Origin of the sequence: Yersinia alsatica (assembly GCF_025133195.1) — a bacterium.
Taxonomy (GTDB): Bacteria; Pseudomonadota; Gammaproteobacteria; order Enterobacterales; family Enterobacteriaceae; genus Yersinia; species Yersinia alsatica.
In genome coordinates this window covers 2,882,593-2,997,935 of sequence record NZ_CP104006.1, presented here as the reverse complement: position 1 = coordinate 2,997,935, position 115,343 = coordinate 2,882,593, and the positions used below count along the sequence as shown (strand labels likewise).

Sequence of the window (115,343 nt, the reverse complement as noted above, 5' to 3'; positions counted from 1 at the left end):
TCGCGGTTTAAAACTGGAAAATCGCAGCCGGTTATTGGCCTCAAGTCCGGCGGGGCACTTATTCACATACGGCGCTGAAACCTATCACCAACAGCAGATTCCCGCTGGGGTTACCCGCAGTTTTCCTCCGGCTGAAATTAAGTTTGCTTCGGGTTGGTTACAAGATGAAATCACTTTGCGTGACCTGCCAGTCACCTTGCTGGCGGGTACCCGCTTTGATCACTATGAAAATAGCCGCGCAGGCTTTGCTGATAAAGAAGCCAAAAGTTGGTCAACACGTGGGGCAATGACCGTCAATCCCACCGACTGGCTGATGATGTTTGGTGCATACAGTCAGGCTTTCCGCACCCCGACACTGGCAGAGCTTTATAATGACTCAGTGCATTTTATTATGGGCAAAGGTACCTGGCTGGGGATGGTTAATCGCTGGCAACCCAACCCCAACTTAAAACCGGAAAGCAATGTCACCCGAGAAGCCGGTTTGGGTGTGCATTTTGATGATTTGCTGACTGATAACGACTCAATTAAGTTTAAAGCCAGCTATTTCCATATTGATGCCAAAGAGCGTATTACCAGTAAAGTCAGCTGGTTTTCTTCGACTTATATCAATATTCCCCGCAGCAAAACCTGGGGTTGGGATGCCACACTAGATTACCAAAACAACTGGTTCGACTGGCATCTGGCTTATAACCGCACCCGCGGCATTAATCTCGATACTCGCCAATTTATTAACAGCATCAACCCAGATACCGTCACCAGCAGTTTGAATATCCCTATTGCTAACAGTGGGTTTAGTGCCGGTTGGGTCATGACCATGGTCGAAAATACCAAGTTCATGAAAAATAATGATGCCCCAAAAGCACCCCATAAGCCGCAAGCCGGTTATGCCTTACATGATTTTTATCTAAGTTATCGTGGGCAAGGCGCATTCAAAGGCGTTACCACCACTGCGGTACTGAGTAATGCTTTTGATAAAGAATATTACTCCCCACAGGCGATACCCCAAGACGGACGTAATGCCAAATTCCTGGTCAGCTATCAGTGGTGATATATCACTCTTTTTGTCTATAGCCCCACAGTTATAAGCTAGCCATACTGAAATGAATTAATGGAACTCTGCCGCTAACGGCCGCACCGGTTAAGGCACAATACTAAAGGAACAAATATATGGAAATACCATTGTATCAACGCTATCTATCAATGAAGCAAGAAAACCCAGCGCTTCTCGCGGCTGATCTCGCACAGAAGATGAATATCAGTGAGGCCGAACTGGCCTATGCCCGTGTCGGCAAAAATACAGAACGCCTAGATATCAATGCCAGCACATTGCTTACCGGGTTAGCGAGTGTCGGTGTGACCCGCTCTGTCACTGCCAACCACTCTGCAGTACACGAGCACATGGGCCAATATCAGAACTTACGTTTACATGGGCATTTGGGCTTAATCCTCAACCCGCGCGCGCTGGACTTAAGGCTGTTTTTTCGTCAATGGGGTGCGATTTTCAGTTTGCGCGAAACCACCGCGCAAGGTGAACAACTGAGTATTCAATGCTTTGATCTTCAGGGGCATTTAATCCATCAGATTTATTATACCCATGAGACCGACCACCATGCCTGGCACGCATTAGTGGCAAAATATCGCACGCTGAATAATGAGCCTCTGGTGCTACCACCGACAGATGAGGAATCCAGTCCCGAATTGCCCATCGACAATGCCACCATTGATAGCGAATGGCGTAAAATGAGTGATATTCACCAATTCTTTATGCTACTGAAACGCAATAAAATCACGCGAAAACAAGCCTTCCAGGCAGTTGGGGATGATTTGGCCTATCAGGTTGATAACCAGTCAATACAGCAAATACTCGGCGCTGCACAAACTTGTCAGAATGAAATTATGCTCTTCGTCGGCAACAGTGGCTGCATGCAAATATTCACCGGGGTTATTGAGCAACTTACCTTGATTCAAGATAAACAGCCCTCTGATAATCATTGGATAAATGTTCTGAATCAGCGTTTTAGTTTGCGTTTAGACCTGAAAGGCATCGCTGAAAGTTGGGTGACGCGTAAGCCAACTAAAGACGGTTTTGTCTCCAGCCTAGAATTGCTCGATAACCGAGGAAAACATATTTTGCAGGTGTTTGGTCAACGCGCTGAAGGTCAACCAGAGCAAAACCAATGGCATCAGCAATTGGCTCAGTTGACCGCGATAGGCACTCACTAGATGAATAAATGGGTCGCAGCATTCATCTTCCTAATTTCAATGAGTAGTCTTGCCAGCCAACGTATCGTGACCATTGGTGGCGATGTCTCTGAAATTACCTATGCACTCGGCGCAGGTAACCACATTGTGGCGCGAGACAGCACCAGTTTGAATCCCGCAGCGCTGAGAGCCCTACCCGATATCGGCTATATGCGCCTACTTAATGCGGAAGGGATTCTGGCCATCAAGCCCACCTTGATTTTGAGTACCGAGCGCGCGGTGCCGTCAAGGGCGTTGCAGCAGGCGGCCAACCTTGGGATTAAGCTTATTTATGTTCCCGCCGATAAATCCGCGGAAAAGGTGGCGGACAAAATACGCGTGATTGCCGCGGCCCTGAATCAACCAGAAAAAGGCCAACAGCTGATACAGCATTACCAACAGCAGTTAGCTACAGTAGTCTCGACCCCCTTGCCGGTGAAAGCCCTGTTCATCATGAATCACGCAGGAATTCCCCCGCTAGCGGCCGGCTTGAATACCGCCGCCGACAGGATGTTCAGGGCCTCTGGACTGCAAAATGCACTACAGGAATTTAGTGGTTACCGCCCACTATCACAAGAAGGAATTATTGCCAGCGCCCCGGATTTACTGATTGTCACCACCCACGGGGTGAAATCACTTAATGGCGTGGAGAATGTTTGGCGTTTACCCGGTATAGCACTGACACCAGCAGGTAAGCAAAAACGGCTGCTGGTGCTTGATGATATTGCCTTGCTGGGTTTTGGCCTGCAAACACCCGATATTCTAAAGCAACTGCGCGCGGCGGCAGAATCAAGTTGAGAGGAAAGAGATTTCACAGAAAAACGGTGGCCAGGAGTTCCCTTGCCACCGCTATTGGGTTTGATTGAGGCTATTTTGTTAGAGCAGATTAACTGGAGCAGGATATTTCCAGATGTTTTCCCCAATCGGGCGGCAATTCAGCCAAATCATTAAATTCGGGTTGCTCAGCAAAAGGTTGCTGTAAAGCCTGATGCAGGCGTGTTAATGGCTCAATATCATCTTTTTCAGCATGATCAATGGCAAGCTGAGCCAAATAGTTCCGCAAGATATACTTAGGATTTGCTGCTTTCATTGCTTGCTGACGCTGAGCATCATCAACCGGCTCTTGTTGCAAACGCGCACGATAACGGCTGAACCAACTGTCAAAAGCGGCTCTATCAATAAAATCATCCCGTAATGGCGAGTGCGTTGAGTGCATTTCCACTTCACTCAATAAGCGGAATGTTCGGGTATAATCCCGCCCTTCTTTAATCATCAAACTCAATAACCCAGTCAATAGGTCATTATCCTGACTGTCACTCTGCGAGAACCCTAATTTGGCGCGCATCTGCTGACCATAGGCCGCCATCAATTCCGGCTCATAAGCTTCCAGCGCCTGTTGTAATTGCGCCGTAGACATTAAACCAGACAGCGCTTGCCCCAACCGATGCAGATTCCATAGCGCCACGGCAGGTTGATTATCAAAAGCATATCGCCCCTGATGGTCGGAATGGTTACAAATATAACCTGGCACATAATCATCCAGAAAACCGAATGGGCCATAATCCATTGTGATACCCAATATCGACATATTGTCGGTATTCATCACACCATGAGCAAAACCCTTAGTCTGCCAATGAGCCATTAAACGGGCTGTCCGCTTAACCACATCAGTAAACCATAATAAATAGCACTCATCTTGCCCGACAAACTGCGGCCAGTGCCGGGCGATGACGTAGTCGGCTAACTGCTTAACTTGCGCAGGCTGCTGGCGATAGTAAAAATGCTCGAAGTGACCAAAGCGCACATGGCTTTCTGCCACTCGCAATAGCATGGCCCCACGCTCCGGTTGCTCACGATAAACCGGATGGTCACTGGTCACGATAGTCAGCGCTCGGCTGGTTGGAACCCCTAAATGGTGCAAGGCTTCAGAGGCCAAAAACTCTCGCACCACTGAGCGCAATACCGCCCGCCCATCGCCCATACGGGAATAAGGGGTTAACCCGGCACCTTTCAAATGCCAATCCATGCTGCGACCATCACTGAGTTGCTGCTCCCCCAGTAAAATACCGCGGCCATCACCAAGCTGCCCCGCCCAAACACCAAACTGGTGACCACTGTAAACTTGCGCCAGCGGCTCCATACCGGGCAATAACTGCTCTCCGGCCCATACTGCTGACTTAGGTGCACTAAACCAGCGGGTATCCAGTTCAAGCTCCTGCGCCAGCGACTCACTGTGGTAGAGCAGTCGAGCTCCTTTGAGCGGGGTTGGCTGTAAATGGGTATAAAAACCGCTCAATTGCTGCCCGTAGCTGTTATCAAATTGAGGAGCATTATCAAACTCAGGCGTATTATCAGCACCAGAACCTTGACCGGATTCAGCGGTATTTAAAGGGGACATTAACGTAATACCTCCGACAACCAGTGGCGAACTTGCAATAACTCCGCTTGTGACTCGGGAAAATCATCACTGAGCTGCTGGCAAACCGCATTAATGGCGGCGGTGCGATAAACTACACCTTGCAGTCGCTCAGCCAGCGCCTCCAGCGGAGCTGGATTTAAGCTATCGGTGAATATCTGGCAGCGATCAATTGCACCCTGTAATACATCAAAATGTAGTTCAATTCCGCCCCAAACAAAACGGGTATCCACTAAATGGCTAAATGCCGGAGCCTGGCCAAAATTCCACTCCCAACTACTCTGCTTGGCAAATTGCTCCGTAAAACCCGGCAGATCAGGCAAAGCTTGTGGTGAGATAACTTCGGCGGACACTTTTTCATCATAATAGTCAAAAAAGGCCTGCTCAATGGCGGCGCAAACTTGCTGGTGGTCAATTCCAGGCAATAACTCCACCAGATTTGTCACCCGTGAACGTACCGATGTGATGCCTTTGGCCTGCAACTTTTTGGGATCAGGATTAAGGTAGTCCGCCAGACGGTTTAGGTCAGCATTCAATAATAACGTGCCATGATGAAAACCGCGGTCTTTCGTTTCTTTATAAGCAGAGCCCGAAACCTTGCGCTCGCCATCCTCTTTAACCACCACTAAATCATTGCGGCCTGAGGCCGTGGCTTGCACGCCAAGCGAGGCCAGAGCATTCAGAATAATTTGAGTAGATAGGGTTTTGTCGTATTCAGGTTTACCCGCCATAAAAGTGAAACAGGTATTGCCCAAGTCGTGAAATACTGCCCCGCCGCCACTGCTGCGCCGAGCCAACTTCACGCCGTCCTGTTCCATACGCCGGGTATTACACTCTTTCCACGGATTCTGAGCGCGGCCAATGACCACGGTATTGGCATTACGCCATAAAAATAGTACCCGCTGGTCTGGGGACATTTGGCGGAAAATACACTCTTCCACGGCCAGATTAAACCAGGGGTCATAAGAATCAGAAATGAGTAAGCGAAGGGATGACATAAACGCGGCTCCGAACCAAAATAAGCAACCACTAAGATAACATAACCTGCAGAGATAACTTTAGCTTCGGCCTATAGATTCAATGTCATATTTAAATTCTGCGTGCTTGCCAATAAACGCGCTTCCAATAAACATTTTCCAGCGACGAGCGAATAACCCCTTTACTGGTGGAGGCATGGATGAACTCATCATTGGTATCATAAATACCGACATGTAATCCATTCTGACCACTGCCGGTTTTAAAGAAGAGCAAATCCCCGGGCATCAATTCATCACGCGAGACTTTAGTGCCTAGCGTGGTTTGCGCTACTGTCGTTCGGGGTAATTGCATATCAAAACGGTCGCGGAAGGTACGATATACAAAACCAGAGCAATCCACCCCACTTTGGTCTAGCCCACCATTACGATATGGCGTGCCTTCCCACTGGCGTAGCTGTTCATTCAGTTTCGCGACCACCACAATAGAATCAGACAAGTGACCACTTGGTGTCGGGGCATGGCTGCTACAACCCGCCAGGATCATACTGACCAGAAAGATCCAGAAACGTATCCGCATCGATAATTCACCAAAGGTAAGGCTTAGCCAATTCACCAGAAAATAAGCTAATGAAAGACATCAGTATGGCTAATTTAACTATCGAGTTTGGAAAAAACAAGTTATATGAATAAGATAATAGATTTAATCGCTTTTTTTCGGCTTTGAATGTATCAGCCATACACCTAATAGAATAAAACCTGACCCGATGGTTTTTAATAAAGTGACAGGTTCATGGTACCAAGGTAGTAATACTGCCGCTAAATAGACCAGCGCATAACTGAGGCTTAATAATGGATAAGCACGATTAAGCGGCAAATATCTTAGCGCAAAAAACCAACACAGCATGGATAAGGCATAACCAAATAACCCGCATATTACGGCAATTAATTGTGTTAGGTGGTTCATTAAAAATTGGCCATTAATATCAGCTAAAGACATTAATGGCGTATTCATCATGCCCCATTTCAGCATTAACTGGGCAATCGTCACCAACACCACACTGCCTACACCCCAGCCATAACCTTTCATAGATGCCAACTAATCAATAAGATACCAAACATAATAGCGGCGATACCCAGCCAATGGCGCGGCGTCGTCTCCTCGCCATAAAACAGTTGAGCCGCCAAAGTTACCAAAACGAAATTAAAACTGAGCATCGGATAAGCCACACTCAGCGGAAGATGTTGCAATAAGCGTAGCCATAGCAACATCCCCAACCCGAGGAGCAGCACCGCGAAAGCGAACCAGCGCAAGGTCGGAGCCAGCCGTGTTTCTGCTGGCCCCTCCCAACATTGCGCGGCTTGCTTCTGACATAATTGCCCCGCACAGGTCAATAAACTGACCATTATCAAGAGCACATAACTTATCATGGCGTTTTTTGATACCACAAAAGTGCCAAGCGATTCATCAAGTTAACCTTATCTGCTGCCGGTAAATCAGCTGGAAGCTCTTCGTTGCGAGATAATTGAACCACCAGCGATACATCGCCTTGTTTCCTCGCCTGGGCGAGCCATTGGCTGAAATCTTTCTCACTGATATATTGATGTTCACTGTCGGCATAGTTCAACCCGTATGTTAGCTCACCTTTTTCACTGAACATCAGAATATCGCTACGTTTCAATTCCCACGCCAGCCCTGCCGCAACGCCAACACTATCAGCTAAAACATAATGGCTGTTATTAAGCTCATCAAAATTCTGCTGAATAAAGTTCTGCGGCTGTTTAGAGTCAATGACCTGCTGGGGAATTAAATAACCGACGAGTAATATAAACAGTAATGGGCACGCCGCCGCCCAGCGCCAATGACGGGCATTATTGCGTAAGGTTACAAAGCCCACCAGCCCCCATCCAGCAAAAGCAAGTGTCGCCAGAATGACTTTCAGATGCTCATGCGGTTCGTAGGCGACCAGATGTGCTACCAACCCCATACCAATAACCAGCACCGCCAATGCGCAGACCAGACCAAAAATAAGATTTATTGCACCATTAATCTTCAGTGCGCGCATGCGCATATTATTGGCGCAATCTGTTGCATAGGCAGCCATCAGTAGGGATAACGGAGCCATACAAGGCAAGATATAAGTCGGTAGCTTCCCTTTCGCCACACTGAAAAATATCAATGGCATTAATACCCAACTGAGTAAAAAGAATAACTCAGGCCTTGCCACCCGTTCGCGCCACCCTTTCAGTAAGGCTCCGGGTAATAATCCCAGCCACGGTAAAACACCTAAACACAGCACCGGCAAGTAATACCACATAGGGGCTTTGTGCTGAGCATCTTTTTCTGCAAACCGCTGAATATGTTCAACCCAGAAGAAGTAATGCCAGAAATCCGGCTCCCGCTGAGCAATGGCTAATGCCCACGGTAAACTTATTATCACCGCACTCACTATCGCGAGCGGGCCAAAAATAATAAGTTCTTTTACTCTTTTCTGCTGTATGACAATCGGCAATACCGCAATAACCGGCACGGCCAAAGCCAGAAAACCTTTGGTCATAAAGCCCATGCCGCACGCCAAACCAAGCAACAGGTAAGCCACTATTTTCTGTTTCGCAGTTTCAGCTCGCAGAGTGAGATAGAAACAGAACATCGACGCGGTGAGCCACAATGAAATCATCGGGTCTAGCACAGCATAAGAGCCAATACTAAATACCAACAACATCGAAAGATAAATTAAGGTCGCCAACACCGATGTTGAGCGGTTACGCCACAATAAAGTCGCTAGCCAATAAACTAATACAGCACTCAACGCCGTGCTAAAAATTGAGCCAAATCGTACGGCGAAATTAGTATCACCGAATATCCACTGACTAATATTATTAAACCAATATCCCGCAATAGGTTTTTCAAAATAGCGGATACCCAATAGATGGGGCACAATCCAGTCGCCACGTTGCAGCATTTCCCGGCTAATTTCCGCATAGCGCGTTTCATCCGGCTGCCACAATAGGCGGCTATTAACAGGTAATAAATAGACCAATGCAAAGAACAACGCCAGTAGGGCTGCCCCACTTCCTTTTAACAGCCTCATTGCGCATCCTTTATATCTGACTGACACCCTAACCAGCCTTCTCGCCCCGGGAAAGCAGCGCGAATAACTTTACCCACCGGCAGTGAATCTGGATTTTCAGGTAATAGAGCCCCAAGGGGACAAAACTGAATGTCGTATTTTTTTGCCATGACCAATAATTGTTCAAACATTACGGCTTGCGACATCCCTTCAACCTCGGCATGGATGGTATAAACCGGAGTTCCGCTGTCATGCAATATGGCATTCATAATAAAATCATTAAAATCCTCAGCACGGACTTCGCTGCCGACCACTTCATCATAAGTGGGTAAAGTCACTGGAATTTGTACCGTACCTAGGTTGCCATCAGGTAATAATGGGCGGAAAGGATGAGTACCACGGCAGTCACTGTTATAGCGGAAAGAAAACGGCTGCTTTATGGCTAAAACACGCTCATCAGCCCGCCAGCCCGCTGCTGCCGAGCAGGTAACAGGTTGCTGAATGCTATGCTGCAATGCATCAACTCCCAATTGCACCTGTTCAGCCAGTTGCTGTTTTGACCATGATGCGACTTTCGCTTGCCAGCCCTGATGATCCCAAGCATGCAAGCCAACTTCATGCCCCGCCTGCAAAGTCTCTTTCATCAATGGGCCAAAATCTTTCGCAATCTTTTTCCCTGGCCAGGCCGTACCCGCCAGCAAAATATCCCAGCCATACAGTGAGGCGGCATTCGAGCGCAGCATTTTCCATAAGAAGCGGGGACGGAAAAGGCGCCACAAATGGCGCCCCATGTTATCCGGTCCGACACTGAAGAAAAAGCTGGCACTCACATCATACTTTTCAAGCACTGCAAGTAACGATGGCACACCTTCCTTGGTTCCACGGTAGGTGTCCACATCGATTCTTAAACCAACCTGCTTCATACGTGAGCGTCATCCTTTGAGCTTTCATTCTGTTCCTGGACAACCCCACGTAGGAAGAAATCCAATGTTTCAGTAACCGTCTGTTGCAACGCAATTTCCGGCTGCCAATGCAAAATACGGCGCGCATTCTTGATACTTGGCGTGCGATATTCCACATCCTGATACCCTTTGCCGTAATATGCACTGCTTTCAATATCTTTAAAGCCAGCAAACGGTGGGAAATGGTCACGTAATTCATGCTGTTCAAAACTGCTCAGCAGTATTTCTGCCAGTTCACGAATACTGGCTTCATTGGTCGGGTTACCAATATTGATGATTTGACCGTCACAAGCACCATCACGGTTTTCAATAATACGGAACAACGCTTCAATACCATCATGAATATCAGTGAAGCAGCGTTTTTGCGCACCGCCATCAACTAATTTAATTGGCGAACCTTCAACCAAGTTTAAAATAAGCTGCGTGATGGCACGAGAACTACCAATACGCGCGGCATCAAGGTTATCCAATCGTGGCCCCATCCAGTTAAATGGACGGAACAAAGTAAACTTGAGGTTTTCTTTTGCGCCGTAGGCCCAAATAACTCGGTCCAGTAATTGCTTAGATACCGAGTAAATCCAGCGCTGTTTATTAATTGGCCCAACAATTAGGCGCGAGCTGTCTTCATCAAACTCTTTATCATCACACATGCCATAAACTTCGGACGTGGATGGGAAGACAATGCGCTTATTGTATTTTACGCAATCTCGGACAATCTTGAGGTTCTCTTCAAAATCCAATTCAAAGACACGCAGCGGGTTGCGGGTATATTCAATTGGAGTCGCAATAGCAACCAATGGCAGGATAACGTCACATTTCTTAATATGATATTCAATCCATTCGGAATGAATACTGATATCACCCTCGACGAAATGGAAATAAGGATTATCCAAGAAACGACTGATGGCATCAGAACCAATATCTAAACCATAAACTTCGTAGCGGTCATCACGTAGCAAGCGCTCAGTTAAATGATTACCAATGAAACCATTAACACCAAGGATCAATACGCGCGTACGTCTTTTCTGGGCTTTGCTAGGTTTATTACCTAAACGGACATCGGTGACAATGCCCATATCTTGTGCCAAACGGCTGCCCTGAACATATAAGCCGGCCTCACCCTGCCCGGCAACAACCTCCAGCGCCCCTTCGCCACAAGCAATAACCAGTGGAGAGGTCGATAACACAGTACCAGGAGCCTTACCGTGTGTGATATCCAATGGACGTGAACGCCAGATAATGAGTTGGCGCTGCCCAAGGTAACTGAAAGCACCTGGGTAAGGCTCAGTTACCGCCCGCACCAGGTTATTAATTGCTGATGCGGATTTTTGCCAATGTATTTCACCATCAGCGGCAGTACGACGGCCAAAATAACTCGCATCGGCTTCTTTTTGTGGCACTAAATGCAATGATGCATTATTCATTTTAGGCAATAAGTCACGCAGCAACTCTTGGGCCGCATCGCGCATTTTTGCATGTAATGTTAAGGCGGTGTCGGCATCACTGATAATAACTTTATGTTGCCCAGCAATCGGGCCTGCATCGGCTTTTTTGACCATTTTATGGAGAGTAACACCGGTTTCTTTCTCGCCATTGACTAGCGCCCAATTAATAGGTGCGCGCCCACGGTACTTCGGTAATAAAGAGCCGTGCAGATTGAAGCCACCGCGTGGGGCTGATGACAAAATCTCATCGCAAATCATATTGCGATAATAGAAAGAGAAAATGATATCAGGCTGCATTTGCTGAATCCGTTCAATCCACAGCGGATGATTAACATCTTCTGGCGCAAATACCGGGAGTTCTAGATCAGCAGCGACTCTGGCAACTGAAGAGAAAAAGCGATTCTCATTAGGGGAATCAGTATGGGTAAATACTGCCTGAATATCATACCCAGCTTCGACCAGTGCTTTCAGTCCAACACAGCCAATATCGTGATAGGCAAATACAATCGCTTTCATTTCTCTACTTCCTGATTATTTTCGGTCTGCTCAGCGCCGACCACTTTCTGTATGAAATAACGTGGACGCGCGCGTACATCGTTATAAATACGACCGATATATTCACCGAGTAGCCCCATACCAACAAATTGGGCACCAATGAACATGAACAACACGGCGAATAATGTAAAGACGCCGCCGCCAGCCCATTCAGGGCCAAATACCAAACGTAAAACCACCAGCAGCACTGCCAGAGTGAAACCCGAAAGTGCAATGACACTGCCAACCAGACTTAATAAACGTAACGGAGTTGTCGTCAGGCAAGTAATCAGGTCATACATCAGATTGATGAGCTTCATCAGGCTGTATTTCGAATCACCAAACTCACGCTCTGCATGATGAACGGTAATTTCTGTGGTGCGGCGGGCAAAGGTATTTGCCAAGATAGGAATAAAGGTGCTGCGTTCGTGACAGTGTAACATCGCTTCAACAATGTGACGACGATAGGCACGAAGCATGCAGCCATAGTCACCCATTGATTTCCCAGTAGCGCGCTGAATCATCATGTTGATCATGCGAGAGGCTGTTTTGCGAAACAGCGAGTCTTGCCGGTTGGCACGAACAGTCCCAACAACGTCATAACCCTCTTCTGCAACACTGACCAGCCGTGGGATTTCTTCTGGCGGATTCTGCAAGTCAGCATCCAGAGTAATAACCAAATCACCACTAACCTGATTGAATCCCGCCATAATGGCTGAATGTTGACCATAATTTCGATTAAGCAAAACAGCAATAATGCAACTGTCTGGTTCGTTAGCGGCTGCCGTCAAAAGTTCGGCTGAACTATCGCTACTGCCATCATCTACAAGAATAATCTCGTATGGTTGGCTGAGTAATTTACAAGCAGCCGATGTTCGTTGTATTAATGCAGGCAGGCTTTCTTGCTCGTTATAAACAGGAATAACGACTGAGACTTTCTTTATTTGTTCATTCTGTAACACGGCGCGGCCCTATAATAGTTGCTAATGCATCAACCACCCGATCAACATCACTATTCAGCATGTCGGGGAAAAGGGGCAATGTGCATAATCTGGCGGAATTCCATTCGGTATTAGGTAAATGCAAAGAAGGATAGCGTTCGCGGTAGTACTTTTGGGTATGCGCCGCACGAAAATGCAGACCAGTACCGATTCCGAACTCTTTCAGGCGAGCCATCAATGTGTCCCGGTCAATACCACAGCGCGCTTCATCAACACGCACCATAAAAAGATGCCATGCATGCTGATGGGAATAATCAGGAACAGCTAATGGTTGTAAGGGAGAGTCGGCTAATGCCAGATGATAGCGGGCCACCAATTCTTGCCGACGGGCATTGATTTCAGACAGGCGACCGAGTTGAACCACTGCGATAGCGGCATGAATATCAGATAAATTATATTTATAACCGGGTTCAACAACCTCAGCTTGCGGACTACGCCCTTGAATTTGGCGGTCAAAGGCATCGACACCTAAACCATGGAACTTGAGACGACGAACTCTGGCGGCTAATTCATCATCGTCCGTTGCAATTAAACCGCCCTCAGCGCAAGTTATATTCTTAATTGCGTGGAAAGAGAAAATAGCGGTACCTTCCTCACCAATCCATTTATCACCATAACGGGTGCCGACAGCATGGGCTGCATCTTCAATCAATGGAATGCCGTGTCGTTGGGCAATTGCACGTAAGGCATCAAGCTCGCAAGGTGCGCCAGCATAATGAACCGGAATGATAGCTTTGGTTTTCGGCGTAATTGCGGCTTCAACATCAGCTGCGCGGACCATCAAGGTATCGCGATCAACATCAATCATGACGGGTTCTGCGCCCAGCAACACAATCATATTTAGTGTTGAAACCCAGGTTTGGGACGGTGTAATCACTTCATCGCCGGGGCCGATTCCTAGCGCCATCAGCGTAATATGCATCCCTGCGGTGGCAGAACAGACAGCGATGGCATGTTTGCATCCAAATGCCGCGCAAAAGTCAGTTTCTAACTGCTGATTCTGCGGGCCTGTAGTAATCCAACCGGAACCTAGCACATTTACTACCGCATTAATTTCGTCCGAACCAATTGCTGGACGAGAAAAAGGCAAAAAATTCTGCATTGATAAAAATCCCTAGGACACTTTGAGCTTTGGGCAACTATATGCCCACGTAAGTTAACGGAAACTAAACGCTAATCAGATAGACTCTTCATTTACTAGGAATAACTTTAGCCTATTAACCTTAAATAAACCTTAAGATAGGCGTTTTTTGTGAATATATTTTCAGTAATTAATTCATATTGAAATTATTTTTTTTGCATGAAAAATCAATTAAATAGCACAAACTGATATCAGTGACTATAATGGTGGGTTGCGCTATTTTAGCGTTTAAGACATGCAGCGACAGGAACTATAATAATTAGTGAGGAAATCATAATTAAAGGATATTAATTCGACCAACCGAACTCAGATAAATAGGTAAATGTAAGCTTTAACCGCTTTTTGTAATGATCCAATTCTGTTGATTAAAACTATGAATTTGGAAATCGACTTCGAATACTTCAGACAACATATTGGCTTCCATCACTTGCTGAGTCTCTCCTTGCGCCAACACCTTCCCACTGGCCATTAACCAAACTTGGTCAGCCTGTTGCAAAGTATGATTAAGGTCGTGTGCACTGATTATTGCACTGCGCCCAGCAGAGCAAAACTCACGCAACAAGCCGTCCAATGCAACCTTCTGTGCTACATCTAAGCCAGTGTAAGGCTCATCAAGTAATAACAATTTGCTGTCTGGATTAATATCCGGCCAAACCTGCAAAAATACGGCAGCAAGACGAACACGTTGCCACTCACCACCGGAAAGTTGTGACAGCATTCGTGATAATTTATCCGTTAATCGTAGCTTTTGACACAGGTAGCCAATCGTCTCTGCTACGGCTTCCACAGCGACGCCCGCGGGCTGATAGAGAGAAAGATATTGGAAAACTGGCATCATTGTCAGCGCCGATTGCTGCTGAGATAAATATGCGCGCAGCCGGGCCAATTCATTCCCTGAATAGAGTGGTAACGATTTTCCTACCAGAACAATATCGCCACCCGCAGGTAACAGGCCAGCCAGTGAAGCCAGCAAAGTGCTTTTCCCTGCCCCATTTGGCCCGATCAAATGAATTTGCAACCCAGCTTTTACCTCAGATGAAAAAGGTGCCAGGCGAGTTTCTACATTGACATCGCTGAGTTGCAATAGCATTAGAATAATTTTTCCATCGGTATTAGTGAGCGGCCAATGCCCGAGTCACCGCACTGATCAAAATAGGATCTTCTGGCGTCATATCCGGAGCAAAGCGTTCAAGTACTACACCATCCCGGCCAATTAAGAATTTTTCAAAATTCCACAGAATATCACCGGCCTGTTTCGGCTCACGGCCCTTACTTGCCAACCGCTGATAAAACTCACTGCCTTCCGGTTTTACTGCCGCCGGTTTCGCCGCAATCAATTGCTGATATAAAGGATGACGTTGCGGGCCATTAACTTCAATTTTGCTAAACATTGGGAAATCAACGCCGAACGTACCACGGCAGAATGCCTGAATTTCTTCATCGCTACCCGGCTCTTGTCCGGCGAATTCGTTACTTGGGAAACCCAACACTTCAAACCCTTGCTGCTTGTATGTCTTATACAGATTTTCCAAGCCTTCATATTGTTTGGTTAGACCGCATTGAGAGGCCACATTAACCACCAACAAAACCGAACCTTTATACTGTTCCAGTTTAACTGATTGGCCTTCAATGGTTTTTACCGGAATGGAATAAATTGTATGACTCATCGGGAAGAATCCTTATTCAGCAATAATAAACAGATGAACCCACAGGCGTATAAATCTGCGCTAGGCAGATCACTTTACACGGTTCACTCTGGTCAGCAACCAGATAAATAGTGGCGAACCTAATGTAGCAGTCACAACACCAATAGGTAATTCAGCGGAGAATAACGCGATACGCGCGACGACATCAGCCAGCAACAATATCCCTCCTCCCGCCAATGCGCATCCGACCAATAATCGGCGTTGATCAGTTAAACCTGTTAACCGCAAGATATGCGGGATAACCAGACCGATAAAACTGATAACGCCAGCCAAAGCAACACTGATACCAACGAGTAGGCCAATTGCCAATACCAATAAATTGCGCCACAGATGAAGAGGAATACCTAATTGCCTTGCTTGCTGCTCACCAAGAGACATGAAATTAAGTACTCGGCCCTGACAGCAGAGCCATACCACAATAGGTAATAGTGCTAACACCAATCCTTGCTGTCGCCAGTCAATACCACTAAATCCGCCCATCATCCAATACATTAACTGGCGTAAATCCAGACTGGTACTGAAATAGACGGCCCAAGTCATAATGGCACTACACACAATTCCCAAGGCAACGCCAACCAATAGCAGGCGAGCATTGGTTAATAAACGCCGCCGGGCAAAACCCAGTAGCAGCGCTGTCATTAATAAAGCCCCGGCAATAGCGCAAGCGCTCAGAAACCAGATAGGCAGCAATCCATGGCCCAATAATACGGCCATAACCAGCGCGACACCGGCGCCATTTGCCACCCCTAACAAGCCCGGTTCTGCCAACGGATTTTCAAATAAAGCCTGCATAACCGCACCAGAGACAGCAAGGCTGGCCCCCACCATCATGACAGCCAAAGCTCTGGGCATGCGCAACTGCCAGACAAATAATTGCCCGTATTCACTAAACCACTGTGTTGGCCAAAGCCAAATGTCACCGGCACACAAGCTGATGGCCAGCGCTAAGACCAATGTAACCACTAATCCTTTGATATAACGGTGATCACGCTGTTGTTGCCGCTGTTGAAGTGCGGTAAATAACTGACTGGTCTGCATTACATCCTCGGCCATTACCTCAGAATTTACCTGAAGATATCAGATTTCTATTAGGCACTGAGATACCCAATAGACCTCAATATGTAGGAAGGCGGCAAACAAGAAAATTTCAATGAATTTACTCAAGTCAGTGACTTGGGTGTTTGTCTACGGCCAACACACCTGCAACTTGAAAGATGAAGGGTATATTAGGGGGTTAATGTAAGAAGGGGAAGATTTGCATGAAAAATATGACTTTTTTTGATAGAAAGCGCTAATCTTGCCCCTGATTTTTAGAGGCAAAATTAGCGCTCATCTATTATTGGCAATGCCCACTATATTTCGCGCTGCCGCTCTGTCGCAAACCTCCGCCAGCATCTCGCAAAAAGTCAGGGATATCAGCGATTACCATTATTCTGTGGCGGGTAAACCTGCTGACCTCCACGGCCACCACCATTATTTGGGCTGCCATGACTATTTGAACCACCTTGCAGGCCATTGTTGCCCTGCCCGCCATGATTACCCGGTTGCCCGTGCCCGTTATTTTCATTATGTCTTGGCTGATTACCATGGTCATCGTGGTCATTATGCCGTTGCTCCCCATGTTCTTGCCCACGGAACGGGTTGCGGCCATCATGCTCAGGTGGACGCTGCCAGCGACCTCCATCCCAATAATAGCCTCGCTCATTACGATCACCAATATGAGCACCTCGGTGTTCATGCCACCATTGTGGCGGACGCCAATCATAGCCATCCCAGTAATAACCACGGTTATCTTGATCGCCTAAGTGCAAACTGACACCGGGCATATTGATATCAAGTGACACATCTGCCTGCACGGCCAGCGGCATTAACGACAGAACACCCAGTAGCAAGAGATATTTTTTCATATAAGTCCGAATGTATTATTAACAGTTGATAAATATATATCAGCGTAAATATCTTCCTTCTATGAGATAACTTTCCATTTTCTATTTCATTGCATAATTCTTACGATATCCATACAATCATTTCATAGCTGATATTATTGCTCACGACTGTTTCTAACACATCTTAACACTGAACTGACAGTGGCTACTTTTATATTGAATTACAATTGTCGCTCGTATTTACCCCCATAATTTAACGATGAGATAAATAGAATGCGACGTGTAACACTAATGCTAAGTGTGCTCTTACTGAGTTCAGTATTATCCGCTTGCTGTATCTTCCCACCTCCAGGTGGCGGGCATGGCGGCGGTGGTCATGGTAGAGGTCCAGGCATGCATTATAATAACTAGTCACTTTAGGCTAAATGTGCCCGAGGTGTATTAAGTTATTTTCAATAAGAAAAATCTAATTTATATTTTATTGATATTAAATAATTTATCATCTCGGATACTTTAATCAAACTTTCTTATTATTGTGATAATGCATCAGTCCTAATTAATTACGTGTTTACTCTATTAGAAATTAAGATTAATCCTTAATATTTTTATCGATAAGTGATGTGTTCCATCACACTAATGACATTATCTGCCCTCTTTTCCACTGCGAAAACAGTTAAAGCGCATCAGGTAGTGTTCAAATAGCACTTCCTCGTATTGGACCTCGAATGTTTGCTGATAAATAGCATCCGCGCCAGTAACAATAAATACCACTCCTTCCTAGGGAGTAAAGCTGAAAAAGAAAAAGGCCGCTTGCGCGGCCAAGACACTCTTTTAAAATCAATAGTTTACGCATAAAGCAATCACTGGCATGCGTGCCGTTGCGTGGTAAAACCTACTATTGCGTAAGTGATTTGGGCAATTTGTGGATCGTGTTTTGATAATAAAATTGTAAGCAGCATTAAAATTTAGCAACCCCATGACTTCGGTATTAGCTCTACCGTACTGACCTGCCAGCAAGGAATACCCGATCTGCTGCGCGCCGCACTGAGTCAGGCGGTGCCTTATCTGCGGGAGAACCCCGACAGGCTGGCTATCTGGCTGGATAAAAGGACAATCCGCCATGGGTGGGCTGATATCGAGCACAGACAAAAATGATTGTGTTGGCCACAAACAAAAAGAGGCACATGGATAACGAATTTCAGGAACTGGAACAGTATTTACAACACCTGATTAATCGTGGGAAATCTGGCGCTCGGCATAAATTAAGCCGCGATATTTCCATCACCTTGCGCCGTGGTCAACAACAGCGTATTCGTCAGCAATTAAACGCCGACGACTCACCATACACCAAACGCAAAGACAGCATTAAAACCGTGCAAAAACGCCTGCGGTTTATTTACCAGGGCACGGTGCACGACCTGAAAAACTGGTCGGGCAATAAGCGCCAGATAACCGGCTGGGATAATGACCGTAACGCTATCCGCACCTTTAACCGTGTCGATATTGACCGGTTTTTGTCGGTCGAGGCACAAGCCTCCACCAAACGCACCAGTAAAAAACAACCGATGTTTCGCCGCTTACGCAATGCCACATTCTTACGCCTTCAGGCACTGCCCGATTCTGCCGGTGTCGCGGCTAAAATTGCCCAGATACACCAATACGGTGGCACCGACCAGGTGAACCCGTATGTGAAAGCGGACTATCCGGCCCGCCAATTGCTCGGCATCACCGCCAAAGACAGCGATAACGTGATCAGTCAGGTATTTGATTTTATCGCCCAGCCATAAACTGCGGTCAGGGTGAAAAACTCCGCAAGATCGCGTATATTTGTTTCATTCGCATTCTATACGCACTCCCGGAGATGGTAATGGCTATTGTAATGACGAGCCAGGCTGAAAAAAAACAGTACTTTGATCGTGTGAAGTTAGACAACTATCGACAAAGTATGCGTTTGGAAGGCCTAAACAGCTCTAATCAAACCCTGCCAGCGTCAAAGAATGAAAGGGCTAAACTGAAACAAAACTTGATTAATAAATATGCCGCTAAAAGCCAGCAGAGTTCGCGGTGAATAGCGATAAATACGGCGATGGCCCAGATCCTTACACTTATCCGCACAGCCAGGTATTAATCAATAAATTGGGTATTACTGATGACGACCAATTTATTGAGATGGAAAAAGATTTTTCCGAGCTGGCGATTATGGATATCGAATTTAGCCCCCCACCCTATGATTTACTTTACTGGCGCTCATTGCATCAAGCCCTATTTGGCGATATTTATCATTGGGCCGGAAAGCTGCGTACCATTGATATTTCCGAAGGCAACACCCGATTCTGCAATACCAATCGCATTGAACCTGAAGCGAACCGGCTATTTAGCCAATTGGCGCAAGAGAATTATCTGATTGGCCTGCCCTATGATTCGCTGATTGTAAAGCTGGCAGAATACTATTCTGACCTGAATGTTATCCACCCTTTCCGTGAAGGTAATGGCCGGGCGCAGCGGTTACTGTTCGAACATATGGTTATCAACTGCGGCTTTCAAATCTCCTTTGCTGGCATAAGCCCCGATGAATGGATTCAAGCCAATATTGAGGGCTACCATTGCCGTTATCAACGTATGACTGAGATTTTCGCCCGCTGTATTCGTTAAACCACACCGACATTTCCCGCTATACCCAATAGATTTCGAGTTGCAGGTAGGCGGCAACGGAATGAATCCAAGGAGTTGAGATAACTCAATGACTTGGGTGAGTGATGGCAGCCAACAACCCTGCATCTTGAAAGATGACGGGTATAAATTAAGTTGTCACAGCCCCCCTACAACTGCCGCGCGTTGTGCCTCTGCCCGCGCGCGTAAACAATACCGTTACGCTGAATAACGAGTATTGACCACCATGACCAACGCCGAAATCTATCGCCTGATAATGAATCTGATCCGTTTCGGTATCGTGGAACAGGTGAATTTAACCCTTGATCCGCCCATGGCCCGCGTGCGCTGTGGTGAGTTACTGACCGACTGGTTGCCATGGTCTGCCCGTCGTGCCGGAAACGCCCGCATATGGTGGCCGCCGACCGAAGGGGAACAGGTAATTATTTTGGCCGCTGGCGGTGAACTGTCCGCCGGTGTGGCTATTGCGTCCCTGAATCAGAAAAGCATTTCTGCCCCAACGACGGCCGCCAATACCCAACACACCGCCTACCCCGACGGCGCAGTAATTGAGTACAACGCCGACACCGGCGCACTGAAAGTAACCGGCGGCGGCCAGATGAGCGGCGACATTCAACACACTGGTGGCACGTTCTCATCCAATGGTGTGGTGATTGATAGTCATAACCACGGCGGCGTGCAGCGTGGTGGAGAAAACACTTACGGGCCAAACACATGATGTATTTAGGCATGAACGCCCAAACGGGGCGGCGCATTACCGATATGGATCATATTACCCAGTCAATTACCGACATTGTGACCACGCCAGTCACCACCCGGTGTATGCGGCGCGGCTATGGCTCTTTGTTGTCTGACCTGTTAGACGACCCGCAGAACCCGCTGTTGCGATTGAAAGCCATGTCAGCGGCCTACAGAGCCATCATGCGTTGGGAGCCGCGTATCGTACTCACCCGCGTGATATTGACGGAACCGAACGCGGGGAAAATGACACTGGAACTTCACGGCCAGCGCACCGATCTGGCTGACACGTTTAATCTGGCGATCCCGATTGGGGGTGATGCATGAATGTGATTGACCTGTCCCAGTTGCCCGCTCCTTTGGTGGTTGAATCACGGGATTATGAAACCCTGCTGGCCGAACGAAAGGCGGCCTTTATCGCCTTGTATCCCCTTGAGGAACAGAACGCCGTCATGCAAACGCTGACGCTGGAATCAGAACCCATCACCAAGTTATTGCAGGAAAGCACCTACCGTGAGCTGGTACTGCGTCAACGAGTTAATGAGGCCGCACAGGCGGTGATGGTGGCCTATGCCAACAGTGGTGATCTGGATCAGTTGGAGGCCAATAATAACGTCAGTCGCCTGGTCATTACTCCGGCCAACAATGAGGCCATTCCGCCGGTAGCGGCGGTGATGGAGTCCGATACTGATTTTCGTCTGCGCATTCCGCAAGCCTTTGAAGCCCTGAGTGTCGCCGGGCCGACCGGAGCCTATGAAGCCCACGCCCGCAGCGCTGACGGTCGAGTACCGGCCATCACCCACGCCAGTGGTGACAAACACAGCTTTCGGGTGGCTGACCGCGACGCCTACACCGGCGTTACTGCCTACTGCCTGGATCTCAATTACGGCAAGCCGCAAAAAACCAGTGTTCGCCGCAAGCGGAAAACCGCAACACCACCGAAAGTCAAAACCCCGGCCTCCAGTAGCAAAGAGGGAAATTATCTGGAAGGTGTCGAGGGCAATGTTTTTGTGATGCGGGAAACGTTCAAGACAGAACGAGCCGCCCGTCGCGCCGCTGCCGCTCGTTGGTCGAAGCTACAACGGGGTGCGGCTGAATTTTCCATGACACTGGCACGCGGTAGGGCTGATTTATTCCCAGAACTGCCCGCCGTGATGCAGGGATTTAAACCAGAGATTGATCAGGCAGATTGGATAATTACCCAGGTCACGCACACTATTGGGGATAATGGTTTTACTACTGCGCTAAATTTTGAAGTGAAAATCACTAATTTGGACATGGCCGGGGAAGAAACAGAGTAAAAGAATTCAGGGAATGAATAGGTTATACTTTAGCCAAGCACGAAAAAGGTTGGAGTTATTATCATGATGTCATGCCCACAATGTGGTGCCGTCACCCGCACCCGTACCAGCAGAATGATAACCGCCAATACCAAAGAGAATTACCACCAATGCCAGAACCTGTTATGCAGCTGTACGTTTACCACGCTGCAATCCGTCGATAAAATCCTGTCTCAACCCAGCCGCAATAATACCGCCACCCTACCCCGCGATCTGTTTTTTCCGGGGCATTTGGATGATGACCAGTTTGATTTAGCGTTTTAATACTTAGCTGTTTTCAATTAGCCTGCCGCGTGCGGGCTTTTTTGTCTGCTCTTTCTTTTGTTTTTCGCTCACATTCATCCAGTAAGCCGTTTGAAATGTATTCTAATAATGCATATAGATACAGTATGACTATAGACATGAGCCCGTAGTAATGCCGATCAGAGACATCATGTGTTAAGAATTTAAAGCAGCAATAACCACTTATTATTAATAAAATATTTCCAAGCAAGCTACATAATTCATCCAAGATTTCATATAAAGAGAAACTTCTATTTAAATTCCATTTAATACACTGCCGCTTGAATAGAAAAGAGAAAATAAATACTAGACCTACCAGGATTACAAAAATAGTGTAACTGCCCACCATTGATTCGAACATTTCGCTAGATCCACTTCCCCCGTCCCAAAAGAATGCAATACAAGGGAAAAAAAATCCAACGATGACAAGATAGACAACTATTTTTACTCTCTTTTTGTACAGAGTTTTTGCTAAACAAACTAAATGCTGAAGCCCTTTGCCTAATCCTGAAAATTCCATTTCAAATCAGCTCTATTGGTTTTTAAGATCCCACCTCAAGACTAAAGGTAGAAACACAAATCAAGAAGAATACCCCGAACCTGCGGTCAGGATGTGGACATCATTAAAATAAAATCAACGTATTTCAATAAGTTACAGACAAGAAAAAGGCCGCTTGCGCGGCCTTTTGTTCTGAAAATACTCACTCTTTTGGAGTGGCACTCTCTACCCGGCTTTTTAGCTTTTGTCCTGGACGGAAAGTCACCACACGGCGCGCCGTAATAGGAATGTCCTCACCCGTCTTCGGATTACGGCCCGGACGTTGGTTCTTGTCTCGCAGATCAAAATTGCCAAAGCCAGACAGTTTGACCTGTTCGCCATTCTCAAGAGCACGACGTACCTCTTCAAAGAATAACTCAACCAGATCTTTGGCATCTCGTTTGCTAAGCCCTAGCTTTTCAAATAGATGTTCTGACATTTCAGCTTTAGTAAGCGCCATAGGTTCAATCCCTCAAGGATGCTTGGAATCGCTGTTTTAACGCCTCTACACATCTTGCGACAGTAGCGGCGATCTCCTCTTCTTCCAGTGTACGGGCGGTATCCTGCAACACCAGACTAATAGCCAGACTCTTATAACCTTCTGCTACGCCCTTGCCACGGTACACATCAAACAAGTTTACGCCAACTGCCTGATTTGCGCCAACTTTCTTACACTCCGCCAAAATATCTTCTGCGGGAACGTTTTCAGCCACTACAACGGCAATATCACGACGGTTTGCCGGGAAGCGCGAAATCTCGCTGGCCTGAGGCACGGCGCGGTCTGCGAGCTTGTTCCACTGCACTTCAAACACCACAGTGCGACCATTTAGATCGAGCTTACGTTCCAGTTCAGGATGAACTACACCAATGAAACCAATGTGTTCCCCTGATAAATAAATTGCAGCACTCTGCCCAGGATGCAGTGCAGGATGAGCTTCTGCACGGAATTGAACATCAGATAATTTGCCGGTAAGTTCCAGAATTGCTTCCAAATCGCCCTTCAAATCATAGAAGTCGATCGGCTGACGCGCCAGATCCCAATGTTCATCATAACGGTGGCCAGCAATTACACCGGCTAGCATGAGATCCTGTCTAACCCCGAGATCTGCTGTACTATCAGGTACAAAGCGTAAGCCACTTTCAAATAAACGCAAGCGAGATTGCTGACGATTCTGGTTATACACTACCGCCGACAGTAAACCTGTCAACAATGACAACCGCATTGCAGACATATCAACAGAGATCGGACTTGGCAAGATTAAGGCTTCTTGCTGCGGGTGCAGTAACGCTTGCACTTTAGGGTCAACAAAACTGTAAGTAATTGCTTCCTGGTAGCCGCGATCGACCAAAGCGGTCTTCACTCGCTTGAGTGATAACTTGGCTTCACGATGTTTCGTCATGATCAGATCAGCTTTAATTGGCACATCTGGAATATTGTTATAGCCATAGATGCGGGCAACTTCTTCCACCAAGTCTTCTTCGATTTCCATATCGAAACGCCAGCTTGGGGCTACTGCCTGCCAGTCAGAACCCAGTTCTGTTACCTGACAACCAAGACGGCGCAGAATGTCACTAACTTGCTCTGACGGGACGTGGTGACCAATCAGGCGGTCCAGTTTTTCACGACGCAACGTAATAGTGGCGCGTTTTGGCAATTCAGCCGTTGCGGTCACATCAATAACCGGGCCGGCTTCTCCGCCGCAGATATCAAGCAACAAACGTGTAGCGCGTTCAATGGCTTTATGTTGCAACGCAGGATCCACACCACGCTCATAACGATGAGAAGCATCAGTATGCAGACCATGTCGGCGCGCACGCCCGGTAATTGACAGTGGGCTAAAGAATGCCGATTCCAGCAATACATTGCGGGTCTCTTCATTAACACCAGAATGTTCACCACCAAAAATACCAGCCATCGCCAGCGGTTTTTGCTGATCAGCAATAACCAGAGTGTCGGCATTCAGTTTGGCTTTCGTACCATCCAGTAGTGTCAGCTCTTCACCTTCCGCCGCCAGACGGACAATAATCCCACCGTCGATACGGTCAAGGTCAAACGCATGCATCGGCTGACCTAATTCCAACAAGACGAAGTTGGTGACGTCAACAACCGGATCAATTGAACGAATTCCGCAGCGACGCAGCTTCTCGCGCATCCACAGTGGCGTCGCAGCTTTGACATTAATCCCTTTAACTACGCGTCCCAGATAGCGTGGACAAGCTTGTGGAGCATCTACGCGGATAGGGAAAGTGTCAGTAATGGCGGCTGCAACCGGGCTCATGTCTGGCTCGGTTAATGGCAATTGGTTTACTACCGCCACATCGCGCGCTACGCCGATAATACCTAAGCAATCGGCCCGGTTTGGCGTAACACTGATTTCGATGGTTTTATCGTTCAGATGCAGATATTCGCGCAGGTCAACACCAATTGGCGCATCAGCAGGCAACTCAATAATACCATCGTGATCTTCTGAAATAGCCAGTTCAGAGAAAGAGCACAGCATGCCCTCGGATGGCTCGCCGCGCAGTTTTGCGGCTTTAATTTTGAAATCGCCCGGCAAAACGGCACCCACAGTGGCAACAGCAACTTTCAAGCCCTGACGGCAGTTAGGTGCACCACAAACGATGTCCAATAAACGGTCACCGCCTACATCAATTTTGGTGACTCGCAATTTATCTGCATTTGGATGCTGGCCACATTCAACGACGTGGCCAACAACCACACCATTAAATTCGCCGGCGACTGGCTCTACACCATCAACTTCTAAACCGGCCATAGTTATTTGATGGGCTAAATCATCACTGCTAATGGCTGGGTTTACCCATTCGCGTAACCAAAGTTCACTGAATTTCATGAGATATTCCCGCCTTACTTAAACTGTTTGAGGAAACGCAGATCATTTTCGAAGAAGGCCCGCAAATCGATGACGCCGTAACGCAGCATCGTTAAGCGCTCCATCCCCATACCAAATGCAAAGCCTGAATAAACCTCAGGGTCGATGCCGACGTTTCGCAACACATTTGGATGCACCATGCCGCAGCCCAGCACTTCAAGCCATTTGCCATTTTTACCCATCACATCCACTTCAGCGGACGGTTCAGTAAATGGGAAATAAGACGGGCGGAAGCGAATTTGCAGGTCTTCCTCAAAGAAGTTACGCAAGAAGTCGTGCAAAGTGCCTTTCAAATTGGTGAAGCTGATGTCACGGTCAACAATTAGCCCTTCCATTTGATGGAACATCGGTGTGTGTGTTTGGTCATAATCATTACGATAAACACGGCCCGGCACGATAATACGAATCGGTGGCTGTTGGCCTTGCATGGTACGAATCTGCACACCTGAAGTCTGCGTGCGCAGCAATCGGGTCGCATCAAACCAGAAAGTATCGTGATCTGCGCGAGCTGGGTGATGAGCCGGAATATTTAATGCATCGAAGTTATGATAGTCATCTTCGATTTCAGGGCCGGATTCCACCGAAAAGCCCAATTCACCAAAGAAGGTTTCAATACGATCGATAGTGCGGGTTACTGGATGTAACCCACCGTTTTCCATACGACGCCCTGGTAAAGAGACATCAATAGTTTCAGCTGCCAATCGAGCATTCAGAACGGCTGATTCCAGCTTATCTTTGCGAGCATTAAGTGCTTCTTGTACTTCTTGTTTCGCCTGATTAATGACTGCGCCTGCCGCTGGGCGCTCTTCAGCTGGCAGCTCACGTAGCGATGTCATTTGCAGGGTCAAATGGCCTTTTTTGCCTAAATATTCGACGCGTACCAAATCCAACGCGGCAACATCCTGGGCATCTTCTATGGCTGCTTTAGCTTTGGCAACCAGCTCTGCGAGATGTGGCATTGTTTCCTCTTCCTCTGGCCGGTATGGCCCGCTTGTAGTTATCCCCTTAGAGCTTGAAGCCACCAGCTTGTTAGCTGCAACTACGCACTCTTTGGGTATATAAATTAATGTTATATAAATTGTTAACTATGTAGAAATACAGCCATCTAAAGCCGCGCATACAAGCTCAATAACTGAAAATCTAATATTCAACACTCTTATAAAAATCTACAGGTTTACCTAAAAATGCCGGACTTAATCAAAACCCGCAAGTAGTGCCTACTCAGAGGCTCTAATAAACCTCTGAAATACAAACAAAAAAGCCTCCACGATGGGAGGCTTAGGCGCTATTTTTCGTTTCTATTCTTACGCGCAAGCCTCCTGGAATCAGGCGCTAAAGTAAAAAAAGAAGCGAAAAGTAACTGCATGCATCATAACAACGACCTTCTTTCCAAGAAGATAAAGATTAAAAGAGGGAGACAAGCTCCCTCTTCAATTCTGACTTACGCCAGAGCTACTTTCGCTTTTTCGACCAGTGCAGAGAATGCCACTTTATCGAATACTGCGATGTCAGCCAGGATCTTACGGTCGATTTCAACAGAAGCCTTTTTCAGACCATTGATGAAACGGCTGTAAGACAGACCATTCTGACGAGCAGCTGCGTTGATACGTGCAATCCACAGTTGGCGGAATTGACGCTTCCGTTGACGGCGGTCACGGTAGGCGTATTGGCCTGCCTTGATTACTGCCTGGAAAGCAACACGATAAACGCGCGAACGGGCACCGTAGTAACCTTTCGCCTGCTTTAAGATTTTTTTGTGACGTGCACGTGCTACCACACCACGTTTTACGCGAGCCATTTACTTCTCCTATCGTCTTAATTCAAACCAAAATTACTTATGCGTACGGCAGACATGCCACGACCAGACCCAGATCGTTCTTAGATACCAGGCCTTTTGGACGTAAATGACGTTTACGCTTAGTAGCTTTTTTGGTCAGAATATGACGCAGGTTAGCATGCTTACGCTTAAAACCACCATTGGCGGTCTTTTTGAAGCGCTTAGCGGCGCCGCGTACTGTCTTAATTTTTGGCATTGAATATATCCACTTCGCATTGTTAATTACAACGAGCTAGCTAGGCGAACAGACTTCTTGCTGCGCAAGCGCAGAGAAGCCTGTTACTTGTATGCCTTACTGTCTCTTCTTAGGTGCGAGCACCATGATCATCTGACGGCCTTCGATACGAGTCGGGAAAGACTCCACAACGGCCAGATCAGAATCTTCAGTCAGATCTTTTTTGACACGATTAAGAACTTCCATGCCGATCTGTTGGTGCGCCATTTCACGCCCACGGAAACGCAGGGTGATTTTGGCTTTATCGCCATCTTCCAGAAAGCGAATCAGGTTGCGTAGTTTGACCTGATAGTCGCCATCATCGGTACCAGGACGGAATTTGATTTCCTTGACCTGAATGACTTTTTGCTTCTTCTTCTGTTCTTTTGTCGACTTGCTCTTCTCATAGAGGAATTTGCCGTAATCCATAATACGGCAAACCGGCGGCTCGGCATTCGGACTGATTTCTACTAAATCAACACCAGCTTCCTCAGCTTTTTCAAGAGCTTCATTCAGACTGACAATACCAATCTGCTCACCATCGACGCCTGTTAAGCGAACTTCTGTGGCGCGAATCTCTTTGTTGATGCGATTAGGACGCGCCGGTTGAACTCGTTTTCCGCCTTTAATACTTTATTCCTCCAGTTGATGAAGACTACGGCTGCGAATTTCTGCTAGCAGCTGGTCTACGACCACGTTGACGTCCAAGCTTCCTAAGTCTTTCCCGCGGCGGGTACGAACGGCAATCTTGCCTGATTCGACCTCTTTATCGCCACAGACCAACATATATGGAACCCGACGCAACGTATGTTCACGAATTTTAAAGCCAATCTTCTCATTTCTCAAGTCCGCTTTTGCCCGAATTCCTGCATCTTGCAGTTTTTTGGTCACTTGTTGGACATAATCAGACTGGCTATCGGTGATATTCATCACCACGACTTGTACCGGAGCTAACCAAGTTGGGAAGAAGCCTGCATATTCTTCGGTTAAAATCCCGATGAAGCGCTCCATTGACCCCAAAATAGCCCGGTGAATCATTACTGGCACCTGGCGATCGTTATTTTCGCCGATGTAAGACGCACTTAAGCGGCCCGGTAATGAGAAATCGAGCTGTACGGTACCACACTGCCACGCACGATCCAAACAATCATGCAAGGTAAATTCAATTTTCGGACCATAGAAGGCACCTTCACCCGGCTGATAATCAAATGGAATACCATTTTCAGTCAGCGCAGCCGCTAAATCGTCTTCAGCGCGAGTCCATAAATCGTCACTGCCAATGCGTTTCTCAGGACGAGTAGACAATTTGACCACAATCTTTTCGAAGCCAAAGGTGCTGTACATGTCGTACACCATCTTAATGCAGCTGTTCACTTCATCGCGAACCTGCTCTTCAGTACAAAAGATGTGAGCATCATCCTGGGTAAAACCACGGACGCGCATTAGGCCGTGTAGTGCGCCTGATGGCTCATTACGATGGCAGCTACCGAATTCTGCCATACGTAATGGCAGGTCGCGGTATGACTTCAACCCTTGGTTGAAAATCTGCACGTGTCCTGGGCAGTTCATTGGCTTGATGCAGTACTCGCGGTTTTCCGACGATGTAGTGAACATATGCTCAGCATAGTTCTCCCAATGCCCGGTTTTTTCCCACAGTACGCGGTCCATCATAAACGGCCCTTTGACTTCCTGATACTGGTACTCTTTGAGCTTGGTGCGCACAAAAGTTTCCAGTTCACGGAAAATAGTCCAGCCGTCGTTATGCCAAAACACCATGCCAGGTGCTTCTTCCTGCATGTGGTAAAGGTCCAATTGCTTACCAATCTTACGATGGTCGCGTTTGGCCGCTTCTTCCAGACGTTGCAGATAAGCATTCAGTTGCTTCTTATCACCCCAAGCCGTGCCGTAAATACGTTGCAGCATTTTATTTTTGCTGTCGCCACGCCAGTAGGCACCGGATGTTTTCTGCAATTTAAAATGATGGCAGAAACGCATATTGGGCACATGTGGGCCACGGCACATATCAACGTATTCTTCATGGTGATACAAACCAGGGCGATCATCGCGGCTGATATTCTCATCCAGAATAGCCACTTTATAATCTTCACCACGAGCAGCAAAAATATCGCGAGCTTCTTGCCAGCTCACTTTTTTCTTGATGACGTCGTAATCTTTATCGGCCAGCTCGTGCATCCGCTTTTCCAGCAGATCCAAATCTTCCTGCGTCAGAGTACGGTCGATATCAACATCGTAATAGAAGCCGTTGTCGATAACCGGGCCGATAGCCATTTTAGTATCAGGCCAAAGTTGCTTAATAGCGTGCCCCAATAAGTGTGCACACGAGTGGCGGAGAATCTCCAGGCCTTCAGCATCTTTGGTGGTGATAATGGCCAGTTGCGCGTCAGATTCGATCAAGTCACTGGCATCCACCAGCTCGCCATTTACGCGGCCAGCAATACAGGCTTTTGCCAGACCGGGGCCGATGTCTAAAGCAACATCAAGCACAGAAACGGCGTGATCGTATTGACGTTGACTGCCGTCAGGGAGGGTAATAACAGGCATTCTAATTCCTTATCTACAGTGGTGACCCACACGACAGATCACATGCAAGACGTAATTATTGTTTAATTTCAAAAAGTTGCGACATCAATTTAACCCACGTTTGTTATATTGGTCCGCAACTATGTATACAGTTTACTTTGTGACAGAGATCATGCCGCAAAGGAAATTCATATTATCACTACTCAATACAATGACAAACACTATCACTGTTATCCACCACAGTGATTTATCTATTGCCTGGTATCGGTTAGAGAATAAAATGGAGTGCTTCATGAAAATACATCAGCGATATTTTCACTAAACAGTGATAATGATCGCCGACAAAGTTATCATGCTAAAAATGCTTTATGATCACCATAATATCAACACCGTATAACTGAGGGTCAACTATTGCAGCGACAACCTGTTACATCCTCCAGAATCTTGTCGATTGGTTATGATCCTGAAAATCGCATGCTGGAGATACAGTTCCGTGAACAAGGGATTTATCAATATCTTGGTGTCCCTGAACGTGTTCATCAGAATTTTATGTCTGTAGTTTCAAAAGGGCGTTTTTTTGATGGCGTGATTAAAGGTAAGTTTTTGTGCCGGAAAATTGGTTAAATAAAAAATAATCAAATAAAAACATATCATTAGACCATACTGAAACGGTTACTTCGATGACAAGTTTTCGCCAAGAAGTTCACCGTTTCAGAAACTGCTAGTACCATTTCCTAAAATTCTTATGCCATAAAATAACGCCATACATAAGATATTGGCACGACGAAAAGTAAGGCTGGTAGGAAATTCACCACAGCGAATATCTTAATTTGAGCAATTCGTAACCCCACCGCAATCATAATAATCCCACCGCAGGCCGAAAAGTCAGCAAAGGCGATATTATCCATATAAGGCATAATGAGTTTTGCCAGCAAAACCAACGCGATTTGAATGAGCAATTGCGGAATAGCAATAGCCACCAGCGCAATGCCCAGCGAAATGGAAAATATTAGTGCGGTGAAAAAATCCATCAGCGCTTTAACAAATAACAGCTGAAAATCGCCTGTAATACCTTCAGTCAAAGAACCGACGACGCCTAACCCACTGGCACAAAACAACACAATCATGGCAGTAAAACTTTGCGCAAATTCCTGCGGCGGCAAGGTACTGCGTGTTGGGATTACTCGCTCCAGCAAACCGCGGGTTTTATTTGCCCCCCATTTTACGCCTTGCTCAAGTGATAATAACTCCCCCACTGCGGTTCCAATAATTAATGCCAAAATCACCGCCGGCATAAAGTGCACTTTCACCACCATCACAATACCGATGGAGATTGAGGCCAGAGCAAATGTAGCCGGTAAACCCTCTTGTAAGCGTTTGGGAACATGGCGAGCAAGTAATACGCCAACAATACCACCGAGAATTATCCCTGCGCTGTTAATAAACGGGCCGACCATAACATGCTCCCAATCGCTAAAACGCGTTCTGAAGGGTTAAAATGTGTCTGTTTTAGAATTAGGAATTTGCCAATAATAGCTAAACACAAACAACTGAATCGCCGGGGTAATTTTTGCCGGAGAAGTGGCGCGGATTTTATCATACATACCGCTGGTGTCAGTTGTGTAAAGGTGTCTATCATCACCAACAATGATTTACATTATGATCTATTGCTTTTGAGTAGTACTGGGTGTATTGCTATTTCTACAGGAAGTGCCCATAATAAATTTCCGTTTCCGTGTAGCAATGGTTACTGGAACGCCGCCCCGATTGTTTACGCAGTCGGGGCGTTTTATTTGGTCATTCCTTCTACTTCTCCGCAGATGAGTCACCCAACTTTCTCCCCGAAACTGTTGCTATACATCGATAGCACCTAGCTACTGATAAATACTGAACAATAAAATAGATTCCATCCGTTTTTCTTCCGCATTTTGTTGCTTATGATTTGCTCACTGGTCAACAAGGGGAGATATATGATGAAAAGGATCGCCGAGGTTCTGTCAGGTCTCGAACTTTACTTTCGCCAAACGCATCAGCAATGCACCGAAGAAACCTCATGGCTTACACGCTGGCTGTATATTCCAGTAGAGGAAAGAATGCAGATATTAGATGATTTACTGATGCCCTATCCCGCTAAGCCACCAGAAAAGAGACCGGCTGCACGAGATAAGACAAATAGTTAAAGACGAGAAACTGCGGTAGATGATGATAATGGCTGAGACGTATTTATTCAGGTGAATGCGTTTTAGCCAAATCTATTGCAGCCTGAATTGCCGAGCGCGCTTGCGGGCTATTTTTCCAACAGGTAGATCCCACCATAGCGGCAGCGCTGCTAACAATCTCATTCATATCAGCCTGACTCAGTTGAGCCAATGAAGTAAAACCGAGTTGCTCCAGGCGCGTAATAACTGTTGGCCCAACCCCTTTTACCGCCAATAATTCGCTACGCTCAAGGTCAGAAAATGCCATGCTGGTCTCCCATTAAAACCATGCTATCGCGAATAAAAAGACGATTTATTTAAAGTAGAACCATGCGGTATCAATCAACCCGTCGTTAACTTCGAATACAGCCATGCTCTCTATGGGTTCATCACTTAACCCATGAATTCGTTCCAAATCAAATACTTTATTTCCCAGTACGGTACGTGAAATAAGTTCTGCTCTTAGCGCTGGAATATTGAAACGTTGTGTCCGATAAAACTCGGTAAGTTGCTGCTTTCCCATCAACGATGGTGTGGTGGAGGGCATTCTGTAAGCAATAAATGAATCACTGAAGTTTGCTACGAATGCAGATAGATCGTGTTGATTATAAGCATAAAACTGTTTTTCAACGGGTAATAATGAGTTTGACACAACATACCTCAAATGAATTTAAATTCACAAAAAATGAAAGTAAATTCATTTTAATTCACTGTCAAACAAAACCGCATACCCACAAATTATGTGGGTATTATTCAGAGCCGTTTCCGCGACGCGTTTTCCGCACTAAAAAACCAGAGCTCAGGCAAACGATTAGGATAAAAGCGAATTTCGTAAGTATCTTTGAGTGGCGCTAAGCGCCAGCGCGGGCGAGCTTCACGTTTCGGTTTTAAAAAGCGCAAACGGCCACGGGCACGCGCTGCTTGCGCATCTAACACCCATGCGGCTGAAGCCGATAAGGGTTGGCGAGTATATTCATCTTCAACGCTGATATCACAAATGCACAAAGCTATGTTCCTTGCCGAAATTAATGCTGACATGATTATTCTGGATCTGCGGTATTGAACCAACTGTTGCCCGCCAGAGATTTGATCTGCATCACATTTCCCCTTCTCCCCTCACGTCGCTACGCTGCTAGCTATTTTAACTCAGCCAAATCACTGACTGTTGTCAACTCATCAGGATGAATGAGTTCACCGCCCTGCTGTAACGCCAGTGGCTTTGGCTATGGCCTTTTGCCCAGCGTATCGCGTAGAGTAGCGAAGTCAGTAATAATTTTGTGAGTGGCCCTATTTGCCGCGATGCAATTAATTACCTGATATGTTTTTCTTTCATCAGGTACGTTTGACGTTATTTTCGGAGCAAGATTGATGCAGAATATTCTCGAATTATTTAAAGCCATAGGCTTTGGCTTAGTATTGCTACTGCCTTTGGCAAACCCATTGACGACAGTGGCCTTATTGCTCGGGTTGTCCGGTAATATGACCAGCGAAGAGCGCAATCAGCAGTCAAAGATGGCATCAATCTACGTCTTCTTTATCATGACCATTGCCTATTATGCCGGGCAAGTTGTCATGAATACTTTCGGTATTTCGATTCCCGGTTTGCGTATTGCTGGTGGATTGATTGTGGCATTTATCGGCTTTCGGATGCTTTTCCCTCAACAATCGGCTGAAGACACACAGCTTGAAGCAAAATCGCAGGATTTAAAGAAGCGCAAATCTATCAATATTGCCTTCGTGCCATTAGCTATGCCAAGCACTGCGGGGCCGGGGACCATTGCCATGATTATCAGTTCCGCCGCCTCCGTAAAAGGCCATGCCATGTTCAGCCCTTGGGTTGTAACGGTTGCACCGGTACTGATTTTCCTCAGTGTGTCACTAATTTTGTGGGGGTCACTGCTTAGTTCTGGGGCCATTATGCGCTGGGTCGGTAAAAGCGGTATTGAAGCGATTTCGCGTTTGATGGGGTTCTTACTGGTGTGTATGGGCGTGCAATTTATTATTAATGGCGTCTTGGATATTATCGCCAACTACCAACCCGCCATTGCATAACGAATAACACAAGTTAAGAGAGAAACGCTAGCCGATGTTTATACTTATTAATACCAAGTTACAGCGTCCATCGACTACATCGGTTAGCGTTTTAATATTATTCTGACATCGCCCGGTAGGCAGTATCCACTTTCCACAAATAACGCGGTGCTTGCGCGGCCGGATGCTTCTTTTGTATATGCTGATAAAATTCGTTCGGGCTAAGACTATTAATTTTATTCACTGCCAGACGTTTATCTGATGAGAAAGTCCGCAGCATGGCACCCGCGCCATTGGCATAAGAAACGATAGTTGCATAACGCAATGTCTGCGGATCACTGATCCCCGCTAACTGCTGGTTTTGCAAAATATTGATATAAGCCGTCCCAATATCAATATTCTTCACCGGATCTTTTAATTCACCAGAACTCGGTTGACCATTGCGCCCTTTCATTCGGTACGCATCACGACCTGCGGTTGAGGCTTTAATCTGCATTAAACCCACTGCATTTGAGGTGCTCACCACATCAGGATTATAACCCGACTCCACTTGGATAATGGCTTTAATCAAAGTTTCATCAACACCATAATGGCTGGCTGCTTGTTTAATTACATCGCTATACGCAACTGTACTTGAACCGGCGCTGCTTTTCGGTGCATTAAGGAAACCACCTTGTGGCGCGTTCTTCAGCCACCCGTTATTTGCTTGCGGTGGAGGGGTTTGTTTGGCACACCCCGCCAGCAATAAAATTGCCATTAGGCAACCGACTTTTGGATTCACAGTATTCCCCGTGCTAATAAGCCGTTTTGTAGCATATACAAGTTGTCACCTCGTCCAAATAGATTTTTTGGCCTAGTTTGACCATTATCAAGATAATGATCAGGCTATATTCGGTAACTATCGGTAAGTTTTAGTTTATTGTATGGCAGGTCTTGACATCATCTCTAATGATATTGATAATCATTTTCATTTAAAGAAAGGGAACATCGCCATGTTTACTAAGCAAAAAATACCCTACCTGCACCCCATTAGCCGCCTGACACCCCGTTTTTTACACGCCGTAGCCCTGTTTATGCTCGTTGCATTTTCAGCACTGAGTAGCACCTCAGCATTGGCAGAGAATAAGCCCAGCGACCCCAATAAAAAATTCAAAGTTGTGACGACATTCACAATTATTCAGGATATTGCACAAAATGTCGCCGGTGATGCTGCCGTCGTCGAGTCTATAACCAAGCCTGGGGCTGAAATTCATGACTATCAACCCACCCCACGGGATATTGTAAAAGCGCAATCTGCGGACTTGATACTCTGGAACGGCATGAATCTGGAGCGCTGGTTTGAGCGCTTCTTCGAAAATATTAAAGATGTCCCTTCGGCCGTCGTCACCGATGGCATTACGCCACTGCCTATTCGTGAAGGGCCATATAAAGGTATTCCTAACCCCCATGCCTGGATGTCGCCGTCAAACGCGTTGATCTATATTGAAAACATTCGCAAAGCACTGGTTGAACACGATCCGGCTAATGCTGAAATCTATAACCGCAATGCCAAAGCTTATGCGGAAAAAATTGCCGCTTTGGATGCCCCATTACGTGAGCGTTTATCTCGCATCCCAGCAGAGCAGCGCTGGTTGGTGACCAGTGAAGGGGCATTTAGTTACCTGGCGAAAGATTATGGCTTTAAAGAGGTTTATCTATGGCCAATCAATGCCGAGGAGCAAGGCTCTCCGCAACAAGTGCGTCGTGTCATTGATACTATGCGTGCGAATAAAATTCCGGTGATATTTAGCGAAAGCACCATTTCTGATAAGCCCGCGAAACAAGTCAGCAAAGAAACCGGTGCGCAATACGGTGGGGTGTTATATGTTGATTCGTTGTCGAACGAAAAAGGGCCAGTTCCCACCTACATCGACCTGATTAACACCACTGTGCAAACTATTGCGAAAGGATTTGGTCAATGAGTCATGCTGTTTTTGTCCGCCCGGAGTTGATAGTGGATAATGTCACTGTCACCTATAACAATGGGCATACTGCTATTTATGACGCCAGTTTTTCACTCACTGGTGGGACTATCTGCGCACTGGTCGGCGTCAATGGCAGTGGTAAATCTACCCTCTTCAAAAGCATTATGGGCTTAGTGAAGCCCAGTGTTGGCAAAGTCGAGTTAAGCAATAAGCCGATTAGCCACGCATTGAAGCAAAACACTATCGCTTACGTGCCACAAACAGAAGAGGTGGACTGGAACTTCCCGGTGCTAGTGGAAGACGTCGTAATGATGGGCCGATACGGGAAAATGAATTTTCTGCGCATTCCGAGCCGTGAAGATAAAGCCATTGTGGATAAGGCTATCGAACGGGTGGGGTTAACCGCATTGCGTTCACGCCAGATAGGCGAACTTTCTGGTGGGCAGAAAAAACGGGTATTTTTAGCACGGGCGCTGGCTCAGCAAGGTTCGGTTTTGTTGCTGGATGAGCCGTTTACCGGCGTCGATGTCAAAACAGAAAATGCCATTATTGATTTGTTACGCGCACTTCGTAATGAAGGTCATCTGATTTTAGTTTCAACACATAACCTCGGCAGTGTGCCAGAGTTTTGTGATCACGTAATTCTAATTAATCAGACGGTGTTGGCGGCTGGCCCAACCGAAACCACCTTCACCCAAAAGAACCTTGAAATGACCTTTGGTGGTGTGCTGCGCCATATCAACTTGTCTGGCAATACACTGCATGACGATAACGACCCGCGCACCGTCACGGTTATCACCGATGATGAGCGCCCTGCGGTATTTTATGGTCACACCAAAAATGATCCACCGGCACAAAGCCAGTCGAAGGAGAAAAATCCCTGATGCTGGACATTTTACTGCAACCCTTTAATTACAATTACATGGTCAAGGCCATTTGGGTCAGTGCGATTGTCGGCGCGGTCTGCGCTTTCCTCTCGGCTTATTTGATGCTGAAAGGCTGGTCGCTGATGGGCGATGCACTCTCGCACTCGGTCGTTCCCGGTGTCGCTGGCGCTTATGCCCTCGGGCTGCCTTATGCCGCAGGCGCTTTCTTTACCGGTATGCTGGCGGCATTGGCCATGACACTGGTTCGCCACATCACCCGCCTGCGTGAAGATGCTATCATCGGCTTTATTTTCTCGACCTTTTTTGCCGTCGGGCTATTAATTGTTTCCCTCAATCCAACGTCAGTAAATGTGCAGTCGATTATTTTCGGCAATATTTTAGGGATAGCCGATGAAGATGTATTGCAGGTGGAAATCATTATTTTGGTTTCTTTTGTGATTTTATGTCTGATTTGGAAAGACCTGCTGGCGGTGTTCTTTGATGAAAGCCATGCCCTGTCGATAGGATTATCGCCACTGCGGTTAAAAATTCTGTTTTTCACCCTGCTAAGCGCCTGTACTGTGGCGGCCTTGCAAACCGTTGGCGCAATTTTGGTCATTGCTATGGTGGTGACACCGGGAGCGACCGCCTACTTGCTCACCGACCGCTTCAGCCGCTTGCTGGTGATCGCTATCGTCATCGGTGCTTTTACCAGTGCTTTTGGTGCCTACCTCAGTTTCTATCTTGATGGCGCGACGGGCGGAGTGATTGTGACGTTACAAACGCTGGTTTTCCTGTTGGCCTTTTTCTTTGCCCCTAAACATGGCTTGCTGGCAACTCGCTACCAAACTCGCCAGAAGCGCCGCCACCCGGTCGCAACACATCCGGAGGATAATGTATGAATGCATTGTTCAGTCTGGTCAGTGAGCCTTTCGCCTATCCCTTTATGCAACGGGCGATCGTCGCTGCTATCGTGACCGGCGTGGTGTGTGCGGTCTTATCTTGCTATCTGGTGCTAAAAGGCTGGTCACTGATGGGAGATGCTATCTCTCATGCTGTGTTGCCCGGTATCGTGTTAGCTTTTTGGCTCGGTATCCCATTGGTTATTGGGGCGTTTGTCTCGGGGATTTTTTGCGCCGTCGCCACCGGTTATTTGAAGGAAAACAGTAGGGTCAAAGAAGATACTGTCATGGGAATTGTATTCTCCGGTATGTTCGCATTCGGGCTGGTGCTGTTTTCGCGCATGGATACTGACCAACACCTTAGCCATATTCTGTTCGGCAATATGCTGGGTATTTCACTGGCTGAGCTCAAACAAACTTTATGGATAGCGGGGTTCACCCTGCTGGTGGTGTTATTAAAGCGCAAAGATTTCATGTTGTATTGCTTTGATCCAAACCACGCCCGCGTGATTGGCTTGCCGGTTAAGTTACTGCACTATGGCTTACTTTGCCTGTTAGCATTAACTATCGTGGCTTCATTGCAGGCTGTGGGGGTTATTTTAGTCATCGCCATGTTGATAGCGCCCGGTATTATCGCCTTTCTGGTTTGTCGCAGTTTTGATCAAATGCTGGTGGTTGCTACACTGGTTTCGGTCACCGCCTGCGTATTAGGCACATTAGTCAGCTTCCATATTGATGGAGCCACTGGCCCCTGCATTGTCATTATTCAGGCACTATTCTTTGTTGTCGCGCTGATTTATAACCATATAAAGCCGGTAAAAGGCCGCACAATAGCCACAGTGACGCAAGATGAAGGCGCTGAAAACAGCGCAAAAGGTAACCTGCTATAATCAATTGAGTCACTAAGCTCGCTACAGCTAAATATAAGCCGTATTGTATTCAAACTTTACGGCTTATTTATAACTTGATATCACTCAGTCTATTTTCCACTGTGTTATTTCTGTAGCCCTAGCGCATTGACGTTATCGAAAATATGTCACGAGTTGGGCGCAGAATATGTCTTTTATTTGATCCTGCACCAGTATCCCTGTGCATCAGCTCTTGTTATTCACAGGATAAAGACGCTAACCTAATGATCTATACCCATGAAACTAGATTTGCAGGTAGGTAGGTAGCTAATAGGGGGTGAATCATGTGGCAAGCAGTGAATCGTCTGTTAGGTGAATATCTCGGCCCCGCTGAAATTCGGGAAAGAACCGAATTACCGGGCGGTGATATTCACGAGGCCTGGCGTCTCAGTTATGGTGAAACTGAGGTTTTCGTCAAATGTGATACTCGCGAGATGCTGCCCATATTTACCGCCGAGGCAGACCAACTCTCTTTATTAGCTCGCAGCAAAACTGTGCAGGTGCCTGAAGTTTATGGTGTCGGCAGTGATCGTGATTATAGTTTCCTGTTACTTGAATATATTCCGCTTAAACCCCTCGATGCCCATAATGCTTATTGCCTCGGGCAACAATTAGCACATTTACATCAATGGAGTGAGCAACTGCAATTCGGGCTGGATTTTGATAATGATCTGGCCACCACGCCGCAACCTAATAGTTGGCAACGCCGCTGGGCACAATTTTTTGCTGAGCAACGTATTGGTTGGCAATTACAGTTGGCGGCTGAAAAAGGAATGTCGTTTGGTGATATCGACCATATAACCCATCTTGTTCAAGAGCGGTTACAAAGCCACCAGCCACAACCTTCTTTACTACATGGCGATTTATGGCCAGCTAACTGTGCCACCAGTGCTAATGGGCCGGTTATTTTTGATCCCGCCTGTTATTGGGGCGACCGAGAATGCGACCTTTCCATGTTACCGCTCTACCCTGCATTACCCGCTCAGATCTATGACGGCTACCAGAGTGTCTGGCCGCTTCCTGCTGGGTTTATTGAACGCCAACCTCTTTATCAACTTTATTATTTATTGAACCGCAGTAACTTATTTGGCGGACAGCATTGGCTTAATGCACAGAAAGCCGTCGAACAGCTGTTACATCCAGAGCGGTTTTAATTTCCCCCGCAGTAAAGCGTAATTTGAATATCGTCACCAGCACCCTAAAAGTTGGATAACCAACCCGTCAGGGTGCTTTTTTATGCCCCAATATTCGGCAATGAAATCAAGTTTTGCTAAAAAAGTTTGAACAAAACCACAGATTAGATGTATTCCAGCCGTCTAATAATGACAGCTCACCCTGTTCTTTTTTGCCAGCGACAACTTCCGCCAAAAAGCGCTTACTTAAATAAAATCAAGAGCCTTCATTGAGGAATTTTTACCCTCCTCAATAGGAATTCTATTGCCAGAAAATTGGGAGTAAGACAAATGGTGGATATTCGCGAGTGGGAAAACCTTGCTAATAAAGAACTCAGCCGACGCGGAAAGAGTGTCGAAGATTTAGTCACGAAAACCTCGGAAGGTATTACGGTCAAAGCGCTGTATACCGCCAGAGATCTTGAGGGGCTAGAAGTGACCGGCTCCCTACCCGGAATGGCCCCTTATGTCAGAGGGCCACGCGCCACCATGTATGCTGCTCAGCCTTGGACTATTCGTCAATATGCCGGTTTTTCAACAGCGAAAGAATCGAATGCTTTTTATCGCAGAAATCTAACCGCCGGGCAAAAAGGCCTTTCGGTCGCTTTTGATCTGGCGACCCACCGTGGTTATGACTCTGATAACCCGCGGGTTTCTGGTGATGTCGGTAAAGCGGGCGTCGCCATTGACAGTGTCGAGGATATGAAAGTCCTGTTCGACCAAATCCCGCTGGACAAAATGTCTGTCTCCATGACGATGAATGGCGCAGTGCTGCCGATTATGGCGTTTTATATTGTGGCTGCGGAAGAACAAGGGGTGGCTCCCGCCCTACTGACCGGCACGATTCAGAACGATATTCTGAAAGAGTATCTGTGCCGCAATACCTATATTTATCCGCCCAAACCCTCCATGCGCATCATTTCAGACATCATCGCCTGGAGCTCTCAGAACATGCCGCGTTTTAACACTATCAGCATCAGCGGCTATCACATGGGGGAAGCCGGTGCCAACTGTGTACAGCAAGTGGCTTTTACCATTGCAGATGGTATTGAGTACATCAAAGCGGCACTGAGTGCTGGCTTAAATATCGATGACTTTGCCCCGCGCCTCTCATTCTTCTTTGGTATTGGCATGGATTTGTTTATGAACATCGCCATGCTACGTGCGGCGCGCTACCTGTGGAGTGAGGCAGTGAGCCAGTTTGGCGCGACTGACCCTAAATCATTAGCGCTGCGGACTCACTGCCAAACTTCCGGCTGGAGTCTGACCGAGCAAGACCCTTACAACAATATTATTCGCACCACCATCGAAGCCCTTGGCGCAACCCTGGGTGGGACACAATCTTTGCACACCAACGCCTTTGATGAGGCACTCGGCCTGCCCACTGATTTTTCAGCGCGAATTGCCCGTAATACGCAAATCATTATTCAGGAAGAGTCCGAGATTTGCCGCACCATCGACCCACTGGCTGGCTCCTATTTTGTCGAGTCACTCACCGATCAAATGGTCAAACAGGCCAGAACCATTATTAAACAGATTGATGAGGTTGGCGGCATGGCAAAAGCCATTGAGGTCGGGCTGCCCAAACGCATGATTGAAGAAGCCTCCGCCGGTGCACAGTCTCTGATTGATCAGGGGAAGCGCGTCATTGTTGGTGTCAACAAATACAAATTGGAGAAAGAGGCCGAAACCCCAGTACTGGAAATTGATAACATTAAAGTACGCAATGAACAAATTGCGCAATTGAAACGCATTCGTGCTGAACGCGACGACGAGGCAGTGCAGCACGCCTTGGCTAATCTGCGCCACGCCGCTGGGCATCATGAAAATCTGTTGGAAGCCGCAGTTCAGGCTGCTCGCTTGCGCGCCACTCTGGGTGAAATTTCAGATGCCATGGAAGAGGAATTTAATCGCTATCTGGTGCCCAGCGAATGTGTCACCGGGGTAATTGCACACAGTTACCATCAGAGTGAAAAAGATGCACAGGAGTTTGATCAAATACTGGCTCAAACCCAGCATTTCCTGGCCGAACATGGCCGCCATCCACGAATTCTGATCGCCAAAATGGGTCAGGATGGTCACGACCGCGGCGCGAAGGTGATTGCCAGCGCTTATTCTGACCTTGGCTTTGATGTCGATCTTAGCCCAATGTTCTCGACACCGGATGAAATTGCCCGACTGGCAGTCGAGAACGATGTCCATGTCATCGGCGCTTCCTCACTAGCGGCGGGTCATAAAACATTGATTCCTGAATTGGTTGCAGCATTGCGCCAATACCAACGTCAGGATATTTGTGTGGTCGCCGGCGGTGTTATTCCGCCGCAGGATTATGCCTTCTTACGTGAACGTGGAGTTGCCGCCATTTACGGGCCGGGCACCCCAATGCTCGCCAGCGTGCGCGACGTATTACAGCTCATCAGTAACCATCATGATTAGTCGCGACAATCTGGACGATTACATTTGCCGCTTGCGCCAAGGTGATCGTGCGGCATTGGCTCAGGCCATGACGCTGGCAGAAAGTAGCCATCCCCAGCATCGGGCACTCAGCGCCCAGATGCTAGACCACATCATGCCCTACACCGGGCGGGCTAAACGGCTGGGTGTCACTGGCACACCCGGTGCGGGAAAAAGCACTTTTCTCGAAGCGCTAGGTGAAGAGTTGCTGTCGCAGGGGCATAAGGTGGCGGTGATTGCGGTTGACCCCAGTAGCCCGGTCAGCGGTGGCAGTATTTTGGGCGACAAAACTCGCATGTTGAATTTGTCTCGTGCCGAGCATGCTTTTGTCCGTCCCGTCCCCTCAAGAGGCCATCTTGGCGGGATCAGCCCAAGCACCCGAGAACTGATTTTACTCTGTGAAGCGGCGGGCTACGACATCGTGATTGTAGAAACTGTCGGTGTCGGGCAATCGGAAACAGAAGTTGCCGCCATGGTGGATTGTTTTCTGTCGCTGCAAATTGCTGGGGCTGGTGATGATTTACAAGGTATCAAGAAAGGCATTATGGAAATGGCTGACTTCATCATCATCAATAAAGATGATGGCGAGAATCACGTCAATGTCGAAATTTCCCGCCATATGTACCACAGCGCGCTGCAAATTATCCGACGAAAATATCCCCTATGGCAGCCGCGAGTTCTCACCTGTAGCGCCCTGGAAAAACGCGGTATCCGCGAAGCCTGGCAAGCGGTACAAACCTTTTGGCCAGTAATGGCGAACAGCGGGCAATTGGCGGCCTTGCGCGCGCAGCAAAATTTGGCGTGGGTTCACCAACAAATCGAGGCCAATACGCTGGCGGCACTGTTTGCCCGTGCTGATTTGCGCCAACACTACCAGCAAATTGAAGCACTGTTGCAGCAAAACCAAATCTCACCGCGGGCTGGAATTAGCGCCATCACCGATTTTATTACGCAAAAAATCTTCAATTAAAGGGAAATGATTATGTCTTATGAGTATGTCAAAGTATTGATTGCTAACCGGGTTGGTATTATTGAGTTTAATTATGCCCGCAAGCTCAATGCCTTAAGCAAAGTATTTATTGATGATTTAATGCAAGCATTGCATGACCTCAATAACACCGATATTCGCTGCATTATTTTGCGCGCCGCTGAAGGCTCTAAAGTGTTCTCTGCCGGCCATGATATCCATGAATTACCCACTGGCCGACGCGATCCGCTGTCCTACGACGATCCACTGCGCCAAATCACCCGCATTATTCAAAAATATCCTAAACCGATCATTTCTATGGTTGAAGGGAGTGTATGGGGCGGCGCATTCGAGATGATTATGAGTTCAGATATTATCATCGCCTGTAGTAATTCGACCTTTTCAATGACGCCCGTGAATCTGGGGGTTCCCTATAATTTAGTCGGTATTCATAACCTGATCCGCGATGCCGGTTTTCACATTGTGAAAGAGCTGATTTTTACCGCCGCCCCTATCTCAGCCCAGCGCGCCCTGTCAGTGGGTATTCTCAATCATGTGGTTGAACCTGAAGAACTGGAGGATTTCACGTTAAAACTGGCCCACGTCATTTCCGAAAAAGCCCCACTGGCCATTGCCGTGATTAAAGAAGAACTTCGCGTGCTGGGTGAAGCCCACACCATGAATTCTGATGAATTTGAGCGCATTCAAGGTATGCGCCGCGCAGTCTACGATAGCGATGACTATCACGAGGGCATGAGCGCCTTCATGGAGAAACGTAAACCTAACTTTCTTGGGCGTTAACCCTACTCAGACAGAGGATTTCTCTATGAAACGGTCATATCGCATCATGAGCGCGGATACCGCCGCCGAGTGTATTGAGCATGGGAATATGGTGGTCTTCAGCGGTTTTACCCCAGCCGGTGCGCCAAAAGTGCTGCCCGGTGCTATCGCCAGGCGTGCCATGGATCATCATGAGCAGCAAAAAGAGTTTCAAATCCGCTTACTGACCGGCGCATCCATCAGTGCCCAAGCCGATGATGAGCTGGCGCAAGCGGATGCCATTGCATGGCGAGCGCCTTATCAAACCGCCTCGCTACTGCGGGAGAAAATCAACCAAGGGGCGGTAAGTTTTGTTGATTTGCATCTGAGCGAAGTCGCCCAAATGGTCAATTATGGTTTCTTTGGTGACATTGATGTGGCGGTGATTGAAGCCTCGGCGCTCAGCGCCGATGGCAAAGTTTACCTCACCAGTGGTATTGGCAACTCCCCGGTTTTCTTACATAAAGCTAAAAAAATCATTATTGAACTGAATCATTATCACAGCCCACGCGTGGCTGAATTGGCTGATATTGTGATGCTGGGTGCCCCGCCCCGGCGCAATACGCTGCCAATATTCCACACCCTGGATAAAGTGGGGCAACCTTATGTACAAGTTGATCCCAGCAAGATTATTGGCGTAGTAGAAACCGAGTTACCGGATGCCAGTAACAGCCTCGATCGGGAAAACCCATTATGTGAGCAAATCGCTGACAACGTAGTTAATTTTTTACTGAATGAACTCAGGCTAGGCCGGATTCCACCGGAGTTTCTTCCGCTACAAAGTGGTGTGGGGAATATTAATAATGCGGTGATGAAGCGCCTTGGTGAAAATCCTCACATTCCGCCTTTTATGATGTACTCCGAGGTGTTGCAGGAGTCGGTTGTCCGGCTGATAGAAAGCGAAAAAGTGTTGGGTGTCAGTGCCTCCAGCTTGACCATTTCACCCACTTCACTGAAAAAAATTTATGACAATATGGATTTCTTCGCGAACAGAATAGTGCTGCGTCCGCAGGAGATATCTAACCATCCTGAAATCATTCGCCGCTTAGGTGTCATTGCGCTGAATGTCGGGCTTGAGTTTGATATCTACGGCCACGCCAACTCCACCCATGTGGCGGGTACCGAGCTGGTCAATGGCATTGGCGGCAGCGCCGATTTTGAGCGCAATGCTTATTTGTCCATTTTCATGGCCCCGTCGATCGTCAAGGGCGGCAAGGTCTCTACCATTGTGCCAATGTGTACTCATGTTGATCACAGTGAGCACAGCGTCAAAGTTATTGTCACCGAGCAAGGTGTGGCTGATTTACGTGGGTTATCGCCCATGCAACGTGCTGCGGCTATCATCAATAACTGCGCACACCCAATGTATCGTGATTACCTGCATCAATATCTGGCGCAGGCTAAAGGGGGTCATTTGCATCACAATCTGGCGCAAGCCTTCCAACTCCACCAAAATCTGTTCGAGTATGGCTCCATGTTAGTGCCTTAATCGCCATTACGGTCAGCATGTATATAGCCCATGACTTGTTCAATATGGTGATTATTCTTGAGTGAATAAAGATACTCACGCATGTACATGGGCTGATTCGGCGCATCGAAATATTTCAGCTTGGCCGGATTCACCAGTCGATAAGCAAACTGGGGCACAACCGTCAGAAACTGCCCCTGCTCTACCGCGCTGATTTTCGCCATAAAACTATAAGGGCGATAAATAATGGTGGGATTAATACCAATTGAACGAAAATGCGCATCTAATAACGATTCGAAATTAGCTCGGTTCTGAAAACGCATTTGTAACCACGGCAATGTATTCAATAATTCAAGTGATTGGCTATTTTCAAAGCGGCGCGAGACTAAAAAACCGAGCCGCAACGCAGGGAGCTCCGTGCTCTGCAAACTATCAATGTGAGTCACCCGCGGCGAAGCTTGCTGTGGCGAGATAATAAAATCTACCCGGCGATCCAGTAAATCATCAATGACCGTGTTTTCGCTAAATTCAAACGGCTGTGCGGTAATTCCATCATATTTGTCGCTAAGGCTGAATAACTGATCAAAAATAATTGTGGGGTAGGTGTTATCAATACCAATGACGATGTTTTTCTGCCGCTGGGACAGCGAGACAATAGTATTATCAATGGCAGAAAGCCGTTGATAAATTGGGAATAGCTCCTGATAAAGCTCTTGCCCGGCTTTGTTTAGACTGATGCTTTTCTCATTACGGGTAAACAGTGCATATCCCACCAGCTCTTCCAGAGCCGCAATGCTTTTACCAAACGGCGAGGCTGTCATGTGTAATTTTTCGGCGGCTTTCGCCATGCTGTTTGTCTGAGCCAAAATAATAAAATTACGCATTTTCTTCGAAATGAAAACGTTCATTACTTTACTGATATCGCAGTGGAAAGAGGCCTACAGCATAAGGGAATTACACAGGTAAAATTGTGAGTGCAAGAAGAGTATCGTATTCCGCGGGTCAGAAAATTCTTTCAATAGATTAATTTGTTTATTTATCATGGTGATAAATAGCAAAAAGGCCCGAATAAATGGGCCGATTTATATATTTCTCTGGTCTGCCCGCTATCGGTGCTAACCCTGAGCCATCAATCCCAATAACTTGATAACAAAATAGAACGCCACGCCGATAACTAATGGAAGAATGTATAAGGTAAAAAACTGCAAAAATATCGTGTGATGCGGTAGGACAATCTTCTCTTCCAACTGCTCCCGTGTGCGCCCTTCGCTACCTTTGGCCTGCTCTAAGATCAGTTGGTCTTCAATGCCTTCACGGATGTGCCGTACTTGCCGCGACATACGGGCACCTGATGCCTGTAAGGACAAACCAACAAAAATCAGCATATAAATGATAAAGAACATAATGTTCGATGCCGAAAAGTCTTGCTCGAAATTCGGTACCGGCGAGTTGTACCAGAAAATATCCAGAAAAGTGGTGTTGAAGCGGATCATATCAGTCATGACGTGGATAAAATCCAGCATAACTGCATTAACTCCGGTGCTCTTTTGACTATATTGATAGGCAAAATTGATAATTGAAATCAATGTTGACAGCAGTGCTGGAATAAAAACGAGCCACCCGGCGATCCGTTTGATAACAGCGACACGCCCAGCCTGTTGATAGGTCATGACTTCTCCTTGTAAATACCACAACTTATGTGGCCTTAGTTTACCCGCTACATCCCGCTTTTGTGCAGGATTTTGTTGCAATACTTGCGACTAACATAGATTCAAGCCTAGCTCATCCGACGAAATATCATTACGTTAATAAATTAAATTGTCAGAAAGAGAAAGAATTGCGTTCCCCCCGTTCAATCATTATGAACCAATGATAAAGTGTAAAACCCGTAGCGATATACCAACAGGAGTGATGACAAATGGCGACCCCTAACACCATTAAGGCCGCAATTTTCGATATGGACGGCTTGCTGATTGACTCGGAGCCATTATGGCTACAGGCTGAACTGGATATTTTCACCTCACTGGGGCTGGATACCACCTCGCGAGATACTTTGCCCGATACACTGGGTTTGCGTATCGATTTAGTGGTGAAGATGTGGTTCCAGGCCATGCCATGGCAAGGGCCGAGCCAGGCAGAAGTATGCAAGCTCATTATCGCCAGGGCGATAGAGTTGGTGGAAGAGAAGCGCCCGGTGTTGCCGGGCGTCGAATATGCGTTGGATCTTTGCCGCCAACAAGGACTAAAAATTGGTTTGGCCTCAGCCTCACCCTTGCATATGCAAAAGCGTGTGCTGGCAATGTTGGGAATTGAAAAATACTTCGACCGCTTGGTTTCCGCAGAATACCTGCCCTATAGCAAACCGCATCCTGAAGTTTATCTGAATGCCGCCTCTGATTTGGGTGTTGACCCACTGCAATGCGTCACTTTAGAAGATTCTGTCAATGGGATGATTGCCACTAAAGCGGCTCGCATGCGCTCTATTGTTATTCCATCCGAAGAGTATCGTACCGACCCGCGCTGGGCGTTAGCGGATATTCAGTTAGATTCGTTAAAACAATTACGCAGAGAAGATATTTCGTGATCGGCGGTTTTTAATGACCGCGTTGTTATTGCAGATGAATAAATATCGAGACAATGACAATAAAGGCGGCTGACATTGCAACTCAGCCGCCACAAGACGTTTTAGAGGAAATCATCCCGCTTAGGGGTAAAAGTGTCGATCAAAATACTGTTATCTTCCAGTGATACCGCACCGTGCATCTCATTCTTAACCGCGCGATAGGCATCCCCTGCTTTCAAAATACGTTTCTGCCCTTCAATTTCGACTTCAAAACTGCCGGCAGCGACATAAGCAATCTGGTCATGAATATCATGCTTATGTGCCGTACCAATGGCACCTTTGTCAAAATGAACGCAGACCATCATCAATTCATCACTCCAAGTCATGACTTTGCGTTTGATGCCATTACCTAGCTCTTCCCATGGCGTTTCATCATTAATAAAGAACATCTTCATCATTTCTCCTCATTATTATGCAGAATTGTCTGTAGCGTAGTCACAGTTTTACGTTGAATTCGGCTTATTCTACGGCCAAATTCCGCAGTTTGATCATATTTAATCCAAAAATCATGACGTCCCTCAAAAAATAATAAAACATCATTTCATTTTTATTGAATTAACTTCCCGCAAATACTATCATCATCGCATTGAAGAAACACTCAGTCAGAAGTTAAACCTTCGTACGCGGTCAACATCATTCCGACTTCATGCGAATTTTCTCATCTGACGAGCTATCTGATTGGGGTTATATCCCTCCAAGATATTGTTCTGAAAGAGAGGCACCGACATGCAAGTTCGTCAAGGCATCCATAGCGACCACGCAAAGCAACTTGATACCGCGGGTCTGCGTCGTGAATTTCTAATTGAAAATATTTTTGTCGCAGATGAATACACCATGACCTATAGCCACATTGACCGAATTATTGTCGGTGGCATTTTACCGGTCAAAAAAGTCGTCAGTATTGGTGATGAAGTGGGTAAGCAGTTAGGGGTCAGCTACTTTCTTGAACGTCGTGAGTTAGGGGTGATCAATATTGGTGGTCCGGGCCTTATCCGCGTTGATGGCCAGAGTTATGAAATCGGCAATGAAGAAGCTTTGTATGTCGGTAAAGGCGCAAAAGAAGTGCAATTCAGCAGTGTCGATAGTGCGCAACCGGCCAAGTTCTACTACAACAGCGCACCGGCACACACCACTTATCCCAATAAAAAAATCACACTGGCAGAAGCCGCACCGCAAACACTGGGTGATGACGCTACCAGTAATCGTCGCACTATCAATAAATACATCGTGCCCGATGTGTTGCCAACCTGCCAACTGACGATGGGCTTGACCAAGCTGGCACCTGGCAACCTTTGGAACACTATGCCTTGTCATACCCATGACCGCCGCATGGAAGTGTATTTCTACTTTGATATGGACGAAGAAACCGCAGTCTTTCACATGATGGGCCAGGCACAAGAGACTCGCCATTTATTGGTCCACAACGAACAGGCTGTTATTTCACCGAGTTGGTCTATCCATTCGGGTGTGGGCACTAAGCGTTACACCTTCATCTGGGGCATGGTTGGTGAAAACCAAGTCTTCGGTGATATGGACCACATCGCCGTTAGCGAACTGCGCTAAATGTTTGCCAACAGCGTTAAGCGTCACCAACCAAAGCCGTCATTTGGCGGTTTTCTCCCCAATATTATAATCGCGGTAATCTTTGACCGCCTTGAGAGAGATGTTAGCTATGATCTTAGATTCCTTTGAGTTAAAGGGTAAAGTTGCTCTGGTTACCGGCTGTGACACTGGTTTAGGCCAAGGTATGGCGATTGGTTTGGCCGAAGCGGGTTGTGATATCGTCGGCATAAACATCGTTGAGCCACTAGATACTATCGAAAAAGTGACTGCACTGGGCCGCCGTTTCTTGAGCCTGACTGCCGACCTGAGCAAAATTGATGGTATCCCTTCCTTATTAGAGCGCGCAGTTAAGGAATTTGGTCAAATCGATATTCTGGTTAATAACGCCGGTATTATTCGCCGTGAAGATGCGATCAACTTCAGCGAAAAGGACTGGGACGATGTCATGAACGTTAACATCAAAACCGTGTTCTTTATGTCTCAAGCGGTGGCCAAACAATTCATCAAACAAGGCCATGGCGGCAAAATCATCAACGTTGCTTCAATGCTGTCTTACCAAGGCGGTATCCGCGTGCCATCTTATACTGCATCGAAAAGCGCAGTGATGGGCGTCACCCGTCTGTTAGCCAATGAATGGGCAAAACACGGCATCAATGTGAATGCGGTAGCGCCGGGTTATATGGCAACCAACAACACCCAACAACTGCGTAAAGATGAAGAGCGCAGCAAAGAGATCCTTGACCGTATCCCGGCTGGCCGTTGGGGCTTACCTGATGATCTGAAAGGCCCAGTGGTTTTCCTGGCCTCTAAAGCATCTGATTATATCAGCGGCTATACCATCGCCGTTGATGGTGGTTGGTTGGCTCGCTAAACCAATAATGATGATTAATTTGAGTTAAGGTTTGTTATACCGAGTTATAGACAATACGCAGACTCATAATCACCTTAAGGCACAACAGAAGTTGTGCCTTTTTTATTAGTTATTTATCAAATAGTTAACAAATAAACTTATCTTGAAAATCCTGCCAAAAAACCAAAAATAAAAAATTCAAAACAACGTTCCGACTTCGATCACACTTTTGTCATTCGCCCAATGACTCGCCAGTAAATACAAATATAATGGATTGAAACGATGTTTCTATTTATAAGGAACCTTAAACCGGTTCCGTACTGATGTTCAGATGATGGGGTTACGGTGATGGATTTTGTAGGCAACATTAAAGGCAGCGACGCAACGATGATCAACTGGCTAAGCGCTATTCGCAGCTATGTTGATTTAGTCCAGTCTGTTGGCCATAGCAAGCAAAACCCAACCCCTCTGATGGCTGATGGTTTTGACGTCCAGACCCACCAACCGGTAGTCTGGGCATTCCCTGATGGCCGTAATACTCCGATATCTAATTTTGCCAGTCAACAGAATTGGTTGCGGACTCTAGATGCTCTCAGTCTGGTGACGCAGGACCCGCAATATCACCAACAAGCACGGGTGCAAACGCGCTATTTCATGCAACTGGGTGTGCATGAGCAAAGCGGGTTATTTTACTGGGGCGGGCATCGCTTCTTGAATTTGGATACCTTGAAGACCGAAGGGCCAGAATCAAAAGCGCAAGTGCATGAACTTAAACATCATCTGCCCTATTACAACCTGCTGGCCAGCGTTGACCGAGAAAAAACACTTAATTTCCTGCAAGGGTTCTGGCATGCCCATGTTGAAGATTGGCAAGCGCTGGATCTGGGCCGCCACGGTAGCTATGACAAACAACGTGACCCTCATGTTTTCACGCATCTGCGTCATGATGTGGTTAAACCAGAGGAGTTGCCACAGTTACCTGAGACTAAAGGCCTGACCTTTGTAAATGCAGGAACCGATCTGATTTACTCAGCTTATAAATATGCTGAGTACACCGGTGATATAGCCGCGGCGGCTTGGGGCAAGCATTTATATCGCCAATACGTTTTAGCTCGCAATCCTGAAACTAACTTGCCGGTTTATCAGTTCAGTTCACCACAACAGCGTCGCCCCATTCCGGCTGATGATAACCAGACCCAATCTTGGTATGGCGATCGCGCCAAGCGCCAGTTTGGCCCTGAATTTGGTGAAATTGCGCGCGAAGCGAATGTTTTGTTCCGCGATATGCGCCCACTGTTGATTGATAACCCATTAGCTATGTTGGATATTCTGCGTCAGCAGCCCGATGCTGAAGTGATGCAATGGGTAATTGAGGGATTAAAGAATTACTACCGTTTCGCTTATGACGTCGAAAGCAATACATTGCGCCCATTATGGAACGACGGTCAGGACATGAGTGGCTATGTCTTGCAACGTGATGGCTATTATGGGGCCAAAGGCACGGTTATATTGCCATTCGTATTAGACGTTGATTATTTGCTGCCGCTGGTTCGTGCCTGGCGCTTAAGTGAAGATGACGAGCTGTTAGATCTGATTGGCGTATTGCTGCATCGCTGGCAGTTGGCTGAGTTAAACAAGCAAAAGCGCCGCGCAACACTGATGATCGGCAAAAAACCCACCGCCACGCCTTATCTGCTGCTGGCCTTAGTTGAACTGGCTGAGCATTGCCAATGTACCCAATTATTTGAATTGGCCTGGCAAACTGGCAATACCTTATTTAAGCAACATTATCATCACGGCCTGTTTGTCGAATCGGCAAATCACCGTTATTTCCGTATCGACAACCCGATTGCATTAGCTTTATTAACCTTGATTGCAGCCAAACAAAATAAGTCGGCGGCAATACCTCAATTTATTACCAATGGTGGTTACATCCACGGAGATTATCGGGTGAATGGTGAAAGCCGCACTCTATACGATATTAATTTTATTTATCCGAAGCTTTTGAATCAGTAGTTTTATTTATCTTTCATGTTATTAAAAATAGGTAAGCATTATGAATGAAAACAGAATGCTGGGGTTAGCCTATATATCACCTTATATATTAGGGTTGATAATATTTACGGCTTTCCCCTTTGTATCATCTTTCTTTCTCAGTTTTACTGAGTATGACTTAATGAACCCTCCCGTTTATAACGGGATCGAGAATTACCGTCATATGTTCCTTGAAGATGATTTATTCTGGAAATCCATGGGCGTTACTTTCGCTTATGTGTTTCTTACTATTCCATTAAAATTAGCCTTTGCTCTGGGGATCGCTTTTGTACTGAACTTCAAATTACGTGGTATCGGCTTCTTCCGTACCGCTTTCTATATTCCGTCAATTCTGGGCAGTAGCGTAGCAATTGCGGTTTTGTGGCGTGCTCTGTTCGCCATTGATGGTTTGCTGAATGGTTTCATCGGTGTATTTGGGCTTGACCCAGTCAACTGGCTGGGAGAGCCGGCACTGGCATTGACATCGGTCACATTACTGCGTGTTTGGCAGTTTGGTTCTGCCATGGTTATCTTCCTGGCCGCTTTGCAGAACGTACCACAGTCCCAATATGAAGCTGCCATGATTGATGGTGCTTCTAAATGGCAAATGTTTATGAAAGTTACCGTGCCACTGATCACGCCGGTTATTTTCTTCAACTTTATTATGCAAACCACCCAGGCATTCCAAGAGTTTACCGCGCCTTATGTCATAACCGGTGGTGGGCCAACCCATTACACCTATTTATTCTCGCTCTATATATACGATACAGCGTTTAAATACTTTGATATGGGATACGGTGCGGCACTGGCCTGGATATTATTCCTGGTAGTCGCCCTCTTCGCCTCAATTGCATTTAAATCTTCCAAATATTGGGTCTTCTACTCCGCCGATAAAGGAGGAAAAAATGACTGACGTACAACAAAACCCCAACCAGAAGAAATTAAATCTGGCGCAGGATATTGCTGATGCGGAAATTAACCGCACATTGCGTAAAGCAAAAGTCAGTGCCGCTATCCGCTATGTCGTTCTGATTATTGTCGGGCTGATGATGCTTTATCCTTTGCTGTGGATGTTCTCGGCGGCATTTAAACCTAATAATGAAATTTTCACCACATTAGGATTATGGCCAGAGCACCCGACACAAGATGGCTTTGTTAACGGTTGGAAAACCGGTACTGAATATAATTTCGGTCACTACATGCTTAACACCTTTAAGTTTGTTATTCCGAAAGTCATTTTGACCATTATCTCTTCCACTATCGTGGCCTATGGATTTGCACGTTTTGAGATCCCATGGAAGAAATTCTGGTTCGCAACATTAATCACCACCATGTTGCTGCCGAGTACTGTGTTATTGATTCCGCAATACATCATGTTCCGTGAAATGGGCATGCTGAATAGTTACATGCCACTGTATCTGCCACTGGCGTTCGCTACACAAGGGTTCTTCGTCTTTATGCTTATCCAGTTCTTGCGCGGTGTTCCTCGCGATATGGAAGAAGCAGCACAAATCGACGGATGCAACTCCTTCCAAGTGTTGTGGTATGTGGTCGTGCCAATCCTGAAGCCAGCCATTATCTCTGTGGCTCTGTTCCAGTTCATGTGGTCAATGAACGACTTTATCGGCCCACTGATTTATGTCTACAGCGTAGATAAGTATCCGATAGCGCTGGCGCTGAAGATGTCAATTGACGTGACCGAAGGCGCACCGTGGAACGAAATTCTGGCAATGGCAAGTATCTCCATTCTGCCGTCCATCATTGTTTTCTTCCTGGCTCAACGCTACTTCGTTCAAGGCGTAACCAGCAGCGGAATTAAAGGTTAATAGAGGATTTATCATGGCTGAAGTCATTTTCAATAAATTAGGCAAAGTTTACTCCAACGGTTTCCGCGCGGTTCATGGCATTGATTTGAAGATCCATGATGGCGAATTTATGGTGATTGTTGGCCCATCTGGCTGTGCTAAATCCACTACCCTGCGCATGTTGGCAGGCTTGGAAACCATCAGTGATGGCGAAGTACGAATTGGTGATCGGGTGGTCAATAACCTGGCGCCGAAATCTCGTGGTATCGCCATGGTGTTCCAAAACTATGCGTTATATCCGCATATGACAGTGAAAGAAAATCTGGCGTTTGGCTTGAAGTTAAGCAAGCTGCCAAAAGACCAAATTGAAGCACAAGTTGCTGAAGCGGCAAAGATTTTGGAATTAGAAGACCTGCTGGATCGCTTACCACGTCAGTTGTCCGGTGGTCAGGCACAGCGTGTTGCGGTTGGTCGTGCCATTGTTAAAAAGCCAGATGTCTTTTTGTTCGATGAGCCGTTATCAAATCTGGATGCCAAACTGCGCGCATCGATGCGTATCCGTATCTCAGATTTGCATAAGCAACTGAAGAAAAGCGGCAAAGCAGCAACTACCGTTTACGTCACCCACGACCAAACCGAAGCAATGACCATGGGTGACCGTATCTGTGTGATGAAACTGGGCCACATTATGCAAGTGGATACTCCAGATAATCTCTATCACTACCCTACCAATATGTTTGTTGCCGGTTTTATCGGCGCGCCGGAGATGAATATCAAACCGAGCACGCTGGTAGAAAAAGACGGGCAAATTGGCCTGACCGTCGGCCAATACACCCTGGTCTTAAATGAAAAACAGCAGGCTAAAGTTGCCGCCCACGCCGGAGAAAAAGTGTTCTTCGGCGTACGTCCTGAATTCGTCAGCATGTCTATGCAGCCGTTTGCCGAAAATCACTCACAAGGTGAATTGGTACGAATGGAGAACATGGGCCATGAATTCTTCATGTATATCAAGGTTGACGACTTTGAATTGACCTGCCGCTTACCGTCTGACGAAGCACGGCCAATTATCGAAAATGGCCTGCATCGCACCGTGTATTTCCAGTTTGATATGGATAAATGCCATATCTTTGATGCAAAAACAGAAAAAAATATCTCTCTTTAACAGGAGCAGTACCTAATGAAAAAAGCGATCCTACATACGCTAATAGCATCCACTCTGGCGTTATTGTCACACCAAGCTTTTGCAGCACAGGATGAAGTCAATTTACGTATGTCATGGTGGGGGGGTAATGGCCGTCACCAGGTAACATTGAAAGCGATCGAAGAATTCCACAAACAACATCCGAATATTAATGTTAAATCGGAGTATACCGGCTGGGATGGTCACTTATCTCGTCTGACGACACAGATTGCAGGTGGTACTGAGCCAGATGTTATGCAGACTAACTGGAACTGGTTGCCTATTTTCTCTAAAGACGGCACTGGCTTCTACAATCTGTTTAACGTAAAAGAACAATTAGATTTGGCACAATTTGATCCAAAAGAATTGCAACAAACCACAGTTAATGGCAAGTTGAATGGTATTCCAATTTCTGTGACTGCGCGTGTTTTCTATTTCAACGATGCGACTTGGGCTAAAGCAGGTTTAGAATATCCTAAGACATGGGATGAATTACTTGCTGCGGGTAAAGTGTTTAAAGAAAAACTGGGTGACCAATATTATCCAGTGGTATTAGAGCACCAGGATACATTAGCGTTAATCCGCTCTTATATGACCCAAAAATACAATATCCCTACCATTGATGAAGCAGGTAAGAAATTTGCCTACACACCAGAACAGTGGGTTGAGTTCTTTACCATGTATAAAACCATGGTAGATAGTCATGTTATGCCATCCACCAAATACTATGCCTCATTCGGCAAAAGTAATATGTATGAAATGAAGCCGTGGATTAATGGTGAGTGGGCCGGTACTTATATGTGGAACTCCACTATAACTAAGTATTCCGATAACTTGACCAAACCTGCAAAATTGGATCTTGGCCCTTACCCAATGCTGCCAGATGCGAAAGATGCCGGCTTATTCTTTAAACCAGCACAGATGCTTTCAATTGGTAAAACAACCAAGCATCCAAAAGAAAGTGCGATGTTAATCAACTTCTTATTAAACAGCAAAGAAGGGGTTGAAGCATTAGGTCTGGAGCGCGGCGTGCCATTAAGTGCGGCTGCTGTGACCCAGTTACGTGCTAGTGGTGTAATTAAAGATGAAGATCCTTCTGTGGCTGGCTTGAATATGGCGCTGGAATTGCCACATAAAATGACAACTTCACCATACTTTGATGACCCGCAAATTGTTTCTCTGTTCGGTGACGCAATTCAATATATTGATTATGGTCAGAAGACCGTACAAGAAACTGCAGAATACTTTAATAAACAAGGTGACCGTATTCTGAAACGCGCAATGCGTTAATTAATTAGTTTAATTTAACTTAAGCTTCTAATAAACCCTGCCATTAATTTGGCGGGGTTATTTCGTTTTATAAATAAAGATAATAACGACCAATTAGACCGACATCACAATTTAATATTTGTTTAAAAAATTAATCATCAACAAAGATCTGGATCACATAATTATTTATAAATACAAATAGAATGTACATCCACAACAAATGAAACGTTGTTTCTTTATTCGTGAAATTGTTTTTCAATCGTATGTTGATTCTTTATAAATTTGTTAATGACTGTTGCTTTAAATAACCATAACCCTGGGATTATATAAAAAATGAAATTTAAATTACTGACTCTGGCAGTGGCATCTGTAATTAGCTTTAGTTCTGTGGCAACCACAATTGATTACCGACATGAAATGAAAGACACCAGTAAATCAGATCATAAAGACCGTTTACTGATCTCCAATCGCTTTGCTAATGGTTTTGGTTTGTCTTTGGAAGGGAAATGGGGCCAGCATAGTTCCGACACAACTCCGAATAAACCATTCAACGAGCATGTTAGTAATGGTACTGAAGTGGTTGCCAGCTATGTTTACCAATTCAATAAAACATTCTCACTGGAACCTGGTTTCTCATTAGAGTCAACTTCAGACTCTAACAACTACCGCCCTTACCTGCGTGGTAAAGTCGCCTTTACTGATGATTTCTCAACCTCACTGCGTTATCGCCCATATTACAAACGTAACCAGCCAGCTCAAACCAAACAAACAGAGAAGGGCCACGAGTTCACCATGCTGTTTGCCTATAACTTCTTGAAAGACTATTCAGCTGAATATGAATTGAACTACAAGAAATCTGAAGACGAAATTCTGGCAAATAAAGAGAAAGAAGAGTGGAGCCATGACCTGAAGGTCGCTTACAAGTGGGATAAAAACTGGAAGCCTTATGTTGCAATCGGCAACGTGGCAGGTAGCAAAACCACTGACGAGCGTCAAACTCGTTATCGTGTAGGTGTGCAGTACAGCTTCTAATTTTGGCCTTGTAAATAGACGTGTCGTTATAAGTACCCTCATCATTATTTGTTAAATTATGCCCATACCCGTATTACTTTGGGGAAAAGTTGACTCCCGGTCGCTTTTCCCCTTTTTTAAGCCGCGTAATCAGGGCCCCAATATCCAGTCAATCACCTCGCGCCTCGTCCCCTACATTTCCCCCGCAGCACAGATATCACACAGCTGAATACCAAAGCGGAATTTACCTCTCTCAGCCAGAGAAAAATGAGACATTTAGTTACAGCGTAACGGCTATCTAAAGCGAGATAAATCTCATATACTGGATATATCAACAGCTACAGATTCGGAATTCAAGTATGACAGGGGAAGGACACCTTATTTTTTCTGTCGCCTGCGTTATTTTTGCCAAAAAAGTCGGTCTTACCCCTGAACTGGCACATGGCGACTGGTGGCATATTATACCTGGCGCCCTGCTAACTTCCCTGCTGCCAGATATTGATCATCCAAAGTCTATCTTAGGTCAGCGGCTGAAGTGGATCTCAACCCCTATTGCTCGCGCATTTGGTCATCGCGGCTTTACCCATAGTCTGTTGGCGGTGATTGGTGGTATTGCCCTTTTCCAAATGGATATTTCACGGGATTGGATTGTTCCCCCAGATGTATTTCACGCCATGATTATTGGCTATTTTAGTCATCTATTAGCCGACATGATAACGCCCGCCGGAGTCCCCCTCCTCTGGCCTTGCCGTTGGCGTTTTTCTATCCCTATCTTGCGGCCCCAGAAAGGCAATCAATTGGAGCGAGTATTATGTGTGCTATTAGTTTGTTTTTCCGTCTATTGGCAGACTGACACGACAATTCCGCTGCTATCCTATATGGAGCAATTGAAAAACTTTAGACTGTGATCACACTTTAATGAGCAAACTATAACCAATCTGAATACATTCTATACAAATCATGGCAAAAATTTATAAACAATTCTTTTTGGATATAAGTGAGCCATGGGGTAACTGCTACCATACACGGCTAATGACATAATTGACTGTATCTGGCTCTGTTCTATAAAAAATAGAAATAGAGTGCGTAGCCAGTATTTAAAATAATAATTTGGAGATTTGGGGATGAACCTACCGCTTGTGATTAACGTGCTGGTATTTGTGGCACTGCTATTACTGTTGGCACAAACCCGGCATAAGCAATGGAGTCTGGCTAAAAAAGTTTTGGTTGGTCTGGGGCTAGGTGTGCTGTTTGGTCTGGGGTTGCAATGGGTTTATGGTGCAGATAATCCAGTACTGAAAGAGTCTATCACTTGGTTTAATATTGTCGGCAATGGCTATGTACAGTTACTGCAAATGATTGTTATGCCACTGGTATTTGCCTCTATCTTAAGTGCCGTGTCTAAACTGCATAATGCTTCGTCACTGGGTAAAATCAGTGTTCTGACTATCGGCACTTTATTGTTTACCACATTAATTGCGGCATTGGTCGGGGTGCTGGTCACCAATCTGTTTGGCTTAACTGCTGAAGGTTTGGTGCAAGGCACACAAGAATCAGCGCGATTGAGTGCGATAGAGAGTAATTATCTTGGCAAAGTGACTGACCTGTCAGTACCTCAGTTGATTCTGTCCTTCATTCCGAAAAACCCATTTGCCGATTTAACCGGTGCTAGCCCAACATCAATCATCAGTGTGGTGATTTTTGCTACCTTCCTTGGTGTGGCGTCGCTGCAATTGCTGAAAGATGATGTGGCGAAAGGCCAACGTGTTCAGGTCGCTATTGATACCCTCCAGGCTTGGGTGATGAAGCTCGTGCGTCTGGTCATGAAACTGACCCCTTATGGGGTGTTGGCATTGATGACCAAAGTCGTTGCTGGCTCTAATATTCAAGACATCATTAAGTTGGGTAGTTTTGTTGTTGCATCCTATTTGGGCCTGGCCATTATGTTTGTGGTGCACGCGCTGTTGCTGTCTTTCACCGGTATCAATCCACTGAGATTCTTCCGTAAAGTATGGCCAGTGCTGACTTTTGCATTCACCAGCCGTTCTAGCGCAGCCAGCATTCCGCTGAATGTGGAAGCACAAACTCGTCGTTTAGGTGTGCCCGAGTCTATTGCCAGTTTCTCCGCCTCCTTTGGTGCGACTATCGGCCAGAATGGTTGCGCGGGGCTCTACCCTGCAATGCTGGCCGTCATGGTGGCACCGACTGTTGGCATTAACCCACTGGACCCAATATGGATTGCGACACTGGTCGGGATTGTCACTATCAGCTCAGCCGGTGTTGCCGGTGTCGGCGGCGGCGCGACCTTCGCCGCACTGATTGTCTTACCTGCGATGGGCTTACCCGTCACATTGGTTGCGCTGCTTATCTCGGTTGAGCCATTGATTGATATGGGCCGTACCGCATTGAATGTCAGCGGTTCAATGACTGCTGGTACTGTTACCAGCCAGCTAATGAAACAAACAGATAAAGAAATTCTTAATAGTGATGATGATGGCGATTTAGCCCATCAGTAAGCATTGATGTATTGAGTAGTGATAACCCGAGCAAGCCCGTCAGAAGTGACGGGCTTTTTTATTTCTAGCGACATCCATCTTGCAGTTTCAAGTACAGCGAACATCCCCAAAGTCATTGGAGCTACAGGTAGACGGCAAGTGAACAAGTCCCGATGAGCTTACTCATGTACGAGTGAAAGCAGCCAACACCCCTGTAGCGTCAAGTATGCAGGGGACGATATTTCTCCACTAGCGCGAGTGCAATAGCTTCCGTCTCTACATCAGGTACGCCACTGAAATCTTGCGCTCTGAAATGCATCTGAAAAGCCTTAATGACTTGCTTCGTTTCATCATCCAGCTCACCACTCTGGGGGATTTGGTAACCATAGCGAGCTAGCGCCTGCTGAATAACACTGACTGAAGCCATATCTCGCTTATCGCGACCATCGATATACTTTGTGACCGTTGCGTCATCTGGCCACGCACCAATACCAAGCAGTGCCAAACGCTGCCAAGGGAATAGTGGACCGGGATCGGATTTTCTTAGAGGGGCAATATCGCTATGAGCAACAACATCAGTTGGGTCAATATTATAACGTTCAACAATGTCCTTAGTTAGCCGCTCAATCAGTTTAATCTGTGATTCGTTGTAAGGGTACCACTCCCTACCCAGCATCTTCTCAGTGAAGCCCTTATTAACGATTTCAATACCTATCGAGGTATCATTCAGGCTACTACGCCCGTGCCAGTCACTAACACCGGCATGCCAGGCACGCTGAGACTCGGGAACCAATTGCAAAACAACAGGTTTACCATCAAGAGTGTCAGGATGTGTTTTTACCAGATAATGGGCGCTGACCTGTCCTTGCGTCAGTACCTTCAATGATTCAGCATCATCTATCGCGGTATAATGAAGTACCAAGAACCGTACTCGTTCATTTTGGGCAATCGAAGGCATACTGGTATCAACCTTATAATCACCCCGATCGATCAATTTATGCTGATTGTCACGTTGGGAACTACTACAACCGGCTAGCAGCAGTAATATCCCGGCGCTTAATAACTTCCTCATCATATTTCTCCCTATAATATGCTTAAGCACGGTTATAGTGACCCAGCAGAACTAAATGAACTATAAACAATGTTTCTAAATAATAACTATTAAGATTTGAGAAGACTTATACACTAAGTGCCTTGACGTTGCCGTCATGAGGTATGATTGTCAATAAAAACGGCCCCTGATTATAGGAGCCGCATGGGATGGAAAGGAATAAATAGTTATAATTAACAGCTGATTACAAATATCCAATAATTATACAGTATTTACCCTAATTAGAAATTTCCTCAGAAAGGATAATCGCGATAACCCATCTGTTCTGAAATATTGCGCGCTGCGCGATGTAAAGATTTCACAATATCGCTCTTACTGTCTTCAGAAAAACGTAATGTTGGATATGAAATACTTAACCCGGCAATCACCACGCCGAAGCGGTCAAAAACAGGGACAGCGATACAACGCAGACCTTCTTCTTGTTCTTCAACATCTTCGCCGAAACCTTGTTCACGAACTTTATCCAGCACTGGCAACAATTCTGCGGCACTGCCCAAAGTATGTTTGGTACTGCGGGTAAACTCGATGTGAGACAAGATTTCTTCTACTTCACCACGGTCACGCCATGCCAGCAGCACTTTACCAATGGCCGTACTGTGCAGTGGATTACGACGCCCAATGCGAGAATGCATCCGCAGGTTATACATAGAGTCAATTTTATGTATATAAACGATGCTGTCTTCATCCAAAGCACCCAAGTGAATAGTTTCACGAGTTTCATTGGATAATTCACGCATTTGTATATCAGCGCTACGAATCAAATCGACATTTTGTAGTGCTTTAGCTCCCAACTCGAATAACTTCAACGTTAAGGAGTATTTCTCTGATTCGCCTTCCTGTGCTACATAGCCCAAGGATTTCATGGTCTGAAGGAAGCGGTATACTGTACTCTTAGGCATCATTACACGTTGAGAAAGTTCGGTAATACCAATTTCCCGTTCTTCGCCCAATGCTTGTAAGATGCCAAAAACTTTCAGAACCGACGAAACAGAGTCGGGCTGTTTATCTAGATCTGCAATAGCCATTGTTTGGTTACCCTACTCAGTTTTCTGTGTTTCATAAAACAATATGTTTTAAAAAAAATAGAACAGTGGTTTTATTATAAAGGGAAGTCGCGAGACTGTGCAATAAACCAATGTGAATAATCGGATAAAAGCCTTGCAGACAGCAAATTAGCCTCTTTCCATGAAAGAGGCTAGTGCAAAATTCAACTATTTCCAGACCGACTCAGGCAATGTGGCCAAATATAATGCCGGCTTACCGTGAACGTCAGATGTAAACAGCACTTGTTTATCATCAGGCGTAAAGGAAGGATGCGGATGTGTTACCTGGCGATCGCCTTCGAATACTTTCCATGAAGTGTCGTGGCGAGCAATACGATGCTGAGTGCCATTTTTCATGTTGAAAACATAGAGGAAAGGATCGTTTTCGATCTTATAGCCGCTATCATCTTGGACATCTACTGGTGCATCAGAACCATCACCAACCATCAGAGTGCCATCATAGTTACTCATGAGATGAGAACAGGCTGGCATTGAGGTCAGTTGGCGGTTTTCCAATGTTTCTGGATCTGCACTGTAAATAAAGCGGTCCGGGCTGCCTTTCATGTAAGAGACATACACCAAGGCGGAACCATCTGGTACCCAGAATTCATGGGTGCAGCTTTCGCCTGCGGCGTGGGTTTTCACCTTACGCATATTGCTGCCGTCTTCATTGATTAACCACATACGTGCGTCAACCAAGTCGTGTGGACCTTCATGGCAGAACGCTACTGTATTGTCATCATATGGGCGATAAATTGGATGACCAAGCCACTGATTCTCTTGCAGAATTACCGCTGACTCACCTGTTTTTAAATCAACACGCATCAGTCGGCAGCAGGGTTTCGTGAAATAGAACTCGTGGAATTTTTTCCAGTCAGTCAGCGGTTGCCAATCTTCACGCTTAATTTCAATACCCACTAACTTGGTACAATCTGAGTTTGCGACCCAAGTACCATAACCAACCCACTCTTCCGGCACTTGATAAACCACGTTCTCTGCCAAAGAGGCCAGATCAACGCGCATCAGGTTGCGACCATCCTTCACATAAAACAGCGCATCGTCATCCGGTGATAAGAAACCACCAAAAGTATTGTCGCCACGCCCTTCTGTCAGTTGTGTTGCCACCCGAGTATTGAGATCCAGCAGGTAATAGTTCCACGGGCCATCAAAAGCGCCGCCAAACAACAGTTTGCTGCCATCACGGGTGAAACATTTTTGATAGAAATAGTTACGGTGGCAAGTCACATCAGGAGGCGTCAGACGTGTCACTTGTGCACCGGTAGAGGCATCCTGATAAGTATGAAATGTCAGGGGGATTTGTTTACCTTTGGCCATCCGGAAAGTCCTTAAAATCATCAGAGAATTAAAATTTGCCCGCAGGGGAACCTGTTCGGCTAATACTATCTCACATTATAGAAACGATGTTTCATTTTTCCGTGATCGTGGTTCTGTTTTTACTGATTTACACAAATTACTGTCCTTATCAGGCTGTTAATCTTGCTTTGATAGCAATTTATGTACTCTTTTTTGAAAATAATTGTCTTTTACAAATAACCCTGCTTGTAGGGATGCATTCAAGCACAATAATCGTTAGCATAGAAAAATTCCCCTACCTTATTATTTTTACAGATAAAACCTATGAACCCATCAGCAACAGATGGAATGCCGATTCCTCAGCGCTATGCTGCAATACTGGTTATCGCTTTAGGTATTACGATCGCCGTGCTGGACGGCACTATTGCTAACGTCGCGCTACCAACCATTGCTCGTGACCTGAATGCCAGCCCCGCTACATCTATCTGGGTGGTAAATGCCTACCAGTTGGCCATTACCGTATCACTGCTTTCTATGGCTTCGCTGGGTGACATCATTGGTTATCGGCGGGTATATCAGGCCGGTCTATTGGTATTTAGTATCACATCACTGTTTTGTGCCCTGTCGGACTCTCTCTGGACACTGACATTTGCCCGAGTACTGCAAGGGCTCGGTGCTGCGGCACTGATGAGTGTCAATACTGCATTGATTCGCATTATTTATCCGCGGGCACAGTTGGGCCGAGGTATCGGTATAAACTCACTGATCGTGGCGGTTTCTGCCGCGGCTGGCCCCACCATTGCCTCCGCCATATTATCGGTTGCATCCTGGCAATGGCTGTTTGCGGTTAACGTCCCCATCGGGTTAGTGGCATGGGGACTAGGTATGAAGTACTTACCCGCCAATAACATGAAAAGTAATGGCAATCGCTTTGATATGACCAGTTGCATAATGAATGCACTGACATTTGGCCTACTGATCACCGCTATCAGCGGTTTTGCCCAAGGAGAAAGCCCAACACTGATTGCTGCCGAAGTCATCGCATTACTGCTTATCGGCTTCTTCTTTGTGCGCCGCCAACTCAGCCAGCCCTTCCCTTTACTTCCGGTTGATTTGCTGCGCATTCCCATTTTCGCACTATCAATCGGCACATCAATTTGCTCTTTCGCCGCACAAATGCTGGCAATGGTTTCACTGCCATTTTTCTTACAAAGCGTATTGGGCCGTGATGAAGTCGCCACCGGACTGCTGCTAACACCATGGCCACTGGCCACTATGGTTGTCGCGCCTATCGCAGGGCGCTTGGTTGAACGCTACCATGCTGGATTACTGGGTGGGATTGGTCTGGCGGTCTTTGCCAGTGGTTTATTCCTGTTGGCAATATTACCCGCTGACCCTAGTGATATCGATATCATCTGGCGGATGGTGTTGTGTGGAGCTGGCTTTGGTCTGTTCCAGTCGCCTAATAACCACACTATTATTTCCGCAGCCCCGCAGCAGCGCAGTGGTGGTGCCAGCGGGATGTTAGGGACGGCAAGACTATTGGGGCAAACAACTGGCGCGGCATTGGTTGCGCTGATGTTTAATATGTTTTCAACCGGTGGAACTCATGCTTCGCTGGTTCTGGCTGGATGTTTTGCCAGTATCGCGGCATTGGTCAGTTTATTGCGCGTAAGCCAAAAACGGAGCTAACCTTATTGTCATGCTAAAACCCCCGCCGATGCGGGGGTTTTATTTATCTTTATATATTATTACTATAATAAATTCCCTAGTTATTATCCTGCCAAGCAATGCCAAGTAATACTCGCCAGAATATTATTTTTCGCGACAGATATTTATTTAAATAAGTTATTTATCATTTATTTTTCATGATTTTTAATATCTTGCCAAAGCTAATTGTTTTTCTGCCAATCTTAACCATACCTTCTTCAGGTAAATAACTGAATTTGACATACAGAATGGGGCCACTTTCTTTTTGTTTTGCATCTAATTGATGGAGTGCATCATTCAAGCCTTTAAGGTCACTTGGAATACCTGCTGCATCGGTAAGAATGGTGCCGAAAGGTAAAAATTTCTGTGCCTGTTCAACTGAGGCGATTAAAATATCATTAAGTGGGAATAGACCGCTAAAGCGCTGCCTGACCACGTAGGGGGAGATACCCATGTAAATATCAGGTAAATCAGCGATATGGTTTTCAATCCCACTGGTTTCATTGCTAAGTAGAAATTCCGCGACTTCAACGGCGGTTCCTACCAACACCAGCGGCTTAGTCCCAGCCCCTTTCTCAGAAAAGAGATATTCATTATTGGAATCTTTGACTGCTTTTTTCAATTCGCCACGGTCAACAATCAGGCTGAAATACTTCCCTTGCTTAATTTCTGGCGTGGGCTCTCGCCACATATCGGCAGTGGCAAACTGAGGTATACAGCTGCCAATTACCCCCATAAATAACAGTAATGATGATGACATAATTTTCTTCATAATTAATCCATATAAAATAATGTAAATTATTAAGTCATAGCAAGATTAGCGCCATCGACTAAATAGTATTGAAGCTGATAGCTTGGCACTTTTCATTCAATAAATAACTCATGCTTCAACCTTAATTAACGCATGATTATATTATTTATAGTGCTATAGAATTAGCTTAATAAAGTAGATTTGATTAAAGGCCATGTTCAATTTCATGATAGCCATATGAAATAGTATTCATACTGTTTTCTGTTACTCATTCCTTATTTTTAATGACTAATAAGGGTGGCAATAGTGACTTTGGTGCGAGCTGAAGAGAGGAGATAACTTCTGAAGTATCAGGCCAATGGCCCTGTTCTTGGTGGGTTGTGCCTTATATAACATTCGCGGAGAGTCTCTTGCGACACTCTCCGCGAGTTTTAAAACCAACTTTAATGTTCCGCTGCTATCCTGGTTATTTCAGATATTGACCAGAACGCAACGCTTCAATACGTTTATCCAGCGGCGGATGCGACATGAACAACTCGCTGAATGATTTAGATTTACCGTTAATGCAAAAAGCCATCATGCTGCCAGCTTCCTGTGGCTCATAGCTGGTTTTCAAGCGCTGCAATGCGGCAATCATCTTCTCACGCCCCACCAGCCTTGCTGAACCGGCATCGGCATGGAACTCACGATGACGCGAGAACCACATGGTAATGATACTGGCAAGAATACCAAACACTAACTCCAATACCATTGATACGGCAAAGTAAACCATCGGGTTGCCGGAACTGCTACCCTCATTGTCGCGGTCGCCAGACAAGAAGCCAGCAGCAACTTGCGCAATCAGGCGCGAAATGAAGATGACAAATGTATTCACAATCCCTTGAATCAAGGTCATGGTGACCATATCACCATTAGCCACATGACTAATTTCATGGGCAATAACCGCTTCAGCCTCATCACGGCTCATATTTTGCAAAAGGCCAGTACTGACGGCGACCAGTGAAGCATCACGGCGAGCCCCTGTGGCAAAAGCATTAATATCCGGGGCCTGATAGATAGCCACTTGTGGCATGGCAATGCCAGCCTGCTGAGACTGGCGACGCACAGTCTCCAGCAACCAACGTTCAGTTTCATTACGTGGCTGTTCGATAACTTCACCACCTACTGAACGCAAAGCCATCCATTTGGACATCAGCAACGAAACGAATGCGCCGCCGAAACCAAACAGACCGGCCATGATCATCAGCCCCTGCACACTGCTGGACTGAATACCTGTCAGGCTAAGTACCAACCCGAACACCAACATAACGGCCAGGTTGGTGAGAAGGAACAGAGCGATACGCATCATAAAAATTTATTTCCTTATTGTGTTAATTGGCGATTGTACTAAATCGACACTGCATTAAGTCAAAATAGGTATTAAGTCATAATTGCTATAAAACTGAATGATGACTTAGCCAAATTACTGCTGAGATATGCTGATCGTATGGGCATCTGATAAATTTTCAAGGCTTGTTAAGTTCTAAGAGAGTAAATCAACATAACTTTACAAATTTGGATACTTTTTATTACATATTCTGCTATTTTTTCGCCAACTCATTAGCTTCGCCATAAAAAAAGCAAAAAAAAATCCGGGCTCAATAGAACCCGGATTATTAATATCAGCCGCAATTATTTTGCAGTTGTTGCCGCCGCTGTTGCGGGTTGAGGCTCAACTTGTGGCTGTGCTTTTTCTTTATGCGCTAAATCCAATGCGATATGCACGGTTTCATCCAGATAAGGGTCCGGCTCCTGATAGTCTTTTGGCAAATCTTCCAATGACTTCAGTGGCTTTTTACCTTCACGTTTGAAGCGCTCATTTAAGCGATTCAGGCGTGTGGCATCATCATCATGGTTCTCTTTCTCGCGCTGAGCGTAATTAAGAGAGACAATGTTTTTCTTATCTTTCAGTGCTTTATAGCGTTCAATATCTTGCTGAATATGCTGGAACTCAGGATCAGCAGCGATACGCGCCGCATGAATTTTAAGTAACTCTGGCTCCAACGGTTTCAGATCACCCGTCTTGGTATAGCTGGCAGCATTGATGCTGTCCCACGGCAAGGCATTGTCTTCGAAGCTTTCACCCGTTTCCGCCGGATCAACACCTGTTGGCATCACGATATCCGGAGTAACACCTTTGCGCTGAGTACTGCCGCCATCTACCCGGTAGAATTTCTGGATAGTGTATTGCAGTGAACCCAAGGCCGGCCATTCAGGGCGCAGCATCTGATCGTAAATACGATTCAGTGAACGATACTGTTGCACTGTACCTTTACCAAAGGTCGGCTCACCGACAATCAGTGCACGGCCATAATCCTGCATTGCCGCAGCAAAGATTTCGGAAGCAGAGGCACTGTAGCGGTCAACCAATACCACCAGCGGGCCTTTGTAGTACACCACGCCGTCAGTATCACTGTCTTCGCGTACTTTGCCATTGTTATCCCGAACCTGGACCACTGGACCACTCGGAATAAACAGACCAGACAGAGAGACGGCTTCTGTCAGTGCGCCACCGCCATTGCTACGCAAGTCGATGATAATGCTGCTGACATTTTGTTTTTCCAGCTTCTGTAGTTGCACCTTAACGTCTTCAGTCAGGCCAACATAGAAACCCGGAATATCCAATACCCCGACACGCTCTTTGCCGATAGTTTTCACCGACATTTTCACTGCACGGTCTTCTAAACGAATACGTTCGCGAGTTAGTGTCACAGTGCGAGGTTTCGTCCCTTTACCCGCAGGTAAAATCTCCAAACGCACTTTACTGCCCTTCGGCCCTTTGATTAGCGCGACGACGTCGTCAAGACGCCAGCCAATCACATCGACCATCGGTTTACCCGTTTGACCAACGCCGATCACTCGATCACCTACCGCGATAGTTTTACTTTTCGCCGCTGGGCCGCCTGGAACCATAGAGTTGATTAACGTGTAATCATCATCCATTTGCAGGACTGCGCCGATACCTTCCAGAGACAAGCTCATCTCGGTATTGAACTGTTCAGTATTACGTGGCGAGAGGTAATTGGTATGGGGGTCGATTTCGTGAGCAAACGCATTCATGATCAACTGGAAGACGTCTTCGCTATTACTTTGCGTCAAACGCTTAATGGCTGCCTGATAGCGTTTCGTCAGCGTTTCTTTGATCTCTTTATCCGTTTTACCGGTTAATTTCAAATTAAGCTGATCATATTTAACTTTAGCGTCCCAAAGCTTATTCAGCTCGGCTTCGCTGGTCGGCCACGGGGCTTTGCTGCGATCAATATCAATGGTGTCATTACCGGTAAAGACCATTGGCCGATCCAACACTGACAATGCATATTGATAGCGTTCAAAACGACGTTTTTGCGCCAAATTGAACAACGCATACGGCGTATCTAGCTGACCTGATTTTAACTCATCGTCCAGCGAATGTTTTTTATCCGCGAACTGTGCCACATCTGATGCCAACAACACGTTATGGCTGTAATCCAGCATGTTGAGGAAGCGATCAAATATCTTGGCTGAAAACTGATCGTCCAATGCAAATTGACGATAGTGAGAGCGAGTGAAGCGCGATGTTACGCGCTCACTCACGGTTGCATGCTCTGGTTCCTGGTGCAGTTGAGGAAGTTGATCGATGCGATAAGTTGTATCGGCCGCGTAACTCGCCCCCGCCAGTAACAAGCCTGCGATTGCTGTTAGTCTGACAAAATTGTTCATGCCTAGGTTGGCCTCCGTATCAGAACTGCAAGTGTTCTGCGCGCACAATCATCGCCAGACCGGAAGATAGCTGCACCCGTACGCCATCTTTAGCGATTTCTAATACGGTTGCGTCCATCGCACTCTTACCTGCTCTGACTTTGATTTCTTGACCAATTTGCAGTTTAGAGATATCTGTGACCGGCACAGGGCGTGGCTGGTTTTCCTCAGCCTGTGGACGAGGTGGCCGAGCTTGTTGCGGGCGAGGTGACTGACGAGGCTTGCGGTTTTCCACAGGGGCACCCGCTTCACGACGCGGCGCAGGTTTTTTACCTGCCGGACGTGGGCGACGTGGCTCTGGGGTTTCACCCGCAGCAATGGCAGCTTCGCGCTTTTTAGCTTGTTGTTCAGCACGTTGTGCTTGAACACGGGCTTTCGCCTCTTCCAGCTGTTTGCGGGCATGTTCGACATGTTGCTCTTCCAGCACACCACAAGGGTTGCCATCCAAATCAACACGTTCAGCACCGACTTTGACCCCATAAAGATAACGCCAGCTTGAGGTGTAGAGACGCAGCGCAGAACGCAATTGCGTTTTGCTTAAATTCTCTTCCCCCTGAACACGTTCGACCAGATCTTGAAAAATACCGATCTTCAGTGGACGTGCTTCGCCCTCGGCGGTGAAGCAAAGCGGGAACCGCTCAGCCAAAAAGGCTATGACTTCTTTACTACTGTTCAACTTAGGTTGATTTTCCATGAAATTTCCTGATTACAACGGGTTTGCCAACCAGCGCAGGCATGAACAGGCGTCATTATAATGACGCCATCAGCAATTGCCACGTTATCCGTATATCAACTTGCAGTCTGTGTGACATATTTTGAACTGTCACATAGCTCCAGATGCTCGCAAAGCCCCGCCACGACTGAGGTTAAGCCCAATTCGTCGTCTTCATCAAAGCGATCATAAACTATGCTGTCGATATCCAAAACGCCGATAACTTTCCCCTGAACTGTGATTGGCAGCACAATTTCAGCATTACTGGCGGCGTCGCAGGCGATATGACCGGGGAATGCATGCACATCACCGACTCGCTGAACGCGGTTTTCTGCGACCGCAGTTCCACATACGCCTTTCCCGACCGGAATACGCACGCAGGCGATTTTCCCCTGAAAAGGACCCAACACCAGTTGCTTACCATCAAGCAAGTAAAATCCAGCCCAATTTAAACCATCAAGGCGTTCATAAAGTAAGGCGCTGGCATTAGCCAATGTAGCGATGAAATTGGTTTCACCGGCAATCAGGGCACTCAAATCACGTTTTAATTCCGCGTAGAATTCTGCTTTTTTCATGTAATGACCGTTAGAAACCTAAGAATAGCCAGAGGCAATAGTTATGCGTAGCTTATATAAAATAATCATTAAATGCTCTTGGCTACAAGGTTATTCCGCGCTAATGAAGCAAAAGAGTTATCAACATTGTCAGTTTGACCCTTTTTGCCCCTTGTTTTGAGTGATTGCTCTGCTACCATCCGCGCTATTATTTATAAACCGGTGTCGGTGTCAGGGTTTTACATAATGAAGATACATGCCATTCAACGCCCTTTATCCACGGCACGAGTTCAACGCTGCTGCCAGTGTGATGCGTTATTTAGTTTGCCGCCCCTCAATGGCCAGCAAACCGCGTATTGCCCACGTTGCAGTGCGAAAATTACCAGCGGGCGCGATTGGTCTCTAACTCGGCTGACCGCAATAGCTGTCGCCATGCTGTTACTGATGCCATTCGCTTTTACCGAGCCGCTGATTACTATCCGCCTACTTGGTACGCGCATTGATGCCAGTTTGCTGGAAGGGATCTGGCAAATGAGTCGCCAGGGTGACCCTATCACTGCCAGCATGGTGGCATTCTGTATTCTGGGTGCGCCCATTACACTAACCATCTCTATTCTCTATCTACGCATCGGCAGCCGGATTGGCATGAATCTGCGCCCAATATTGCTGATGCTGGAGCGCTTAAAAGAGTGGGTCATGCTGGATATCTATCTTATCGGCATGGTAGTGGCCTGTATAAAAGTCAAAGAATATGCCGATGTCATGCCGGGTACTGGATTGATCGCATACCTGACACTCACCTTGCTCAGCATTTTGGCGCTGGTGCACCTGAATCTGGAACAGTTGTGGGAGCGGTTTTATCCGCAAGAGCAGACTCCCGGCCCAAGAGAAACACTGCGAGTTTGCCTGTCTTGCCAATATACCGGGCATCCTGATGCTTTGGGGCGCTGCCCGCGTTGCCATACCCCATTGCGCCACCGCCGGCGTCATAGCATCCAAAAAACCTGGGCGGCGCTCATTGCCTCTATTATATTGTTGCTTCCCGCCAACTTACTGCCGATATCAATTGTTTATGCTAACGGCACGCGCATGGAGGATACTATTTTCTCTGGTGTGGTCTCCTTGGCTTCCTCGGGTAATTTACCAATAGCCGCCGTGGTATTTATCGCCAGCGTGTTGGTGCCATTTACTAAAGTCATTGTCTTGATAACATTGCTGCTCAGTATCCATCTAAAGACCCAGCACAGTCTGAAAACCCGCATGCGGTTGCTGCGGTTGATTACCTGGATTGGCCGTTGGTCGATGCTGGACCTCTTTGTTATTGCGCTAATGATGTCGCTGATTAATCGTGATCAGCTCCTTTCTTTCACTATGGGGCCAGCAGCCTTCTATTTTGGGTCTGCGGTTATTTTGACTATCCTTGCTGTTGAATGGCTGGATAGCCGATTGATTTGGGATGCACATGCAACAGGAAACGCCGAGTACACCGACTGAGGCACAAATTAAACATAAACGCCGGATATCGCCTTTCTGGTTGCTGCCTTTTATCGCCCTGCTGATTGCCGGGTGGCTGGTTTATAACAATTGGCAAGAGCGCGGCACCGAGGTGACGATTGATTTTCAATCTGCCGCCGGGATTGTCGCTGGGCGAACGCCGATTCGTTATCAAGGTGTTGAAGTCGGGATGGTGCAATCCATCAGTCTGGATGATGACCTGCGTAATATTAAAGTTGTCGCCAGTATCAAAAATGATATGGAAGATTCACTGCGTGAAGGCACTCAGTTCTGGTTGGTGACCCCAAAAGCCTCATTAGCCGGGGTTTCCGGGCTGGATGCATTGGTCGGAGGCAACTATATCGGCATGATGCCGGGCGAAGGCAAACCTCAGAACCACTTTACCGCGCTGGATACCCAGCCCAAATTTCGCATGAATACCGGCGAATTAATGATTCATTTACATGCGCCGGATCTGGGTTCCCTGAATAACGGCTCACTGGTTTATTACCGTAAAATCCCGGTGGGGAAAGTCTATGATTACAATATTGCGCCTGATAATAACGGCGTAGTTATTGACGTGTTGATTGACCGACGCTTTGCCAAGCTGGTTAAAAATGATACCCGCTTCTGGAATGTCTCTGGTTTCAAAGGTGATTTCAGCCTGAGTGGCGCGTCGGTGCAAATGGAAAGTCTGGCCGCATTGGTTAACGGCGCGATTGCTTTTGATTCACCACCCAACAGTCAAAATGCAAAGCCAGACCAGCCTTTCCAGCTCTATTCTGATCTGGCACATAGCCAGCGTGGCGTGGCGATCACCTTGGACCTTCCTAATGGAAATAACCTGAGTGAAGGCCGCACCCCACTGATTTATCAAGGGTTACAAGTAGGTACCTTGACTAAAATGACACTCCAGCCGGACAGTAAAGTGACTGGCGAGCTCACCATTGATCCATCAGTGGTCGATTTAATGCGTACCGGTACTCGCATTGAAATGAATAGCCCACGAATTAGTCTTAATAATGCCAACCTGAGTGAGCTTTTGACTGGCAATACATTGGAGCTCATCCCCGGAGAAGGTGAACCACAACAGCGTTTTACCGTCCTGCCCAGCAGCAAAAGTCTGTTACAGCAACCCAATGTGCTGGAAGTACAATTAACCGCGCCACAAAGCTATGGCATTGATGTTGGCCAGCCTATCTCATTGCATGGCGTAAAGATTGGTCAGGTATTAACCCGCGAGTTATCCGCCAATGGCGTAAACTTCACTGCGGCAATTGAAGCGAAATACCGGAATTTAGTGCACAAAGACAGCAAGTTCGTGGTGAATAGCCGCATTGACGTCAAACTCGGTATTGACGGGATTGAAGTGCAAGGTGCCAGTGCGCAAGAGTGGGTTGATGGCGGCATTCTGATTCTACCGGGCAGTAAAGGTGAACCGCTGGGTAAATATCCGCTATATAGCAGTGTGGAAAAAGCCACTGACGGAATTTTAGGTAACGGCCCAGCCACCACATTAACACTCACCGCCAGCAGCTTGCCTGATGTCCAAGCGGGCTCCGTAGTGTTGTATCGCAAGTTTCAGGTTGGTGAAATTACCCGCGTCAGGCCGAAAGCCAATGAGTTTGAGGTGGATGTTTATATCCAGCCAGAATACCGCAACCTGCTCACTGATAAGAGTATTTTCTGGGCCGAAGGCGGGGCGAAAGTACAGCTGAACGGCAGTGGTCTGACTGTACAAGCCTCGCCACTCAATCGGGCACTAAAAGGGGCTATCAGCTTTGATAACCTTGAAGGGGTTACGCTAGATAAAGGGGCCAAACGAACACTTTATGGCAATGAAACCGCCGCTCGCGCTGTGGGTAGCCAGATTATCTTGCGCACTTTTGATGCCAGCAAACTGGCAACAGGCATGCCAATTCGCTATCTGGGTATCAATATTGGTCAAGTTGAATCTCTCAAATTGGCACCAGAGCGCAATGAAGTGTTAGCCAAAGCCGTGCTCTATCCTGAATATGTGCAGAGTTTTGCCCGGGCAGGAACTCGCTTCTCAATTGTTTCACCGGAGATTTCCGCCGCAGGGGTGAACAACCTCGATACGCTGTTCCAGCCCTACATTAATGTAGAGCCGGGTAAAGGCGGGATATTGCGCAGCTTTGAGCTACAAACCGCAACGATTACTGATTCTCGTTATCTTGATGGCCTGAGCATTATTCTTGATACTGCGGAAGCTGGATCGTTACAAGTTGGCACTCCGGTGCTGTTCCGTGGGCTTGAGGTCGGTACCGTCACTGGATTCAATCTGGGGGCCATGTCTGACCGAGTGCAAGTCTCGCTCCGTATCAGTCAGAAATTCCAGCAATTAGTCCGGCAGAATACAGTGTTCTGGCTGGCATCAGGCTATAACCTCGAATTCGGTCTGACTGGCGGCGTAGTGAAAAGCGGCACCTTCCAGCAATTTATTCGCGGCGGTATTGCTTTTGCTACCCCACCGACCACCCCACTGGCCCCGAAAGCCAATATAAATCAGCATTTCTTACTGAATGCCGAAGAGCCGAAAGACTGGCGTAACTGGGGCACGGCAATACCGCGCTTCTAGTTAATATTGTTCCTCAGGGTGGCCCGTCATGGGTTGCCCTGAGAATCATTACGGCAAACATCTAGTACACATTGCCGCAACCAACGATGGGCAGGATCGGCATCCATTCGTGGGTGCCATAGCATAGAGATAGTAATGGATGGCGAAGTTATCGGCAGTGGGAAGCTAAACATGCCGCGACGCAAATTCAGCGTGTGTTGTGCCGGGACGGTGGCAACTAAGTCGGAATCTTTCACCAAAGCCAGCGCAGTTGAAATGCTATCAACGTAAGTGACCCTATTTCTTTCCAGCCCCAATAATTGCAAAGCATCATCCATCGGCCCTTTATGGCCCTGACGCCGCGAAATAATAATATGCCGCTGAGCGGCATAGCGACCAGGCGTTATCTCCCCCTCGGTTAAGGGATGCCCCGCCCTGACCACACCAATAAAACCATCACGAAACAGCGCTCGCGTGCGCAATTCTGGGCTGGCCGCAGAACCGACTACCCCGGTTTCCAGATCGACACTACCATCACGGAGTAACAGGCTGTCTTTATTAAGTTTTTGCATAAAACGCAACTGCACGCCCGCTGCGTCCTGGCTGATTCGTGTTAATAGTGCCGCGCCAAAATTTTCAACAAAACCATCGCTGGTTCGCAAGGTGAAAACTCGGGTCAATTGAGCCAGATCCAGTTTCTCCGCAGGGCGCAAAACAGATGTTGCATCCTGTACTAATTGGCTGACCTGTTCACGTAATTCAAGCGCTCTTGGTGTAGGAACCAATGCCCTCCCTGCCCGCACCAGCAAGGGATCGCCCGTCGTCTTACGTAATCTTGCCAGCGCCCGGCTCATTGCTGATGGGCTCAGTCCCAATCGTTGCGCGGCCCCCACCACACTGCCTTCCGCCAGCAGGACATTGAGTGTGAATAATAAGTTGAGATCAGGTTTTGTCATGTTCTGACTCTAGCACAGGATTATGACATGGCGTTAGATGCATGAATAAACTGCATTCAGTGCGTCTTCCGCCTTATGAAGCAATGCCATAGTCTCCTGTTAATGTCTTTCAGGAGTGCCTCATAAATGAAAATTGATACTAACAGCACCAATTTATACCGTTCTGACAACAGCAGTCTGCGGCAAAAAATGATCAGCCTCTCACTACCGATGTTGCTTTCGTCACTCGCCACCAGCATTGCTAATGTTGGATTACCCACCCTGACACAAGCTTTCAGTGCCTCTTTTCAAGAGGTGCAATGGGTGGTTTTAGCCTATTTACTGGCAGTGACCACATCGGCTATCAGTATTGGTCGCCTTGGGGATATCACCGACAAACGCCAACTGCTAAAAAGCGGAATTGGTTTGTTTGCTTTGGCCTCCCTAGGGTGCGCATTTGCGCCGACTATCGGGATATTGATCGCCGCTCGTGTCTTACAAGGGTTGGGGGCTGCAGCCATGATGACTCTGACTCTGGCACTGGTGAGTGAGACGATAGAACAAGGAAAAACAGGGCGAGCTATGGGGCTGCTCGGCACTGTATCCGCTATCGGTACGGCACTTGGCCCTTCGCTCGGCGGCATACTAATCTCCCGATTTGGTTGGTCAGCTATATTCCTGATAAATATACCTTTAGCGCTATTAGCTCTGTGGTTAGTATCGCGCTATCTACCTAAAATCGTTACACTGTCACCTCAATCCCCGTCAGGATTTGACCCTCTCGGAATGCTGCTATTGGGACTAATCCTTGCACTGTATGCCCTCGCCATGACCTTGGGACAGGGTATCTTCAGCGCCTTCAATTTTATCTTACTCGGGGGAGCCATTGCCGGCCTTGGATTATTTTTCTGGGTAGAAAAGAGCGCTAAATTTCCCTTAATTCACATTTCGATGTTGCGCCGTCCTGTGTTGCGTAATGGGTTAATCATGAGCGCATTAGTCACCACCATCATGATGGCGACCCTTATTGTTGGGCCATTTTATCTTTCATCGGCACTCGGTCTGCCTGCGCAATGGGTCGGATTAGCCCTGTCTGTTGGCCCGATAATCGCGGCGCTAAGCGGTATTCCGGCGGGTTATTGGGTGGATAAACTGGGCGCTAACACTATGGTTACTGTCGGGCTGGCGGGAATCACCGCCGGTACCATGGTACTGCCCATAATCACACCTACTGCGGGGGTTTTCGGTTATGTTGTACCTGTCTGCCTAATTACTGCAGGTTATGCCATTTTTCAAACTGCCAACAACACGCTATTAATTAAATCTGTTGGCGTCGATCAGCGCGGTGTGACTGCTGGCATGCTGAATCTTTCCCGCAACCTGGGTCTGATTACTGGCGCATCGGTTATGGGGGCCGTTTTCTTCTCCGCCTCAGCCTCACAAAACACCGCGTTAGCCACAGCCGCAGATATCACTCGCGGCATGCAGCTGACTTATCGGGTGGCCGCGCTATTAGCGCTAATCGCCTTAGGAATAGCTGCAATTCATTTGAAAAATAAATCTTACCAATAATGATTCCTCAGTGAGAAATGACGGTCATTCATTATTTTGCTGAATGGATTCACATTAAAGATTTCAGCCCATAAACATCAATTTATCTTTAATGTAGGCACTGGCCCTCTCTGATTATTTTCCACCGCGCCGTAGCAATAAATCAGAAATATGAGATGGATAAGTGATTTTTTGCTTAATATTGGACACTTTCTGAATCTTGCTGCTATTAATTAAATATCTAGAATTTTTAATGATTACTGTCATAAACATCGGTTGCGCTACGTTATTGGCTCAACCTCTTTCTAGATTACCTGGTTGCAAATTATATGATTAAGGAAGAAACAATGAAGAAAACCTTACTTATTATAGGTACACTGGCTTTATTACCCGCTGCTCCACCAGCAGAAAGTGCAGGTACGGTAACTGGGACGTTAGGGGCCACATTAACCATTATTACGGGCTGTTATATTAATGATGGCACCGCCCCGGGTGGGTTGACGAATTTAGGTACCATAAACTTCGGTACGGTATCTACCTTGAATACCGAGATAAAAGTGCCCTACAGCAGCACATCCGGTGGCACGTTGAATTTATACTGTAGTACCGGAACTAACTACAGTATTGCCATAGACAATGGCTTACATGCTTCAGGTAATCAGCGCCGTTTGGCTGGCGGAACTGCAGAGTTTGTCACCTATAACTTGTATAAAGACTCCGCGTATGGCCAAGCATGGGGAACAACAGGTTCCGGTCTTCTCACTGGCACGGCAAGCACCATCGCCACGGCCATCCCACTCACGGTTTATAGCCAAGTTCCAATACAGACCACCCCCAGCGTCAGCACCTATACCGACACAGTCAACGTGACTGTTAGTTGGTAGTGGGTATGATTCAGAATATTACGCTGGATAACTCGCTGATAACATTCTATAAAATAGCTTTTTTATGGCTATCCAGCGCGCTGTTATTACTGCAAGTTTATCCGGCTCATGCCGATATAAAAACCGCCAATATCACCGTTAGCGCCACCTTATTGCCAACCTGCATTGCAGGTACCGTTGTTGGTGGTGCCACAAGTTTTGGCACCCTAAATTTTGGTTCTGCCACCATGCTGAACACACCGATTGCCGTGACCGGACAGGCCAATACCGGCGCAATTTCGGTGCAGTGTAGCAAAAGTACCAGCTTTACCGTGTTACTCAGTGCCGGGCAAAGCGGTAGCGTCAATAGCCGTTATTTGGCCAGTGGCACAACCAGCCAGCATGTGAATTACAACCTGTATACCGACGCCGCACATAGCCATATTTGGGATAATACCGTGGGGGTTTCACAAGTCGCGACAGGACAGCCCGTCACCCTTCCCGTCTATGGATTAATACCCATACAAAGTACACCGCCCGTTGGCATCTACACCGATACCGTGCAAGTCACGGTCAATTGGTAGGGAGGGACTATGGCGCATCACGGTTGCTATCCCACCTTGCTTCAATTGCTGGTACTTGCCCTGCTGGGCCTGCCCGGGGCAAGCAGTTATGGGGATACATTGACTAGCCCATTTGCGGTTAAAGCCACCATTTTATCCGGCTGTATTTTGGGCAGTGGCACTGTAGATAGCAGCAGTTTTGGCACGCTGAGCTTTGGTAATGTGTCTTCACTCTCCACGGCGATTAATATCGTCTCCAGCCAGAATGCCGGTTCAATTATTGTTCAATGCAGCGGGACTCCCAGCCTCACTTTGGCACTCAATAGCGGCGCCAACACTTCGGGCAATATCGCCTCCGGCAGACGACTACTCAACAGTGCTACCGGCGAGTATCTGTTTTATCAAGTATTTCAAGATAGCGCCCGCAGTGTTATCTGGGGCAATGGCAGCAACGGGGGAGCGACGCAAATGATTACCGCCAATAGCACGGTGCAACAAATCATTTTATACGCGCAATTATTTGCCAGCAGCACGCTACCCACCGCGGGGAATTACACAGACACACTTTTAGTCACTGTCAGCTATTAAGCGACCATTTATTTAATGTGGGTACTTTATCGACAAGGAGTTCACTATGACGAAATTAACATCACTCTCATCGATGGTTGTACTGGCAACAGCAGTCACCAGTGGCTCAGTTTATGCCGCGTCCTCGGTACTGATTTGGCCGATTGATCCGGTGATCAATAGCCATGAAAAAGCCACCGCTTTGTGGCTGGAGAATAGAGACAGTCAGCCAGTTTATATGCAAGTGCGGGTATTAGGCTGGCAGCAAAAAGAGGGGCAGGAAGATTACAGTAGCCAAACAGCCGTGCTTGCCAGCCCGCCGGTTGCCACTATTTTACCGGGTAAACGCCAACTGGTGCGTCTGATTAAAAATACCCAAGTCCCGGCGGGCCAAGAGCAGGCATTCCGGGTACTGATTGATGAAATTCCCCGCAAAGATCCTAATGACGATGCGCCGACCCCAGCCCTGAATATGGGGTTAAAGTTTCAAATGCGCTACTCCGTCCCACTGTTTATCTATGGTGAAGGTCTGAAATCTGAAGATGCCAATAACCCCACGACGTTTTTCCCACTCAACCTAAGCTACAAACTCGTTTCGGATGGCGGTAAACAGTGGCTGGCGATTCGCAATCAGGGCCAGACCCACGCGCGCATCTCTCGGGTCAGTTTGCAAAATAATGATATCAATAGTGGGTTGATGGGCTATGTGCTGCCGGGCAGTGAAATGCGTTTCCAGGTTCCGGCATCGGCCCGCACCGGGCAATTAACGGCATCGGTCAATAGCAATGCCAAACCTGTCGTTATTCCTCATCAATAGATTGTTCTTATCTAAGAATATCTATTGATTGATGCATCGCTAATGCATTGATAAACAGGAATATAAGGTTTGGGATGATGATCAAATTCAGGCTATCGCCAATTTTGACATTGATGTATGCCTCAATGATATCCCCCATATTAATGCCGCAAACGGCAAGGGGGGATGATTTGCCGCCTCCGCCCTCTGCCGCGGTGATGCCTGACGCCACCCTCTATCTGGAACTGGTGGTTAATGGCCGTAACTTCGGTGAGGCAGTACCGGTGGTCTTTCGCGGCGGGCATTATTATCTGACACCTGAGCAACTAAAAGCGGTGGGTTTACCGCTGCCTGAAGCAAATCTGCAGGAAGTTGCCATTGATGCGATGGATAAAGTCAAAGTCACCTATCAAGGCGACAGCCAGCAACTGCTCATTGATATCCCCAGCGAGTGGCTGCCGCAACAGCGGGTGAATACCGCCACGCCAACTGATTACAATTTAGCGCAAAGCAGTCTTGGCCTGTTATTCAATTACGATGTTTATGCCAGTCAGGGCAATAATAGTAGTCAACCCAGTAATCTCTCGGCCTGGACCGAGCAACGGCTCTTCGATCGCTTCGGTGTCATCAGTAATACCGGCGTATATCGTTCGACCCTGACAGACACCGCGGATGTCACCGTAGAGAAAGGATATGTCCGCTACGATACCCAGTGGCGGTCAAATGATGAAGATCATATGCTGAGCTACACGGCGGGTGACCTGATAACAGGCTCTCTGGCCTGGAGCAGTTCAGTGCGCCTTGGCGGGCTGCAATTATCACGCAATTTTGCCATACGCCCAGACTTAGTCACTTATCCACTCCCACAGTTTGCGGGTCAGGCCGCTATCCCCAGTACCGTAGACCTGTATATCAATAACTTTAGGACCCAATCGGCGACGGTTAATCCCGGGCCTTTTGTTATTGATAATGGCCCAAGAATCAATGGTGCGGGACAAGCCACTGTGGTTACCACTGATGCATTGGGGCGGCAAGTCAGTACATCGGTTCCCTTCTATGTCGCCAGTGATTTACTCAAGCCCGGCCTATGGGACTTCAGTGTTTCCAGCGGTATGCTACGCCAAAACTATGGCATTCAGTCTGCTGACTATGGCGATCCTGTCGCCACCGGAGTGCTCCGCTATGGCACGACACCTTGGTTAACGTTAGAGGGGCGAGCCGATATCGCCAAACAACTGAATGTTGCTGGCAGTGGCATCAGTTTACGCGCCGGAAATTACGGTGTGTTGAATGGTTCCTACAGTATCAGTCACGCAGGTAATGATATTTTAGGCAGCGGCATTGCACCAGAGCTGAATATTGATACTTCAGCAGCACCCTCCTCCCCACGATACGGCGGCAATGGTAATCAGTACTCATTCGGTTACAGCTATAGCAATGCTTTTTTCAGCCTGAATGCCCAGCGCATCACTCGCAGCCCTAACTACGGCGACTTGGCGAATTATAAGAGTGAATACCGACTCAGTAGGCGTACTGACCAGATCACTGGCAGTCTGGGGTTGGGAACTTATGGCTCTATCGGCTCCGGCTATTTTGATGTTCAGGATGCTTTAGGCGAGCGTACTCGGCTGGTCAACCTCAGTTACAGCAATACTGTCTTTGGCAATACCAGTTTTTATCTCTCAGTTAATCGGGAAATTGGCAGCAAAGGTTATAACGCGCAGATAGTGTTAAGTATTCCTCTCGGCGATTGGGGGGCTGGCAGTCTCAGCAGTATGCGTGATACCAATAACGTTTGGAGTCAAAGGGTCAATTATAGCCGAGCGACCCCAACCAACGGCGGGCTGGGTTGGAATCTGGCTTATGCCAATGGTAGCGGTGAAAGCAGTAGTTACCAGCAAGCCGACCTGACATGGCGGACGCGCGTCATGGAAAGTCGGGTCGGTGTCTATGGTAATGACAGCGACTACCGGACTTGGGGTGAAATGAGCGGTTCGCTGGTCATGATGAACCGAGGGATCTATGCCAGCAACACTATCAATGATGCTTTTGCACTAGTTTCAACCCATGGTTTCCGCCAAATCCCGGTCAGTTATGAAAATCAGCTCATTGGAGCCACCAATGACGATGGCTATTTATTAATTCCTAATGTCACTTCCTACTATCAGGCGAAATTCCAAATAGATCCTATGAGCTTGCCGGCTGATGTTTCCATGCCCGAAGTTGAACGCCAACTGGCAATCAGTGAACGCAGCGGTTATTTAATCGATTTCCCGATAGAGCAAATTACGGCTGCGACACTACATGTTGTTGATGAGTCAGGTAAAGATTTACCGAAAGGAAGTCCAATATTTGCCGCCGATGCGAAACCCGCCAGTTATGTCGGTTGGGACGGTATTGCATATATCGAACAAATTAAGCCACAAAATAAACTGAGAATAACCCGAGCGGATAATAGCGCTAATTGTTATGTGCAATTTGCGCTAAAAGCCAGCACCGGAATACAGAATATCGGCACAGTGACCTGCAAATGAGCGGCAACAAAATAACGGGAGAAAAAATGCGCCAGAATAAAATAAAAATACGCCCTAGCGGCTTCTTCTTGGCTATTAGCATTTTGCTGATATTAGTGATGGAATTGATAGCTCCAACTGCTCAGGCTGACTCCTGCACTTTTACTGCGGGTACCGTCACTTTACCACCCAGCTCTTCTGTGGCGGCAAATACCACAGCAGTGAATGCTCAAGGTGCCACGGCAATGGCCTGTAGTGGGCTTGGCGTGAGTTTATTATCCTCATATTCATTGTCAGCAACAATAGTCAGCACCACCAACAATCTCATGTTAAAAAATGCTGCGGGAGACCTTATTCCCTACTCTATTTACCGCACCGGTACTTTTAGCCCTGCTTTAGGCATCAACGGAATATTAGATTACAGTGGCGGAAATCTATTAGTAGTCGGTCTGGCGGGAATTAGCGCTAGCCTACCAATCTATATTCGAACCGGTAACAATGGTGCCATTAACGTGAATATCAGTGCCGGTACCTATACCGATGTTATTCATCTGGCCTGGAATTATAATATTTGTAAAGTCGCGGCTTTAGGTGCCTGCATCGGTGGTTATTGGACAGGAACAGGTACCGGAACCGATATATCCACTGTGACAGTCACCCTGGTGGTCAGTAAGAATTGCGCCATTAATAGTGCTCAAGATGTTAACTTCGGTAGTTTCGCTTTAGTGGGTCAGTTCAATCCGATCAGCCAGACGATTACCCTCACCTGCACCAAAGGCTCGACCTTTAATACTTATGTCACCACCGGTGATAACCCAGTGACTAATTGGCAGCAAATGAAACTGACATCTTCAACCGCCACCGATTATTTGCAATATCAGCTCTATCAAGGTGCCTCGGGCTCCACACTGTGGAATGCAACCTCCATGCTGCCCGGAACCGGCACTGGCACGCAACAGCAGGTTCCCTTTCATGCGGTGATTAACCCCAATCAGAATCAACGCACCCCAGGCAGCTATCAAGACAACGTGAGTCTGGTGTTGGTGTATTAAATGTAAGTTTTATCCGAAGGTGAAAATGAGCACATTTTAAAATTATTGTTTTCGCCTTATTTATTAATGTAGTAGAAATCAAAAAAAGATTTGTAGTTAAGAAAATTCCGATTGAGCTGTACTAAATCTGTCCCTGTTATACAATCTGCGGGCTTAAATAATAGCCGACAGAATTTTACCTAAGGAAAGCCGCGATTAAACAGGAGTGGACATCATGACTGATTATGATAATCGGGAAAAATCAGCTGACATTGCTCTGTTAAAAGAAATGAACAGCTTACGGGACATCATCGAGAATAACTCAGATTGGATCTGGGAAGTTGATGCTACTGGCTGTTACACCTTTTCATCGGCAAAATCTGTCGAGCTTTTGGGGCGTCGCCCTCATGAAGTGATCGGCAAAACCCCCTTTGATTTTATGCCCAAAGATGAAGCTAGTCGGGTGGGAAAGATATTCGCTGAGATTGTGGCTGCTCGTATCCCTTTCGCGGGTTTGCAAAACCGTAATATTCGCCCAGATGGTAGCGAAGTCTTGCTTGAAACCAGCGGTATCCCACTGTTTGACGATAATGGTGAATTCAAAGGCTATCGGGGTATTGACCGCAATCTGAGCAATTTACCTTATGATGCCGGTAGACGCTTATTTGAGCTCGAATCCATTTATTCTAATGCACCGGCGGGCCTGTGCTTCATTGACTCAACCCTGCGCTACCTGACGGTAAATGATTATCTTGCTGAATTATTGGGTAAAAACACAATAGAGATCAATGGCCGTAAAGTGGCTGATTTCTTACCCAGTATCGTCCCTATTGTACAAAGTGCCCTATTAAAAGCTTATTGCAGCGATAGCATCCCTGATGCTGAGTTTCAGATGCCAGATAAGAAGCGGGTCTTTTTCATGCGCATGAAAGCGGCTCGATATCCCAGTGGTCAAGTGAGCGGTTTGTCAGTTGCCATGATAGATATTACGCCGCTGAAAGAGATGGAAGAAAAGCTGCGCAGTAGCAAGCAGCATTACCGCAATATGGTCGAACTGAACCCACAAATTCCGTGGACGGCCTCCCCTGACGGGATGATCACCAATGTCAGTTCTCGCTTTGAAAAAATTACCGGCTTAACCCGTGAAGAAGCGCTGGCAGACAGATGGTTGCGCACCATTCATGCTGATGATCGCCATCCTACCCTGATAAGTTGGGAGCATTCCCTCCAAACTCAGGAACCTCTCGACGTTGAAATTCGCTTTTGTCATGTGGAAAAAGGCTGGAACTGGATGCGTATTCGCGCAGTTCCCAGTGTTGATGATCAGGGTAATGTGCAATGTTGGTATGGTACTGCCGAAGATATTCATGAACGCAAGCTATTGGAACTGAAACTGATTAAGGCCAATCGACGCCTGGAGATTCAAGCCAGAACCGACTCGCTGACTAAATTACCTAATCGTCGAGAGTTCAAAAAAGTGCTGGCCCATGAATTTATGCGGGCAAGGCGCTCAGGCTCCCCATTGGCGGTCTTAATGATTGATATCGATTATTTCAAGAATTTTAATGATTGCTATGGTCATATTTCGGGTGATGCCTGTCTGCGTCTGGTGGCCAGAGCATTACGTAAATCATTAAAACGCAGCACAGATATTGTGGCCCGCTATGGTGGTGAAGAGTTTGCCGCCATTCTGCCGGATACCGACCAGAAAGGAGCCAGTCTGGTGGCAGAGCATATTCTGCAATCTATCCGCGCCATGGGGATTAAGCATAGCGACAGTAAATTTCGCAAAGTGACCATCAGCCTTGGTGTGACCGTGTATCAAGCACACCAGCACAGCAGCATTACTGATCAGGCTGACCTGATGTTGACCGCAGATCAGGCACTGTATTACTCGAAGAAGAATGGGCGTAATCAATTTAATTTGGCCGAACTTCCTTACTAAGGACGTGATTTTTTTGCGGGCACCCTCTGGCGCTTTTTTTTAGCTCAGCTATTCTCAATAAGGCGACCAATCTGGTCACACCTCATACCACTACAGGTGGAAAGGAGTCTTTATGGGAAAAACGGTAGTAAAAATCCGAAACTTTGAAGTTGATGACGCCGTGTTATCCGCACCACTGGCAAAAGGTGAAAACACACTCAGTATCCCCTGCAAATCGGACCCTGACTTGTGTATGCAGCTAGATGGGTGGGATGAACAGACCAGTATTCCAGCGACACTCGATGGTAAAGACCGGCTGCTATATAAGAAACATTATGATAGACATCAGGATGCCTGGGTGATGAGGGTAACTTGATTGACCAATCAGAAGATCCGTCAGCCCATATATGAATAGATGAGTGACGGCTTCTTCTTTTACCATGCAGTTTTACCATTCGGAACTGCTGCCCAATCGGTGATAAATCAGAAGACCGATCAGCAAAAATCAGCTATCAGAACTTTTCCAACACTTTAAACTGCATGCAAATCAGCATCATGTCCGGGGAAAACATATCGTACTCCTCGAAAAAACGCTGTTGCGTTTTGCGCCAGTAAGCCAGCGTCCGATCGCCCTCACCTTCAGCCAAAGCATGCGCTTCATCAACTTGATCAAAGGTTTTCAGCTCAACGTCGGTTAACTCGACAGCACATACCGGCTCATTGCGGCCATTAACCACAACAAACACATCACCCGCTTGTGGGACGCCATCTTCATCTAATGCTGCACAAGTCGCGGTTTTAGTGCCATCCAGTACCAGCGCCAACACATCATCGGCGACTTGCTCAGTATCGCCAAAAGCCCAACGCTCGGCGTTTTCATATTTTTGTGGAATGGTAGCCATGGTTTCATTATTCCTATTCGTAATATTATTGATGCAGCGCATATTACACTTTATCGCTACGAACTAACTCTCGCATCAATATAAATTTTCGCTACTATAACTCAGGTTGCGGTAAACAAATAAACTCCGCAGAATTATTTCAAATCAAACAACAATATTCAGATAAAAATAGGGACCTCATGGTGACCAAGCGCTTACATACCAAGCATTGGAAAACGTTTTTGGTGTTACTTTGTATCTGTGGCGCATTAATGCTGCTACGGTGGGCATCAATGATTTTTGGCTGACCCTATCGCCGCTAGCGTTTATCTTTCGGCAAAAATAAACAGCCACACTTTGGGCAGACTAATGCCGTATTTTTATGCACTTTATCTGTGCTCTGCTCTGACGTCGCACCACAATCTGGGCACGTAATTTTCACTTTGGCACTGCTAACCCATTTTCTGACATTATCAAGAAATGACATATTCTTCCCGCCCCTCAGTTGTACAACCCCATTAGATTACGTTAATCGACAGCACTAAACCGTGGTGTGGTCAGCGTTACTCAGATTATCTGTACCGGATCAGATTTCGCTTACAGGAAAGAACCGGTTTTGCAGGAGACAATGGAAAGAAACAAGCGGAAAATGGAAAGATACGAGGGAAAACATTCACCACGCAGCATGGCTGGCATGCTTGGCGTAGTGAAATGGTAGGCAGGTTATTGGAAACCCTTGGTTGGGGATCAGTGATTCCATAATTCTTGGATCAACCCTCTGACCCGAACCTTGGAAGCACCGGCAACCAGGCTGATGATACGGTTAGCACTCAACGTAGAAACATCAGTATTCCATTCCTCAAAAGAGTGATCGGCGTAACTGTCGTTGAAAACCTTTTTTATCGAGGATTCAGCTTCGGACATCTCACTGAAACTCTTAGCGTTTATTAAGCACTGAGCAATGATTGAGACTTTTTTCATGTTTTATCCTTGATTATCGGTCGCATAGTGTAGCACAATTACTCCCTCTCTGATCATATGCTGGCTAAATTGTTTTCAATTCAAGCTAACAGATTGATAAAAATAAAGATTTATGATTCCCTTCTCCGCCACTATCCGCTTGAAGCATCACCAATTTCAATTAGTGCCGATACCCAGACCACTGCCAATCATCACCAAAACTTCTTAAAAAAAGCTCCATCATCACAAGCACGTAACACAAAATTCATTATTTATTCATTTACTGTGCGTTTTTTATTCAATTTGCGTGCTATATTGTAATTGCTCTGTCATGACCAAAAGTTCTACCCCAAGTAGGTAACCGAGGTGTCAAATGATCAGCAATATTTTTCTTTATTCACTTTTTATTATTTATATCACTGCCGCCCTCGTTGATGGGTCACTACCACTATTAGACATGATGTAACCCACCTAATATAAAGACTCAATTTAATGAGTTCACCACTCTCTGCTCCATTAAGAACCATATCGACGCTGCCACTGTTGATTTGACATGTGATACCAGCAATGCTGGCTAAGTGGACTCTCCGGGCTAACATTAGGATGAGGAAAACTCTCTGGCGCTCGCTCCATCCCAATTCGTGCCATCAATGCTTGTGAACGCAAATTAATTAATGCGGTAAATGAAACAATCTCAGCCAGATTTAATTGCTTAAAACCAACGTCTAAGGCCGCGAATGCCGCTTCGGTGGCCAATCCCTGCCCCCAACATGGATAAGCAAAGCGCCAGCCTATTTCGACACAAGGTGAAAAAGGTAATTCAGCTGTAGGGATATGCAATCCTAAAGTGCCGACAAATCCCCTGGATGCTTTGAGCTCAACCGCCCACATTCCCCACCCACGCTGGGCGATCAATCGCTGACAACGGTCAGCCATTGCATCACTTTCTTTGCGGGTTAACGTTGCAGGAAAAAACTCCATCACCCGTTTGTCAGCATTTAACGTGGCAAATGGGGCCTTGTCAGCAGGAACCCACTGCCGCAGCCGTAGACGTTCGGTTTCAACTTCAATCACTTGCTTCATTTACGGCTAATGTTGCGACAATGCACGCCATTGCTGTACTGAAGGTCGCTGCCATTGATAACTTGCATACTTGCGCAGAGACTCTGGCAGCGCATCACCACTAAGCGCTAGCCGGTTAAGCATGAGTGCTAAATCCGTATCTGCGATGCACCACTCGCTAAATAGGTTTTTTCTGCCATCGGAAAGTAAGCGCTCCAACCCCGAAATAAGCTTATTAGCTGACTGCTGAGCACTGTCAGACAGTGGCGGCAATCTCAGCCCGGCAAAAACCACCTCAGTAGGGCGCTCGGCACGAATAGGCATAAAATCACTGCGCAACCACGCCTGGACTTCACGTGCTTTAGCGCGTTCTTGTTTGTCCTGCGGATAAATTCGTGCATATTCCGGAGAAGAAAAACGCTCTTCTAGATATTCGGAAATTGCTGAAGATTCAGATAATTGAAAGTCATCAATAACCAATGTAGGCACCCGTCGAGTCACGGATAACAGGCCATAGGCTGCCTGTAAATTCTCACCCGCAGATAGATCGATGGGAGCCAATGAGAAAGGAAGCGCTTTTTCCGTCAGTGAAACAAACGCCGACATCACATAGGGGCTGAAAAAATTCGCATCACTATACAAAGTAATAGTTTGATAACTCATTGGGGCTCCACATGGTTATTATTGAGAAGATTAATCAGCCACTTGTTGGTCATCTAAAATCGTTAACAAGATGTCTGCATCCGGGGTCGTTATATGTTTCCCCTCAAGGAAGCCTGCCAGTTTGGCCTCGGCATTATGCTCGAACACTTCATAACCGGCGATGCGGTAGCCAGGGATGCCATCCTGTCCACGGATATATTCATCGCCATCAATATAGTAGCCAATGGTGCCGCTAGCATCTTCAATTTCATAACGTTTATCAAATGGAAACTGTTTCATCATATACCCTAAAACTCAACATACCGACATAATGCCAATTTATGACTATGTTAGGAAGAGGCAGACAGAATCTAAGCCTTCTTTTTAAGTATATAATAACACTGGTTTAGAAATGATAAAGATTGCCATGAGTCTCATGGCAATCTTTATTACTACTCATCAAACCTGTTCAAGATAACCGTATTATTTCATGGTTATTTCTTAAACTTTAAAGAAAGCAATGAATTATTGCCCACTGTCATATATTTATCAGCTAAAGCCTCGGTACTATTAAATGTAGCGATAGCCAACTTTCCATCAATCGTCGTCAGCAACATTACATTTTTGATGGTTCCATCCGCAGCCGGTGTATCCATGGTCAGAATATAAGCTTTACGCCCATCAATATCCTTCTCTTCCAGAGTAGGTTTAAATGCAGCGAATTGCGTTTTCATCATTTTGACGACATCACCAAGCTTACCTTCAGGTATGGCGTTATTGGTATCGCTAAATGCGAAAGATACGCTACCATCGCCAACAGCGTAAGCTTCTTGCGGTGCATTGGCTTGAGGATACTTAGTTGCCAACATTTCTTTAGACATCAACGTGAATTCAGCTGGCATATCAATGTAAGCTTTGCCACCAAAGACTTTAGTACCTGTTGGTTCGGGATCAGAACAACCAGCCAGTACAATCACCATTGCAAATAATAGAAAAATACTTTTCTTTAACAAAATAAACACCCCAGAATAAAATTAATATAATACCCAGCAATAATGAATGCCTGGCACTGTTTTGATAAAGTTTCGTTGCCACTAAATTATATCCACTTGTATTCTTCCCAGTCCATTTAGATCATCCAAGATATATCCTAATTAATTAACTCCAACATATAGATCTAAGTTTTTAATATCGTTTATTTTAATCACAAAATAATTTAAATTGATTATTACATGTAACATTCACATTTATAAAACAAGTAAAAGCATCATTAGCTAGAATAAACATCCATAATTTATCTTGTAGAAAGGTAAATATAATGATGCGAATACTGATGGTGGTCTCTATTCTCTCTGGTGTTAAATGAGTAAGGTGATATCCCCCTTCGCCCCATTTTAGTCTCCGACATCAGGCCGACGACGTAATTTTTACGTATTGCACACGTGAAAATAAATACAGTTACGATAAACTGTGTAGCTAAAATAAGGAGATAAGATGAGTAGTGAGATATTTCTTGCTGTCTTGGGGGCAGCACTACTACATGCTAGTTGGAATGCACTAGTCAAATTTGGTAGTGATCGTTTTGTGGCTATTTCGCTGATGGCGATCTTCTCTGGTGTTATCTCACTTATTGGCATTCTTTTTGTCGGCTTTCCCTCCCTTAGTGCACTCCCTTGGTTGCTCCTGTCAGTTGCTTTCCACACCGGTTATTGCCTGTTTCTGAGTAAAGCCTATGAACAAGCTGAATTTGGTCAAATTTATCCTATTGCCCGTGGTGTGGCCCCATTATTAAGTGCCCTGCTCTCATGGCTAATTTTGTCAGAAATACCGCGAACAATCGCTTTATTGGGTACGTTAGTTTTGGTTTCTGGGGTGATTATGATGACATTTGATGGCCGCCACGGCCCCAATAAACTCAATGTCAGAGCGATAATCTATGCCCTTATTACTGCGACCTTTACCGCTTGCTATACCCTATCAGATGGCGCGGGGAGCCGGGCCAGTATTGAGCCTCTTAGCTATATTCTGTGGTTATTTATGTTCAATGGATTAACCATGTTCACACTCCTTTGGATAATGCATCGTAATGTGGTTTTTCGTGAAATCCGGCAACACTGGCGTCACGGTATTATAGGCGGTGCTATGCAGTTACTGGCTTACGGGATTGTTATCTGGGCCATGAAAAGCACACCAATCGCGCTAGTCGCGGCCTTGCGTGAGACCAGCGTGCTTTTTGCTATGGTTATTTCTGTCTGGATGCTAAAAGAAAAGCCCTCAATGCTGCGTGTTATCGCCAGTGCCGTAATTATGGCTGGCGTTGTTATTACCAAATTTGGCTAATACTTAATCAAATGGTAGTGCTACCTATTGCTTTGATAAAAACAAGCAGGCAACCTCTGCTATAAACCGGCTATACTCATATAAATCCTATAAACAAGGAGAATATATGCTCATAGGGTTTGTTTTACTGGTTAGCACCTGCGGAATGGATGCTTGTGAGGCTCTGCCCGTGACTGACGAAGTCTATACCACACGCCACGAATGTATGGCTGTGGCTGCTCGACTTCATGAAAGACGGCCCGATGTGGTATTGATTTGTGGTGAAGTCTACCGCGATAAACCTTAATGAAATCTTTGGGGGGGATTACCCCAATCTAGCTGCCCGATTATTCTGTTACCCTGCCCATTTAACAACAGATCAAAAAATACATTTTAAAACCACCATGCTTATGGTGCTCCCTGTCATAGCACTTTCCGATTAAGTACAAATTACATTCTTCACGGGTATAAACAATCCGTTATAAATCAAAAGTTATTGTAAGGAATCACAGAAGAGTACAAAGTCGTGCTACGCTTTAATTAAGTGGTAATAGCAACATACTTAATAAATCATTGCCATATAACTGCCTATTAAGAGTGCGCTATAACATCACCAGCCCATAAGTTACATGTCCCAACATTGTCTGGAGCGCCGCAATGAATCCTCCTATATATGTCCCTTAAATACGCCTTAAATGTCCATAAAGAATAATACCAATAACAGGTCATTACTTTTTCATATATAGGATTCCAACATGTTCCAATTCGACGCTTATGGCACACTGGTTGTTGCAAGTCTGGTTCTATTGCTAGGACGGCAATGTGTTCAGAATATTCCTTTATTGCAAAAATATGCTATTCCAGACCCAATAGCTGGCGGTTTACTAGTAGCATTGACGTTCTTGCTTATTCACCAAACAACCGGTTGGGAAGCCAACTTTGATTCATCATTACGCGACCCATTAATGTTGACGTTTTTCGCCTCCATTGGCCTTAACGCTAATCTGGCCAGTTTACGGGCAGGTGGTAAAGCCCTGGTAAAATTTATTATTGTCGTTATTGGATTTTTACTCATACAGAATACCGTCGGTATCGGTATGGCGAAAATATTAGGGCTGGAACCCTTGATGGGATTACTTGTAGGGACAATTACCCTGTCTGGTGGACATGGTACGGGAGCGGCCTGGAGTAGTGTATTTGTTGAACATTATGGATTAATCAATGCGACTGAAGTCGCGATGGCCGGTGCAACTTTCGGTCTGGTACTCGGGGGCGTCATTGCTGGCCCTATAGCATTATATCTCATTAAACATTCAGCAACGCCCAATGGGCGACCCGATGATGCCCTGCAACCCACGACCTTCGAAAAACCGCAGTCAGGCCGAATGATCACATCACTGGTATTAGTCGAAACCATTGCCATGATTACCATTTGTTTGATGGCAGGCAATTATATTAGAGGGTTACTTGCAGGGTCAGTTTTTGAATTACCGATATTTGTTTATGTCCTATTTATTGGGGTTATCCTCAGCAATATACTGACTTATACTGGGTTTTATCAGGTTTTTGACCGCGCAGTATCGGTGGTGGGTAACGTGAGTTTATCCCTTTTCCTGGCAATAGCCTTGATGAGTTTAAGACTGTGGGAATTAGCCTCTCTGGCGCTACCAATGCTAGCGATTCTATTGGTACAAACACTGGTCATGGTTTTGTACGCGATATTTGTCACTTACCGAGTAATAGGAAAGAATTACGATGCAGCGGTTCTTGCTGCTGGGCATTGTGGCTTAGGTTTAGGTGCAACACCGACTGCAATTGCGAATATGCAAGCAATAACCGACCGTTTCGGGCCATCTCACGTTGCGTTTCTTATTGTACCTATGGTCGGTGCTTTCTTCCTGGATATAGCTAATGCTATCGTAATTAAAATGTCTTTATTGCTGCCGATGTTTGCGCAGTTAAGCTAATTTAAGGTCTCAGGTAATTATTAAGACTTCAAGGGTACCCATAAGTCGATGGGTACCCTATTTACCGGATAGAAAACGGCTTATATTATGAATATTCCCGCACTAAATTAGCCAGTATCTCTAATCCTCTATCTGCCTGTTCCTCTGTTGCATGGCTGAAGTTTAGTCTCAACTGACCACATCCTGTTGATGAATGTGGGAAGAAGGGCTCACCCGGCATAAATGCAATATTATTTTCAAGAGCTTTAGGCAGTAGATGACGAGTATCTATACAGTGATTAAGTTTCAACCAGAAAAATAACCCACCCGCTGGTTTTTCCCATGAAGCGAGGGAACCTAAATGACGCTGTAGAGAGATCTCAAAGGAATCACGGCGTTGTTTATAATAAGCCGCCAGTTCCTTCATATGCTCGGAATGATTAGGATCACTGAGTTGCTGTAATACCAGCCATTGGCTGATTCGACTGCTGTGTAAATCCGTCGCTTGTTTTAGCCGAGTCAAATAAGGAATCAACTCTGGCGAGGCGACAAGATAACCCAACCGAAGCCCGGGTGATAAACTTTTAGAAAAAGACCCCTGATAAATCCAAGGAGCTTGCTGTAATAAGGCACATACCGGTTTCCGCTCACAAGGGTCATAGACCAGATCACTATAGGGATCATCTTCAAAAAGCGGCAACATAATATCGTCACATGCTTTTGCCAGAGCGGCTCGCTGAGTCAGACTGAGGCAATGACCACTTGGATTCTGAAATGTAGGGATGCTGTAGGCAAAAGCAGGTTTTTCTGTCTTAAGTTTATCAATATCAGGCTGAGCCGAATCATAGGCAATAAACTGCGCACCAAAGAAACGAAATACTTGTAATGCCGCCAAATAGGTCGGTGATTCAACAGCAACAGGTGTTCCTGCATCAATGAATAACTTAGCGACCAGATCAATCCCTTGTTGTGAACCTGAAATAATTAATACCTGTTCTTGGGTGCAGGATAAACCACGCTTACACAGATTCTGTGCAATTTTTTCGCGTAATTCAGTCTCTCCCTCGCTGGCCCCATATTGCAGCATCGATTGCGGCATTCCCGCAAGATTTAAGTGAGGGAAACTTTCTATCGCGGGCAACCCACCGGCAAATGAGATCATGCCAGGCCGATCAATCACTGAGAGTATTTCCCGTATTGGTGATGGGTGAAGATCGTGCAGCCGTGAGGAAAATCGATTATTCTGGCCTACTACTGTCTTATTCATTGCAGTCCTTCCATAAAGGTCAACGAATTTGACCTTTATGGAACATAAAATGGACAGCTTGTTACGTCAATACTATTGACCTAATTATTTTTTATTTGTGATAAAAATTCGATGGCAACAGCTAAAAACAGATCGCAACAAGAAGACTTATTACTCCATCAAGCCATCGAGCAATTTTATTTCGGTTATCGCTCCTTTACTGAGTTGCCCGATAAATTACTGGCGGAGCAAGGATTAGGGCGGGTACACCACCGCATTTTGTACTTTGTCGGGCACAATCCCGACATTGCTATCAATGCGTTACTGGGCATTTTAAAAATCAGTAAACAGGCACTTAATGGCCCACTAAAGCAATTGGTTAAAATGGGATTAATTACGGTGACGGCTGCTGCACATGATCAGCGAGTGCGGCAATTATCTCTTTCCCCCGCGGGTAAAAAACTCGAATCTCAATTAACCAATACACAAAAGCAACTACTACAGCAGGTATTCCAGCAATTGGGCAAAGAAACTGAAGTGGCCTGGCTGCAAGTTATGCAACTCCTCAGTAAAGGACTGACCGACTCGCTTTAACCCCCCACTTGATCTCTTTTTGAGTATTTTCACCACCACGCCAATCTCTCGTTAGCCCGAGTCAGGTGAAAAGCGGTTTTTCCACATCAACGTGGCGGATAGTTAAGCGCAATCACTATCTAACAGCGCCGTCCCATATGAATTATCAATGGTACACAACCAGCGGCCATCCGCTTCATGGCGAAATACATAAGTTGCCCGCCGAGTGGTGTTGACGGTTCCGCCCTGACCATCAGGAAAACGTAGTACCGTTTCCATAATAACCAGCGCATCATCCGCACCTTCAATAACCTGCATTTCCCCTTGTTCAACAACAAGTTGATTTTGGAAATAGTCAGATATAGCAATAAAAGCCCGACGAATATCTTCCGCACCTCGGGCAATCATTCCAGGCTTGATCACCAGCGCCGCGTCCACGGCATAGTGCTTCATCAGTGCATCAAAATCTCTGGCGGTAATAGCCCTATCACAGGCTTCAATAACCTGCCGTATTGGGTGTGAATTCATAAATTAATCTCCTGACAAACCTCAAAGACCTAAGTACTGGTAAAGCCCAGCTTTTCCAACCGGTATGGTGAAATTGCTCACGACCGCTCAGAACTCACCTTATCAGCGTGATTCGAATAGAGGACAACCGCGGCACCAATCAACATGGCGACAATAACGAGCACAATCTTATCTTCTTCAGTTCCCCCTATCCCACCGGCGGTCAGAAAATACCAAGCCGCGAAAATAGATTTTGCCACCTTCTTCCCGGTACTTTGCTCTTTAAGACAAATACTACGTACAGCCCAGGCACCTAAAATCAAGCCCATGAGTGCCAAAACAGTTCCCATTTACTGACCCTCTAAACGTTATTATTCGTCACTAACTCCATACAAAGGAATAGCTACGAGACTTTATATATATCAGGACGGGTTATTTGCCAAACATAATCAGGAATATTAACCGGTTGATAGCCGACTTTCTCATACAACCAAGGCGCGGTGGTGGTAACGAGCATAACTCGACGCAAGCAGCTCACAATAGGGTGTGACTGGCAGCATTCAATTAGCCATAATCCCAAGCCACTTTTCTGATATTCCTCAATAACATAGACATCACATAGATAACCAAAGGTGGTAAAGTCCGTTATCAGCCGAGCAAATCCAATTTGGTTATGGTGATGAAAGAGCCCAAAACACAGGCTATGAGTTATTGATGCACGAACAGTCTCTTTATTTATCCCCGCCGCCCAAGAGGAGCGGGTCAGATAACGATGAATAGCATCAATATCTAATTGAGCAGGGTCGGTGGTGATAATGAAATGATCTTTGTGCCAATTTAGCGGGGTATCCATCGGATTTCGCTGACTCCTGATAACTCAGTTAAATGGACTGGCAATAGTTTACTGAGCTGGCGCGAGGTAGTAATGGAAAGATCGCCCCTCAGAATTTCTTCAGAGGGGGATATTATTAGTAGTAATTTATCAGGAATACAACTTTAGCGTGTGCTTTGTTCGGCGTGACATCAATTTCGGGCATATTGATTTAATAGACGGTGGCTAAAATGGTTATGCCATTGTCATTCAATCACTTGTAGGTCATGGTAAAACTCATCATGGTATTGGCCGTGCCGGGTTGTAATCTGGCTTCAGTTTGGTAATAGCGGGCTTTAAGTGGGATTTTATAGTTCCCCCCCGTGCTACCACTGTATGCCGTCAGCCGCGTAGGTTGACCAAATGTGAACGGGTTTCCCACTTCATCGAGTAATTGCACCCCAATACCACTGGCAGTTGAACTACTGTCCAGTGCCACGACAGATGACGCGGCATTCAGGATCGGGGTCACGGCATCAATCTGGTAGGTAATGGTGTTAATGCCTGCCGGGCAATTGTTCAACGCAACGTCAAAATTAACCGCTGCGGTAAATGACCCCATCCCTGAGAATTCTGACGCATCGTGAGTCCCTAGCCTCACCAAAACATCTGGCGTGAGGCAACTCAGCACTGTCACCTGTGTTGCAGTAATATTGATGGTATTGACCAATGAGGTGCTCCATGCCCCGTTAATTTTCATCGGAGCCTTCGCCACGGTCATCGCATTGACTGTCCCGGCAGTTATCGGGCCAGTTTTAACCAGAATGGCACGAAATTGCCCACCATTAGGCAATAATTCCGGCGCGTTACAGGCATAGCCTTGCACATCAGAAACCGGTTTCCAATCCGGCTGCCAGCCACATCCATTCGCATAGCCTTTGGAGCCCATGGCGATACCGACGCCAGCCAGATTAGTATTAAACACTTTATAAACCGCCCCTCCATCAGTGATAGTTAACCCCGACGGTGTCAGCATATATGCTTCAAAACCGATACCAATACTCTCCTGTACCGTCGCAGAACAGGTAAACCAGTTCGTCTCGGCTGCCGTCATCGACCAAGAGCTCAGTATCGTCCCAACATCAGCATCACTCGGTACTGTTACCGCTGCTGGCATAGGTACCGTAATGGTTTTCGTATTACCGGTGCAGGTGGTGAGCGCCAGAGCACCAGGTGATAACACCATCAGAGTTCCACACAACAACAGCAGCAAGCTCGCTGTTGAGAAGATACGGTGTCTGGCTAAGTCTATGACTGAGTTTTTCATTATCATCAAGCCCTATGCCGTTGGCTGACTGACGCATCAACCAACGTGAAAAGTTAAACAGAATGTCTGACACGGTTGACAACACATGCACTGATAACGTGCTTTATCTCCCCGCGATGGATTTATCCCTGCGGCACACACGTTGAGGTAAATTGCATTATTCCGGTGGTTTTCGTATTCGCCTGTTGTGGCGGCAAGATATAGCTGAGATAGCATTGCTGCCCAGCCCCCTCGCCCCAGCTCACTTGCAAGCGCCCGCGTTCTTCACTGACCCGCGCATAAACCTGCCCGCCCTGCCCAACAGAACCCACCGCCAGGCCTTTCATATCAAGGACATCGGCACCAAAGGGTACCGGTTCGCCATCCGACTGTATGGCATTGACCAATATCGGGTAACCCTTGGTACTTTTATATTTCACCATCACCACCGCACCCGCATTTGGGGCAACTTTCTGACTGGTTGACTCCAACTCAACATCATAAGAGGTGCCTTTCGGGTCGATGGTGATTTCATTCATCTGATAGGCATTCAGATACGGCACCACGGCGTAGCCTCGTGAATCTATTTTCACGCCGGAATAAGACGACACTTCTGCCCCTTCCGCCCCTTTGGCCTCTACCACCGCAAAGGTCTCACTGCTGTATGGGGTTAAGGTTACCCCTCCTGGGTGGGCAATCATGCTGCCGGAAATACCGACAGAACCACTCTGGTAATTGCTCCCCCCGCCATACGACGCCATGCTGGTAGCACGATCGCCGCGATACTGGCCATTCACACTGCCACTGGCACCTGAGCCGCCATTACTGTTCATCGCGGTAGCACCATAACTGAACTGGCTTTGCTCACCGGCACTGCCTGATACTGTGGCCTGTTCGCCCCAATCGCCCTGGCCATTACGGTTCATTTCCAGACGCATCTGCGGCACATTCCGCTGGTCATTGCGCCCTAACGGGAAGCTCACGCTGACCAGATAGGTATTTTGCATATCACCCAACCCAGAACGACTGCGGTTAACACTCAGCCCATAGGTCATACTTTTGTAATTATTGCTGTAACCTATTTGATACTGTTGGTCACTGCCCTCTTTGTTCCAGTAATCCTGCAACGAGCCACTGATATACATCTGGCCCCACTTCTCCGGTAATCCCTGAGCAGCAGTGACGGTGAGACGGTTCTTTGCCCGATAGATGCGGTTGGCATCATAGCCCTGACGCTCAGCATCGATGGTTTGCATTGCCGTCGAGAAATCGAGATAACCCTGAGTGGCGAAGCGGTGGGCGGCCACGCTCAGATTACTGTTGGTTTCCGTGAGTACCTTGCTGTAGCTGACCTGATAGCTCTGACCACTTTCCGACCCTTCCCGCAGATGGGTGTTGGCTTGTGTCACATCAAATGCCACTGCGCCAATCGGGGTACTGAATGCCGTCCCGAGCTGCACGGCATAATAGTCTTCACTGACCTGTGCGCCGGTATAGCCGGTAATACTGTTACTCAGACCGCGTTGATAAGTTCCCTGATAAAGTCCCGGGGTAAAGGACAGCGAGTCGTTGCGTACTTTACCTGCCGTCAGACTGTAGCGTTGAGAACCGGGGCGCAGTAACTGTGCCACCGCGGCAAACGGCACCTGAAAGTTCTGAGTGCTGCCATCCGCCTCGCGTACGGTCACATCTAGATTGCCGCCATAGCCGGTTGGGTAGAGGTCATCGATGATAAATTCACCCGGTGCAACTGTTGTTTCATATAGCACCTGACCGCTTTGGCGGATAGTAACCAGCGCATTGGTGCGCGCGATACCGCGCACTTCTGGCGCATAACCGCGTAAAGACTCAGGCAACATGCGGTCATCAGTGCTAAATTGCACACCGGTAAAGGGTATGGTGTCGAATAACTGCCCGGGAGTATTGGATTCCCCCAATAACACCCGACCCTGCGCAGCCGGAACATCCCGCTGCACATAGCTATTAATACTGGTGTATTTGCTCTCGCCATTTTCCTGCCAGTTATACGAGCCGTTATGACGGAAATACCATGATCCCAGATTAAGCCCGGTATTAATGCCCGCAAAAGCCGAGTTAAACGTCTGCCCATTTGATGAGCTGCTATAGCCATTGAGTGAATAACCCAGCATTCCTGATGTTACGCCGCTGTCCCACAAGGCAGGGCTTACTGTTCCACGCGCGGTATGGAGTAATAGAGCCTGAGGAATAGCGATATTCAGATGCTGTTCACTGTTATCAAAGGTGACTGACGCATCTGGAATAAGGGATTGCAGGTCAACACAACCGGCTTCTTTCTTCAGCGGTACTAAAGACTGAGATGGCAAAGCATCGGGTTTGAGATTAAGACTGGCAATAAGTGAAGTGGATAAACAGGCATACACACTTTTATCATCGCGGGCTTTAAACTCCACATTTTCATTGCCAATGAGTGAATTATTTAAATAAATATCGGCACGATAGTTGCCGGGCAGCACACTGCTACCTGTCGAGAAACGACTTAAATCAACACCGGAACCAGTATGAGCCGTATTTAAGAACGCATTATCAAACTCGGCAACCTGTGGTTTGCTGCTTTCGGGTGTGGTGTTAACTGTGGTTTTTTCAGCACTCTCTATTTTTTCTGAACTCTCCGCAGCCAAAGCCACAGGGGACAAAAAAGTTGAAATAAGCGCTGCCGCCAAAGGGGTTAAAAAATAAATACGATCAGGTAGACCCGCAGAAAAAGTTATTGCAGAGCGTTTCATTATTTATTTATTCCGTAGAATACTCTCATCTTCTGACCCCACGATATACGCGGCAATCTACTGGTATTTTTTTATGACTTAATAAAAAAAGGTTATCTATCAAGGCTTGATAGTCTGACTCAGTTTATTCAGCGCACCGTAATCATTAACAAATTCAATATCTACCGTGGAGCCTGAACTATTCCCTGGAAATGCAAACGTTAGCGAATCTTTGGGACTGATCATTTGTCCTTCAACTTGGGATTTTTTACCCCCGGCATTAACCTCAACCGTCACCAGCGAAATATGGAACGGCGTTGGGTTCGTCGCTTTAAGCCCACCGGGTACTTTTGTCCAGACGAGTGATTTTGCAGCATCATTCGCATTGCCCATCAAACCCTGAGGGCGGAAAAACAATTTAATCCGCGAACGATAAGCCATCTGTAAATAATTTTTCTTACTGCTGGCATCAGCTTTAGCCGGTATTTCTAATACATTGAGCCAAAATACAGACTCTTTATCTTTAGGTAATGCTGTGCCGGTATAGCTAATACGTAGTGTCTGACTTTTATTCGGCTCAACCCGATTAATTGGCGGCGTGAGAACAAAAGGCACTTTTAATGTTTCTGGGCGGGCATTTACATCACCGTTATCTATCCAGCTTTGTAATACGACTGGGCCACTACCCATGTTCGTGACTTTTACTGTCACTTCTTTTTGACTCTCAGGATAAACCACCCGAGTTCCGCTGATAACCACACTTGCCTGAACAGAACGACCCACCAGTAAAAGTAAAATCAAGGCTGAAAAAACAGTGAATAAAATACGGTTAGTTCTGTTCATAACCACCTCGACACCTAGTGAATGAGTGCATATTTCAATTTTAGTTCTTATCGTCAAAAAGGGCAGATATCTGCCCTTAATATTTCAAGTTTACACTTTAATACTTATTTGTATTGAATAGAGTAAACAACGTTGCTGATAACTGTACCCGGAGTGGTTTCACCGTCAGCATAATATTGAACAGCATAGGGCAGTGTTGCAGAACCTGATGCCGCATTAACGTAGGTTGTACTGATTGCCTGGCTGGTGTTACCGGCTTTAATTGGAGCCATTGCGTTAGATCCATCCAGTAATTCAAGGCTAACCATGCCAGCATCACCGCTTACATTCTTCAGGTGACCGGTGACAAGATCAACACTCGGGCCTGCTTCGAAGAAAGCAGAAACCGTCTTAAGTGTTCCAGAACAGTTGCTCAACGCCATATTAAAACCAGTGCTACCAGCAACCTGATTAGCCGTTGTCAGTTGGCTGGTGCTGACCGTTGGTAACACCACTGTTGCCTCTGCGCCCTGCCCATCAACTGATACGTTACAGGTAGAAGCGGTCAACTCACCGGTGAAGTTGATGGTACCGGTAGATGCAGCTTGAGCGGCGTTAATACCAGTGAATGCAGCAACGACTGAAGCAATGATAGCTAATTTTTTCATTTATAATTCCGATTATTAATAAATATATGAGTAAAAAACTCGATACTATTGTGTGTGAATTCAATTGTGAGGTGTTGCCCACAATAATTAGTAGATATTTATTTATCGTTGCTGGACATTAAAGTCAGTTCAATGAGTTTCTCAAAAGAGTTCATAAGTTAAAAACTCAAGCAATATTACCACGTTAGCACAATCGACATTTTAAATATCATTTATAGGCATGAGAAATACGGGGGGGCTAATATCATAAACATATAAATCTGATGTTTAATACATTAGAAATCCAAACATCCTTATAGCCGACCTCAATAACTATGAGCAGGAGTATACGCGATCAAATCCTCTAGTAAATGGGACAACCGCAGATCTTTGGCCCAGAGGTCGGCAAATAATTAGCATAAAAAACTGGATTGTGAATTTATAATGGTTTTTTAGCTCACTGTAAATTTAAAATACTGAACGTTAATATTGATTCGGATCATTTTAGTAGCGCATTATGTTTTAAATTAAAATTAAAAAATAATACATTTCCACTATAAATTGAAAATAATCATATTATTCCGGTAATTATGCCGACAAAATAAAAAGAATATTCCTATAAAAATGTAGGAAAGAACTATATAGAGATGATAAGTTGACGTTATAGAGCCACTAAAATCGCACTTATTTTTTGAAAAATAAAAACCAATCTGATGATTTTATTGAAATTAATCAAAAATAGTATTGTTAAAGTTTAAAAGTGTGACAGAAATCATTTAAAAAAATCCAAATCAACAAAAGAGTAGGTAGAGGCCGTCAGAAAAAACACTAAAGTCATAGTGTATTGCACTTAACTGCATGACAAGACTGGAATAATGCATCAATTGTTAAATGATTCGTAGTTTTAAATACCAGTCGTTTGATGCCAGAATATTGAGGAGATAATTCGAATATGGTAATGATTATTATTTTCAAACAATAGTATTAAGATGTATTTATAACCACCCAGTAACCATCAAGTACAAAAAATAAGTGTGTTTCTAGTTTATGCATTAATAATGACCACCTGCCATTTTATGTAAACTTTGTATTTTAATGTAAAGTTTTCATTAAATTTATATATAAAACCCAATAATCTTAAGCCCAGAATAGAGTGACGTTGAATAGCATGCAAAAGTATCGAACTATTTTTCAACTAAATATGCTGCTTCACCTGAGGTGCATTATCGAGTTGCCTAATTGCTGGCGTAAAACTGGCAGCAACAGTCGCTACCACGACGGCAATGGCAGAAGATAACAAAACAGCCTTGCTGCCATAGTGCATCGCGAGAGGACCAGCAGCAATTTCACCTAGAGGAATGGCGATAAATGACCCCATGGCATCATAAGCATAAACTCGCGCAAGTCTCTCTGGTGGAATATGAGTTTGCAGCGAATGGGCCCAAACAACGCCAAATTGGCCAAAACCAACCCCAGCAATGAAAAATGCGCCCATCAGAATAGATGTCGAAGAGGCCAGACTCAGCAGGACGATAGGTATGGCACAAAGTGCAATTAGCATGACGCCAACTAGCAAATCGCGCCGTGGACGCCATCGAAGCGCAATAAAAGAACCGACAATTAAACCAATACTTTGTGTAGCAACAATCATCCCCCAGCCCGTTCGCCCAAATGAAGCATCTGCCACTATGGGGCCAAGCACCATCACCACGCCGCTAAAAGCAGCATTAACAATAGTAAACTGCGCGACAATAGCCCAAACCCAAGCCCGGGAAATGAACTCTTTCCAGCCATCTCGCAGATCCTGCAAGATATTAGTTTGTGATTCAGAAGACTGCATCGGGTTAATACGGATTAACATATAAAGAGGTGCTGCGGCGGCAAATCCCAAAGCATCGATGGCCAATCCCCAGCCGGGCCCAACAGCACTGGCTAAAACACCGCCCAAAGAGGCACCAATGACTGTTCCCGCATAGATACCCAACTGGATAAAAGCGTTCGCTTCCCGAAGGTTACGTGTAGGCACGGTTTGTGGAACCATTGCCGAAGAGGCTGGCAGTGCAATACCTGCGGCGGCGCCGTTAACCGTGCCTAGCACCATAAGCCACATGATTGTTGCTGTCCCATCAAGCACTATCCAGGCGACCACGCCCTGAGATAATGCCGCGATGACGGATGAGGATACCAAAACCAGACTGCGGGAATAGCGGTCTGCAAGCACACCGCCAATCAATAAGAAAGCAACATTGAAGAGAGAACGGGCGGCAACCACCAGCCCTAAATCAGTTGCAGTCCCGCCGATATCAAGTACTGCAAAGGCCAGTGCAATAGGCGCAATTCCATTGCCTAAAACAGTAAGCAGGCGGGCGAAAAATAAGTGGCGAAACGGAGCGTAGCTAAAGGTATGCCGAGAAGGTAAGACGGTAGAATTCGTGTTCACACACTTGGCCCCAAACTGATTTCGATAATGAGTTAAAACAATAAACTCTAGCTATTATCACAAGTTACAACAATTTTTCAGCAGTATATCAGACTACCCCACCCATTCGAGTGGGGAAATGATGAAATTACATCGCTAATCATTGGGGGTATAAAAGAGCAGCAGGATGCCAATAAGTTTTAGATGAACATTCGGACAGCACAATAGATCAATGCCGCTGCAAGAATCAAATTGATTGTTTTACCGTGCCGTTGGAATAGCGACTGAAGGAGATGCCCTGCCAGCGCCCAGCATAAATTACCCGTAATACCGATAACAGCCAGCAGAAGACTCACAATGAGCACCCAAAAAACATTATCGGTATGCGGTAACACAAAAGTAGATAGCGCCGTAATGCCGTACAAAATAATCTTAACGTTGGCAAATTGCAGCCAGAAACTCAGCCAAAAACTCAGTGGTTTCGCTTGAGTATTTGATGAAGAAGGTTCGCTAACCGCAATACGCCAAGCCAGCCAAAGCACATAAGCCGCGCCAGCCCAACTAAGCCAAATACTCACCGAAGGAAGAAGGTTATTTAGTGTGAAAGTGAAAGCAGCACACAACAGCATGATAATTAAAAAACCCGCACTCATTCCAGCCAAAACCCGGGTGCTTTTTCTCAGACCATACTGATTAACTGAACTCAGTGCGAGAATGTTATTAGGCCCAGGTGTCATTGCAGTAATCAGCGTATAAGTCAGAAACGCACTAACGATGGTAGATGTCACTTGTCTTCTCCAAATTTTTTTTAGACTTTATCTCATTCGAAAGAATCAAAAAAACGAATGTTTTGATATTATCAATTCAATAATTTCGATTGATTAACAGGACAACTCCATGGATTTACGCCGATTTATTACGCTAAAAACTGTAGTGGAAGAAGGTTCTTTTGTGCGAGCCTCACGAAAACTGTGCTGTACGCAATCAACGGTAACCTTCCATATTCAGCAATTAGAACAAGAACTATCGATGCAACTGTTTGAAAAAATAGGCCGTCGTATGTTGCTTACTGAAGCCGGGAAAAACTTAATGCCTCATGTGTATGAACTCACACGAGTGATGGCGGGGATACGTCAAGCAGCACAACAGGACACTGAGCCAACAGGTGAACTTCGGGTCGCAACAGGCGAAACCTTACTGGCATACAAAATGCCGCAAGTGTTGCAGCGCTTTAAAATGAAAGCGCCAAAAGTTCGCTTATCCCTGCAATCACTTAATTGCTATGTCATACGCGATGCATTACTGGCGGATGAGGCTGATTTAGGTGTTTTCTACCGTGTCGGCAATGATGACGCATTGCATATGACAAATTTTGGTGAGCAGGAGCTGGTTTTAGTCGCATCACCGTTGCTCAAAGAAATGGATTTTACCCGCCCGAACCAGCATTTACCGGTGAGCTTCATTATTAATGAACCTCAGTGCATTTTTCGTCAGCTTTTTGAAAGCACACTACGTCAACGCAGTATTACACTTGAAAACACCATTGAGTTATGGAGTATTGAAAGTATTAAACGATGCGTAGCAAGTAACCTTGGTGTCACTTTCTTACCTCGCTTCACGGTTGAAAAAGAACTCCAGTCAGGCGAGCTACAGCAACTTCATTTTTCAGATATACCGCTAACAATTACTGCATTATGTGCCCATCATGCTGGTAAGTTTGTCAGCCCAGCAATGAGAGTCTTTATGGAGTGCATGCAGGAATGCTTAATGCCAGAAATAGCCTCTGAAGCTAAGGCTCAAAATCTCGCTGAGATTTTGTAGGGCATGAGGGAGAATGTAGATGAGGGAGTCCGGCTCTACCTCCTCAGATAATCAGCCAACAATGCAGCCATGTAAAATAATAGATATGTATTATAAGGAGATAAGCAATGTTAATCATTTTTGGCGGTTTACCTGGCACGGGAAAAAGCACCATCGCCCGTTTGTTGGCTGAACGATTAAAAGCCATCTACTTGCGCATTGATACTATAGAACAAGCGATTCGCTCTGCTGATTCTGCGGGTGAAAATATGGCAATGGGCCCTACCGGTTATTTTGTCGCTTATGAATTAGCGCGAGAAAACTTACGTCTCGGCTCAACGGTGATTACTGACTCCGTCAATCCCATGACTCTTACACGCAATGCCTATCGTGATATTGCTCTATCGGCAAATGTACCCTTTTTAGAAGTTGAAATTATTTGCTCCAATCTCGATGAACATCGGCTGCGAGTAGAAAGCCGAACACCCGATATTAAAGGACTCACGCTGCCTGATTGGAAGAAGGTTATCAACCGGCACTATGAACCATGGGATAGAATTCACTTACAGCTAGATACGGCGCAATTATCCGCGATCCAATGTGTCGATAACATCACCGCCTTATCACATGCAAACCAATATTGATGTATTTAAAAACACACCTATAGAACCGGGGCCGTAATAATTCCTATTTTTTAAAGGATTTCTTCATGACTGATTCTTCCTGCATATCCATTGGGCTACTTCTGTTCCCAGCATTAACCCAACTTGACCTAACTGGCCCTTATGAGGTTTTTGCCCGAGCACCGAACACTAAAGTTCATCTTATTTGGAAAAATAGCGAGCCCGTCATCTCTGACCGCGGCATGGCTATATTGCCAACAGTCACATTCGATACATGTCCAAAGTTGGATGTGATTTGTATCCCCGGTGGCCCAGGGCAAATAGATTTGATGGAGGATGAAGAAACACTCTCGTTCATTAGGCACCACAGCGCGCAGTCCAAATTGGTTACTTCGGTATGTACAGGGGCTCTTATTCTAGGTGCTGCGGGTCTTCTTCAAGGATATAAAGCCACCACTCACTGGGCTTCGTTAGATCAACTTGCTCTGTTGGGTGCCGAACCTGTAAATGCACGAGTGGTACGAGACCGCAACCGAATCACCGGCGCGGGAGTGACATCTGGAATCGACTTTGCCCTGAGTGTCGTGGCAGCTATTTATGGCGATAATGTTGCTCAAAATATTCAATTGAATATGGAGTACGATCCAGAGCCCCCATTTACCTCGGGCTCACCACGAACAGCTGCTGCAGATTTGCTTAAACAAGTAAAAGATCAACTGGCACCACTTATAGAAAAAAGACGGTTAGCGACAGTAAGAGCCGCCGCGAATAAAATGGGATAACTGTACGATGGGTATAAGAGGTGTAAATTAAAACGGTTATCTATCTCACAGTCAATTATCCAACTGCCAATACTGTCGAATGATTATATGGAGATTACTATGCCAAATAAAATGTCAGCTCAATGCCATTGCGGGGCCATAGTCTTTAATGTTGAGCTTATCGACGGGTTTAATACTGCCCTTCGCTGCAATTGTTCGTTTTGTCGTATGCGGGGTGCCGTCGTGGTGTCAGCGCAATCTATTGATATTATTAAGGGAAAAGACAAACTCACTGAGTATCGTTTTAATACCAGAGCAGCCGCCCATTACTTCTGCTCAGCATGTGGTATCTATACCTTTCATCAGCGTCGTTCTAATCCAAATCAATATGGCGTTAATGTTGCCTGCATAGAAGGCGTATCTCCATTCGACTTTCCTTCTGTTAAAGTCGTGGATGGTGTGAATCATCCGAAAGATGGCGGAAAAGGAGGCGTGGCAGGTTATTTGTCTTATGTAGCAAAATAGATTCCGGCACTATGTGTCCAAATATGGAATTTAGCTTTCAAGATAGCCATTTATCAGTTAAAAATGTGTGCGAAATGGATTGAGTCACTGATGTGTCGAAACAAAAATGACCATGCAAATTGCCCTGCCCTATAATTTGAATGACCGTGCCAACACAGAGGCTCTTTCGTCGATAATAAGCAAATAGCATGGACAAAAGGAAAATTGCCCCATGAGCACTGGATTTATCCTGCTTTGCATTTACGGGATTGGCGTTGTTGTCGCGACTGGCATCATCTTCCCCCTGACTCGCGATCAGAGCCTGTTAGTAAGATGGATTTCGTCATTTCTTATCGGTATAACCTGGCCCTTGAGCCTACCGGTTGCCTTGCTACTCTCAATGTTCTAATTGAAATAACAATGATCTATGCCACAGTTGATTTGAAATAAGCCGCTATAATTACGGCGGGTTATAAAACAAATAGGAGGATGTATGTATCACTCTATTTTGGTGCCTGTGGACATTTCAGATCCTGAGTTTACCCAACAAGTCATTGCACATGTTGAGGCACAGGCAAACATTACTGATGTCGCTCACGTTCATTTCCTGACGGTCATTCCGACGTTTCCTTATTATGCCTCTCTAGGGCTCGCCTATTCAGGGGAAGCTCCAGATCAAGAGCAGATTAAAAACGAAGCATTATCCAAACTTTCAGAACTTATTGATAAGTTTGATATTCCAGCGGATAGGATCAAAAAGCATGTAGCCTCAGGCTCCCCTAAAGATGAGATCCTGAGAATTGCCGATTCAATCCGGGCAGACTTGATTATCATTGCATCACATCGGCCCGGCATAATGACTTATTTACTGGGTTCAAATGCTGCGGCAGTAGTCCGCCACGCAAAATGCTCCGTTCTTGTGGTCCGTTAATAGTTATCATGCATAACCCGAACTGAGCTATTCCCTGTACTCACAAGAAACCTCGCTGCTTTGGTGAGGTTTCTTTGCTGCTATTCGTTCACTATTTGGGGGCGACAGAACATATATAGGGTTGATAACAAATCTGATCACAATAAAGTATTAAACGGGGTTTCAACAATATTTAGCAGATATACAATATTGCTTGTTTATTCTCCTGCTTAGCTGACGATGGGCAGCTCAGACCAACGAGTTGTATAGGCAGGCGATAACATTTTGCGTTTCATTTGCCATGCTTTCTGGATACCTTGTCCGGCAAACCAGACCTTACCCTTGCCTGATTTATTTATCCCATCCAGTACTTCCATCAGCGCTGCACTGTTAGCCTTTGGCTGGTTATCATCAAAAAGCCCCAATTGCACAGTTCCCTGGCTGTAAAAATCACCTAGCATTACCCCGCCCTTTTGATAGCGATGTCCATCTTTCCATATCGCATCAAGACATCTTAATGCCGCGGCTATAATGTCGCGTGAATCTTGGGTGGGAATATGCAGTTTAGTGCTTACAACATTCCCGTAATATGGGCCATCAGATGCAAACGGGCTGGTTTTAATAAAGGCGGCTATCTGCCTACAATATTGATGCTCGCCACGCAGCTTTTCAGCAGCACGAACGGCATATTCGCAGATAGCCTCGCGCATAGCCTGATAATCCGTGATCTTCTCACCAAAGGATCGGCTGCATATTATCTGCTGCTTGGTTGGGATAAACTCTTCAAGCTCTAGGCACTGCTCGCCATTAAGTTCTCTGACGGTTCGCTCTAACACGACATTAAAGTTTTTACGCACAAACTGAGAATTCATATCGGCCAGCTGTAATGCCGTATTAATACCAAGTGAATTCAGTTTGTTGCCAATACGGTGACCAATTCCCCATATATCCTGTACTGGCGTTATCGCAAGCAACTTACGCTGCCTGAGGGGATCGGACAAATCCAGCACGCCTCCGGTCTTACTCCACTGTTTTGCCGCGTGGTTAGCCAGTTTTGCCAGTGTTTTCGTCTGGGCTATCCCTACACCAACAGTAAGGCCGGTACACTGCAATACACGCTGGCGAATATCTCGGCCAAATTGCTCCAAACTTATGCAATTCTGTACGCCGGATACCTTCAAAAACGCCTCATCGATTGAATAGATCTCTGTCACTGGAGACATCGCTTCCAGCACGGTCATAACCCGATTCGACATATCAGTATAAAGTTCATAGTTGCTGCTGAATGTAAAAACACCATATCGCTGAATAAGCTTGCGCAGTTGGAAGTAAGGTTCACCCATTTTTACCCCAGCCAATTTCGCTTCACGATTTCGCGCAATGACACAGCCATCGTTATTAGAAAGTACGACTATCGGCTTACCCTGCAAGTCCGGCCGGAATACTAACTCACAGGATGCGTAAAAGAATTCACATCAGCGAGGGCAAACATGTGAAGCCTCATTAATAACGTATCTCACAACACCGAACGTTTCTAAACCATCACCACCATCATTCAGAATGATAGGGATATAATTTGGATTCATGGCTTCCAGTTGCGCAGCCGGATGCAGACACAGTTTTTTCACTGTTAATTCCCCACTGATCGCCGCAATAATAATGTCGCCATGCTTTGGTGTAACACTGCGGTCAACAACCAGCAGTGAGCCGTCATAAATACCCGCACCAATCATAGAATCTCCTGATACACGGACAAAATAAGTCGCGGCTGGGTGAGCAATACATAACTCATTCAGATCCAGTGGTCGTTCTGTGTAATCCGCAGCGGGATTCCCATATGCACTCATTTGGACCATATCTTGTTAATTCTCCACAAACACCTAGTGGCTTGAACGCTCCCCCACTAGAACCTTAAATAAAACGGCTGCCACATCATCAATACTGTTTTTATATACAGTATTTCGAATTGTAGGCACAGATCAAGCGGCTTGTTAGCTACCAAGCCAAACGCGTTGAAATCTGAAAGAATTTAGTTAAAGGATCTGAGACACAATAGATAGCATGATATCTAATAAGTCATTAACCCCCTCCGGTTAGAGAGGGGGCTGATTTTATTAAAGGCCTTTTGATTTCAAAAGCTCAATATGGTTTACATACAATTTAACCGGGTCAATTTCACTACTGACCATGCCAGCTGTTTGGTTAACGGCATCTACATGATCTAACTTATAATCCGAACGAATCACTTTACCTAGGTGCATACTATAGCGCCCGACCATACCATCATTCTGGTAACGCTCTTTGGTGAACAAAAGAGATAAAGCAACCAATGAATGGTGCAGTGGGTCGAGGTTGTTCATGCCTTCAGTGAGTGGGTTATAGCCCAGATATCCTCCCCATGAATAATAGTAAACCCCATTATCAAACTCCTTCCCTTCGCCTCCCCAAACTTCGGGTAAACCCTGTGGATATTGAGTATTAAACTTGGCGACATTCTCTGTGGTCAGTGCATTAATAGATTCCATAAAATCCTGAGGCAAGAAAGGCTTCCCGCTCAGCAGGGAAACAAATGCACCAAAAGCAGACATGATAGTGTTAACAATTTGCTCAGGAAGACGATCAGGCGTCAAGGCAGAGCGAACCAGATCGGCAATTTCCGAGCCATGGTTAACCCCATTCACGGAAGTAACAGAAGCCACCAGCTCTGGGTGTGTTGCGGCAACATAGCGGCATGCTAATGGCCCTTGGCTGTGGCCAATGAGATTAACTTTTTTCGCCCCGGTTTTTGCCATGACTTCTTTGATAAATTTAAGTAATTGCTCACCACGGACTTCGTTACTGTTGGTTGCGGAAATCGTGGCAATAAATACATCTGCGCCTGCTTTTTTCAGTGGCTCCTCAACACCATAAAAGTAAGGATAAATCCCGGCTATTTTATCAAAACCAAATAAGCCATGAACTAACACTACTGGATATTTCAAAGTTGAATTTGTAGACATAATAGATAAACACCTTTTAGTTGAACAAAAAAAAGCCGAGAAATTAATCATCGGCTTGGAGAAATAAATCACCGCCAGCGATATCTCACGACGGTGTAGGATTCAGTAAAATAACTGTTTGCTTGTGTAGCCGCTGCGCCAAGAAAATGTTAGCGATGTCAGCTGGTCTAAAAACTGTATTTCCGATTATCTGTTTTGACACCCCCTATATAACAAAAAACCCCGCCGAAGCGAGGTCTCGATGACAAGATATAGGCTATTGACTACATACCACAGTTATCACACTAATACATTTTTTGCGGACCTCACTAATGTTTTATCATAAATATCTATTTTTTGTTACCGAGCTAGTAGCAACTGGCTGATTAACCAAAGTAAAGCCGCCCTATCCTTGGTACTGCAATTGAAACCTGCTGGCCTTTGCTCTAAGGCGGTGAGTAATAAATGCATTCAGTTTATGAATACAACTTTACTAACAGATTAATGCAATAAATATCATTAAAATAAAGCCCAGCACACTCATGAAAGCATTCATAAGGCCTATTGATTAATCGTTTAAATTAGATGTGATATTTAATAATGCCATTAGAGGCATTGGACTTTTTTATTTACCTGGCATGGAGCATTTATAGATTATTAGGTAGGCGAGATCTATTTTCAGTATCTAACTGTAATTTCATTGAAAGAATCGCGGTAGTTAATTTAAAGACAAGGAATCTTTTGTGATGATAAAGGGTATTTTGGTAGCACTCAGTGCATTTACCGCAGTTTCGCCTGCATTTGCAGACAATAATATTAATTTGAATTCGGACAGTATTAAAACCAGTATCGCTCTCGGATTCTTGGGCGGCGAATCTAAAGAGTATGTCTACGACACGGATAATGGACAAAAGTTAAGTGAGTTAAATTGGAAAATTAAAAACACAGCCATCATTAAAGGAGATATCTCTTGGGATGCCTTTAATTGGTTAACATTAAATGCCCGCGGCTGGACATCACTCGCCTCCAGCTCGTCGGGTATGGATGACTACGATTGGTTAACCCCAGGGCAGTCTAATTGGTCGCACTGGTCTACTCATCCAAATACACAACTGAACCATGCCAACGAGTTTGATGTGAATGTAAAAGGCTGGGTTCTAAATACGCCTGAATATCGTGTTGGAACAATATTCGGTTATCAAAAAACCAGATTTAGCTGGGCAGCATCTGGAGGGAGCTATAGCTATAATAACGGTGCAAGGACTGGTAACATCCCTCCTGACGCACCAGTTATAGCTTACAATCAGCAGTTTAGCATGCCCTACTTAGGGCTGGCTGGTATGTATCGCTATCAAGATTTTGAATTTAATGCATTATTAAAATTTAGCCCTTGGGTTACTGCAAAAGATAATGATGAGCATTATGCTCGCAGTCTTACTTTTCACGATAAAAGCAATAATTCACGCTATTATTCCACCACTGTTGATGCCGGTTATTACGTAACACCTAACGCCAAAGTTTATACAGAGCTAAGCCTCAGCAAGTATGAGGAAGGTAAAGGCGGCTCTGAAATCATCGATAGAACCACTGGGAATAAAGGCTATGTCGGTGGTGATGCTGCTGGCATAGAAAATATGAATTATACAGTATCTGTTGGCATGCAATATAGATTCTAAGTGGAGGCCAAACCATCAGACTGACCTTATATTAATAACTCATCGATATAGTCAGCCCCAAATAGAGAATCTCTAAAACCTTGCTAATGCAGGGTTTTCATTGTGATTTCCTGGCCTTAATTACTTATAGCTTAATTTTCCGCCTAACAGAATATATGAACACTCAGATAACGCTGCAGGCCTCTTTCTACTGAAGAAAAAATCATATTTTACTCATTTAGTTAAAGGGAACCTATCCTCAGAAATTTACACCCCTTAAAAATAAAATAGCCGGTTATGCACAAACCCGTGCAATCGCATTAATTCCCGCCAACAATGCAGCTAAATCTAATGAGTGTGGATGTATTCCACGGCCAGCAATCCATTCAACAATCAATGCTAGCGCTGACAATATCGTAGCGATATATTACTG

General features: G+C 46.1%; 117 protein-coding genes, 1 pseudogene and 1 other annotated feature (1 of these 119 running past the window's edge). Of the genes and pseudogenes, 58 read left to right on the top strand and 60 right to left on the bottom strand.

The features are described 5' to 3' along the window. The 3 genes from N0H69_RS13375 to N0H69_RS13365 form a co-directional block, all read left to right on the top strand. Positions 1–1,048: the 3' portion of a TonB-dependent hemoglobin/transferrin/lactoferrin family receptor gene (locus N0H69_RS13375; protein ID WP_050151155.1), read on the top strand. The gene continues 968 nt to the left of window position 1, outside the view; the window shows 1,048 of its 2,016 coding nt (coding positions 969–2,016); the start codon falls outside the window, past its left edge; its stop codon occupies positions 1,046–1,048. A 119-nt stretch (positions 1,049–1,167) separates the two neighbouring features. Continuing rightward, entirely contained in the window at positions 1,168–2,223 is a 1,056-nt protein-coding gene (locus tag N0H69_RS13370) for a hemin-degrading factor (protein WP_050151154.1), read from the top strand. Next, positions 2,224–3,039 (top strand): heme/hemin ABC transporter substrate-binding protein, encoded by an 816-nt coding sequence (locus N0H69_RS13365; RefSeq protein WP_050134529.1) that lies wholly within the window; start codon positions 2,224–2,226, stop codon positions 3,037–3,039. An 88-nt stretch (positions 3,040–3,127) separates the two neighbouring features. On the opposite strand, the gene N0H69_RS13360 is transcribed toward N0H69_RS13365, so the two are convergent. The 14 genes from N0H69_RS13360 to N0H69_RS13295 all read right to left on the bottom strand — a co-directional run bounded on the left by N0H69_RS13360 (position 3,128) and on the right by N0H69_RS13295 (position 17,398). Beyond that, positions 3,128–4,639 (bottom strand): protein adenylyltransferase SelO, encoded by a 1,512-nt coding sequence (locus N0H69_RS13360; protein ID WP_050151153.1) that lies wholly within the window; start codon positions 4,637–4,639, stop codon positions 3,128–3,130. Further along, positions 4,639–5,655: a lipoate--protein ligase gene (lplA, locus tag N0H69_RS13355; RefSeq protein WP_050107172.1), complete on the bottom strand. Its 1,017-nt coding sequence runs from the start codon at positions 5,653–5,655 to the stop codon at positions 4,639–4,641. The genes N0H69_RS13360 and lplA overlap by 1 nt, the downstream gene beginning before the upstream one ends. A 91-nt stretch (positions 5,656–5,746) precedes the next feature. Further along, positions 5,747–6,211 carry an NlpC/P60 family protein gene (locus tag N0H69_RS13350; protein ID WP_050107173.1) on the bottom strand — a complete coding sequence of 155 codons (465 nt, stop codon included), beginning with the start codon at positions 6,209–6,211 and terminating at the stop codon, positions 5,747–5,749. Positions 6,212–6,334: 123 nt separating this feature from the next. Continuing rightward, complete coding sequence (arnF, locus tag N0H69_RS13345) at positions 6,335–6,721, bottom strand: 4-amino-4-deoxy-L-arabinose-phosphoundecaprenol flippase subunit ArnF (RefSeq protein ID WP_050107174.1); 387 nt, start codon at positions 6,719–6,721, stop codon at positions 6,335–6,337. Continuing rightward, the gene (gene arnE / locus N0H69_RS13340) at positions 6,718–7,062 is read right to left on the bottom strand and encodes a 4-amino-4-deoxy-L-arabinose-phosphoundecaprenol flippase subunit ArnE (RefSeq protein WP_050107175.1); all 345 of its coding nucleotides are present in this window, start codon (positions 7,060–7,062) and stop codon (positions 6,718–6,720) included. The genes arnF and arnE overlap by 4 nt, the downstream gene beginning before the upstream one ends. Further along, on the bottom strand, positions 7,059–8,723 hold the full coding sequence (arnT, locus tag N0H69_RS13335) for a lipid IV(A) 4-amino-4-deoxy-L-arabinosyltransferase (protein ID WP_050151152.1): 1,665 nt from the start codon (positions 8,721–8,723) through the stop codon (positions 7,059–7,061). Before arnT ends, arnE begins: the two co-directional genes overlap by 4 nt. Next, positions 8,720–9,625 (bottom strand): 4-deoxy-4-formamido-L-arabinose-phosphoundecaprenol deformylase, encoded by a 906-nt coding sequence (gene arnD / locus N0H69_RS13330; RefSeq protein ID WP_050107177.1) that lies wholly within the window; start codon positions 9,623–9,625, stop codon positions 8,720–8,722. Before arnD ends, arnT begins: the two co-directional genes overlap by 4 nt. Then, positions 9,622–11,625 carry a bifunctional UDP-4-amino-4-deoxy-L-arabinose formyltransferase/UDP-glucuronic acid oxidase ArnA gene (gene arnA / locus N0H69_RS13325; RefSeq protein ID WP_050151151.1) on the bottom strand — a complete coding sequence of 668 codons (2,004 nt, stop codon included), beginning with the start codon at positions 11,623–11,625 and terminating at the stop codon, positions 9,622–9,624. Before arnA ends, arnD begins: the two co-directional genes overlap by 4 nt. Beyond that, the gene (gene arnC, locus N0H69_RS13320; protein ID WP_050107179.1) at positions 11,622–12,605 is read right to left on the bottom strand and encodes an undecaprenyl-phosphate 4-deoxy-4-formamido-L-arabinose transferase; all 984 of its coding nucleotides are present in this window, start codon (positions 12,603–12,605) and stop codon (positions 11,622–11,624) included. The genes arnA and arnC overlap by 4 nt, the downstream gene beginning before the upstream one ends. Continuing rightward, positions 12,592–13,746, bottom strand: a complete 1,155-nt coding sequence (gene arnB / locus N0H69_RS13315; protein WP_050107180.1) for a UDP-4-amino-4-deoxy-L-arabinose aminotransferase — start codon at positions 13,744–13,746, stop codon at positions 12,592–12,594. Before arnB ends, arnC begins: the two co-directional genes overlap by 14 nt. Positions 13,747–14,116: 370 nt before the next feature. After that, positions 14,117–14,875, bottom strand: a complete 759-nt coding sequence (gene btuD, locus N0H69_RS13310; protein ID WP_050151150.1) for a vitamin B12 ABC transporter ATP-binding protein BtuD — start codon at positions 14,873–14,875, stop codon at positions 14,117–14,119. A gap of 22 nt (positions 14,876–14,897) precedes the next feature. Then, positions 14,898–15,452, bottom strand: coding sequence for a glutathione peroxidase (locus N0H69_RS13305; protein ID WP_050107182.1), 555 nt, complete (start codon positions 15,450–15,452; stop codon positions 14,898–14,900). A gap of 69 nt (positions 15,453–15,521) precedes the next feature. Further along, positions 15,522–16,529: a vitamin B12 ABC transporter permease BtuC gene (gene btuC / locus N0H69_RS13300; protein WP_050145959.1), complete on the bottom strand. Its 1,008-nt coding sequence runs from the start codon at positions 16,527–16,529 to the stop codon at positions 15,522–15,524. 377 nt (positions 16,530–16,906) lie between these two features. Next, complete coding sequence (locus N0H69_RS13295) at positions 16,907–17,398, bottom strand: DUF2502 domain-containing protein (RefSeq protein WP_050121249.1); 492 nt, start codon at positions 17,396–17,398, stop codon at positions 16,907–16,909. A gap of 1,035 nt (positions 17,399–18,433) precedes the next feature. On the opposite strand from N0H69_RS13295, the gene N0H69_RS22325 reads away from it, so the two are divergent. The 8 genes from N0H69_RS22325 (at position 18,434) to N0H69_RS13260 (ending at position 22,389) form a co-directional block, all read left to right on the top strand. Then, positions 18,434–18,532, top strand: a complete 99-nt coding sequence (locus N0H69_RS22325; protein ID WP_446053754.1) for a hypothetical protein — start codon at positions 18,434–18,436, stop codon at positions 18,530–18,532. 29 nt (positions 18,533–18,561) lie between these two features. Next, complete coding sequence (locus tag N0H69_RS13290) at positions 18,562–19,164, top strand: phage virion morphogenesis family protein (protein WP_050151149.1); 603 nt, start codon at positions 18,562–18,564, stop codon at positions 19,162–19,164. An 80-nt stretch (positions 19,165–19,244) separates the two neighbouring features. Then, complete coding sequence (locus N0H69_RS13285) at positions 19,245–19,445, top strand: YhfG family protein (RefSeq protein WP_253272094.1); 201 nt, start codon at positions 19,245–19,247, stop codon at positions 19,443–19,445. After that, entirely contained in the window at positions 19,442–20,029 is a 588-nt protein-coding gene (locus tag N0H69_RS13280; RefSeq protein ID WP_050151148.1) for a putative adenosine monophosphate-protein transferase Fic, read from the top strand. The genes N0H69_RS13285 and N0H69_RS13280 overlap by 4 nt, the downstream gene beginning before the upstream one ends. Before the next feature lie 244 nt (positions 20,030–20,273). Further along, on the top strand, positions 20,274–20,765 hold the full coding sequence (locus N0H69_RS13275) for a phage baseplate assembly protein V (RefSeq protein ID WP_172665425.1): 492 nt from the start codon (positions 20,274–20,276) through the stop codon (positions 20,763–20,765). 11 nt (positions 20,766–20,776) lie between these two features. Beyond that, the gene (locus N0H69_RS13270) at positions 20,777–21,112 is read left to right on the top strand and encodes a GPW/gp25 family protein (protein ID WP_253272093.1); all 336 of its coding nucleotides are present in this window, start codon (positions 20,777–20,779) and stop codon (positions 21,110–21,112) included. After that, positions 21,109–22,086, top strand: coding sequence for a contractile injection system protein, VgrG/Pvc8 family (locus tag N0H69_RS22270; RefSeq protein WP_050151145.1), 978 nt, complete (start codon positions 21,109–21,111; stop codon positions 22,084–22,086). The genes N0H69_RS13270 and N0H69_RS22270 overlap by 4 nt, the downstream gene beginning before the upstream one ends. A 63-nt stretch (positions 22,087–22,149) precedes the next feature. Continuing rightward, a complete protein-coding gene (locus N0H69_RS13260) occupies positions 22,150–22,389 on the top strand; it encodes an ogr/Delta-like zinc finger family protein (RefSeq protein ID WP_050151143.1) in 240 nt (79 codons plus the stop codon). 13 nt (positions 22,390–22,402) lie between these two features. Here N0H69_RS13260 and N0H69_RS13255 read toward each other — a convergent pair whose 3' ends face one another. The 9 genes from N0H69_RS13255 to thrS form a co-directional block, all read right to left on the bottom strand. After that, positions 22,403–22,927, bottom strand: coding sequence for a hypothetical protein (locus N0H69_RS13255; protein WP_050151142.1), 525 nt, complete (start codon positions 22,925–22,927; stop codon positions 22,403–22,405). 181 nt (positions 22,928–23,108) lie between these two features. Next, entirely contained in the window at positions 23,109–23,405 is a 297-nt protein-coding gene (ihfA, locus tag N0H69_RS13250; protein WP_002211830.1) for an integration host factor subunit alpha, read from the bottom strand. A gap of 4 nt (positions 23,406–23,409) precedes the next feature. After that, the gene (pheT, locus tag N0H69_RS13245) at positions 23,410–25,797 is read right to left on the bottom strand and encodes a phenylalanine--tRNA ligase subunit beta (RefSeq protein WP_050134545.1); all 2,388 of its coding nucleotides are present in this window, start codon (positions 25,795–25,797) and stop codon (positions 23,410–23,412) included. 14 nt (positions 25,798–25,811) lie between these two features. Next, the gene (gene pheS / locus N0H69_RS13240) at positions 25,812–26,795 is read right to left on the bottom strand and encodes a phenylalanine--tRNA ligase subunit alpha (protein WP_050151140.1); all 984 of its coding nucleotides are present in this window, start codon (positions 26,793–26,795) and stop codon (positions 25,812–25,814) included. Positions 26,796–27,087: 292 nt separating this feature from the next. Beyond that, positions 27,088–27,210 (bottom strand) — a sequence feature (Phe leader region). Next, positions 27,162–27,206 (bottom strand): pheST operon leader peptide PheM, encoded by a 45-nt coding sequence (gene pheM / locus N0H69_RS22265; RefSeq protein WP_223300610.1) that lies wholly within the window; start codon positions 27,204–27,206, stop codon positions 27,162–27,164. Its footprint overlaps the feature before it by 45 nt. Positions 27,211–27,277: 67 nt before the next feature. Further along, positions 27,278–27,634: a 50S ribosomal protein L20 gene (rplT, locus tag N0H69_RS13235; RefSeq protein ID WP_004706556.1), complete on the bottom strand. Its 357-nt coding sequence runs from the start codon at positions 27,632–27,634 to the stop codon at positions 27,278–27,280. 37 nt (positions 27,635–27,671) lie between these two features. Continuing rightward, positions 27,672–27,869, bottom strand: coding sequence for a 50S ribosomal protein L35 (gene rpmI / locus N0H69_RS13230; protein WP_002211834.1), 198 nt, complete (start codon positions 27,867–27,869; stop codon positions 27,672–27,674). 96 nt (positions 27,870–27,965) lie between these two features. Continuing rightward, positions 27,966–28,517: a translation initiation factor IF-3 gene (gene infC / locus N0H69_RS13225; protein WP_011816226.1), complete on the bottom strand. Its 552-nt coding sequence runs from the start codon at positions 28,515–28,517 to the stop codon at positions 27,966–27,968. Between the two features lie 3 nt (positions 28,518–28,520). After that, positions 28,521–30,449 carry a threonine--tRNA ligase gene (gene thrS, locus N0H69_RS13220; protein ID WP_050151139.1) on the bottom strand — a complete coding sequence of 643 codons (1,929 nt, stop codon included), beginning with the start codon at positions 30,447–30,449 and terminating at the stop codon, positions 28,521–28,523. A gap of 390 nt (positions 30,450–30,839) precedes the next feature. Between thrS and N0H69_RS13215 the strand changes: the two genes are divergently transcribed. Continuing rightward, positions 30,840–31,052 carry a KTSC domain-containing protein gene (locus tag N0H69_RS13215; RefSeq protein ID WP_005161573.1) on the top strand — a complete coding sequence of 71 codons (213 nt, stop codon included), beginning with the start codon at positions 30,840–30,842 and terminating at the stop codon, positions 31,050–31,052. 119 nt (positions 31,053–31,171) lie between these two features. On the opposite strand, the gene N0H69_RS13210 is transcribed toward N0H69_RS13215, so the two are convergent. Continuing rightward, positions 31,172–31,885 (bottom strand): DUF554 domain-containing protein, encoded by a 714-nt coding sequence (locus tag N0H69_RS13210; protein WP_050151137.1) that lies wholly within the window; start codon positions 31,883–31,885, stop codon positions 31,172–31,174. Positions 31,886–32,398: 513 nt separating this feature from the next. Here N0H69_RS13210 and N0H69_RS13205 point away from each other — a divergent pair. After that, positions 32,399–32,608, top strand: coding sequence for a hypothetical protein (locus N0H69_RS13205; RefSeq protein WP_235895497.1), 210 nt, complete (start codon positions 32,399–32,401; stop codon positions 32,606–32,608). Positions 32,609–32,651: 43 nt separating this feature from the next. Here N0H69_RS13205 and N0H69_RS13200 read toward each other — a convergent pair whose 3' ends face one another. From N0H69_RS13200 to N0H69_RS13190, 3 genes are all read right to left on the bottom strand, one after another. Next, positions 32,652–32,894 carry a Pathogenicity locus gene (locus N0H69_RS13200; protein WP_050109592.1) on the bottom strand — a complete coding sequence of 81 codons (243 nt, stop codon included), beginning with the start codon at positions 32,892–32,894 and terminating at the stop codon, positions 32,652–32,654. Positions 32,895–32,939: 45 nt separating this feature from the next. Continuing rightward, positions 32,940–33,278, bottom strand: coding sequence for a nuclear transport factor 2 family protein (locus N0H69_RS13195; protein ID WP_050109676.1), 339 nt, complete (start codon positions 33,276–33,278; stop codon positions 32,940–32,942). A 101-nt stretch (positions 33,279–33,379) separates the two neighbouring features. Then, positions 33,380–33,631, bottom strand: a complete 252-nt coding sequence (locus N0H69_RS13190) for a hypothetical protein (protein WP_050109593.1) — start codon at positions 33,629–33,631, stop codon at positions 33,380–33,382. A gap of 363 nt (positions 33,632–33,994) precedes the next feature. Here N0H69_RS13190 and N0H69_RS13185 point away from each other — a divergent pair, with 363 nt between their 5' ends. Further along, positions 33,995–34,678, top strand: a complete 684-nt coding sequence (locus N0H69_RS13185; protein WP_050109594.1) for a MarC family NAAT transporter — start codon at positions 33,995–33,997, stop codon at positions 34,676–34,678. A gap of 97 nt (positions 34,679–34,775) precedes the next feature. Here the strand turns inward: N0H69_RS13185 and N0H69_RS13180 are convergent, their stop codons facing one another. Further along, complete coding sequence (locus N0H69_RS13180) at positions 34,776–35,438, bottom strand: transglycosylase SLT domain-containing protein (RefSeq protein ID WP_050109595.1); 663 nt, start codon at positions 35,436–35,438, stop codon at positions 34,776–34,778. 211 nt (positions 35,439–35,649) lie between these two features. On the opposite strand from N0H69_RS13180, the gene yfeA reads away from it, so the two are divergent. From yfeA to scpC, 9 genes are all read left to right on the top strand, one after another. After that, entirely contained in the window at positions 35,650–36,618 is a 969-nt protein-coding gene (yfeA, locus tag N0H69_RS13175) for an iron/manganese ABC transporter substrate-binding protein YfeA (RefSeq protein WP_050151135.1), read from the top strand. Further along, complete coding sequence (yfeB, locus tag N0H69_RS13170; RefSeq protein ID WP_050151134.1) at positions 36,615–37,505, top strand: iron/manganese ABC transporter ATP-binding protein YfeB; 891 nt, start codon at positions 36,615–36,617, stop codon at positions 37,503–37,505. The genes yfeA and yfeB overlap by 4 nt, the downstream gene beginning before the upstream one ends. Further along, positions 37,505–38,389, top strand: coding sequence for an iron/manganese ABC transporter permease subunit YfeC (yfeC, locus tag N0H69_RS13165; protein ID WP_050151133.1), 885 nt, complete (start codon positions 37,505–37,507; stop codon positions 38,387–38,389). Before yfeB ends, yfeC begins: the two co-directional genes overlap by 1 nt. After that, the gene (gene yfeD / locus N0H69_RS13160) at positions 38,386–39,279 is read left to right on the top strand and encodes an iron/manganese ABC transporter permease subunit YfeD (RefSeq protein ID WP_050151132.1); all 894 of its coding nucleotides are present in this window, start codon (positions 38,386–38,388) and stop codon (positions 39,277–39,279) included. The genes yfeC and yfeD overlap by 4 nt, the downstream gene beginning before the upstream one ends. Positions 39,280–39,581: 302 nt before the next feature. Then, positions 39,582–40,451, top strand: a complete 870-nt coding sequence (locus N0H69_RS13155) for a fructosamine kinase family protein (protein WP_050151131.1) — start codon at positions 39,582–39,584, stop codon at positions 40,449–40,451. Between the two features lie 309 nt (positions 40,452–40,760). Then, the gene (scpA, locus tag N0H69_RS13150) at positions 40,761–42,905 is read left to right on the top strand and encodes a methylmalonyl-CoA mutase (RefSeq protein ID WP_050151130.1); all 2,145 of its coding nucleotides are present in this window, start codon (positions 40,761–40,763) and stop codon (positions 42,903–42,905) included. Next, positions 42,898–43,893, top strand: coding sequence for a methylmalonyl Co-A mutase-associated GTPase MeaB (gene meaB, locus N0H69_RS13145; RefSeq protein ID WP_050151129.1), 996 nt, complete (start codon positions 42,898–42,900; stop codon positions 43,891–43,893). The genes scpA and meaB overlap by 8 nt, the downstream gene beginning before the upstream one ends. 12 nt (positions 43,894–43,905) lie before the next feature. Beyond that, the gene (gene scpB / locus N0H69_RS13140) at positions 43,906–44,691 is read left to right on the top strand and encodes a methylmalonyl-CoA decarboxylase (RefSeq protein ID WP_050109603.1); all 786 of its coding nucleotides are present in this window, start codon (positions 43,906–43,908) and stop codon (positions 44,689–44,691) included. 25 nt (positions 44,692–44,716) lie between these two features. Next, positions 44,717–46,198, top strand: coding sequence for a succinyl-CoA:acetate CoA-transferase ScpC (scpC, locus tag N0H69_RS13135; protein WP_050151128.1), 1,482 nt, complete (start codon positions 44,717–44,719; stop codon positions 46,196–46,198). Here scpC and srsR read toward each other — a convergent pair. Both srsR and N0H69_RS13125 read right to left on the bottom strand, forming a co-directional pair. Further along, entirely contained in the window at positions 46,195–47,085 is an 891-nt protein-coding gene (gene srsR / locus N0H69_RS13130) for a LysR family transcriptional regulator SrsR (RefSeq protein ID WP_050109605.1), read from the bottom strand. The two genes, scpC and srsR, sit on opposite strands and share 4 nt — an antisense overlap. Before the next feature lie 207 nt (positions 47,086–47,292). After that, the gene (locus N0H69_RS13125) at positions 47,293–47,847 is read right to left on the bottom strand and encodes a YniB family protein (protein ID WP_050109606.1); all 555 of its coding nucleotides are present in this window, start codon (positions 47,845–47,847) and stop codon (positions 47,293–47,295) included. A 248-nt stretch (positions 47,848–48,095) separates the two neighbouring features. On the opposite strand from N0H69_RS13125, the gene hxpB reads away from it, so the two are divergent. Further along, positions 48,096–48,761, top strand: coding sequence for a hexitol phosphatase HxpB (hxpB, locus tag N0H69_RS13120; protein ID WP_050134555.1), 666 nt, complete (start codon positions 48,096–48,098; stop codon positions 48,759–48,761). A 101-nt stretch (positions 48,762–48,862) separates the two neighbouring features. On the opposite strand, the gene N0H69_RS13115 is transcribed toward hxpB, so the two are convergent. Further along, positions 48,863–49,195 carry a cupin domain-containing protein gene (locus tag N0H69_RS13115; RefSeq protein ID WP_019210190.1) on the bottom strand — a complete coding sequence of 111 codons (333 nt, stop codon included), beginning with the start codon at positions 49,193–49,195 and terminating at the stop codon, positions 48,863–48,865. A gap of 331 nt (positions 49,196–49,526) precedes the next feature. On the opposite strand from N0H69_RS13115, the gene kduI reads away from it, so the two are divergent. From kduI to N0H69_RS13065, 10 genes are all read left to right on the top strand, one after another. Then, positions 49,527–50,363 carry a 5-dehydro-4-deoxy-D-glucuronate isomerase gene (kduI, locus tag N0H69_RS13110; RefSeq protein WP_050109608.1) on the top strand — a complete coding sequence of 279 codons (837 nt, stop codon included), beginning with the start codon at positions 49,527–49,529 and terminating at the stop codon, positions 50,361–50,363. Between the two features lie 109 nt (positions 50,364–50,472). Further along, on the top strand, positions 50,473–51,234 hold the full coding sequence (gene kduD, locus N0H69_RS13105) for a 2-dehydro-3-deoxy-D-gluconate 5-dehydrogenase KduD (protein ID WP_050109677.1): 762 nt from the start codon (positions 50,473–50,475) through the stop codon (positions 51,232–51,234). 327 nt (positions 51,235–51,561) lie between these two features. After that, positions 51,562–53,229 (top strand): pectate lyase, encoded by a 1,668-nt coding sequence (locus N0H69_RS13100; protein ID WP_050121234.1) that lies wholly within the window; start codon positions 51,562–51,564, stop codon positions 53,227–53,229. A gap of 40 nt (positions 53,230–53,269) precedes the next feature. Further along, a complete protein-coding gene (locus tag N0H69_RS13095; RefSeq protein ID WP_050109610.1) occupies positions 53,270–54,160 on the top strand; it encodes a carbohydrate ABC transporter permease in 891 nt (296 codons plus the stop codon). Then, a complete protein-coding gene (locus N0H69_RS13090; protein ID WP_050109611.1) occupies positions 54,153–55,073 on the top strand; it encodes a carbohydrate ABC transporter permease in 921 nt (306 codons plus the stop codon). Before N0H69_RS13095 ends, N0H69_RS13090 begins: the two co-directional genes overlap by 8 nt. Before the next feature lie 13 nt (positions 55,074–55,086). Continuing rightward, complete coding sequence (locus N0H69_RS13085) at positions 55,087–56,214, top strand: ABC transporter ATP-binding protein (RefSeq protein WP_050109612.1); 1,128 nt, start codon at positions 55,087–55,089, stop codon at positions 56,212–56,214. A gap of 15 nt (positions 56,215–56,229) precedes the next feature. Further along, a complete protein-coding gene (locus N0H69_RS13080) occupies positions 56,230–57,522 on the top strand; it encodes an ABC transporter substrate-binding protein (protein WP_050109613.1) in 1,293 nt (430 codons plus the stop codon). A gap of 312 nt (positions 57,523–57,834) precedes the next feature. Beyond that, complete coding sequence (locus tag N0H69_RS13075) at positions 57,835–58,533, top strand: oligogalacturonate-specific porin KdgM family protein (RefSeq protein WP_050109614.1); 699 nt, start codon at positions 57,835–57,837, stop codon at positions 58,531–58,533. Positions 58,534–58,871: 338 nt separating this feature from the next. Further along, entirely contained in the window at positions 58,872–59,420 is a 549-nt protein-coding gene (locus tag N0H69_RS13070; RefSeq protein ID WP_050109615.1) for a metal-dependent hydrolase, read from the top strand. A 216-nt stretch (positions 59,421–59,636) separates the two neighbouring features. Further along, positions 59,637–61,028: an L-cystine transporter gene (locus N0H69_RS13065; protein WP_050109616.1), complete on the top strand. Its 1,392-nt coding sequence runs from the start codon at positions 59,637–59,639 to the stop codon at positions 61,026–61,028. A gap of 199 nt (positions 61,029–61,227) precedes the next feature. On the opposite strand, the gene N0H69_RS13060 is transcribed toward N0H69_RS13065, so the two are convergent. The 3 genes from N0H69_RS13060 to ogl form a co-directional block, all read right to left on the bottom strand. Next, the gene (locus N0H69_RS13060; protein WP_050151127.1) at positions 61,228–62,079 is read right to left on the bottom strand and encodes an N-acetylmuramoyl-L-alanine amidase; all 852 of its coding nucleotides are present in this window, start codon (positions 62,077–62,079) and stop codon (positions 61,228–61,230) included. A gap of 272 nt (positions 62,080–62,351) precedes the next feature. Continuing rightward, positions 62,352–63,143 (bottom strand): DNA-binding transcriptional regulator KdgR, encoded by a 792-nt coding sequence (gene kdgR, locus N0H69_RS13055; RefSeq protein ID WP_050109618.1) that lies wholly within the window; start codon positions 63,141–63,143, stop codon positions 62,352–62,354. A gap of 186 nt (positions 63,144–63,329) precedes the next feature. Further along, positions 63,330–64,496 (bottom strand): oligogalacturonate lyase, encoded by a 1,167-nt coding sequence (ogl, locus tag N0H69_RS13050; protein ID WP_050121228.1) that lies wholly within the window; start codon positions 64,494–64,496, stop codon positions 63,330–63,332. Positions 64,497–64,799: 303 nt separating this feature from the next. Here ogl and N0H69_RS13045 point away from each other — a divergent pair, with 303 nt between their 5' ends. Continuing rightward, a complete protein-coding gene (locus tag N0H69_RS13045) occupies positions 64,800–66,167 on the top strand; it encodes an MFS transporter (RefSeq protein WP_050151126.1) in 1,368 nt (455 codons plus the stop codon). Between the two features lie 163 nt (positions 66,168–66,330). Here N0H69_RS13045 and N0H69_RS13040 read toward each other — a convergent pair whose 3' ends face one another. The 5 genes from N0H69_RS13040 to msrC all read right to left on the bottom strand — a co-directional run bounded on the left by N0H69_RS13040 (position 66,331) and on the right by msrC (position 72,000). Continuing rightward, complete coding sequence (locus tag N0H69_RS13040) at positions 66,331–66,921, bottom strand: hypothetical protein (protein ID WP_253272098.1); 591 nt, start codon at positions 66,919–66,921, stop codon at positions 66,331–66,333. A 481-nt stretch (positions 66,922–67,402) separates the two neighbouring features. Further along, positions 67,403–68,284: a protease HtpX gene (gene htpX / locus N0H69_RS13035; protein ID WP_050097497.1), complete on the bottom strand. Its 882-nt coding sequence runs from the start codon at positions 68,282–68,284 to the stop codon at positions 67,403–67,405. A 323-nt stretch (positions 68,285–68,607) separates the two neighbouring features. After that, positions 68,608–70,674, bottom strand: coding sequence for a carboxy terminal-processing peptidase (gene prc, locus N0H69_RS13030; protein WP_050109622.1), 2,067 nt, complete (start codon positions 70,672–70,674; stop codon positions 68,608–68,610). Between the two features lie 19 nt (positions 70,675–70,693). Continuing rightward, positions 70,694–71,407 carry an RNA chaperone ProQ gene (gene proQ / locus N0H69_RS13025; protein WP_004706516.1) on the bottom strand — a complete coding sequence of 238 codons (714 nt, stop codon included), beginning with the start codon at positions 71,405–71,407 and terminating at the stop codon, positions 70,694–70,696. Positions 71,408–71,502: 95 nt separating this feature from the next. Next, on the bottom strand, positions 71,503–72,000 hold the full coding sequence (gene msrC / locus N0H69_RS13020) for a free L-methionine (R)-S-oxide reductase MsrC (protein ID WP_050109623.1): 498 nt from the start codon (positions 71,998–72,000) through the stop codon (positions 71,503–71,505). 225 nt (positions 72,001–72,225) lie between these two features. On the opposite strand from msrC, the gene yebS reads away from it, so the two are divergent. Next, the gene (yebS, locus tag N0H69_RS13015) at positions 72,226–73,473 is read left to right on the top strand and encodes a membrane integrity lipid transport subunit YebS (RefSeq protein WP_050151124.1); all 1,248 of its coding nucleotides are present in this window, start codon (positions 72,226–72,228) and stop codon (positions 73,471–73,473) included. Beyond that, the gene (locus N0H69_RS13010) at positions 73,442–76,072 is read left to right on the top strand and encodes a PqiB family protein (RefSeq protein ID WP_050151123.1); all 2,631 of its coding nucleotides are present in this window, start codon (positions 73,442–73,444) and stop codon (positions 76,070–76,072) included. The genes yebS and N0H69_RS13010 overlap by 32 nt, the downstream gene beginning before the upstream one ends. A gap of 26 nt (positions 76,073–76,098) precedes the next feature. On the opposite strand, the gene N0H69_RS13005 is transcribed toward N0H69_RS13010, so the two are convergent. Next, entirely contained in the window at positions 76,099–77,007 is a 909-nt protein-coding gene (locus N0H69_RS13005; protein WP_050151122.1) for a LysR family transcriptional regulator, read from the bottom strand. Between the two features lie 126 nt (positions 77,008–77,133). Here N0H69_RS13005 and N0H69_RS13000 point away from each other — a divergent pair, with 126 nt between their 5' ends. From N0H69_RS13000 to N0H69_RS12960, 9 genes are all read left to right on the top strand, one after another. Then, on the top strand, positions 77,134–78,558 hold the full coding sequence (locus N0H69_RS13000; RefSeq protein WP_050151121.1) for an MFS transporter: 1,425 nt from the start codon (positions 77,134–77,136) through the stop codon (positions 78,556–78,558). Between the two features lie 326 nt (positions 78,559–78,884). After that, positions 78,885–79,421: a Csu type fimbrial protein gene (locus N0H69_RS12995; RefSeq protein WP_050109628.1), complete on the top strand. Its 537-nt coding sequence runs from the start codon at positions 78,885–78,887 to the stop codon at positions 79,419–79,421. Positions 79,422–79,426: 5 nt separating this feature from the next. Then, a complete protein-coding gene (locus N0H69_RS12990; protein ID WP_050109629.1) occupies positions 79,427–79,984 on the top strand; it encodes a Csu type fimbrial protein in 558 nt (185 codons plus the stop codon). A 9-nt stretch (positions 79,985–79,993) separates the two neighbouring features. After that, positions 79,994–80,551, top strand: coding sequence for a Csu type fimbrial protein (locus N0H69_RS12985; RefSeq protein ID WP_050151120.1), 558 nt, complete (start codon positions 79,994–79,996; stop codon positions 80,549–80,551). A 46-nt stretch (positions 80,552–80,597) separates the two neighbouring features. Continuing rightward, complete coding sequence (locus N0H69_RS12980) at positions 80,598–81,347, top strand: fimbrial biogenesis chaperone (protein WP_050151119.1); 750 nt, start codon at positions 80,598–80,600, stop codon at positions 81,345–81,347. Between the two features lie 74 nt (positions 81,348–81,421). Then, complete coding sequence (locus N0H69_RS12975; protein ID WP_050151118.1) at positions 81,422–83,860, top strand: fimbria/pilus outer membrane usher protein; 2,439 nt, start codon at positions 81,422–81,424, stop codon at positions 83,858–83,860. 26 nt (positions 83,861–83,886) lie between these two features. Beyond that, a complete protein-coding gene (locus tag N0H69_RS12970; protein WP_050151254.1) occupies positions 83,887–84,891 on the top strand; it encodes a Csu type fimbrial protein in 1,005 nt (334 codons plus the stop codon). A gap of 214 nt (positions 84,892–85,105) precedes the next feature. Further along, positions 85,106–86,815 (top strand): sensor domain-containing diguanylate cyclase, encoded by a 1,710-nt coding sequence (locus N0H69_RS12965; protein WP_050109633.1) that lies wholly within the window; start codon positions 85,106–85,108, stop codon positions 86,813–86,815. A gap of 112 nt (positions 86,816–86,927) precedes the next feature. After that, positions 86,928–87,170 (top strand): YebV family protein, encoded by a 243-nt coding sequence (locus N0H69_RS12960; protein ID WP_050109634.1) that lies wholly within the window; start codon positions 86,928–86,930, stop codon positions 87,168–87,170. A gap of 136 nt (positions 87,171–87,306) precedes the next feature. On the opposite strand, the gene N0H69_RS12955 is transcribed toward N0H69_RS12960, so the two are convergent. Then, the gene (locus N0H69_RS12955) at positions 87,307–87,696 is read right to left on the bottom strand and encodes an ASCH domain-containing protein (protein ID WP_050109635.1); all 390 of its coding nucleotides are present in this window, start codon (positions 87,694–87,696) and stop codon (positions 87,307–87,309) included. A gap of 179 nt (positions 87,697–87,875) precedes the next feature. Between N0H69_RS12955 and yniD the strand changes: the two genes are divergently transcribed. Then, the gene (gene yniD, locus N0H69_RS12950) at positions 87,876–87,983 is read left to right on the top strand and encodes a small membrane protein YniD (RefSeq protein WP_087818087.1); all 108 of its coding nucleotides are present in this window, start codon (positions 87,876–87,878) and stop codon (positions 87,981–87,983) included. Between the two features lie 11 nt (positions 87,984–87,994). Here yniD and N0H69_RS12945 read toward each other — a convergent pair whose 3' ends face one another. The 6 genes from N0H69_RS12945 to N0H69_RS12920 all read right to left on the bottom strand — a co-directional run bounded on the left by N0H69_RS12945 (position 87,995) and on the right by N0H69_RS12920 (position 91,352). Next, entirely contained in the window at positions 87,995–88,162 is a 168-nt protein-coding gene (locus N0H69_RS12945) for a YnfU family zinc-binding protein (RefSeq protein WP_004706500.1), read from the bottom strand. Between the two features lie 260 nt (positions 88,163–88,422). Further along, entirely contained in the window at positions 88,423–88,656 is a 234-nt protein-coding gene (locus tag N0H69_RS12940) for a hypothetical protein (RefSeq protein WP_050109636.1), read from the bottom strand. A gap of 495 nt (positions 88,657–89,151) precedes the next feature. Beyond that, a complete protein-coding gene (locus tag N0H69_RS12935; protein WP_050136355.1) occupies positions 89,152–89,718 on the bottom strand; it encodes a GNAT family N-acetyltransferase in 567 nt (188 codons plus the stop codon). 6 nt (positions 89,719–89,724) lie between these two features. Further along, positions 89,725–90,360, bottom strand: coding sequence for a glutathione transferase (yfcF, locus tag N0H69_RS12930; RefSeq protein WP_050136353.1), 636 nt, complete (start codon positions 90,358–90,360; stop codon positions 89,725–89,727). Between the two features lie 30 nt (positions 90,361–90,390). Beyond that, on the bottom strand, positions 90,391–90,639 hold the full coding sequence (locus N0H69_RS12925; RefSeq protein WP_050109640.1) for a hypothetical protein: 249 nt from the start codon (positions 90,637–90,639) through the stop codon (positions 90,391–90,393). Between the two features lie 194 nt (positions 90,640–90,833). Further along, entirely contained in the window at positions 90,834–91,352 is a 519-nt protein-coding gene (locus N0H69_RS12920; RefSeq protein WP_050146236.1) for a hypothetical protein, read from the bottom strand. A gap of 481 nt (positions 91,353–91,833) precedes the next feature. Here N0H69_RS12920 and N0H69_RS12915 point away from each other — a divergent pair, with 481 nt between their 5' ends. From N0H69_RS12915 to gltS, 3 genes are all read left to right on the top strand, one after another. Beyond that, complete coding sequence (locus N0H69_RS12915; protein WP_050121211.1) at positions 91,834–92,679, top strand: DMT family transporter; 846 nt, start codon at positions 91,834–91,836, stop codon at positions 92,677–92,679. A 106-nt stretch (positions 92,680–92,785) separates the two neighbouring features. Continuing rightward, positions 92,786–92,965, top strand: a complete 180-nt coding sequence (locus N0H69_RS12910) for a hypothetical protein (protein WP_050109643.1) — start codon at positions 92,786–92,788, stop codon at positions 92,963–92,965. Between the two features lie 448 nt (positions 92,966–93,413). Next, positions 93,414–94,625 (top strand): sodium/glutamate symporter, encoded by a 1,212-nt coding sequence (gene gltS, locus N0H69_RS12905; protein WP_050151117.1) that lies wholly within the window; start codon positions 93,414–93,416, stop codon positions 94,623–94,625. A gap of 85 nt (positions 94,626–94,710) precedes the next feature. Here gltS and N0H69_RS12900 read toward each other — a convergent pair whose 3' ends face one another. Next, the gene (locus N0H69_RS12900; protein ID WP_375541943.1) at positions 94,711–95,766 is read right to left on the bottom strand and encodes an aminotransferase-like domain-containing protein; all 1,056 of its coding nucleotides are present in this window, start codon (positions 95,764–95,766) and stop codon (positions 94,711–94,713) included. 216 nt (positions 95,767–95,982) lie between these two features. Here N0H69_RS12900 and N0H69_RS12895 point away from each other — a divergent pair, with 216 nt between their 5' ends. Then, positions 95,983–96,444 carry a MarR family winged helix-turn-helix transcriptional regulator gene (locus N0H69_RS12895; RefSeq protein ID WP_050136351.1) on the top strand — a complete coding sequence of 154 codons (462 nt, stop codon included), beginning with the start codon at positions 95,983–95,985 and terminating at the stop codon, positions 96,442–96,444. Between the two features lie 102 nt (positions 96,445–96,546). On the opposite strand, the gene N0H69_RS12890 is transcribed toward N0H69_RS12895, so the two are convergent. From N0H69_RS12890 to eamB, 9 genes are all read right to left on the bottom strand, one after another. Next, entirely contained in the window at positions 96,547–96,951 is a 405-nt protein-coding gene (locus N0H69_RS12890) for a YybH family protein (protein WP_050109647.1), read from the bottom strand. A gap of 77 nt (positions 96,952–97,028) precedes the next feature. Continuing rightward, on the bottom strand, positions 97,029–97,280 hold the full coding sequence (locus N0H69_RS12885) for a hypothetical protein (protein ID WP_050109648.1): 252 nt from the start codon (positions 97,278–97,280) through the stop codon (positions 97,029–97,031). Positions 97,281–97,333: 53 nt separating this feature from the next. Further along, the gene (locus N0H69_RS12880; RefSeq protein WP_050151116.1) at positions 97,334–97,783 is read right to left on the bottom strand and encodes a GNAT family N-acetyltransferase; all 450 of its coding nucleotides are present in this window, start codon (positions 97,781–97,783) and stop codon (positions 97,334–97,336) included. Positions 97,784–98,015: 232 nt separating this feature from the next. Next, positions 98,016–99,068: a fimbrial protein gene (locus N0H69_RS12875; protein ID WP_216594359.1), complete on the bottom strand. Its 1,053-nt coding sequence runs from the start codon at positions 99,066–99,068 to the stop codon at positions 98,016–98,018. Positions 99,069–99,190: 122 nt separating this feature from the next. Further along, the gene (locus tag N0H69_RS12870) at positions 99,191–101,812 is read right to left on the bottom strand and encodes a fimbria/pilus outer membrane usher protein (RefSeq protein ID WP_050109651.1); all 2,622 of its coding nucleotides are present in this window, start codon (positions 101,810–101,812) and stop codon (positions 99,191–99,193) included. Between the two features lie 99 nt (positions 101,813–101,911). Continuing rightward, the gene (locus N0H69_RS12865; RefSeq protein WP_050121208.1) at positions 101,912–102,634 is read right to left on the bottom strand and encodes a fimbrial biogenesis chaperone; all 723 of its coding nucleotides are present in this window, start codon (positions 102,632–102,634) and stop codon (positions 101,912–101,914) included. Between the two features lie 104 nt (positions 102,635–102,738). After that, a complete protein-coding gene (locus N0H69_RS12860; RefSeq protein ID WP_050109653.1) occupies positions 102,739–103,281 on the bottom strand; it encodes a fimbrial protein in 543 nt (180 codons plus the stop codon). A 1,174-nt stretch (positions 103,282–104,455) separates the two neighbouring features. Continuing rightward, positions 104,456–105,700 carry an MFS transporter gene (locus N0H69_RS12855; protein WP_050109654.1) on the bottom strand — a complete coding sequence of 415 codons (1,245 nt, stop codon included), beginning with the start codon at positions 105,698–105,700 and terminating at the stop codon, positions 104,456–104,458. A gap of 179 nt (positions 105,701–105,879) precedes the next feature. Next, complete coding sequence (gene eamB / locus N0H69_RS12850) at positions 105,880–106,467, bottom strand: cysteine/O-acetylserine transporter (RefSeq protein ID WP_050109655.1); 588 nt, start codon at positions 106,465–106,467, stop codon at positions 105,880–105,882. Positions 106,468–106,576: 109 nt separating this feature from the next. Between eamB and N0H69_RS12845 the strand changes: the two genes are divergently transcribed. From N0H69_RS12845 to uspF, 6 genes are all read left to right on the top strand, one after another. After that, positions 106,577–107,500, top strand: a complete 924-nt coding sequence (locus N0H69_RS12845; protein WP_050121206.1) for a LysR family transcriptional regulator — start codon at positions 106,577–106,579, stop codon at positions 107,498–107,500. Between the two features lie 107 nt (positions 107,501–107,607). Beyond that, positions 107,608–108,123 carry a P-loop nucleotide/nucleoside kinase family protein gene (locus N0H69_RS12840; protein ID WP_050136341.1) on the top strand — a complete coding sequence of 172 codons (516 nt, stop codon included), beginning with the start codon at positions 107,608–107,610 and terminating at the stop codon, positions 108,121–108,123. Positions 108,124–108,188: 65 nt separating this feature from the next. Further along, entirely contained in the window at positions 108,189–108,884 is a 696-nt protein-coding gene (locus N0H69_RS12835; protein WP_050151115.1) for a DJ-1/PfpI family protein, read from the top strand. Positions 108,885–108,983: 99 nt separating this feature from the next. Next, on the top strand, positions 108,984–109,388 hold the full coding sequence (locus N0H69_RS12830) for a GFA family protein (RefSeq protein WP_050121204.1): 405 nt from the start codon (positions 108,984–108,986) through the stop codon (positions 109,386–109,388). 211 nt (positions 109,389–109,599) lie between these two features. Beyond that, complete coding sequence (locus N0H69_RS12825; RefSeq protein ID WP_050109660.1) at positions 109,600–109,776, top strand: GhoT/OrtT family toxin; 177 nt, start codon at positions 109,600–109,602, stop codon at positions 109,774–109,776. A gap of 84 nt (positions 109,777–109,860) precedes the next feature. Next, positions 109,861–110,298, top strand: coding sequence for a universal stress protein UspF (gene uspF / locus N0H69_RS12820; protein ID WP_050109661.1), 438 nt, complete (start codon positions 109,861–109,863; stop codon positions 110,296–110,298). A gap of 209 nt (positions 110,299–110,507) precedes the next feature. Here uspF and umuC read toward each other — a convergent pair. The 3 genes and pseudogenes from umuC to N0H69_RS12805 all read right to left on the bottom strand — a co-directional run bounded on the left by umuC (position 110,508) and on the right by N0H69_RS12805 (position 113,276). Then, positions 110,508–111,769 (bottom strand): annotated as a pseudogene (umuC, locus tag N0H69_RS12815) (translesion error-prone DNA polymerase V subunit UmuC). Then, complete coding sequence (umuD, locus tag N0H69_RS12810) at positions 111,753–112,133, bottom strand: translesion error-prone DNA polymerase V autoproteolytic subunit (protein WP_050136339.1); 381 nt, start codon at positions 112,131–112,133, stop codon at positions 111,753–111,755. The pseudogene umuC and the gene umuD overlap by 17 nt, the downstream one beginning before the upstream one ends. A 258-nt stretch (positions 112,134–112,391) precedes the next feature. After that, the gene (locus tag N0H69_RS12805; protein WP_050109663.1) at positions 112,392–113,276 is read right to left on the bottom strand and encodes a lipase family alpha/beta hydrolase; all 885 of its coding nucleotides are present in this window, start codon (positions 113,274–113,276) and stop codon (positions 112,392–112,394) included. 725 nt (positions 113,277–114,001) lie between these two features. Between N0H69_RS12805 and N0H69_RS12800 the strand changes: the two genes are divergently transcribed. Next, entirely contained in the window at positions 114,002–114,931 is a 930-nt protein-coding gene (locus N0H69_RS12800; protein ID WP_050151114.1) for an omptin family outer membrane protease, read from the top strand. The last annotated feature ends 412 nt before the right edge of the window (positions 114,932–115,343 follow it).

Excerpts from the sequence above, each read along its gene's own strand:
- N0H69_RS13270 (WP_253272093.1), top strand. The coding sequence starts at position 20,777 with ATGAACGCCCAAACGGGGCGGCGCATTACCGATATGGATCATATTACC.
- btuD (WP_050151150.1), bottom strand. The coding sequence starts at position 14,875 with ATGCTATTGCAACTCAGCGATGTCAATGTAGAAACTCGCCTGGCACCT.
- N0H69_RS13095 (WP_050109610.1), top strand. The coding sequence starts at position 53,270 with ATGAATGAAAACAGAATGCTGGGGTTAGCCTATATATCACCTTATATA.
- N0H69_RS13100 (WP_050121234.1), top strand. The coding sequence starts at position 51,562 with ATGGATTTTGTAGGCAACATTAAAGGCAGCGACGCAACGATGATCAAC.
- uspF (WP_050109661.1), top strand. The coding sequence starts at position 109,861 with ATGTATCACTCTATTTTGGTGCCTGTGGACATTTCAGATCCTGAGTTT.
- proQ (WP_004706516.1), bottom strand. The coding sequence starts at position 71,407 with ATGGAAAATCAACCTAAGTTGAACAGTAGTAAAGAAGTCATAGCCTTT.
- N0H69_RS12990 (WP_050109629.1), top strand. The coding sequence starts at position 79,427 with ATGATTCAGAATATTACGCTGGATAACTCGCTGATAACATTCTATAAA.
- N0H69_RS13010 (WP_050151123.1), top strand. The coding sequence starts at position 73,442 with ATGCAACAGGAAACGCCGAGTACACCGACTGAGGCACAAATTAAACAT.
- yniD (WP_087818087.1), top strand. The coding sequence starts at position 87,876 with ATGGTGACCAAGCGCTTACATACCAAGCATTGGAAAACGTTTTTGGTG.
- arnA (WP_050151151.1), bottom strand. The coding sequence starts at position 11,625 with ATGAAAGCGATTGTATTTGCCTATCACGATATTGGCTGTGTTGGACTG.
- ogl (WP_050121228.1), bottom strand. The coding sequence starts at position 64,496 with ATGGCCAAAGGTAAACAAATCCCCCTGACATTTCATACTTATCAGGAT.
- N0H69_RS13365 (WP_050134529.1), top strand. The coding sequence starts at position 2,224 with ATGAATAAATGGGTCGCAGCATTCATCTTCCTAATTTCAATGAGTAGT.
- N0H69_RS13285 (WP_253272094.1), top strand. The coding sequence starts at position 19,245 with ATGGCTATTGTAATGACGAGCCAGGCTGAAAAAAAACAGTACTTTGAT.
- lplA (WP_050107172.1), bottom strand. The coding sequence starts at position 5,655 with ATGTCATCCCTTCGCTTACTCATTTCTGATTCTTATGACCCCTGGTTT.
- N0H69_RS12890 (WP_050109647.1), bottom strand. The coding sequence starts at position 96,951 with ATGAATTCACACCCAATACGGCAGGTTATTGAAGCCTGTGATAGGGCT.
- arnD (WP_050107177.1), bottom strand. The coding sequence starts at position 9,625 with ATGAAGCAGGTTGGTTTAAGAATCGATGTGGACACCTACCGTGGAACC.
- N0H69_RS12835 (WP_050151115.1), top strand. The coding sequence starts at position 108,189 with ATGACTGATTCTTCCTGCATATCCATTGGGCTACTTCTGTTCCCAGCA.
- N0H69_RS12825 (WP_050109660.1), top strand. The coding sequence starts at position 109,600 with ATGAGCACTGGATTTATCCTGCTTTGCATTTACGGGATTGGCGTTGTT.
- scpB (WP_050109603.1), top strand. The coding sequence starts at position 43,906 with ATGTCTTATGAGTATGTCAAAGTATTGATTGCTAACCGGGTTGGTATT.
- msrC (WP_050109623.1), bottom strand. The coding sequence starts at position 72,000 with ATGAAAAAAGCAGAATTCTACGCGGAATTAAAACGTGATTTGAGTGCC.
- N0H69_RS12860 (WP_050109653.1), bottom strand. The coding sequence starts at position 103,281 with ATGAAAAAATTAGCTATCATTGCTTCAGTCGTTGCTGCATTCACTGGT.
- N0H69_RS13255 (WP_050151142.1), bottom strand. The coding sequence starts at position 22,927 with ATGGAATTTTCAGGATTAGGCAAAGGGCTTCAGCATTTAGTTTGTTTA.
- N0H69_RS12945 (WP_004706500.1), bottom strand. The coding sequence starts at position 88,162 with ATGTCATTTCTTGATAATGTCAGAAAATGGGTTAGCAGTGCCAAAGTG.
- N0H69_RS22270 (WP_050151145.1), top strand. The coding sequence starts at position 21,109 with ATGAATGTGATTGACCTGTCCCAGTTGCCCGCTCCTTTGGTGGTTGAA.
- N0H69_RS12965 (WP_050109633.1), top strand. The coding sequence starts at position 85,106 with ATGACTGATTATGATAATCGGGAAAAATCAGCTGACATTGCTCTGTTA.
- thrS (WP_050151139.1), bottom strand. The coding sequence starts at position 30,449 with ATGCCTGTTATTACCCTCCCTGACGGCAGTCAACGTCAATACGATCAC.
- N0H69_RS13045 (WP_050151126.1), top strand. The coding sequence starts at position 64,800 with ATGAACCCATCAGCAACAGATGGAATGCCGATTCCTCAGCGCTATGCT.
- arnF (WP_050107174.1), bottom strand. The coding sequence starts at position 6,721 with ATGAAAGGTTATGGCTGGGGTGTAGGCAGTGTGGTGTTGGTGACGATT.
- N0H69_RS12960 (WP_050109634.1), top strand. The coding sequence starts at position 86,928 with ATGGGAAAAACGGTAGTAAAAATCCGAAACTTTGAAGTTGATGACGCC.
- N0H69_RS13000 (WP_050151121.1), top strand. The coding sequence starts at position 77,134 with ATGAAAATTGATACTAACAGCACCAATTTATACCGTTCTGACAACAGC.
- pheT (WP_050134545.1), bottom strand. The coding sequence starts at position 25,797 with ATGAAATTCAGTGAACTTTGGTTACGCGAATGGGTAAACCCAGCCATT.
- htpX (WP_050097497.1), bottom strand. The coding sequence starts at position 68,284 with ATGATGCGTATCGCTCTGTTCCTTCTCACCAACCTGGCCGTTATGTTG.
- yfcF (WP_050136353.1), bottom strand. The coding sequence starts at position 90,360 with ATGAGTTATCAAACTATTACTTTGTATAGTGATGCGAATTTTTTCAGC.
- arnB (WP_050107180.1), bottom strand. The coding sequence starts at position 13,746 with ATGCAGAATTTTTTGCCTTTTTCTCGTCCAGCAATTGGTTCGGACGAA.
- N0H69_RS12980 (WP_050151119.1), top strand. The coding sequence starts at position 80,598 with ATGACGAAATTAACATCACTCTCATCGATGGTTGTACTGGCAACAGCA.
- N0H69_RS13205 (WP_235895497.1), top strand. The coding sequence starts at position 32,399 with ATGATGAAAAGGATCGCCGAGGTTCTGTCAGGTCTCGAACTTTACTTT.
- N0H69_RS12970 (WP_050151254.1), top strand. The coding sequence starts at position 83,887 with ATGCGCCAGAATAAAATAAAAATACGCCCTAGCGGCTTCTTCTTGGCT.
- N0H69_RS12985 (WP_050151120.1), top strand. The coding sequence starts at position 79,994 with ATGGCGCATCACGGTTGCTATCCCACCTTGCTTCAATTGCTGGTACTT.
- yfeC (WP_050151133.1), top strand. The coding sequence starts at position 37,505 with ATGCTGGACATTTTACTGCAACCCTTTAATTACAATTACATGGTCAAG.
- N0H69_RS13210 (WP_050151137.1), bottom strand. The coding sequence starts at position 31,885 with ATGGTCGGCCCGTTTATTAACAGCGCAGGGATAATTCTCGGTGGTATT.
- N0H69_RS13060 (WP_050151127.1), bottom strand. The coding sequence starts at position 62,079 with ATGAGGAAGTTATTAAGCGCCGGGATATTACTGCTGCTAGCCGGTTGT.
- N0H69_RS13070 (WP_050109615.1), top strand. The coding sequence starts at position 58,872 with ATGACAGGGGAAGGACACCTTATTTTTTCTGTCGCCTGCGTTATTTTT.
- arnE (WP_050107175.1), bottom strand. The coding sequence starts at position 7,062 with ATGATAAGTTATGTGCTCTTGATAATGGTCAGTTTATTGACCTGTGCG.
- yfeB (WP_050151134.1), top strand. The coding sequence starts at position 36,615 with ATGAGTCATGCTGTTTTTGTCCGCCCGGAGTTGATAGTGGATAATGTC.
- N0H69_RS12940 (WP_050109636.1), bottom strand. The coding sequence starts at position 88,656 with ATGAAAAAAGTCTCAATCATTGCTCAGTGCTTAATAAACGCTAAGAGT.
- N0H69_RS13115 (WP_019210190.1), bottom strand. The coding sequence starts at position 49,195 with ATGAAGATGTTCTTTATTAATGATGAAACGCCATGGGAAGAGCTAGGT.
- gltS (WP_050151117.1), top strand. The coding sequence starts at position 93,414 with ATGTTCCAATTCGACGCTTATGGCACACTGGTTGTTGCAAGTCTGGTT.
- scpC (WP_050151128.1), top strand. The coding sequence starts at position 44,717 with ATGAAACGGTCATATCGCATCATGAGCGCGGATACCGCCGCCGAGTGT.
- N0H69_RS12880 (WP_050151116.1), bottom strand. The coding sequence starts at position 97,783 with ATGGATACCCCGCTAAATTGGCACAAAGATCATTTCATTATCACCACC.
- N0H69_RS12845 (WP_050121206.1), top strand. The coding sequence starts at position 106,577 with ATGGATTTACGCCGATTTATTACGCTAAAAACTGTAGTGGAAGAAGGT.
- N0H69_RS12895 (WP_050136351.1), top strand. The coding sequence starts at position 95,983 with ATGGCAACAGCTAAAAACAGATCGCAACAAGAAGACTTATTACTCCAT.
- N0H69_RS13370 (WP_050151154.1), top strand. The coding sequence starts at position 1,168 with ATGGAAATACCATTGTATCAACGCTATCTATCAATGAAGCAAGAAAAC.
- N0H69_RS13005 (WP_050151122.1), bottom strand. The coding sequence starts at position 77,007 with ATGACAAAACCTGATCTCAACTTATTATTCACACTCAATGTCCTGCTG.
- N0H69_RS12910 (WP_050109643.1), top strand. The coding sequence starts at position 92,786 with ATGCTCATAGGGTTTGTTTTACTGGTTAGCACCTGCGGAATGGATGCT.
- N0H69_RS13085 (WP_050109612.1), top strand. The coding sequence starts at position 55,087 with ATGGCTGAAGTCATTTTCAATAAATTAGGCAAAGTTTACTCCAACGGT.
- hxpB (WP_050134555.1), top strand. The coding sequence starts at position 48,096 with ATGGCGACCCCTAACACCATTAAGGCCGCAATTTTCGATATGGACGGC.
- meaB (WP_050151129.1), top strand. The coding sequence starts at position 42,898 with ATGATTAGTCGCGACAATCTGGACGATTACATTTGCCGCTTGCGCCAA.
- N0H69_RS13290 (WP_050151149.1), top strand. The coding sequence starts at position 18,562 with ATGGATAACGAATTTCAGGAACTGGAACAGTATTTACAACACCTGATT.
- N0H69_RS13260 (WP_050151143.1), top strand. The coding sequence starts at position 22,150 with ATGATGTCATGCCCACAATGTGGTGCCGTCACCCGCACCCGTACCAGC.
- prc (WP_050109622.1), bottom strand. The coding sequence starts at position 70,674 with ATGAACAATTTTGTCAGACTAACAGCAATCGCAGGCTTGTTACTGGCG.
- N0H69_RS13155 (WP_050151131.1), top strand. The coding sequence starts at position 39,582 with ATGTGGCAAGCAGTGAATCGTCTGTTAGGTGAATATCTCGGCCCCGCT.
- N0H69_RS13080 (WP_050109613.1), top strand. The coding sequence starts at position 56,230 with ATGAAAAAAGCGATCCTACATACGCTAATAGCATCCACTCTGGCGTTA.
- N0H69_RS13040 (WP_253272098.1), bottom strand. The coding sequence starts at position 66,921 with ATGGGGGTAATTGGCAGCTGTATACCTCAGTTTGCCACTGCCGATATG.
- yfeD (WP_050151132.1), top strand. The coding sequence starts at position 38,386 with ATGAATGCATTGTTCAGTCTGGTCAGTGAGCCTTTCGCCTATCCCTTT.
- arnT (WP_050151152.1), bottom strand. The coding sequence starts at position 8,723 with ATGAGGCTGTTAAAAGGAAGTGGGGCAGCCCTACTGGCGTTGTTCTTT.
- N0H69_RS12840 (WP_050136341.1), top strand. The coding sequence starts at position 107,608 with ATGTTAATCATTTTTGGCGGTTTACCTGGCACGGGAAAAAGCACCATC.
- N0H69_RS13275 (WP_172665425.1), top strand. The coding sequence starts at position 20,274 with ATGACCAACGCCGAAATCTATCGCCTGATAATGAATCTGATCCGTTTC.
- kduD (WP_050109677.1), top strand. The coding sequence starts at position 50,473 with ATGATCTTAGATTCCTTTGAGTTAAAGGGTAAAGTTGCTCTGGTTACC.
- N0H69_RS13185 (WP_050109594.1), top strand. The coding sequence starts at position 33,995 with ATGCAGAATATTCTCGAATTATTTAAAGCCATAGGCTTTGGCTTAGTA.
- N0H69_RS12935 (WP_050136355.1), bottom strand. The coding sequence starts at position 89,718 with ATGAAGCAAGTGATTGAAGTTGAAACCGAACGTCTACGGCTGCGGCAG.
- yfeA (WP_050151135.1), top strand. The coding sequence starts at position 35,650 with ATGTTTACTAAGCAAAAAATACCCTACCTGCACCCCATTAGCCGCCTG.
- N0H69_RS13125 (WP_050109606.1), bottom strand. The coding sequence starts at position 47,847 with ATGACCTATCAACAGGCTGGGCGTGTCGCTGTTATCAAACGGATCGCC.
- N0H69_RS12885 (WP_050109648.1), bottom strand. The coding sequence starts at position 97,280 with ATGGGAACTGTTTTGGCACTCATGGGCTTGATTTTAGGTGCCTGGGCT.
- N0H69_RS12955 (WP_050109635.1), bottom strand. The coding sequence starts at position 87,696 with ATGGCTACCATTCCACAAAAATATGAAAACGCCGAGCGTTGGGCTTTT.
- N0H69_RS12800 (WP_050151114.1), top strand. The coding sequence starts at position 114,002 with ATGATAAAGGGTATTTTGGTAGCACTCAGTGCATTTACCGCAGTTTCG.
- N0H69_RS12975 (WP_050151118.1), top strand. The coding sequence starts at position 81,422 with ATGATGATCAAATTCAGGCTATCGCCAATTTTGACATTGATGTATGCC.
- N0H69_RS13350 (WP_050107173.1), bottom strand. The coding sequence starts at position 6,211 with ATGCGGATACGTTTCTGGATCTTTCTGGTCAGTATGATCCTGGCGGGT.
- N0H69_RS13065 (WP_050109616.1), top strand. The coding sequence starts at position 59,637 with ATGAACCTACCGCTTGTGATTAACGTGCTGGTATTTGTGGCACTGCTA.
- rplT (WP_004706556.1), bottom strand. The coding sequence starts at position 27,634 with ATGGCTCGCGTAAAACGTGGTGTGGTAGCACGTGCACGTCACAAAAAA.
- btuC (WP_050145959.1), bottom strand. The coding sequence starts at position 16,529 with ATGCAGACCAGTCAGTTATTTACCGCACTTCAACAGCGGCAACAACAG.
- N0H69_RS13295 (WP_050121249.1), bottom strand. The coding sequence starts at position 17,398 with ATGAAAAAATATCTCTTGCTACTGGGTGTTCTGTCGTTAATGCCGCTG.
- N0H69_RS13075 (WP_050109614.1), top strand. The coding sequence starts at position 57,835 with ATGAAATTTAAATTACTGACTCTGGCAGTGGCATCTGTAATTAGCTTT.
- N0H69_RS12915 (WP_050121211.1), top strand. The coding sequence starts at position 91,834 with ATGAGTAGTGAGATATTTCTTGCTGTCTTGGGGGCAGCACTACTACAT.
- ihfA (WP_002211830.1), bottom strand. The coding sequence starts at position 23,405 with ATGGCGCTTACTAAAGCTGAAATGTCAGAACATCTATTTGAAAAGCTA.
- rpmI (WP_002211834.1), bottom strand. The coding sequence starts at position 27,869 with ATGCCAAAAATTAAGACAGTACGCGGCGCCGCTAAGCGCTTCAAAAAG.
- scpA (WP_050151130.1), top strand. The coding sequence starts at position 40,761 with ATGGTGGATATTCGCGAGTGGGAAAACCTTGCTAATAAAGAACTCAGC.
- N0H69_RS13200 (WP_050109592.1), bottom strand. The coding sequence starts at position 32,894 with ATGGCATTTTCTGACCTTGAGCGTAGCGAATTATTGGCGGTAAAAGGG.
- N0H69_RS12830 (WP_050121204.1), top strand. The coding sequence starts at position 108,984 with ATGCCAAATAAAATGTCAGCTCAATGCCATTGCGGGGCCATAGTCTTT.
- N0H69_RS12805 (WP_050109663.1), bottom strand. The coding sequence starts at position 113,276 with ATGTCTACAAATTCAACTTTGAAATATCCAGTAGTGTTAGTTCATGGC.
- N0H69_RS12900 (WP_375541943.1), bottom strand. The coding sequence starts at position 95,766 with ATGATCTCATTTGCCGGTGGGTTGCCCGCGATAGAAAGTTTCCCTCAC.
- N0H69_RS12870 (WP_050109651.1), bottom strand. The coding sequence starts at position 101,812 with ATGAAACGCTCTGCAATAACTTTTTCTGCGGGTCTACCTGATCGTATT.
- umuD (WP_050136339.1), bottom strand. The coding sequence starts at position 112,133 with ATGGTCCAAATGAGTGCATATGGGAATCCCGCTGCGGATTACACAGAA.
- N0H69_RS13305 (WP_050107182.1), bottom strand. The coding sequence starts at position 15,452 with ATGAGTCATACAATTTATTCCATTCCGGTAAAAACCATTGAAGGCCAA.
- N0H69_RS12865 (WP_050121208.1), bottom strand. The coding sequence starts at position 102,634 with ATGAACAGAACTAACCGTATTTTATTCACTGTTTTTTCAGCCTTGATT.
- N0H69_RS13090 (WP_050109611.1), top strand. The coding sequence starts at position 54,153 with ATGACTGACGTACAACAAAACCCCAACCAGAAGAAATTAAATCTGGCG.
- N0H69_RS13360 (WP_050151153.1), bottom strand. The coding sequence starts at position 4,639 with ATGTCCCCTTTAAATACCGCTGAATCCGGTCAAGGTTCTGGTGCTGAT.
- N0H69_RS12925 (WP_050109640.1), bottom strand. The coding sequence starts at position 90,639 with ATGAAACAGTTTCCATTTGATAAACGTTATGAAATTGAAGATGCTAGC.
- pheS (WP_050151140.1), bottom strand. The coding sequence starts at position 26,795 with ATGCCACATCTCGCAGAGCTGGTTGCCAAAGCTAAAGCAGCCATAGAA.
- kdgR (WP_050109618.1), bottom strand. The coding sequence starts at position 63,143 with ATGGCTATTGCAGATCTAGATAAACAGCCCGACTCTGTTTCGTCGGTT.
- srsR (WP_050109605.1), bottom strand. The coding sequence starts at position 47,085 with ATGAACGTTTTCATTTCGAAGAAAATGCGTAATTTTATTATTTTGGCT.
- kduI (WP_050109608.1), top strand. The coding sequence starts at position 49,527 with ATGCAAGTTCGTCAAGGCATCCATAGCGACCACGCAAAGCAACTTGAT.
- yebS (WP_050151124.1), top strand. The coding sequence starts at position 72,226 with ATGAAGATACATGCCATTCAACGCCCTTTATCCACGGCACGAGTTCAA.
- N0H69_RS12995 (WP_050109628.1), top strand. The coding sequence starts at position 78,885 with ATGAAGAAAACCTTACTTATTATAGGTACACTGGCTTTATTACCCGCT.
- N0H69_RS12875 (WP_216594359.1), bottom strand. The coding sequence starts at position 99,068 with ATGAAAAACTCAGTCATAGACTTAGCCAGACACCGTATCTTCTCAACA.